108 protein-coding genes and 2 tRNA genes (2 of these 110 running past the window's edge) are annotated in these 111,983 nt (G+C 70.7%); 42 read left to right on the top strand and 68 right to left on the bottom strand.

The annotated features are described in order from the left end of the window. Positions 1-766, top strand: the 3' portion of a protein-coding gene (locus OG707_RS26695) for a GlxA family transcriptional regulator (RefSeq protein WP_329122584.1). The gene continues 203 nt to the left of window position 1, outside the view; the window shows 766 of its 969 coding nt (coding positions 204-969); the start codon falls outside the window, past its left edge; it ends in the stop codon at positions 764-766. A 4-nt stretch (positions 767-770) separates the two neighbouring features. On the opposite strand, the gene def is transcribed toward OG707_RS26695, so the two are convergent. From def to OG707_RS26655, 8 genes are all read right to left on the bottom strand, one after another. Then, the gene (gene def, locus OG707_RS26690) at positions 771-1,412 is read right to left on the bottom strand and encodes a peptide deformylase (protein ID WP_329122582.1); all 642 of its coding nucleotides are present in this window, start codon (positions 1,410-1,412) and stop codon (positions 771-773) included. Between the two features lie 71 nt (positions 1,413-1,483). After that, positions 1,484-2,467 carry a tetratricopeptide repeat protein gene (locus OG707_RS26685; protein ID WP_329122581.1) on the bottom strand — a complete coding sequence of 328 codons (984 nt, stop codon included), beginning with the start codon at positions 2,465-2,467 and terminating at the stop codon, positions 1,484-1,486. 103 nt (positions 2,468-2,570) lie between these two features. Next, positions 2,571-3,815, bottom strand: coding sequence for an HD-GYP domain-containing protein (locus tag OG707_RS26680; RefSeq protein ID WP_329122579.1), 1,245 nt, complete (start codon positions 3,813-3,815; stop codon positions 2,571-2,573). Then, positions 3,812-5,218, bottom strand: a complete 1,407-nt coding sequence (locus OG707_RS26675; protein WP_329122577.1) for an HD-GYP domain-containing protein — start codon at positions 5,216-5,218, stop codon at positions 3,812-3,814. The genes OG707_RS26680 and OG707_RS26675 overlap by 4 nt, the downstream gene beginning before the upstream one ends. A 172-nt stretch (positions 5,219-5,390) precedes the next feature. Then, positions 5,391-5,711: a mycothiol system anti-sigma-R factor gene (gene rsrA / locus OG707_RS26670; protein WP_329122575.1), complete on the bottom strand. Its 321-nt coding sequence runs from the start codon at positions 5,709-5,711 to the stop codon at positions 5,391-5,393. Then, positions 5,708-6,364 (bottom strand): sigma-70 family RNA polymerase sigma factor, encoded by a 657-nt coding sequence (locus OG707_RS26665; RefSeq protein ID WP_206969350.1) that lies wholly within the window; start codon positions 6,362-6,364, stop codon positions 5,708-5,710. Before OG707_RS26665 ends, rsrA begins: the two co-directional genes overlap by 4 nt. 235 nt (positions 6,365-6,599) lie before the next feature. Then, positions 6,600-7,238 (bottom strand): alpha/beta hydrolase family protein, encoded by a 639-nt coding sequence (locus OG707_RS26660; protein ID WP_329122572.1) that lies wholly within the window; start codon positions 7,236-7,238, stop codon positions 6,600-6,602. Between the two features lie 354 nt (positions 7,239-7,592). Continuing rightward, a complete protein-coding gene (locus OG707_RS26655) occupies positions 7,593-8,408 on the bottom strand; it encodes an SOS response-associated peptidase (RefSeq protein ID WP_329122570.1) in 816 nt (271 codons plus the stop codon). 37 nt (positions 8,409-8,445) lie between these two features. Between OG707_RS26655 and OG707_RS26650 the strand changes: the two genes are divergently transcribed. The 4 genes from OG707_RS26650 (at position 8,446) to OG707_RS26635 (ending at position 11,920) form a co-directional block, all read left to right on the top strand. Further along, entirely contained in the window at positions 8,446-9,132 is a 687-nt protein-coding gene (locus OG707_RS26650) for a M50 family metallopeptidase (RefSeq protein WP_329122569.1), read from the top strand. A 33-nt stretch (positions 9,133-9,165) separates the two neighbouring features. After that, complete coding sequence (gene aroA / locus OG707_RS26645) at positions 9,166-10,482, top strand: 3-phosphoshikimate 1-carboxyvinyltransferase (RefSeq protein WP_329122567.1); 1,317 nt, start codon at positions 9,166-9,168, stop codon at positions 10,480-10,482. Between the two features lie 4 nt (positions 10,483-10,486). Continuing rightward, complete coding sequence (gene rsgA / locus OG707_RS26640; protein WP_329122564.1) at positions 10,487-11,497, top strand: ribosome small subunit-dependent GTPase A; 1,011 nt, start codon at positions 10,487-10,489, stop codon at positions 11,495-11,497. Positions 11,498-11,596: 99 nt separating this feature from the next. Continuing rightward, complete coding sequence (locus OG707_RS26635; RefSeq protein WP_329122562.1) at positions 11,597-11,920, top strand: DMT family transporter; 324 nt, start codon at positions 11,597-11,599, stop codon at positions 11,918-11,920. Here the strand turns inward: OG707_RS26635 and OG707_RS26630 are convergent. From OG707_RS26630 to OG707_RS26620, 3 genes are read right to left on the bottom strand one after another with little or no spacing between them, the layout of a single operon-like run. Beyond that, on the bottom strand, positions 11,886-14,075 hold the full coding sequence (locus OG707_RS26630) for an ABC transporter ATP-binding protein (RefSeq protein ID WP_329122560.1): 2,190 nt from the start codon (positions 14,073-14,075) through the stop codon (positions 11,886-11,888). The genes OG707_RS26635 and OG707_RS26630 overlap by 35 nt on opposite strands. Next, positions 14,072-15,004, bottom strand: a complete 933-nt coding sequence (locus OG707_RS26625) for an ABC transporter permease (protein WP_329122559.1) — start codon at positions 15,002-15,004, stop codon at positions 14,072-14,074. The genes OG707_RS26630 and OG707_RS26625 overlap by 4 nt, the downstream gene beginning before the upstream one ends. Before the next feature lie 15 nt (positions 15,005-15,019). Beyond that, positions 15,020-16,003, bottom strand: coding sequence for an ABC transporter permease (locus OG707_RS26620; RefSeq protein ID WP_329122558.1), 984 nt, complete (start codon positions 16,001-16,003; stop codon positions 15,020-15,022). 224 nt (positions 16,004-16,227) lie between these two features. On the opposite strand from OG707_RS26620, the gene OG707_RS26615 reads away from it, so the two are divergent. Then, positions 16,228-17,916: an ABC transporter family substrate-binding protein gene (locus OG707_RS26615; RefSeq protein WP_329122556.1), complete on the top strand. Its 1,689-nt coding sequence runs from the start codon at positions 16,228-16,230 to the stop codon at positions 17,914-17,916. Here OG707_RS26615 and OG707_RS26610 read toward each other — a convergent pair whose 3' ends face one another. Then, positions 17,917-18,513 (bottom strand): TetR/AcrR family transcriptional regulator, encoded by a 597-nt coding sequence (locus OG707_RS26610; RefSeq protein WP_329122554.1) that lies wholly within the window; start codon positions 18,511-18,513, stop codon positions 17,917-17,919. A gap of 120 nt (positions 18,514-18,633) precedes the next feature. On the opposite strand from OG707_RS26610, the gene hisN reads away from it, so the two are divergent. Together hisN and OG707_RS26600 are read left to right on the top strand one after the other, a co-directional pair. After that, positions 18,634-19,434 (top strand): histidinol-phosphatase, encoded by an 801-nt coding sequence (gene hisN / locus OG707_RS26605; RefSeq protein ID WP_329122552.1) that lies wholly within the window; start codon positions 18,634-18,636, stop codon positions 19,432-19,434. Positions 19,435-19,604: 170 nt separating this feature from the next. Then, a complete protein-coding gene (locus OG707_RS26600; RefSeq protein ID WP_329122551.1) occupies positions 19,605-20,009 on the top strand; it encodes a CBS domain-containing protein in 405 nt (134 codons plus the stop codon). A gap of 64 nt (positions 20,010-20,073) precedes the next feature. Here OG707_RS26600 and OG707_RS26595 read toward each other — a convergent pair whose 3' ends face one another. Continuing rightward, positions 20,074-21,546: a catalase gene (locus tag OG707_RS26595; protein WP_329122549.1), complete on the bottom strand. Its 1,473-nt coding sequence runs from the start codon at positions 21,544-21,546 to the stop codon at positions 20,074-20,076. Positions 21,547-21,673: 127 nt separating this feature from the next. Here OG707_RS26595 and OG707_RS26590 point away from each other — a divergent pair, with 127 nt between their 5' ends. From OG707_RS26590 to OG707_RS26575, 4 genes are all read left to right on the top strand, one after another. Next, positions 21,674-22,090: a Fur family transcriptional regulator gene (locus OG707_RS26590; RefSeq protein WP_329122548.1), complete on the top strand. Its 417-nt coding sequence runs from the start codon at positions 21,674-21,676 to the stop codon at positions 22,088-22,090. Between the two features lie 384 nt (positions 22,091-22,474). Next, the gene (locus OG707_RS26585; RefSeq protein ID WP_329122546.1) at positions 22,475-23,260 is read left to right on the top strand and encodes an ABC transporter ATP-binding protein; all 786 of its coding nucleotides are present in this window, start codon (positions 22,475-22,477) and stop codon (positions 23,258-23,260) included. Continuing rightward, entirely contained in the window at positions 23,257-24,132 is an 876-nt protein-coding gene (locus tag OG707_RS26580) for an ABC transporter permease (RefSeq protein WP_329122543.1), read from the top strand. Before OG707_RS26585 ends, OG707_RS26580 begins: the two co-directional genes overlap by 4 nt. A gap of 29 nt (positions 24,133-24,161) precedes the next feature. After that, the gene (locus OG707_RS26575) at positions 24,162-25,298 is read left to right on the top strand and encodes an ABC transporter substrate-binding protein (protein ID WP_329122541.1); all 1,137 of its coding nucleotides are present in this window, start codon (positions 24,162-24,164) and stop codon (positions 25,296-25,298) included. A gap of 63 nt (positions 25,299-25,361) precedes the next feature. Here OG707_RS26575 and OG707_RS26570 read toward each other — a convergent pair. The 4 genes from OG707_RS26570 to OG707_RS26555 form a co-directional block, all read right to left on the bottom strand. Then, positions 25,362-25,435: transfer RNA gene (locus OG707_RS26570), tRNA-Met, on the bottom strand. 79 nt (positions 25,436-25,514) lie between these two features. Next, on the bottom strand, positions 25,515-27,284 hold the full coding sequence (locus OG707_RS26565) for a tetratricopeptide repeat protein (protein WP_329122539.1): 1,770 nt from the start codon (positions 27,282-27,284) through the stop codon (positions 25,515-25,517). A gap of 218 nt (positions 27,285-27,502) precedes the next feature. Further along, a tRNA-Met gene (locus OG707_RS26560) sits at positions 27,503-27,576 on the bottom strand. Between the two features lie 42 nt (positions 27,577-27,618). Continuing rightward, positions 27,619-30,486 carry a UPF0182 family membrane protein gene (locus OG707_RS26555; protein ID WP_329127984.1) on the bottom strand — a complete coding sequence of 956 codons (2,868 nt, stop codon included), beginning with the start codon at positions 30,484-30,486 and terminating at the stop codon, positions 27,619-27,621. A gap of 136 nt (positions 30,487-30,622) precedes the next feature. On the opposite strand from OG707_RS26555, the gene OG707_RS26550 reads away from it, so the two are divergent. Beyond that, positions 30,623-31,183: a PPA1309 family protein gene (locus tag OG707_RS26550; protein ID WP_329122537.1), complete on the top strand. Its 561-nt coding sequence runs from the start codon at positions 30,623-30,625 to the stop codon at positions 31,181-31,183. 21 nt (positions 31,184-31,204) lie between these two features. Here OG707_RS26550 and OG707_RS26545 read toward each other — a convergent pair whose 3' ends face one another. From OG707_RS26545 to OG707_RS26530, 4 genes are all read right to left on the bottom strand, one after another. Continuing rightward, positions 31,205-32,305 carry a YlbL family protein gene (locus tag OG707_RS26545; RefSeq protein WP_329122535.1) on the bottom strand — a complete coding sequence of 367 codons (1,101 nt, stop codon included), beginning with the start codon at positions 32,303-32,305 and terminating at the stop codon, positions 31,205-31,207. 63 nt (positions 32,306-32,368) lie between these two features. Next, positions 32,369-32,527: a hypothetical protein gene (locus tag OG707_RS26540; protein WP_329122534.1), complete on the bottom strand. Its 159-nt coding sequence runs from the start codon at positions 32,525-32,527 to the stop codon at positions 32,369-32,371. A gap of 164 nt (positions 32,528-32,691) precedes the next feature. Beyond that, on the bottom strand, positions 32,692-33,150 hold the full coding sequence (locus OG707_RS26535; protein WP_329122532.1) for a molybdenum cofactor biosynthesis protein MoaE: 459 nt from the start codon (positions 33,148-33,150) through the stop codon (positions 32,692-32,694). A 97-nt stretch (positions 33,151-33,247) separates the two neighbouring features. After that, the gene (locus OG707_RS26530) at positions 33,248-34,357 is read right to left on the bottom strand and encodes an SDR family oxidoreductase (RefSeq protein ID WP_329122530.1); all 1,110 of its coding nucleotides are present in this window, start codon (positions 34,355-34,357) and stop codon (positions 33,248-33,250) included. A gap of 193 nt (positions 34,358-34,550) precedes the next feature. On the opposite strand from OG707_RS26530, the gene OG707_RS26525 reads away from it, so the two are divergent. After that, the gene (locus tag OG707_RS26525; protein ID WP_329122529.1) at positions 34,551-35,960 is read left to right on the top strand and encodes a zinc-dependent metalloprotease; all 1,410 of its coding nucleotides are present in this window, start codon (positions 34,551-34,553) and stop codon (positions 35,958-35,960) included. Further along, entirely contained in the window at positions 35,957-36,487 is a 531-nt protein-coding gene (locus OG707_RS26520) for an NUDIX hydrolase (protein WP_329122527.1), read from the top strand. The genes OG707_RS26525 and OG707_RS26520 overlap by 4 nt, the downstream gene beginning before the upstream one ends. Before the next feature lie 63 nt (positions 36,488-36,550). On the opposite strand, the gene OG707_RS26515 is transcribed toward OG707_RS26520, so the two are convergent. The 4 genes from OG707_RS26515 to OG707_RS26500 form a co-directional block, all read right to left on the bottom strand. Then, entirely contained in the window at positions 36,551-37,306 is a 756-nt protein-coding gene (locus tag OG707_RS26515; protein WP_329122524.1) for an AIM24 family protein, read from the bottom strand. A gap of 16 nt (positions 37,307-37,322) precedes the next feature. Continuing rightward, the gene (locus OG707_RS26510) at positions 37,323-38,006 is read right to left on the bottom strand and encodes an AIM24 family protein (protein WP_329122523.1); all 684 of its coding nucleotides are present in this window, start codon (positions 38,004-38,006) and stop codon (positions 37,323-37,325) included. A gap of 11 nt (positions 38,007-38,017) precedes the next feature. Then, complete coding sequence (locus OG707_RS26505) at positions 38,018-39,601, bottom strand: TerD family protein (RefSeq protein ID WP_329122521.1); 1,584 nt, start codon at positions 39,599-39,601, stop codon at positions 38,018-38,020. A 118-nt stretch (positions 39,602-39,719) separates the two neighbouring features. Beyond that, complete coding sequence (locus OG707_RS26500; protein ID WP_329122519.1) at positions 39,720-40,316, bottom strand: M48 metallopeptidase family protein; 597 nt, start codon at positions 40,314-40,316, stop codon at positions 39,720-39,722. Positions 40,317-40,515: 199 nt separating this feature from the next. Here OG707_RS26500 and OG707_RS26495 point away from each other — a divergent pair, with 199 nt between their 5' ends. Both OG707_RS26495 and OG707_RS26490 read left to right on the top strand, forming a co-directional pair. After that, a complete protein-coding gene (locus OG707_RS26495; RefSeq protein WP_329122517.1) occupies positions 40,516-41,652 on the top strand; it encodes a ThiF family adenylyltransferase in 1,137 nt (378 codons plus the stop codon). A 41-nt stretch (positions 41,653-41,693) separates the two neighbouring features. Next, positions 41,694-43,067, top strand: a complete 1,374-nt coding sequence (locus OG707_RS26490) for an ABC1 kinase family protein (RefSeq protein ID WP_329122515.1) — start codon at positions 41,694-41,696, stop codon at positions 43,065-43,067. 55 nt (positions 43,068-43,122) lie between these two features. Here OG707_RS26490 and OG707_RS26485 read toward each other — a convergent pair whose 3' ends face one another. From OG707_RS26485 to OG707_RS26470, 4 genes are all read right to left on the bottom strand, one after another. Next, positions 43,123-43,452, bottom strand: coding sequence for a hypothetical protein (locus OG707_RS26485; RefSeq protein ID WP_329122513.1), 330 nt, complete (start codon positions 43,450-43,452; stop codon positions 43,123-43,125). Then, positions 43,449-43,805, bottom strand: coding sequence for a WhiB family transcriptional regulator (locus tag OG707_RS26480; RefSeq protein ID WP_329127982.1), 357 nt, complete (start codon positions 43,803-43,805; stop codon positions 43,449-43,451). Before OG707_RS26480 ends, OG707_RS26485 begins: the two co-directional genes overlap by 4 nt. Before the next feature lie 176 nt (positions 43,806-43,981). Then, positions 43,982-44,299: a hypothetical protein gene (locus tag OG707_RS26475; protein WP_329122511.1), complete on the bottom strand. Its 318-nt coding sequence runs from the start codon at positions 44,297-44,299 to the stop codon at positions 43,982-43,984. 173 nt (positions 44,300-44,472) lie between these two features. Then, a complete protein-coding gene (locus OG707_RS26470; RefSeq protein ID WP_329122509.1) occupies positions 44,473-46,701 on the bottom strand; it encodes an ATP-dependent DNA helicase UvrD2 in 2,229 nt (742 codons plus the stop codon). Positions 46,702-46,874: 173 nt separating this feature from the next. Here OG707_RS26470 and OG707_RS26465 point away from each other — a divergent pair, with 173 nt between their 5' ends. Then, positions 46,875-47,129 carry a glutaredoxin domain-containing protein gene (locus tag OG707_RS26465; RefSeq protein ID WP_329122506.1) on the top strand — a complete coding sequence of 85 codons (255 nt, stop codon included), beginning with the start codon at positions 46,875-46,877 and terminating at the stop codon, positions 47,127-47,129. A 53-nt stretch (positions 47,130-47,182) separates the two neighbouring features. Here the strand turns inward: OG707_RS26465 and nudC are convergent, their stop codons facing one another. The 6 genes from nudC to OG707_RS26435 all read right to left on the bottom strand — a co-directional run bounded on the left by nudC (position 47,183) and on the right by OG707_RS26435 (position 57,742). Beyond that, entirely contained in the window at positions 47,183-48,133 is a 951-nt protein-coding gene (nudC, locus tag OG707_RS26460; RefSeq protein WP_329122504.1) for an NAD(+) diphosphatase, read from the bottom strand. Positions 48,134-48,172: 39 nt separating this feature from the next. Beyond that, complete coding sequence (locus OG707_RS26455; protein ID WP_329122502.1) at positions 48,173-49,567, bottom strand: dipeptidase; 1,395 nt, start codon at positions 49,565-49,567, stop codon at positions 48,173-48,175. 10 nt (positions 49,568-49,577) lie between these two features. Beyond that, positions 49,578-53,009 carry an ATP-dependent DNA helicase gene (locus OG707_RS26450; RefSeq protein ID WP_329122500.1) on the bottom strand — a complete coding sequence of 1,144 codons (3,432 nt, stop codon included), beginning with the start codon at positions 53,007-53,009 and terminating at the stop codon, positions 49,578-49,580. 70 nt (positions 53,010-53,079) lie between these two features. Then, positions 53,080-53,886 (bottom strand): hypothetical protein, encoded by an 807-nt coding sequence (locus OG707_RS26445; protein ID WP_329122498.1) that lies wholly within the window; start codon positions 53,884-53,886, stop codon positions 53,080-53,082. Positions 53,887-53,981: 95 nt separating this feature from the next. After that, a complete protein-coding gene (locus OG707_RS26440) occupies positions 53,982-57,224 on the bottom strand; it encodes an ATP-dependent helicase (RefSeq protein WP_329122496.1) in 3,243 nt (1,080 codons plus the stop codon). 158 nt (positions 57,225-57,382) lie between these two features. Beyond that, complete coding sequence (locus tag OG707_RS26435) at positions 57,383-57,742, bottom strand: MGMT family protein (protein ID WP_329122494.1); 360 nt, start codon at positions 57,740-57,742, stop codon at positions 57,383-57,385. 164 nt (positions 57,743-57,906) lie between these two features. On the opposite strand from OG707_RS26435, the gene OG707_RS26430 reads away from it, so the two are divergent. The 4 genes from OG707_RS26430 to OG707_RS26415 all read left to right on the top strand — a co-directional run bounded on the left by OG707_RS26430 (position 57,907) and on the right by OG707_RS26415 (position 64,381). Further along, the gene (locus OG707_RS26430) at positions 57,907-60,624 is read left to right on the top strand and encodes a lysylphosphatidylglycerol synthase transmembrane domain-containing protein (RefSeq protein WP_443071501.1); all 2,718 of its coding nucleotides are present in this window, start codon (positions 57,907-57,909) and stop codon (positions 60,622-60,624) included. An 80-nt stretch (positions 60,625-60,704) separates the two neighbouring features. Further along, entirely contained in the window at positions 60,705-61,712 is a 1,008-nt protein-coding gene (locus tag OG707_RS26425; protein ID WP_329122489.1) for a hypothetical protein, read from the top strand. Continuing rightward, complete coding sequence (locus OG707_RS26420; RefSeq protein WP_329122487.1) at positions 61,709-62,788, top strand: hypothetical protein; 1,080 nt, start codon at positions 61,709-61,711, stop codon at positions 62,786-62,788. The genes OG707_RS26425 and OG707_RS26420 overlap by 4 nt, the downstream gene beginning before the upstream one ends. Before the next feature lie 45 nt (positions 62,789-62,833). After that, positions 62,834-64,381 carry an alpha/beta hydrolase gene (locus OG707_RS26415; RefSeq protein WP_329122485.1) on the top strand — a complete coding sequence of 516 codons (1,548 nt, stop codon included), beginning with the start codon at positions 62,834-62,836 and terminating at the stop codon, positions 64,379-64,381. Here OG707_RS26415 and OG707_RS26410 read toward each other — a convergent pair. Together OG707_RS26410 and OG707_RS26405 are read right to left on the bottom strand one after the other, a co-directional pair. Further along, positions 64,378-64,968 (bottom strand): hypothetical protein, encoded by a 591-nt coding sequence (locus OG707_RS26410; RefSeq protein ID WP_329122483.1) that lies wholly within the window; start codon positions 64,966-64,968, stop codon positions 64,378-64,380. The genes OG707_RS26415 and OG707_RS26410 overlap by 4 nt on opposite strands. Positions 64,969-65,051: 83 nt before the next feature. Continuing rightward, positions 65,052-66,173, bottom strand: coding sequence for a PP2C family protein-serine/threonine phosphatase (locus OG707_RS26405; protein WP_329122480.1), 1,122 nt, complete (start codon positions 66,171-66,173; stop codon positions 65,052-65,054). A 103-nt stretch (positions 66,174-66,276) separates the two neighbouring features. On the opposite strand from OG707_RS26405, the gene OG707_RS26400 reads away from it, so the two are divergent. Both OG707_RS26400 and OG707_RS26395 read left to right on the top strand, forming a co-directional pair. After that, positions 66,277-67,038 carry a ParA family protein gene (locus tag OG707_RS26400; RefSeq protein ID WP_329122478.1) on the top strand — a complete coding sequence of 254 codons (762 nt, stop codon included), beginning with the start codon at positions 66,277-66,279 and terminating at the stop codon, positions 67,036-67,038. Continuing rightward, on the top strand, positions 67,038-67,829 hold the full coding sequence (locus OG707_RS26395; RefSeq protein ID WP_329122476.1) for a ParB/RepB/Spo0J family partition protein: 792 nt from the start codon (positions 67,038-67,040) through the stop codon (positions 67,827-67,829). Before OG707_RS26400 ends, OG707_RS26395 begins: the two co-directional genes overlap by 1 nt. A 61-nt stretch (positions 67,830-67,890) precedes the next feature. Here the strand turns inward: OG707_RS26395 and moeZ are convergent, their stop codons facing one another. From moeZ to OG707_RS26335, 12 genes are all read right to left on the bottom strand, one after another. Continuing rightward, complete coding sequence (gene moeZ / locus OG707_RS26390; protein ID WP_329122474.1) at positions 67,891-69,069, bottom strand: adenylyltransferase/sulfurtransferase MoeZ; 1,179 nt, start codon at positions 69,067-69,069, stop codon at positions 67,891-67,893. A gap of 67 nt (positions 69,070-69,136) precedes the next feature. After that, the gene (locus OG707_RS26385) at positions 69,137-69,853 is read right to left on the bottom strand and encodes a spherulation-specific family 4 protein (RefSeq protein ID WP_329122472.1); all 717 of its coding nucleotides are present in this window, start codon (positions 69,851-69,853) and stop codon (positions 69,137-69,139) included. Then, on the bottom strand, positions 69,841-70,803 hold the full coding sequence (locus OG707_RS26380) for an NAD-dependent epimerase/dehydratase family protein (protein WP_329122470.1): 963 nt from the start codon (positions 70,801-70,803) through the stop codon (positions 69,841-69,843). The genes OG707_RS26385 and OG707_RS26380 overlap by 13 nt, the downstream gene beginning before the upstream one ends. 139 nt (positions 70,804-70,942) lie before the next feature. Next, a complete protein-coding gene (locus OG707_RS26375; RefSeq protein WP_329122469.1) occupies positions 70,943-71,971 on the bottom strand; it encodes a hypothetical protein in 1,029 nt (342 codons plus the stop codon). Beyond that, positions 71,968-73,626 (bottom strand): DUF3492 domain-containing protein, encoded by a 1,659-nt coding sequence (locus OG707_RS26370; protein WP_329127980.1) that lies wholly within the window; start codon positions 73,624-73,626, stop codon positions 71,968-71,970. The genes OG707_RS26375 and OG707_RS26370 overlap by 4 nt, the downstream gene beginning before the upstream one ends. A gap of 192 nt (positions 73,627-73,818) precedes the next feature. Beyond that, a complete protein-coding gene (locus OG707_RS26365; RefSeq protein WP_329122467.1) occupies positions 73,819-75,522 on the bottom strand; it encodes an ABC transporter ATP-binding protein in 1,704 nt (567 codons plus the stop codon). Then, entirely contained in the window at positions 75,519-76,508 is a 990-nt protein-coding gene (locus OG707_RS26360; RefSeq protein WP_329122465.1) for an ABC transporter permease, read from the bottom strand. Before OG707_RS26360 ends, OG707_RS26365 begins: the two co-directional genes overlap by 4 nt. Further along, complete coding sequence (locus OG707_RS26355; protein ID WP_329122463.1) at positions 76,505-77,494, bottom strand: ABC transporter permease; 990 nt, start codon at positions 77,492-77,494, stop codon at positions 76,505-76,507. The genes OG707_RS26360 and OG707_RS26355 overlap by 4 nt, the downstream gene beginning before the upstream one ends. Positions 77,495-77,496: 2 nt before the next feature. Next, entirely contained in the window at positions 77,497-79,203 is a 1,707-nt protein-coding gene (locus OG707_RS26350; protein WP_329122461.1) for an ABC transporter substrate-binding protein, read from the bottom strand. A 163-nt stretch (positions 79,204-79,366) separates the two neighbouring features. Next, entirely contained in the window at positions 79,367-79,462 is a 96-nt protein-coding gene (locus tag OG707_RS26345; protein ID WP_329122459.1) for an Ms4533A family Cys-rich leader peptide, read from the bottom strand. A gap of 78 nt (positions 79,463-79,540) precedes the next feature. Further along, a complete protein-coding gene (locus OG707_RS26340) occupies positions 79,541-80,707 on the bottom strand; it encodes a DUF3152 domain-containing protein (RefSeq protein ID WP_329122457.1) in 1,167 nt (388 codons plus the stop codon). An 8-nt stretch (positions 80,708-80,715) separates the two neighbouring features. Continuing rightward, positions 80,716-81,672, bottom strand: coding sequence for an alpha/beta hydrolase (locus OG707_RS26335; RefSeq protein ID WP_329122455.1), 957 nt, complete (start codon positions 81,670-81,672; stop codon positions 80,716-80,718). A 122-nt stretch (positions 81,673-81,794) separates the two neighbouring features. Here OG707_RS26335 and OG707_RS26330 point away from each other — a divergent pair, with 122 nt between their 5' ends. The 4 genes from OG707_RS26330 (at position 81,795) to OG707_RS26315 (ending at position 83,535) form a co-directional block, all read left to right on the top strand. Then, positions 81,795-81,971: a hypothetical protein gene (locus tag OG707_RS26330; protein WP_329122453.1), complete on the top strand. Its 177-nt coding sequence runs from the start codon at positions 81,795-81,797 to the stop codon at positions 81,969-81,971. A gap of 147 nt (positions 81,972-82,118) precedes the next feature. After that, a complete protein-coding gene (locus tag OG707_RS26325; RefSeq protein ID WP_329122451.1) occupies positions 82,119-82,760 on the top strand; it encodes a TetR/AcrR family transcriptional regulator in 642 nt (213 codons plus the stop codon). Positions 82,761-82,893: 133 nt separating this feature from the next. Next, positions 82,894-83,121: a DUF3107 domain-containing protein gene (locus tag OG707_RS26320; protein WP_329122449.1), complete on the top strand. Its 228-nt coding sequence runs from the start codon at positions 82,894-82,896 to the stop codon at positions 83,119-83,121. A 141-nt stretch (positions 83,122-83,262) separates the two neighbouring features. Further along, complete coding sequence (locus tag OG707_RS26315; protein WP_329127979.1) at positions 83,263-83,535, top strand: hypothetical protein; 273 nt, start codon at positions 83,263-83,265, stop codon at positions 83,533-83,535. Here OG707_RS26315 and OG707_RS26310 read toward each other — a convergent pair. After that, positions 83,532-84,278 (bottom strand): ferritin-like fold-containing protein, encoded by a 747-nt coding sequence (locus OG707_RS26310; protein WP_329122447.1) that lies wholly within the window; start codon positions 84,276-84,278, stop codon positions 83,532-83,534. The two genes, OG707_RS26315 and OG707_RS26310, sit on opposite strands and share 4 nt — an antisense overlap. A gap of 423 nt (positions 84,279-84,701) precedes the next feature. Between OG707_RS26310 and OG707_RS26305 the strand changes: the two genes are divergently transcribed. Together OG707_RS26305 and OG707_RS26300 are read left to right on the top strand one after the other, a co-directional pair. After that, on the top strand, positions 84,702-86,414 hold the full coding sequence (locus OG707_RS26305) for a DEAD/DEAH box helicase (protein ID WP_329122445.1): 1,713 nt from the start codon (positions 84,702-84,704) through the stop codon (positions 86,412-86,414). A 76-nt stretch (positions 86,415-86,490) separates the two neighbouring features. After that, entirely contained in the window at positions 86,491-87,342 is an 852-nt protein-coding gene (locus OG707_RS26300) for an alpha/beta fold hydrolase (RefSeq protein WP_329122444.1), read from the top strand. Here the strand turns inward: OG707_RS26300 and OG707_RS26295 are convergent. Continuing rightward, positions 87,339-88,235 (bottom strand): NYN domain-containing protein, encoded by an 897-nt coding sequence (locus OG707_RS26295; RefSeq protein WP_329122442.1) that lies wholly within the window; start codon positions 88,233-88,235, stop codon positions 87,339-87,341. The genes OG707_RS26300 and OG707_RS26295 overlap by 4 nt on opposite strands. Before the next feature lie 261 nt (positions 88,236-88,496). Between OG707_RS26295 and OG707_RS26290 the strand changes: the two genes are divergently transcribed. Further along, entirely contained in the window at positions 88,497-88,649 is a 153-nt protein-coding gene (locus OG707_RS26290) for a hypothetical protein (RefSeq protein WP_329122440.1), read from the top strand. A gap of 83 nt (positions 88,650-88,732) precedes the next feature. Here OG707_RS26290 and OG707_RS26285 read toward each other — a convergent pair whose 3' ends face one another. Genes OG707_RS26285 through OG707_RS26275 form a run of 3 tightly spaced genes read right to left on the bottom strand, consistent with a single transcriptional unit; the run spans position 88,733 to position 90,944 of the window. Continuing rightward, positions 88,733-89,338: a MarC family protein gene (locus OG707_RS26285; protein ID WP_329127978.1), complete on the bottom strand. Its 606-nt coding sequence runs from the start codon at positions 89,336-89,338 to the stop codon at positions 88,733-88,735. A 54-nt stretch (positions 89,339-89,392) separates the two neighbouring features. Beyond that, a complete protein-coding gene (locus OG707_RS26280) occupies positions 89,393-90,250 on the bottom strand; it encodes a PHP domain-containing protein (protein ID WP_329122438.1) in 858 nt (285 codons plus the stop codon). 58 nt (positions 90,251-90,308) lie between these two features. Beyond that, positions 90,309-90,944: a DUF6758 family protein gene (locus OG707_RS26275; protein ID WP_329122436.1), complete on the bottom strand. Its 636-nt coding sequence runs from the start codon at positions 90,942-90,944 to the stop codon at positions 90,309-90,311. Positions 90,945-91,106: 162 nt separating this feature from the next. Between OG707_RS26275 and OG707_RS26270 the strand changes: the two genes are divergently transcribed. Then, positions 91,107-92,324: an MFS transporter gene (locus tag OG707_RS26270; RefSeq protein ID WP_329122433.1), complete on the top strand. Its 1,218-nt coding sequence runs from the start codon at positions 91,107-91,109 to the stop codon at positions 92,322-92,324. Positions 92,325-92,330: 6 nt separating this feature from the next. Here the strand turns inward: OG707_RS26270 and OG707_RS26265 are convergent, their stop codons facing one another. Then, on the bottom strand, positions 92,331-92,915 hold the full coding sequence (locus tag OG707_RS26265) for a suppressor of fused domain protein (protein WP_329122432.1): 585 nt from the start codon (positions 92,913-92,915) through the stop codon (positions 92,331-92,333). 411 nt (positions 92,916-93,326) lie between these two features. Between OG707_RS26265 and OG707_RS26260 the strand changes: the two genes are divergently transcribed. Both OG707_RS26260 and OG707_RS26255 read left to right on the top strand, forming a co-directional pair. Next, a complete protein-coding gene (locus OG707_RS26260; protein WP_329122430.1) occupies positions 93,327-94,442 on the top strand; it encodes a magnesium and cobalt transport protein CorA in 1,116 nt (371 codons plus the stop codon). Positions 94,443-94,476: 34 nt separating this feature from the next. Next, complete coding sequence (locus tag OG707_RS26255) at positions 94,477-94,983, top strand: hypothetical protein (protein ID WP_329122429.1); 507 nt, start codon at positions 94,477-94,479, stop codon at positions 94,981-94,983. Here OG707_RS26255 and OG707_RS26250 read toward each other — a convergent pair whose 3' ends face one another. Then, positions 94,984-95,745: a hypothetical protein gene (locus OG707_RS26250; RefSeq protein ID WP_329122424.1), complete on the bottom strand. Its 762-nt coding sequence runs from the start codon at positions 95,743-95,745 to the stop codon at positions 94,984-94,986. A 155-nt stretch (positions 95,746-95,900) separates the two neighbouring features. On the opposite strand from OG707_RS26250, the gene OG707_RS26245 reads away from it, so the two are divergent. Genes OG707_RS26245 through OG707_RS26235 form a run of 3 tightly spaced genes read left to right on the top strand, consistent with a single transcriptional unit; the run spans position 95,901 to position 98,885 of the window. After that, positions 95,901-97,187, top strand: a complete 1,287-nt coding sequence (locus tag OG707_RS26245; RefSeq protein WP_329122422.1) for a magnesium transporter MgtE N-terminal domain-containing protein — start codon at positions 95,901-95,903, stop codon at positions 97,185-97,187. Further along, on the top strand, positions 97,177-97,707 hold the full coding sequence (locus OG707_RS26240; RefSeq protein ID WP_329122420.1) for a DUF1003 domain-containing protein: 531 nt from the start codon (positions 97,177-97,179) through the stop codon (positions 97,705-97,707). The genes OG707_RS26245 and OG707_RS26240 overlap by 11 nt, the downstream gene beginning before the upstream one ends. Positions 97,708-97,751: 44 nt before the next feature. Next, positions 97,752-98,885 carry an Mrp/NBP35 family ATP-binding protein gene (locus tag OG707_RS26235; RefSeq protein ID WP_329122419.1) on the top strand — a complete coding sequence of 378 codons (1,134 nt, stop codon included), beginning with the start codon at positions 97,752-97,754 and terminating at the stop codon, positions 98,883-98,885. Between the two features lie 160 nt (positions 98,886-99,045). Here the strand turns inward: OG707_RS26235 and OG707_RS26230 are convergent, their stop codons facing one another. The 5 genes from OG707_RS26230 to sigE all read right to left on the bottom strand — a co-directional run bounded on the left by OG707_RS26230 (position 99,046) and on the right by sigE (position 103,578). Beyond that, positions 99,046-99,687 carry a hypothetical protein gene (locus tag OG707_RS26230; protein WP_329122417.1) on the bottom strand — a complete coding sequence of 214 codons (642 nt, stop codon included), beginning with the start codon at positions 99,685-99,687 and terminating at the stop codon, positions 99,046-99,048. 60 nt (positions 99,688-99,747) lie between these two features. Next, a complete protein-coding gene (locus OG707_RS26225; protein WP_329122415.1) occupies positions 99,748-100,209 on the bottom strand; it encodes a sec-independent translocase in 462 nt (153 codons plus the stop codon). A gap of 114 nt (positions 100,210-100,323) precedes the next feature. After that, positions 100,324-101,817, bottom strand: coding sequence for a S1C family serine protease (locus OG707_RS26220; protein WP_329122413.1), 1,494 nt, complete (start codon positions 101,815-101,817; stop codon positions 100,324-100,326). Between the two features lie 70 nt (positions 101,818-101,887). Continuing rightward, positions 101,888-102,805, bottom strand: a complete 918-nt coding sequence (locus OG707_RS26215; RefSeq protein WP_329122412.1) for an anti-sigma factor family protein — start codon at positions 102,803-102,805, stop codon at positions 101,888-101,890. Continuing rightward, on the bottom strand, positions 102,802-103,578 hold the full coding sequence (sigE, locus tag OG707_RS26210) for an RNA polymerase sigma factor SigE (protein WP_329122410.1): 777 nt from the start codon (positions 103,576-103,578) through the stop codon (positions 102,802-102,804). The genes OG707_RS26215 and sigE overlap by 4 nt, the downstream gene beginning before the upstream one ends. A gap of 127 nt (positions 103,579-103,705) precedes the next feature. Here sigE and OG707_RS26205 point away from each other — a divergent pair, with 127 nt between their 5' ends. After that, positions 103,706-104,371, top strand: a complete 666-nt coding sequence (locus tag OG707_RS26205) for an O-methyltransferase (protein WP_329127976.1) — start codon at positions 103,706-103,708, stop codon at positions 104,369-104,371. Positions 104,372-104,539: 168 nt separating this feature from the next. On the opposite strand, the gene OG707_RS26200 is transcribed toward OG707_RS26205, so the two are convergent. Next, a complete protein-coding gene (locus tag OG707_RS26200; protein ID WP_003966491.1) occupies positions 104,540-104,707 on the bottom strand; it encodes a DUF3117 domain-containing protein in 168 nt (55 codons plus the stop codon). 113 nt (positions 104,708-104,820) lie between these two features. Further along, a complete protein-coding gene (locus tag OG707_RS26195; RefSeq protein WP_329122408.1) occupies positions 104,821-104,964 on the bottom strand; it encodes a hypothetical protein in 144 nt (47 codons plus the stop codon). Positions 104,965-105,005: 41 nt separating this feature from the next. Between OG707_RS26195 and OG707_RS26190 the strand changes: the two genes are divergently transcribed. Then, a complete protein-coding gene (locus OG707_RS26190) occupies positions 105,006-105,809 on the top strand; it encodes an enoyl-CoA hydratase/isomerase family protein (protein WP_329122406.1) in 804 nt (267 codons plus the stop codon). Here OG707_RS26190 and OG707_RS26185 read toward each other — a convergent pair. Together OG707_RS26185 and OG707_RS26180 are read right to left on the bottom strand one after the other, a co-directional pair. Continuing rightward, complete coding sequence (locus OG707_RS26185) at positions 105,806-106,387, bottom strand: DNA-3-methyladenine glycosylase I (protein ID WP_329122404.1); 582 nt, start codon at positions 106,385-106,387, stop codon at positions 105,806-105,808. The two genes, OG707_RS26190 and OG707_RS26185, sit on opposite strands and share 4 nt — an antisense overlap. Further along, positions 106,384-106,755, bottom strand: a complete 372-nt coding sequence (locus OG707_RS26180) for a hypothetical protein (protein ID WP_443071394.1) — start codon at positions 106,753-106,755, stop codon at positions 106,384-106,386. The genes OG707_RS26185 and OG707_RS26180 overlap by 4 nt, the downstream gene beginning before the upstream one ends. Before the next feature lie 100 nt (positions 106,756-106,855). Between OG707_RS26180 and folP the strand changes: the two genes are divergently transcribed. Then, a complete protein-coding gene (gene folP / locus OG707_RS26175; RefSeq protein WP_329122402.1) occupies positions 106,856-107,716 on the top strand; it encodes a dihydropteroate synthase in 861 nt (286 codons plus the stop codon). A 116-nt stretch (positions 107,717-107,832) separates the two neighbouring features. Here folP and OG707_RS26170 read toward each other — a convergent pair whose 3' ends face one another. After that, positions 107,833-108,582: a TIGR00730 family Rossman fold protein gene (locus OG707_RS26170; protein WP_329122401.1), complete on the bottom strand. Its 750-nt coding sequence runs from the start codon at positions 108,580-108,582 to the stop codon at positions 107,833-107,835. A 65-nt stretch (positions 108,583-108,647) separates the two neighbouring features. Beyond that, positions 108,648-109,727 (bottom strand): succinyl-diaminopimelate desuccinylase, encoded by a 1,080-nt coding sequence (dapE, locus tag OG707_RS26165; RefSeq protein ID WP_329122400.1) that lies wholly within the window; start codon positions 109,725-109,727, stop codon positions 108,648-108,650. A gap of 39 nt (positions 109,728-109,766) precedes the next feature. Between dapE and OG707_RS26160 the strand changes: the two genes are divergently transcribed. Together OG707_RS26160 and OG707_RS26155 are read left to right on the top strand one after the other, a co-directional pair. Beyond that, positions 109,767-110,675 (top strand): hypothetical protein, encoded by a 909-nt coding sequence (locus OG707_RS26160; RefSeq protein WP_329122398.1) that lies wholly within the window; start codon positions 109,767-109,769, stop codon positions 110,673-110,675. A gap of 317 nt (positions 110,676-110,992) precedes the next feature. Continuing rightward, positions 110,993-111,457 carry an ATP-binding protein gene (locus OG707_RS26155; RefSeq protein ID WP_329122396.1) on the top strand — a complete coding sequence of 155 codons (465 nt, stop codon included), beginning with the start codon at positions 110,993-110,995 and terminating at the stop codon, positions 111,455-111,457. A gap of 91 nt (positions 111,458-111,548) precedes the next feature. Here the strand turns inward: OG707_RS26155 and dapC are convergent, their stop codons facing one another. Continuing rightward, on the bottom strand, positions 111,549-111,983 hold the 3' portion of the coding sequence (gene dapC, locus OG707_RS26150; RefSeq protein ID WP_329122394.1) for a succinyldiaminopimelate transaminase. Its footprint extends 663 nt past the window's final position; the window shows 435 of its 1,098 coding nt (coding positions 664-1,098); its start codon lies beyond the right edge, outside the window — the gene reads right to left on this strand; the stop codon is at positions 111,549-111,551.

Raw genomic sequence — 111,983 nt, 5'->3', positions numbered from 1 at the left:
GGCCGACCTGATCGTCGTCCCCGCGGGCGGGGACTTCTCCTCCCGCACCTTCCCGCCCGAGCTCCTGGCCGCGCTGCGCCACGCCGTGGACCGCGGGGCCCTCGTCCTGAGCGTCTGCTCCGGCGTGTTCGTGCTCGCCGCGGCGGGCCTCCTCGAAGGGCGCCGCTGCACCATGCACTGGCACCATGCCGAGGAATTCGCCCGCCAGTACCCGCGGGCGGCCGTCGAGCCCGATGTCCTGTACGTACAGGACGGCCAGATCATCACCTCCGCGGGCACCGCCGCAGGGATCGACGCCTGCCTCCATCTCGTACGGCAGGAGCACGGCCCCCAGATCGCCAACGCCATCGCCCGCCGGATGGTCGTCCCGCCGCACCGCGACGGCGGCCAGGCCCAGTTCATCGAGCGCCCGCTCGCCGCGATGGAGCGGTGCGACACGGTCGGCGAGGTGCTCGCCTGGATGTCGCGGCACCTGGAGGACGAGATGACCGTGGAGGAGCTCGCCGCCCGCGCGCACATGTCGCCGCGCACCTTCGCCCGCCGCTTCCAGCAGGAGACGGGCACCACGCCCTACCGCTGGCTCCTGCGCCAACGCGTGCTGTACGCCCAGGAGTTGCTGGAGGGCTCCGACGACACGGTGGACGCGATCGCGGGCCGCGCGGGCTTCGGCACGGCGGCCGGCCTGCGCCACCACTTCCTGCGCACGCTCGGCACGACGCCCAACGCCTACCGCCGCACGTTCCGCGTGACGGAGCCGGCCGCGTAACAGATCAGGCGTTCGGCACAGTCTCGTAGCGCGGCGTGCCCTCTTCCATCTGCCGGAGCGCGTCCTTGCGGTCGCGCTTCGACAGACGGTCGATGTAGAGGTAGCCGTACAGGTGGTCCGTCTCGTGCTGCAGGCAGCGCGCGAAGTACCCCGTCCCCCGCACCTTGATGGGGTTGCCCTCGGCGTCCTGGCCGTGGACGACCGCGTAGTCGGGGCGGGCCAGCTCGGCGTAGGCGGTCGGGACGGAGAGGCAGCCCTCGTTGCCGTCGTCGAGGACGCGGCGGTCGGCGGGGAGCTCCTCCAGGACCGGGTTGCAGACGACACCGGTGTGGCGCACGCCGTCGTCGTCCGGGCAGTCGTAGACGAAGACCTTGAGGTCGACGCCGATCTGGTTGGCGGCCAGGCCCACGCCCTCGGCGGCCTTCTGGCTGGCGAACATGTCGTCGATCAGCTGGGCCAGCTCGGGGCCGAACTCCGTGACGTCCTTGCACTCCTTGTGCAGGACCGGGTTCCCGACGACCGTGATGGGGCGGGCCGTGCCGCGTGCGCGGTAGGCCTCCTCGCGCGCCTCGCAGTCCTCGGTGTCCACGACGAAACCGTCATTGACCTGCTGCTCGGCCTGCTGGTCCGTCTCCTGCTGCGCCATGTCCGCCGTAAACCTTCCTCAAAACCCGAATTCGATCCCGTACAGCCTACGGGCAGCGGCGGCCGCAGCCGTCAGCAGACTTCTTCCAGATCACGCCACTCACGGCTGTCCGGCGAGTCCGCGACCCACCCGTCGAGCAGCCCGCGCACCAGTCCCGCGGGCGCCGCGATGCCGCATTCGCGCTCGGGGGACCAGAGCTCGCCCGCCGTACGGTGCCCGTACGGTCCGGGGTGTCCCGGCTCGCTGTGGTCGTGCGGGTCCAGGTGCTGCTCGCCGTCGCCCTCGTCGCTGGCCATCTTCGACTCCGAGCAGGCCCGGCAGAGCAGCCGTACGGACGACGACCAGTCCTCGGCGGCAAATCCCGCGTCCGCCGCGAGCCGCTCCAGGGCGTCCCGGTCGGCCTCGGTGGCGGCCTCCAGGAGGACCACCCAGGTGGGGACGGGGGAAGGGGCCCAGAGCTCGATCTCGTCGAAGACGGGGAAGGACGGGCCCGCGGCCGTAAGCCGCTCCCCGTGCGGTACGCCGTCGTGCAGGACGACCTCGCCCCAGCGCCGCCCCGAGGAGGGCAGCGGGATGGAGAGGATCTCGATGCGGGCGGGGTCGAGCCGCCGGCCCCAGACCACCTCGGCCTCGCCCTCGGGGGAGAGGCGTACGGCGGCGGAGCCCAGGTCCATGCCGACCGGCTCCCCGTTGGGCGCGGTGACGCCGGGCACCTTCAGCCCGTACGCCTGCCAGGCCCGCCGCGCGAGGGGCCAGTCCTGGAGGGCGGTGGCGGCGATGCCGACGTTCCACCAGTCGGGGGCCCCGGTCTCCCGGTCCAGGAGCGCGACGGCCCGCAGTCCCGCGGCCCGCGCCTGGTCCCAGTCGTGCCGGAACTTGTGCAGCAGGGCGAGGTTGAACCAGGACTCGGACAGCCACGGTTCCAGGTCCGCCGCCCGGGTCAGAAGCGCTCCCGCGTCTTCGTACCGACCGTCTCCGATCAGCGTGAACGCGCGGTCGGTGGCCTGCCGCCACGAGGCGGAGGGCCGATGCCGTACCTTCCCGAAGATCCTCACGATTCCCGCCTGCCGGTCGTTTCCAGGCTGAGGTCACAGCCCCCGGACACCCTCTCTTCGCATCCAACCATGCCCGGCCGGATGCCCGCTCATTACCCAGTGGTTACCCAGGCGGGACGGGGGTGACTCCGCCCCTGGACAGGACATGAGCCAGTGATTCCACGACCGCCGGGTGGTAGTCGTGCCCGGTCCCGAGCCGCAGCCGTTCCAGGGCCGAAAGGGGGCTGCCCACCCCTCCGCTTCCCCCCGCGAGGTCCTCGTACGCGTTGACCGCCCGCACGATCCGGGCGGCCAGTGGCTGGTCCCGGTAGGGGTCCGCCTGCCGCTCCACGACGACCGCGACCTCCGCGTCCACCCCGGTCTGGCGGACCACGGCCCCGCCGAGCAGGGCGATCCTGCGCTGTTCGGCGGCGGGGAGCGGCTCCGTGGCCCCGTCGGGCACGGGATCGACCAGGGACAGCTGCCCGATGTCGTGCATCAGGGCCGCGTACTCCAGGACGGTCAGCTCCGGCTCGGAGAGCCCAAGCTCGCGCCCCACGGCCCGGCTGAGGGCCGCGACGCGGCGGGCGTGCCCGGGAGGGGTGTAACCGGCGATCTCGGTGGCGCGGGCGAGGGAGGTGATGGTCTGGGCGTACGTCGTCCGTACGAGCGCGTAGCGGCGCAGGGAGAGCTGGGTGAGCAGCAGCGGTACGGAGACGACGGGCAGCGCCCACAGCCCGGCGACGGCCACCCCCAGCGCCATCACGACCCCGGTGGCGCAGACCGCGGAACCTATCCCGATGAGGGCGCGCAGCTCGTCGCGGAGGATCGGGCCGTACGGATAGCGGGTGCGGGCCCTGGCCATCGCGGCGGCGAGGACGGCGTCGCAGAGGGCGGTCAGCGCCAGCAGAAGCAGCAGCACCAGGGCGTACGCGGGCCCGTCGCCGACCCACTGCCCCAGCCGCCCGGAGTTGTACAGCGGCTGGAAACAGACCGCGGCGAAGCCGACGGTGAGCACGCGCCGGGCCATGTGGTCGAGCCGGGGCCCCCGCCCCAGCGCCACATGGGGCACGGCCCCGACAAGGGCCCCGGCCACCACGACGGCCACGACCTGCATGACACCGTGCCCGGTGGCCCGCCCGCCGTCCTGCCCGAGGAGCGCGTACGCGAGGGCGCCGGCGGCCCCGAGCGGGGCGGGCTCACGATCCATCTCCCCGCGCCGCACGAGCTCCCCGACGGCGACGAGCACGCCAAAGGCGAGGGCGGCCCCGGGCTCGACGACTCCGTGCCAGAGGGTCCGCCCGAGCGCAAGAACGGTGAGCAGCCCGGCGGCAACATAAACAACCCGCACGACAAGAGGCGCCGTCATCCGAGCCCACCCTGCTCGCCCCTACCCTGTGGGCAATCGTTCCGCAGGGCGGAACGGGTGGGCACAGCCGCGACGCTGGTCAGCGATTCACCACTGGCCACCCGCGCCCCCGGCACATGACCCCCCTCGTCAGCGGTGACAACGGGCCTCCACCCCTCCCGCCCCAGCGCCCGCGCAAACGCATCCACCATCACCGGATCGAACTGCACCCCCGCACACCGCCGAAGCTCCTCCACCGCAGCCTCCACAGGCCGAGCCCGCCGATAAGACCGGGTGGACGTCATCGCATCAAACGCGTCCGCAACCGCCACCACCCGCGCGAACTCCGGAATCTGCTCCCCCGCGAGCCCGTACGGATACCCGCTCCCGTCGAGCCGCTCATGGTGATGAAGGATCGCCGCCCGCGCCTCCCCCAGGAACCCGATCCCCCGCACCATCTCGTGCCCGTACTCGGGATGCAGCTCGATGACCCGCCGCTCCTCGGGCGTCAGCGGCCCGTCCTTCCGCAGCAGCCGAGTCGGCACCCCCAGCTTCCCCACGTCGTGCAGGATCCCGGCGAACCGCAGCACTTCGAGCCGCTCCCCGTCCATCCCGAGCTCGCGCGCGATCATCGCGGAGGCCTGCCCGACGCGCTCGCTGTGCCCGCGCGTGTACTGGTCCTTGATGTCAACTGCCTGCACCAGAGCGCGAATTGTGGCCTGATGGGCGGCCCGCTCCTGGTGGTACTGGGCGAAGACCCAGCTGGAGATGTACATGGGCAGCAGCACGAACAGCGCCGCCCCCGGCCCGTAGACGCTCCGCCACAGCACGGCCATCATCAGCCCCGCGAGCCCGTGCACGGCGTGCGGGGCGAGCGAGGGCAGCAGCAGCCCGCGCCAGGCGGTCCGCACCGGAAGCCTCCCCCGTAGCCCGAAAGGCACGGGAGGTGCCCCCTTGGCGGTGGCGCGGATCCCGCCGTCCAGCAGGGTCAGGGTCAGACAGAAGGCCAGGGCGGTGGCGAGTGCGGGCAGCAGGACGTACGGAAACTCAACAGCCCCCCGCACCCCCACGACACCCCACACATGCCCGGAAACCCATACGACCAGGGCGAGTTGAGCCGCCCGCCACACGCGCCGCACCGCGTACGGCCGGTCCTCGACCCTCCCGACGAGCGCCCCCGGCACAGCGACCAGCGCGGCCGCGGCAGGCGGCAGCAGCAGGGCCGCGGCCAGCAGTACGGGAAAGAAGGACCCGGCCCCGAGCGACCGGCGGCCGAGCAGCTCGCACCCCGCGTACAGCGCGGCGAGCAGGGCGACGGCGCGCCACGGCGTGCGGCCGTCCGCGTACGCCGGGAGGGCGCACGCGAGAGCCCCCAGCACGGCGCACACCACATACACGCGCGCCCCTGCAGGCAGTCCCCGCATCAGCCCTCACCCTCTCCTCACCCTTTCCTCGTACAGGTCGGTGAGAATAGGCGCGCGGCAGCCACTCGCGGGCCGATTCGGGCGACGGACAGCCCCTTCGGGTGACAGAAAACAGCAGAGAGGCCGCAACGCAAGCGTCACGGCCTCTCAAATCCCTTACCGAAACCGGCAGTTACTCCTTGGCAGCAGCCGACTTATCGGCGCTCGCCACGGTCACGTCCTGCTCGGGCACAGCCTGCCCGGACCGGATCAGATCGATCCGCCCCATGACCTTGGACCGCAGGTCCGCGGGTACGTCGTCGCTGCCGCAGCACCGCTTCACCAGCTTCTTCACGGCCTGCTCCAAGCCGTACTTCTCCAGGCACGGCGAGCACTCGTCAAAGTGCACTTCGAACTTGGTGCAGTCCGTGTCGGGCATCTCATGGTCAAGAAACTCATAGAGATGGTCCAGGACCTCGGAGCATTCCGTCTCGTGCGGCTCTCCGCAGCTCATGAGCCCGAGCCTTTCGCTTCGTCCGACTCTCCGGCGCCCGCCGGAACCAGCCCGCGGTCACGGGCGTAGTCCTCGAGCATGCCGCGCAGCTGCCGGCGGCCGCGGTGCAGTCGGGACATCACCGTTCCGATGGGTGTCCCCATGATGTCTGCGATCTCCTTGTACGCAAAGCCCTCTACGTCCGCGAGATATACGGCGATGCGGAATTCCTCCGGGATCGCCTGCAGCGCTTCCTTCACGTCCGAGTCCGGCAGGTGGTCGAGCGCCTGCGACTCGGCCGACCGGAGCCCGGTCGACATGTGGGACTCGGCGCGCGCGAGCTGCCAGTCCTCGATCTCCTCGGCACCACTGCGCAGCGGCTCGCGCTGCTTCTTGCGGTAGGAGTTGATGAAGGTATTGGTCAGGATGCGGTACATCCACGCCTTGAGGTTGGTCCCCTCCCGGAACTGGTGGAAGGACCCGTACGCCTTCGCGTACGTCTCCTGCACCAGGTCCTCGGCATCGGCGGGGTTACGCGTCATACGCAGCGCAGCCGAGTACATCTGGTCGAGGAACCCGAGAGCATCCCGCTCGAAGCGCGCGTTGCGCTCGGCGGTCGTCTCCTCCGCGTGGCCGTCTTCGGTCCCTGTGTCGGTACCAGTGACCGGACCCACCTCCTCCAACGACATGGCGGGCCCGAATGCGGACCCACTCGAATCGGAGGATAGACGAACATCCATCCCGTCCGCCGCCCGAACGGAAGCGGTCTTGGCCCCCGAAAGCACCGTCCACTCCAGGTCAGCGGCTTGCGGGCGGCGCGGGCAGATGGTCGAACCCATGCGACGGACTCCCTCTCCACGTTCGAGCTTGCTCAGACTCTGTATGTCCGCCACAACAGTGGTCCCGCGCTCAACATTCCCGGAGCATCCGCACCCACTCGGAGACTCCGTCGGTAATGACGTCCAGAGCCTGCTCCTGGGTCAGGGCCCCGCGCTTGGGCACGGCGAACCCATGATCACCACCCCCCACCTCCACCAGCCCGAACTCCCCGTCGGGGAACTCCCCGGGCTTCCCGAAGGGATCGTTCCCGCCCTGTACGACCAATGTGGGTACGCCCGCGCCGAGCAACTCCTCCGCCCGGGACTTCTCGGGCTTCCCGGGCGGATGCAGCGGAAAACTCAGAGCAAGCACCCCGCAGGCCCCCAACTCACCGGCGGTCCGACAGGCAACGCGGGCCCCCGCGCTCCTCCCCCCGGCGACGACGGGAAGCCCGGGCTTCTCGAGCAGCGGCCACACCCCACGCCACCCGACGTCCAGCGTCTTGGGAGCGGGAGCAACCTTCTTCCCCGCAACGCGCCAGGGCTGCTCCACCAGCGCAACGCTCACACCAAGCGCAGGCAGCACCCCGGCAAGGGCCTGCAGATCGCGGGCATCGATCCCACCCCCGGCCCCATGCCCCAGCCCCACAACAAGCCAGGCCTTCTTCGCGGGAAACCAGGTGACGCGAGCTTCCCCAACAACGGTCTCAACACTCTCGACGCGACTCACGGGCCCCATCCTGCCGCCCAGCCCCAGCCGCAAGCCGGAAGGCGGCACACAAACCCGCCGCCCAAACCCGCACGACGGCAAGCCCCGCACCCGCCAGCAGCACCTGCCCGACCGCCAGGCCCGTGCACAGCCCGCACCCGCCAACGGCGCTCAGCCCCCGCCAGTCCCGCACGGTAGCCGGCCCCACGCCCACCCCGCACGGCCGTCAGGCCCGTGCCACCAACCCGCACCCGCCAACGGCGCTCAGCACCCCACAGGAAGACCCGCACCCAACCCTCTTACCCGCACGGGTGGTGCGGGTGGGTAACACCGCGCGGCCGCCAGGCCGTGCGCACCCCACACAAACCCGCACCCTCAGAACAACGTCCCGACCTCCGGCCCCTCCAGCTCATTCACCAGCTCAGCCCCGTTGTTACGGACATTGCTCACAGCCGTCGCGACCGGATAGGCCCGCACCAGCCCACCCCCCGGCGGCACCAACAACCCCCGCAGCTCCTCCGCATCGGTCAACGAAGGATCGAGCCAAGCCCCCCACCGCTCCTGCGGCAGCATCAACGGCATCCGAGGATGAATCTCCGCCAACGACGCAGGCCCAGACCCCCCGTACCCCGCCAGCGGCGTCGTCTCCGCCTCGGTCGTCACGATCGTGCAGGTCGCCCACCACGCCAGCTCATGATCGTCAGGCAGCGTCCGGTCCCGCCAAAATTCATAAAGCCCCGCAAAAGCCATCACGGACCCATCAGCAGGCGTCACAAAATACGGCTGCTTCCGCGCCCGCTTCTTCTTCCCCTCAACTTCCAGCTCCCGCTCCTCGGCAGCGGTCACCCACTCGTAATAGCCGTCCGCGGGAACAATGCACCGCCGCGCCACAAAGGGCCGCCGGAACGACGGCTTCTCGTGCACCGTCTCCGCCCGCGCGTTGATCATCCGCGCCCCGCCCTCGGGCGTCTTCGCCCAGGACGGCACCAGCCCCCACTTCACCGTCCGCAACTGCCGAACCGGAGCAGGATCCTCGGCGTCCTTTACAGGACGCTCCAACACCACGTACACCGACTTCGTCGGCGCCACGTTCCAGTCAGGAGCCAGCGCCTCCGTCGGATCCCATTTTTCGATCTCAAAGATTCCTGCGAGATCCTCGGCCTTACGACTCGACGCATACCGTCCGCACATACGTCCCACCCTGCCACCCCCGAGGAGCCCCCCGCAGATGGATCGCATCTTCGGCACCCAGCCCGACCCCGACCAGTGGCTGGTCATAGGCACCGCCGCCATCGCCCTGGCCGCGGTGGTCCCCCACGGCCTCTGGCGGCTGTCGCGCAACGCCGTCACCATCGCCCACGAGGGCGGCCACGGCCTGGTCGCCCTGCTGACCGGCCGCCGCCTCGACGGCATCCGGCTGCACTCCGACACCAGCGGCCTCACCGTCAGCCGGGGCAAACCGCACGGCCTCGGCATGATCCTGACCGCGGCCGCCGGCTACACCGCCCCGCCCCTGCTCGGCCTCGGCGGCGCGGCCCTCCTCGCCGCGAACCACATCACGCTGCTCCTCTGGGCGGTCAGCGCCCTGCTCATCGCGATGCTGGTCATGATCCGGAACGCGTACGGCGCCCTCACCGTGATCGTCACGGGCGCGGCCTTCGTCCTGATCTCCTGGCTGACGACCCCCGACGTCCAATCAGCCTTCGCGTACACGGCGGTCTGGTTCCTCCTGATCGGCGGTGTACGCCCCGCCTTCGAGCTCCAGGCCAAGCGCCGCCGCCACAACAGCGGAGACTCCGACGCGGACCAGCTCGCCCGCCTCACCCACGTCCCCGCGACGCTCTGGCTCCTCCTCTTCCACGTCGTGTCGCTCTGCTGTCTCCTCGGCGGCGGCCGCTGGCTCCTCGGGTTGTGACCCAGCCGGTGACCCGCCAGTAAAGTGAGGGTCATGACCGAAAGCTCCGTGCACACCGCCCTCTGGCCCGCCCCCTATGCCATCGGGGCCGTCGACGCGACGGTCACCGTGCCCGGATCGAAGTCGGTCACCAACCGCGGCCTGGTCCTCGCCGCACTCGCCGCCGAGCCCGGCTGGCTCCGCCGCCCGCTGCGCTCCCGGGACACGCTCCTCATGGCGGAGGCCCTCCGCGCGATGGGCGTCGGCATCGAGGAAGGCGTCGGCCCCGACGGTTCCGGCGAGGCCTGGCGCGTCATCCCGGCGGGCCTGCGCGGCCCGGCCACGATCGACGTCGGCAACGCCGGTACGGTCATGCGCTTCCTGCCCCCCGTCGCCGCCCTGGCCGACGGCCCGGTCCGCTTCGACGGCGACCCCCGTTCGTACGAGCGCCCCCTGACCGGTGTCATCGACGCGCTCCGCACCCTCGGCGCCCGGATCGACGACGACGGCCGCGGCGCGCTCCCCCTCACGGTCCACGGCGGCGGCGCCCTGGACGGCGGACCGGTCGAGATCGACGCCTCGTCGTCCTCCCAGTTCGTCTCCGCGCTGCTCCTCTCCGCCCCCCGCTTCAACCAGGGGGTGGAGGTACGTCACACGGGCGCGACCCTGCCCTCCCTCCCGCACATCCGGATGACGGTCGACATGCTCCGCTCCATCGGCGCCCAGGTCGACGAGCCGGAGACGGGCGGCGAGCCGAACGTCTGGCGGGTCTCCCCCTCCGCCCTCCTCGGCCGCGATCTGACCGTCGAGCCCGACCTCTCCAACGCCCAGCCGTTCCTGGCCGCGGCCCTGGTCACCGGCGGCCGCGTCACGATCCCCGACTGGCCGTCCCGCACCACGCAGCCCGGCGACGCGCTCCGCGAGATCTTCACGGAGATGGGCGGCTCCTGCGAGCTCACCGCCCAGGGCCTGACCTTCACCGGCACGGGCACCATCCACGGCATCGACGTCGACCTGAGCGAGGTCGGCGAGCTGACCCCCGGCATCGCGGCCGTCGCCGCCCTCGCCGACTCCCCCTCGACGCTGCGCGGCGTCGCGCACCTGCGCCTGCACGAGACGGACCGCCTGGCCGCGCTCACCAAGGAGATCAACGAGCTCGGCGGCGACGTCACGGAGACCGCCGACGGCCTGCACATCAAGCCGCGCGCCCTGCACGGCGGCACGTTCCACACGTACGACGACCACCGGATGGCGACGGCGGGCTCGATCATCGGCCTCGCGGTCGAGGGCGTGCAGATCGAGAACGTGGGCACGACCGCGAAAACCCTCCCCGACTTCCCGAAGATGTGGACCGAAATGCTCGGGGCCTGACGCGATGCGCCGCTACGGCAAGAACCCCGACGAGGACGACATCCGCGTCCGCCCGAACCCCAAGGGCAACCGCCCCCGCACCAACATCCGCCCCAAGCACGAGGACGCCGCCGAGGGCATGGTCCTGACCGTGGACCGGGGCAGGCTCACCGTCCTCATCGACGACCGCCCGGTCATGGCGATGAAATCCCGTGAACTGGGCCGCAAGGCCGCCGTGGTGGGCGACCAGGTCATGGTGGTCGGCGACCTCTCCGGCGCCAAGGACACCCTGGCGCGCATCGTCCGCATCCAGCCCCGGACCTCGGTCCTGCGCCGTACGGCCGACGACGACGACCCGTACGAGCGCGTGGTCGTCGCCAACGCCGACCAGCTCGCCATCGTCACCGCGCTCGCCGACCCCGAACCGCGCCCGCGCATGATCGACCGCTGTCTGGTCGCGGCGTACGACGGCGGGCTCTCGCCCCTCCTCGTCCTGACCAAGTCGGACCTGGCCTCCGCCGAGACGCTCCTCGAGTCGTACGGCGCGCTCGACATCCCCTACGTCGTCACGAGCCGCGACGAGCTGGCGAAGGGCGAGGCCGCCGACCGCGTACGGGACTTCCTCAACGACAAGGTCACCGCCTTCGTCGGCCACTCGGGCGTCGGCAAGACGACCCTGGTCAACGCGCTCGTGCCGGAGGACCGCCGGCGTACGACAGGACACGTCAACGCCGTCACCGGACGCGGCCGCCACACCACCACCTCGGCCCTTGCGCTCCCCCTGCCGGACGCACGCGGCTGGGTGATCGACACCCCGGGCGTGCGCTCCTTCGGTCTGCACCATGTGGACCCGTCGCGCGTGATCCTGGCCTTCCCCGACCTCGTACCGGGAACGGAGGAGTGCCCGCGCGCCTGCAGCCACGACGAACCGGACTGCGCGCTGGACGCCTGGGTGGAGGAGGGCCATGCGGATCCGGCCCGGCTGTACTCGCTGCGCCGGCTGCTCGCCACACGGGAGCGACGCGAGGGCGACTGATCACCGCGTTTACCGGCCCACCGCCGTAGGTAAATGCATAATCGCACCAACTGATGACGAAGCAGTCACCGATGCGAGGTCGAAGGCGGAGGAACCAACATGCCGTGGCTGCTGGTCGTGGTCGCAGGACTCCTGGAGACGGGTTTCGCCGTCTGCCTCAAGCTCTCGCACGGGTTCTCCCGGCTCTGGCCCACGATCGCCTTCGCCTGTTTCGCGCTCGGCAGCTTCGGCCTGCTGACGCTCGCGCTGCGGAAGCTGGACGTCGGTCCCGCGTACGCCGTGTGGACGGGTATCGGCGCAGCGGGAACCGCGATCTACGGAATGATCTTCCTGGGCGACGTCGTCTCGACCCTCAAACTCGTCTCGATCTCCTTCGTGATCGTCGGGGTCATCGGGCTGCAGCTGTCGGGCTCGGCACACTGACGAAGTGACAGGCCGCCACATGGTCGGCCCCGCGCTCCACGGGCAGCGGCACTTCACTCGCACACCGCTCGCGCTCCTCCTCGCCGAGTTCCGCGAACACCGGGCAGCGTCCCCTGAACCGGCAGCCCTCGTACCGGCGGGTGGGGCTCGGCGGGTCGCCCGCCAGCAGGATCCTGGTGCGCTGCCGCTCGCGCTCCAGGTCCGGGTCGAGAAGCGGTACGGCTGACAACAGGGCCTGGGTGTACGGGTGTTGGGGCCGCTCGAAGACCGCGTCGACCGCTCCGGCCTCGACCGTACGCCCGAGATAGACGACGCTGACGCGGTCCGCGATGTGCCGTACGACGGACAGGTCGTGCGAGACGAAGAGATACGCGAGCCCGAGCTCGGCCTTGAGGCGCTGCAGCAGATTGAGCACACCGGCCTGTACGGAGACGTCGAGCGCGGAGACGGGTTCGTCGAGCACCAGCAGCTGCGGCTCGACGGAAAGGGCGCGCGCGATCCCGATGCGCTGACGCTGGCCCCCGGAGAACTCGTGCGGGAACCGGTCGGCGTGGGCGGCGTCCAGCCCGACCTGCTCCAGCAGCCCGGGAACGCGACGGGCGGCGGCCGTACGGTCGACGCCCTGCGCCCGCAGCGGCTCGGCGACGATGTCGCCGACCGTCATACGCGGATCCAGGCTCGCCATGGGGTCCTGGAAGACGATCTGGACCTGCCCGCGGAGCGCCTTGCGCCCGGCCTTGCCGAGCGAGTCGAGCGACTGCCCGAAGAGCTCGACGGTGCCGCCCTCGGGGCGGGCCAGGTTAAGGAGCTCGAAGAGGGTGGTGGACTTCCCGGACCCGGATTCGCCGACGAGGGCGAGGGTCTCCCCACGCCGAATGTCGAGGTCGACACCGTCGACGGCATGAACGGTCCCGACGCGCCGCTTGAAGGCAGCGCCCTTCAACACGGGAAAGGTCTTGACGAGCCCCCGCACGGTCAACACGGCGTCACCGGGCCCCTGTTGAGAAACCTCGGGAACAACGGGCACAGGAAACACATCAAGCACCCCCATCCCCCGCTCAACAACTTCCCCGACCCGCAAGCAGGCAGCCAAATGCTGCCCTGCCGTCCCGCACTCGCCCACGCTGCGACCAGGCGCCTCCTCGTCGACTCGCGCCCCCACGTTGTGGGCAGTCGCCTCGTCGCCCCCCGCCCCCACGTTGTGGGCAATCGTTCCGCAGGGCGGAACGGGTGGGCACAGCGTGGGGACCGCTCGCAGCTCCGGCTCCGCACCCCGGCACCGTTCCTCCACCAACGGACACCGGTCCGCAAACGGGCACCCGCCCCCGACCTCCCCCGCCCCGGGCGGACTCCCGGGAATCGGCACGAGCACCGAACTCGCCGAGTCCACCCGGGGTACAGCCCCAACAAGCCCCATCGTGTACGGCATCACAGGCCGCGCAAACAACTCCCGCACCCCCGCCGTCTCCACCACCCGCCCCGCATACATCACCGCGACCCGGTCCGCAGTCCCCGCAATAACCCCCAGGTCATGCGAGACAAGCACCAACGCAGCCCCCGTCTCCCGCTGAGCCGTCCGCAGGACATCAAGCACCTGCGCCTGAATCGTCACATCCAGCGCCGTGGTCGGCTCGTCAGCCAGAATCACATCGGGATCGTTCGCCATAGCCATCGCGATCATCGCCCGCTGCCGCATCCCCCCGGAGAACTCGTGCGGAAACGACTGCGCCCGCACCCCCGGCTCCGGAATCCCCACCAGATCCAGCAGCTCCACGGCCCGCGCCCGCGCCTTCTCCCGCGAGACGTCCTGATGTGCGCGCACCGCCTCCGCGATCTGGTCCCCGATCCGGTACACCGGAGTGAAGGCCGACAGCGGGTCCTGAAAAACCATCGCGATCCGGCTGCCCCGCACCTTCGACAGCGCCGCGTCCGACGCCCCGACCAGCTCCTCACCACCCAGCCGCACCGATCCCCGCACCGCCGCGTTCCCCGGCAGAAGCCCCAGCACGGCGAGCGCAGTGGCCGACTTCCCCGACCCCGACTCCCCCACCAGGCCGAGCACTTCGCCCCGCTCCAGCGAGAAGCTGACCCCGCGCACGGCGGGCCGGCCGTCGAAGTCGACCTCCAGGCCGCTGACTTCCAGTACGGCGGTCATGAGGTACGCCCCTTCCGACGCAACGTGCGCGAGGTCGGATCGATCGCATCGCGCAACCCGTCCCCCACAAGATTCACAGCGAGTACGAACACGATCAGCAGCCCCGCGGCGAAGAAGAACATCCACGGGTACGTGACGGCCGCCCCCGTGGTCGACGCGATCAGCGTCCCCAGCGACACGTCCGGCGCCTGCACGCCGAACCCGAAGTAGGAAAGCGCCGTCTCACTCATCACCGCCCCGCCCACCGCGATGGTCGCGTCGATGATCAGGAACGACGCGATGTTCGGCACCACATGGCGCCAGATGATCCGGAACGGACCGACCCCCATGTACCGCGCCGCGCGCACGAATTCGCGCTCCTTCAGCGACAGGGTCATCGACCGCACCACCCGCGCGGTGATCATCCACCCGAAGACGGCGAGCAGCGCCACAAAGGCGAACCAGCCCCCGCCTCGCAGTCGAGGCGAGATGATCGCGATGATCAGGAACGACGGAAAGACCAACAGCAAGTCCACAAAGAACATCAGCACCCGATCGGTCCACCCCCCGAAGTACCCGGCACACGCCCCCACCAGCGAGGCGAGCACGGTCGAGAAGAGCGCCACCAGCAACCCGATGACCAGCGACTTCTGCAGCCCGCGCACGGTCTGCGCGAAGACGTCCTGCCCGATCCGGTTGGTGCCCCACCAGTGGTCGGCGCTCGGCGGCTCCCGCAGCGCGCTGTAGTCGATGTGCGCGTAGTCCCAGGGGCTGACGAGCGGCCCGACGAAGGCGAGCACGAAGAGCAGCACCAGTACGACACCCCCGGCGAGGGCGCTCCGATTGCGTACGAACCGGCGCAGCACGACACCGGCGCGCCCCACGGGCCGTATCGGCTCGGCTCCTTGGCCGGCCGCGTCCGCGGCGGCGGTCTCTATGACGGCGGTCATGACGGGTCGTACTCCTCAGGCCTGGCGGATACGCGGGTCGAGCGCGGCGTGCAGTACGTCCGCGAGGAAGCCGGACAGCAGAACCACCACGGCGGCGAACACATTGACGGCGACGACCGAGTTGACGTCGTTCTTGCCGATCGAGGAGACGAACCACTCCCCCATGCCGTGCCACCCGAAGATCGTCTCGGTGAAGGTGGCGCCGGTGAACAGGGCGAGGAATCCGTAACTGAAGTACGTCGACATGGGGATGAGCGCCGTCCGCAGCCCGTGCCGGAGCAGGGCGGTGCGCCGGGTGAGCCCCTTGGCCTGGGCGGTGCGCAGATAGTCCGAGCCGAGCACGTCGAGCATGGTCGAGCGCTGGTAGCGGCTGTAACTGGCGATCGTGCCCAGCGCGATGGACACGGTCGGCAGCAGCAGATGCACCCCGCGGTCCTTGAAGACCGCCCAGAACCCCGAGTCGACTCCGGGGCTCTTCTCACCCGTGAACTGGATGAATTCCGTCCCGGTCGTCTGGTTGAACCAGATCGCACCGATCTTCAGCAGAACGGCCAGCAGGAACACGGGAGTTGAGAGCAGTACGAACGAGATGAGCGTCACCGCACGGTCGGAGAGCCGGTACTGGCGTACGGCGGTCCACGCCCCGGCCAGCACCCCGACGACGGTCCCCGCGACCGTACCGAGCAGCAGAAGCCGCAGGCTGACGCCGATCCGCCGCCCGAACTCGGCGCCCACGGACGTCCCGTCGATGGTCTGGCCGAGGTCGCCGCGCACGGCGTGCCCGGCCCAGGTCAGGAAGCGGGAGAGGAGCGGCTCGTGGTCGTTGACGCCGAGCGCGGTGAGGTGGTGGTCGACGGAGACCGGCGACAGCGGGGGCTGGCGGCCTTCGTAGTACGCGCGCGGGTCGAGCGCGAGCGACGACAGCAGATAGGAGAGGCAGACGGCGACGAGCAACAGGGCGGCGTAGTAGCCGAGTCGCTTGGCCAGGTAGGCGGCCACAGGTGGAGGTCCTCCGCGGGAAGGGTGACGGTGTCTCGCCGCGGCAGGAGCAAAAGGCGCAGGTCGTCGGCTTGTTGGTCCATTCTGACCATCAATTGTTGCGTCCACGCAAAGAATTCATAACAGCACTCCCATGAGACTCCCGCTGTGCCGCGGCGGCGACTTACGGTCTGCGGAGCCTGCGGTCTCGATCAGACCGCACCACGACCGGAGGAAGAAATCCGATGCGCAGAACCACCGTCCTCGCCATCGCCGCAGCTGCGTCGGCCACCCTGGTGGCCACCGGCTGCGGTTCCTCCGGGAGCGACGACAAGCCGGCCACGAAGCAGGCGGCCCCCTCGGTGGACGGGCAGGGCATCAACGTCCGCCCGCTGAGCGACCTCAAGCAGGGCGGTTCGCTGCGGTTCCGCATCGACCAGTGGATCACGCAGTACAACATCAACCAGGTCGACGGCCAGCAGGGCGACGCGCAGGACATCATCAAGGCCGTCCTGCCCGACCTGTTCGACGCCGACACCAAGGGCGCGATCCACACCAACCCCAGCTTCCTCGTCTCGGCGAAGGTCACCTCGACCAGCCCGCAGGTCGTGGAGTACACGCTGAACCCGAAGGCCAAGTGGTCCGACGGAAAGCCGCTGAGCTGGAAGGACTTCGAGGCGCAGTGGAAGGCGCTGAACGGCACCAACACCGCCTACGAAGCCTCCGACACCTCCGGCTACGACCACATATCCAAGGTCGAGCAGGGCGCGGACGCCCACGCGGTGAAGGTCACCTTCAACAAGCCCTACGCCGACTGGCAGCGCCTCTTCGACCCGCTGTACCCGGCCGCGTACATCGACACCCCGGAGAAGTTCAACAAGGGCTGGGCCGAGAAGGCCCCGGTCACCGGCGCGGCCTTCAAGGTCGGTACGTACGACAAGACCGCCCAGACCGTCACGATCGTCCCCGACCCCGCCTGGTGGGGCCCGAAGCCCAAGCTGGACTCGGTGGTCTACCGCGTCCTGGACTCCTCCGCGGGCACCGAGGCGTACCTCAACAAGGAGCTCGACGAGACGACCGCGCTGCTCCCCGAGGACTACAAGCGCCTGGCCAAGGCGGCGGACACGGACATCAGGCGCGGCGCCCGCTGGGACGAGGTGCACATCACGCTCAACGGCGGCCGCGGCCCGCTGAAGGACGTGAAGGTCCGCAACGCCCTGCAGGCGGCGATCAACCGCGCCGGGGTCAACGAGAGCTTCAGCAAGGACCTCACCTTCGAACTGAAGCCGCTGAACAACCACTTCTTCATGCCGAACCAGGAGGGGTACCAGGACAACTCCAGCGAGTTCGACAAGTACGACCCCGAGAAGGCGAAGAAGCTCCTCGAGGAGGCCGGCTGGAAGGACGCGGGCGAGGGCAAGCCGCGTACCAAGGACGGCAAGAAGCTCACGCTGGACTACACGCTGAGCGCGGGCGGCACCTCCGCCCAGAGCGACCAGGCGGAGCTGGTGCAGCAGATGCTCGGCGCGGTGGGCGTGAAGGTCAACATCAAGTCGGTCCCGGCCAACGACTTCTTCAACAAGTTCGTCAACACGGGCAACTTCGACCTCGTCAGCTTCCGCAACGTCGACGCGGTCTACCAGACGATGCTGACCTCGACCTTCCGGCAGCCGCAGGGCAAGAACCTCTTCCAGAACTTCGGCTCGATCGGCTCGCCGGAGATCGACGCGCTGCTGACGAAGGCCGGCGAGACCACCGACCACGCCGAGTCGATCAAGCTCTACAACCAGGCGGACGTCCTGATCTGGAAGCTCGGCCACTCCATCGAGCTCTACCAGCGCCCGCAGATCGACGCGGTCCGCAAGGGCCTCGCCAACTACGGCGCCTTCGGTCTGGCCGACACCGACTACACGAAGGTCGGCTGGGTCAAGTAGTCACGAAGCAGCCGTGGCGTCCCGCACCAGCCGCCCCACCCCCTGCCCGCCCGGCGCGACGACGTAGCTGAGCGCCAGGCGCAGGGTCACCTCGCAGCGGTACGCGATCGACCCGGCCTCCTCCTTGGGGCGGCCGGGTTCCAGCGCGGCGACCGCCCGGTCCCGTACGACGGCGAGCAGTTCGGCGGGGCCCGGCAGGCCCACGTCGGCCCGGCGCTGGGCGGGGACGGGGGATGCGCTCGTACGGGCGGCGGGGCGCGGGACGGGCAGCCGCTCGCCCCAGCAGCCGGTGAGCAGCGCCCGTACCAGCGGATGACCGCGGGCCGTCGCCACGGTCCACTCGGCGACGGCGGCCAGCCGGTCGGCGGGGGTGGCCGCCGTCTCGCCGAGCGCCCGGTCGACCCCGCGCAGATAGACGTCGGCCTCGCGCCGCACGAGGGCGCGGGCGAGGCCGTCCTTGCTGCCGAACTCGTTGTAGAGCGTCTGCCGGGAGACCCCGGCGGCTGATGCGACATCCACCATGCGCACGGCGGACCAGGGCAGGCCCGTGAGCGCGGAGAGGGCGGAGTCGAGTAAGGATTCGCGCGCTGTAGGCATCGTTGCCTCCCAGGCCTTGCGGCTCTGAACTCAGACTTGACGCGCCGCGGAGCGGTGTCAATAGCCTGCGCAGACGGGGCCCTGTGGCCCGATCAGGGCCTGATGGCTACTGTGGCGACCATGCCCGACTACCACGATGATCTGCGCCTCGCCCATGTCCTGGCGGACGCCGCCGACGCGGCGACGATGGACCGGTTCAAGGCGCTCGACCTCAAGGTCGAGACGAAGCCGGACATGACCCCGGTCAGCGAGGCCGACAAGGGCGCCGAGGAGCTGATCCGCGGCCAGCTCCAGCGGGCCAGGCCGCGAGACGCGATCCTCGGCGAGGAGTTCGGTCTGGCGGGCACGGGCCCCCGGCGCTGGATCGTCGACCCCATCGACGGCACCAAGAACTATGTGCGCGGAGTGCCGGTCTGGGCGACGCTGATCTCCCTCACGGTGGTGGGCGAGGGCGGATACGAACCGGTGGTCGGCGTGGTCTCGGCGCCCGCGCTGGGCCGCCGCTGGTGGGCGGCGAAGGGCGGCGGCGCGTACACGGGACGCAGTCTCTCCTCGGCGACGCGGCTGCATGTCTCCAACGTCGGCAAGATCGCGGACTCCTCCTTCGCGTACTCCTCGCTCACTGGCTGGGAGGCGCAGGGCCGGCTCGACGGCTTCCTGGACCTGACCCGCGACTGCTGGCGGACGCGCGGCTACGGGGACTTCTGGCCGTACATGATGGTCGCCGAGGGCTCGGTGGACATCTGCGCCGAGCCGGAGCTCTCGCTCTGGGACATGGCGGCGAACGCGATCATCGTCGAGGAGGCGGGCGGCCGCTTCACCAGCCTGGACGGGGTGCGCGGCGTGGAGGGCGGCAATGCGGCGGCCTCCAACGGCCTGCTCCACAACGACCTGCTGGGCTATCTCAACCAGCGCTACTAGCCGTATCCGGGGCGCGTGAGGGGCGTGAGCCGTCTTTTTACGCGCCCCTCAACTTGCTTCTACCACCCCCTTGTTGACCCCACGACGGGATGCGACTCTATGAGTCCCCCCACTTGTGAACTTGTGAATCGGTTCTCGTGTTCCGGTCCACCAAGGAGGTGGCTCCATTCATGCTCGTCCGCGACGCCATGAGCACAGTGGTCCTCACCATCGGTCCCGCCCACACCCTGCGTCAGTCCGCCCGGCTGATGTCGGCACGCCGCGTCGGCGCGGCCGTGGTCCTCGACCCCGACACCAGCGGCCTCGGCATCCTCACCGAACGCGACATCCTCAACGCGGTGGGAGCGGGCCTCGACCCCGACCGTGAACTCTCCGCGACCCACACCACGACCGACGTCGTCTTCGCCGCACCGTCCTGGACCCTGGAGGAGGCGGCCACGGCCATGGCGCACGGCGGCTTCCGGCATCTGATCGTGCTGGACGACGCGGGCCCGGTGGGCGTCGTGTCGGTGCGCGACATCATCCGCTGCTGGGCGCCGGTCAGGCTGCACCCGGCGGAGCAACTGGTCTCCTGACCGAGCCACAGGAAAAGGGCCGGGCACCCCGCGAACGGAGCCCGGCCCTCTCCTCACTCCTGCCTCAGGCGCGCAGGGCGGCGACCGCCGCCTCCAGCCGCTTGCCGAAGTCACCGTCGGCCTGACGGAAGTTGTCGATCGCACGCTCGGCGATGTCGTCGCGCGACACCTTGGCGATGAACCCGGAGAGGTTCTCGATCAGGCGGGTCTTCTCGTCCTCGGAGTAGAGCCGGTACAGATTCCCGGCCTGCACGAAGTCGTTGTCCTCGGCGTGGCTGGGCGCCTCGTGGTTGCCCGTCGCACCGGTGACCTGGGCGGGCTGCCACAGGGGCCGGTCCGTCTGGAAGGGACCGCCGAAGGAGTTCGGCTCGTAGTTCTTGGCGCCCTTGTGCCGGCCGTCGTACAGCGCGCCGTCACGGGAGTTGGTGCGCGCCTCGGTGGCGTGCGGGCGGTTCACGGGCAGGTGGTCGGCGTTGATGCCGACGCGGTACCGGTGGGCGTCGCCGTACGCGAACAGCCGCCCCTGGAGCATCTTGTCGGGCGAGGGACCGATGCCCGGCACGAAGTGGGCCGGCGAGAAGATGGACTGCTCGGTCTCGGCGAAGACGTTCTCGGGGTTGCGGTTGAGCTCGAGCTTGCCGATCTCGATGGGCGGGTAGTCCTCGTGCGGCCAGACCTTGGTCAGGTCGAACGGGTTGAAGCGGTACGTCGCCGCCTCGGCCGCCGGCATGATCTGCACCTGCACGGTCCAGGACGGGAATTCACCGCGCTCGATGGCCTCGCGCAGGTCCCGCTGGTGGCTGTCGGGGTCCTCACCGGCAAGCTGGTTGGCCTCGGCCTGGGTGAGGTTCTTGATGCCCTGGTCGGTCTTGAAGTGGTACTTGACCCAGAAGACCTCGCCGGCCTCGTTGTTCCACTGGAACGTGTGCGAGCCGTACCCGTTCATGTGGCGCAGGGTGGCCGGGATGCCGCGGTCACCGAAGAGCCAGGTCACCTGATGGGTGCTCTCGGGAGACAGCCCCCAGAAGTCCCATACGTTGTCGGCTTCCTGCGAGCCGGTGTACGGGTCGCGCTTCTGGGTGTGGATGAAGTCGGGGAACTTGATGGCGTCCTTGATGAAGAAGACGGGGGTGTTGTTCCCGACGAGGTCGTAGTTCCCCTCCTCGGTGTAGAACTTCAGCGCAAAACCACGAGGGTCGCGCACGGCGTCGGCGGACCCGAGGTTGCCGGCCACGGTGGAGAACCGCAGGAACGTCTCGGTCTGCTTCCCGACCTCGGACAGGAACTTCGCACGCGTCCACTGCGAGACATCGCGGGTCAGCGTGAAGGTGCCGTACGCACCGGCGCCGCGCGCATGCACGATGCGCTCCGGGATGCGCTCACGGTTGAAGTGCGCGAGCTTCTCCAGCAGCGCCTGGTCCTGGACGAGCACGGGGCCGCCGACGCCGGCGGTCTCGCTGTTCTGGTTGTCCGCGACCGGTGCGCCGGCCTCCGTGGTGAGCGGTCCCTGCGACGTCATGTGCGCCTCCTGCGTCATTCCTGCCAGTCCTGTCCATGGCGTTGAAGCCATCACCGACCCTACACTGGACTTTGTCCAAATCAATCAGAGGTCCAAAGTCACACCTGTTCGGGACTTCGGTCCCTTCCCTGTTAGGCTGACCCTTATGAGTGACCTGTTGGAACGCCTTCGCGGCCGAGGCTGGCGGATGACCGCGCAGCGCCGTGTCGTGGCCGAGGTCCTCGACGGCGACCACGTCCACCTGACGGCCGACGAGGTGCACGCCCGCGCCGTGTCACGGCTGCCCGAGATCTCGCGCGCGACCGTCTACAACACCCTGGGCGAGATGGTGTCGCTCGGCGAGATCCTCGAGGTCTCCACGGACCACCGAGCCAAGCGGTACGACCCGAACGCGCACCGCCCCCACCAGCACCTGGTCTGCGCCCAGTGCGGCGCGATCCGCGACGTCCACCCGACGGGCAACCCCCTGACGTCACTCCCGGACACGGAGCGCTTCGGCTTCACGATCTCCGGCGTAGAGGTCACCTACCGAGGCATCTGCCCGGCCTGCGCGACAGCCTGACGCAGACACCCGAGGGCCCCGGCACGCGAGAGCGCGCCGGGGCCCTCGCGCGTGCCACGCCAGCCCCTGCACACCTGTCCTCCTGTCCTCCTGTCCTCCTGTCCTCCTGTCCTCCTGTCCTCCTGTCCTCCTGTCCTCCTGTCCTCCTGCGGATATCAAGCCCACATCAGGCAAAATCAAGCCCCTCCGGCGATTGAGGAGCGGGGGTCCGGGGGCGGAGCCCCCGAAAAGGCGGGGCCAGGGGGTCCGGGGCTCCACCCCGGTTTCGAGAAGGGGCGGGATCGGGGAAGCCCCCCCAGCCCCACCCACCGCACCCCTTCCACAATCTGACGCCCCGTCATATTCTCGGCCGCGATAATTCCCGCCCTCCGCAAGGAGCACAAGGTGGCCGACCCGCACCCCACCCCCAAACTCCAAGCCCGCACCCTCACCCGCACCTTCGGCCGAGGCCACAAGTCCCTCCCCGCCCTGGGCCCCCTGGACCTGGACATCCCCCCGGGCGAGTTCACCTGCATCGTCGGCCCCTCGGGCTGCGGAAAGTCCACCCTCCTCCGCATAGCCGCCGGCCTCCTCCGCCCCTCCCAGGGCGAACTCCGCATCCGTACGACCTCCCCCCGCCCCGCCGCGATGATCTTCCAGGACTACGGCATCTACGACTGGAAGACCGTCCTCGCCAACGTCCGCTTCGGCCTGGACATCCAGCACACCCCCCGCGCCGAGGCCAACGCCAAGGCCCGCGACTGGCTCGCCCGCCTGGGCCTGGCCGACTTCGCCGACGCCTACCCCGCCACCCTCTCCGGCGGCATGCGCCAACGCGTCGCGATCGCCCGCGCCCTCGCCGTGGAGCCCGAACTCCTCCTCATGGACGAGCCGTTCGCAGCCCTGGACGCCCAGCTCCGCACGATCCTCCAGGACGAGCTCCTCGAACTCACCCAGACCACCCGCACCACCACCCTCTTCATCACCCATAGCCTCGAAGAGGCGATCGTCCTGGGCGACCGTGTCCTGGTCATGTCCGCCCGCCCGGGCCGCATCATCGCCGAACGGCGCCCCCCGTTCCCCCGCCCCCGCACAGGCGACATTCGGTCGACCCCCGAATTCACCGAGCTCAAGAGCGAGTTGTGGGACCTGCTCCGCACCGAGGTACGCACAGAGAAGGCCCCGGCATGACAACAACCCACCAGCCCGACCAAGCAGAAGACCAAGAAGCCGTACTGGTCCGCAAACCGGGCCCCCAGGAACTCCACCCGGCCCGCACCCACCGACGCCGCCGCACCCTGGAGCTGACCCTGGCGGTCGCGGTCCCCCTCGCCCTGGTCCTCCTCTGGCAACTGGCCGCGTCCCAGCAGTGGATCGACGACCGCGTCTACCCCGCCCCCTCCACGATCCTCTCCGACGGCTGGGACCGCGCAGCCCAGGGCGACCTGTGGCCCGACGTCTGGGCCACCCTCAAGCGCGTACTCGGCGGCTACGCCATCGGCACTGTCGCGGGCTACGCCCTCGGCCTCCTCATGGGCTCCCTCCCCCTCGTCCGAGCAGCCCTCGAACCGCTCCTCGACGCCCTCTACGTCGTCCCGAAGCTCGCCCTGCTCCCCGTCTTCCTCAATATGTTCGGCCTGGGCGAGGGCCCTCAGATCGCACTCGTCGCCGCCACGGTCTTCTTCTTCGTATGGATCTCAACGATGGCCGCCGTCCTCGCAGTTCCCGTCGGTCACCGCGACGCGGGACAGGTCTTCGGCGCATCCCCCTGGCAGATGTTCCGGCACGTCCTGCTCCCCGCCTCCCTCCCCGCGGTCCTCGTCGGAGCCCGTATCGCGGCAGGCGTCGCCGTCCTGGTGATCGTCGCCTCGGAACAGATCGCCGCGTCCAACGGCCTCGGCCACCTGATCTTCGACTCCCGGGCGCTCTTCCAGAACGACGTGATGTTCGTGGGCATCGTCTGCGTGGCCGTCCTCGGAGTCCTCTTCTCCGAAGTGGTGCGCATCGTCGGCCGGTTGCTCACCCCCTGGGCCCCGCGCGACCGAGGCCGCAGCCAATCCTGATCCGCCCCTGCACGCCGTACGGAGGAACCATGCGTACCCGCACCACCACCGTCACCCTGCTCCTGGCCACCACCCTGCTCGCCTCGGCCGCCTGCGCGAAGCACGACGACAACGCCCCCGCCTCGGCGGCCAAGCCCCGCACCATCACCGCGGTCACCGGCTGTACGGCACACGGCTGGACCGACCCCGCCGACCTCGCCCCCGACCGCGCCCCGGCCCGCTGCGACAAGAACACCCCGGCCCCCAAGCCCCTCGCCAAGAAACGCAAACTCACCATCGCGACCGGAACGCTCGCGGCCGAGTACGTCGCCCCGCTCGAACTGGCCGTCCAGAAGGGCGAGTTCACCAAGGAGAACCTGGACGTCGAGCTGAAGGTCCTCCCCACCCCCGACGCCCTCCCCCTCCTCGCCAAGGGCGACATCGACGCCCAGTGGGCGGCCCCCGAGGCAGCCGTCATGAACGGCATCAACGGCGGCTTCGACATCAAATGGGTCGCGGGCAACTTCTCCCCCGCCCCCGCCTCCAAGAGCGGTCTCTGGGTCCGTCTCAAGGACGGCGAGACCGCGGCCTCCGCCTCCCTCAAGGGCGACAGGATGGGCACGATGATCGGCAAGGGCTCGGTGATCTCGTATCCGATGGAGAAGGCCCTCAAGGACCACGGCAGCAGCCTGACCGACATCGGCTTCCAGCAGCTCGGCTCCGCGGACGTCCTCACCGCCCTGCAGAACGGCGGCGTCGACTCCGCCTGGCTGCTCGACCCGATCTGGCGCAAGGTCGACGGCGACGCCAAGTACGCGTTCCTGGGCGGGCAGCCGCTCGGCGAACCGCTCGGCGGCGTCCTGTTCGGACCGAGCCTGCTGAACAAGGACCCGGACGCGGGGGTCGCCTTCCTGCGGGCGTACATCCGTACCGTCAACACCTACTTCGCCGGCGACTACAAGTCCGACCCGGCCTTCACCGCCTCCCTCGCCACGCTCCTCAAGACCGACGAGGCGATCCTCAAGTCGACCCCGTCGCTCCGCATGGACTGGGAGATCCGCAAGGGAACGACGGACCGCCTGCAGAAGTCGTACCTCGACGCGGGTGTCATGAAGGGATCTGCGCTGCCCGAGGACAGGACGGTCGACCGCTCGCTGTACGCGGAGGCGGTGGGCCACAAGCAGTAGAACCCGGCCCGGACACGACGAAGGCCCGGACTCTTTCGAGTCCGGGCCTTCGGTGCTACTGAGTAGCGGGGACAGGATTTGAACCTGCGACCTCTGGGTTATGAGCCCAGCGAGCTACCGAGCTGCTCCACCCCGCGTCGGTGAACACAACCTTACGGTGCCCCGCCGACCAGCGCAAATCGCTTCTGCCCCGTTGCACTCAGCCCGCGCACAGCCCTACGCACTGAGCTCCTGCCGCAGCGCCTCAAGGAGCCGGGCCGCCCGCTCCGCGACCTCCGCGGGCCCCAGCTCCGCCGCCCGCGCGCACCACTTCTGCCCCTCGGCGAGCTCTCCGCGCCGGATCGCCAGAAGCCCTATGCGCAGCGCGGCCCGCCCGTGCCCCGCGTTCGCCGCCCGCGCCCACCACAGACCGGCCTCGCGCTCGCTGCCCTCGCGGGCAAGCAGCAGCCCGAGGTTGAAGGCGCCGTTGCGGCTGCCCGCCTCGGCGGCCTCGCGGTACCAGCGCGCGGCCCCCTCGACGTCGTTGCGGGACGCGGCGAGCATCCCCACGCGCACCTGGGCACGCCGGTGCCCCTGCTCGGCTGCGCGCTCGTACCACTCCTCGCACTCGCTCTTCTCCGTCACCGGTTCGCCGAGGATCGGCGGCCCCGGCGGCGGCATCCGCGAGTCGAGCAGCGCACCGAGACGGAAGGCCGCCTCCGCGCTGCCGCCGCCCGCCGCGCACCGCAGATGGCGCTCCGCGCTCTGCTCCTCGCCGTCCCTGAGCAGGGCGATGCCGACCTGCAGGGCCGCCTCGGTGTGCCCGGCGGCGGCCGCCCGCTCGTACCAGACGAAGGCCGTACGGTCGTCGTCGCGGCCCGCGTGCAGGATGCCGAGGTTGAACGCGGCGTCCACGCTGCCGGCCTCGGCCGCCTTGGAGAACCAGGGCTCGGCCCCGGCCGGGTCGCCGCCCTGCAGCAGCAGGACGGCCAGCGCGTTGGCGGCCTCCCTGTGACCCGCGTAGGCGGCGCGCCGGTACCACTGCTCGGCCTGGGCGTTGCGGTTCTGGGCGGCGCAGAGCAGCGCGAGGTTGTACGCACCGTTGACGTCGCCCGCGTCCATGGCGGCCCGGTACCAGCGCTCGGCGGTCTGCTGCTCACCGCGGGCGGCGTGCAGCGCGCCCAGCGCGTTGGCGGCGTTCCCGTCGCCGTCCTGGGCGGCGCGCAGCCACCACACGGCCGCGCTCTCCTCGTCGCCCGCATCACGCAGCAGGAAGCCGAGCGCGCAGGCAGCCCGCGCCTCGCCGTCCTTGGCGGAGGTCAGGTACCAGCGGCCCGCCTCCTTGAGCTCGCCGCGCTTCTCGAGGATCGCCCCGAGGTGCAGGGCGGCCCGCCGATGCCCGCGTGCGGCCGCCTGCCGGTACCACTGCTCGGCCTCGGCGGCGGGCTTGTCCTCCGTCGCCGCACGGTCCAGGGCGCGCGCGAGGCGGTAGCTGGCCTCGCGGTGCCCCTGCTCGGCGGCGGCGCGCAGCCAGCGCTCGGCGCCGACGTCGCTGCGGTGCTCCAGAAGATCAGCCAGGGCGTACGCACCGAGCGCGTGCCCGGACTCGGCGGACTGCCGCAGCCAGTACTCGGCGGCGGGCTCGTCACCGCGCTCGCGGTAGTGCCGGCCCAGCGCATGGGCCGCGGCCGCGGAGCCCGCGACGGCGGCGATCCGCCACCAGCCGGCCGCCTCGTCGGCGTAGCCGCGCTGGTGGAGCAGGACACCCAGATTGTTGGCCGCCGCCCGGTCGCCCTCGCCGGTGGCGGCACGCAGGAGAGGCTCGGCCCCGTCGAGATCGCCGCGGCGCAGCAGCAGGGCACCGAGCGCGCTCATCGACGCGGCGTCGCCGCTCTCCGCCGCAGACCGAAAGCGCGCCTCGCTCTCGGCGTCCGCTCCGATATCGGTGTGCGTCTGCACAAACCGCCCTGTCTCCAACAGAGTTGCCCTGTCCCCCATAAATACCATCGTCGCACCACCTGCAACCCGCGTACACCTGGTATACCGCAGCCAGTGAGGTCACTTCAGCGTTTTGTCGACATGCCCACAGAGAGATAACTCAAACACGTTCCGGGCCCAACTCCCCCCGCACGGCGGCTTCTTCGGACCGTCACATGACAGAGGCAAAAGACCATATGCATGACGAAGGCCCGGATCTCTTCCGAGATCCGGGCCCAGGCCTTCAGTAGCGGGGACAGGATTTGAACCTGCGACCTCTGGGTTATGAGCCCAGCGAGCTACCGAGCTGCTCCACCCCGCGTCGTTGTGTTTCAACCGTACCACGACGCGGGGTGGGTCCTTCTCAGCTCTTCTTGGCCTTCGCCTCGGCGTCCGCGGCGCGCTGCAGAGCGTCCTGCAGGGCGGTCTGCGCCTTGCCGTACGCCTCCCAGTCGCCCTTCTTCAGCGCCGCCTGACCGTCGTCGTACGCCTTCTGCGCATCGGCGATGGCCTGCTTGGCGGTGGCGTTGCCGCCCGTGGCGGGCGGCGGTGTGGTGCCCGTGTCCGGTGGGGTCGTGGTGCCCGTCCCGTCCACCCCGAAGACCTCGTTCAGCGCCTCACTCAGCGTGTTCGCGAACGCGGTGGTGTCGCCGTCCGGAGAATCGGCGTCCGCGTACGAGACGGCCACCTTCTTCAGCAGCGGATAGTGCGAGTTGTTGCCCTGGGCGTACACCGGCTCGACGTACAGGAATCCGCCGTCGAGCGGCACCGTCAGCAGGTTTCCGTACTCGATGTCCGAGTCGGCGCCCTTCATGTCGCGCACAAAGTTGGCAACCGCCGGCAGACCGTTGAGCTTGTTCTGCACCTGTTCGGGACCTGGCACCTCGGACGTGACTCTCAGTAGTCTGATCTTGCCGTAGTCAGGGCTGGCCGCGTCGGCGTCGACCGCCATGAATCCGCCCAGGTTCGGCCGGCCGCTCGGAGTGAAGGTGGTGGTCAGCGAGAACTGCTGGCCGTCGCCCTTCTGCCCGGGCATCTTCATCGACAGGTAGTACGGCGGTACGGCCCGGTTGTCCTTGGTGGTCGGGTCGTTGGGGACCTGCCAGGCGTCACTGCCGCTGTAGAACTGCTTCGGGTCGGTGACGTGGTAGCGCGTCAGCAGCTCCCGCTGGACCTTGAACATGTCCTGCGGGTACCGGAGATGGGACATCAGATCCGTGGGGATCTCGCTCTTGTCCTTGACCGTGCCGGGGAACGCCTTCATCCAGGTCTTGAGGACCGGGTCCTTCTCGTCCCACTGGTAGAGCTTGACGTCGCCGGTGTACGCGTCGACGGTCGCCTTCACCGAGTTGCGGATGTAGTTGACCTGGTTCTGCTGGGCGACCACCGCCCGCTGGTTGTCGGTCAGCGAGTCGGCCGTGGTGTCACCGAGCGTCGTACGCGACGCGTACGGGTAGCCGTTGGTCGTCGTGTAGGCGTCGACCACCCACTGGATCTGCCCGCCGACCACCGCCGGATAGGCGTCGCCGTCGATGGTGAGCCAGGGGGCCACCGCCTCGACGCGCTGCTTCGGGGTGCGGTTGTAGAGGATCTTCGATCCCTCGCCGATGGCCCCGGAGTAGAGGATCTGCGGTTCGCCGAGGGTCACGGCGTACGCGGCCCGGTTGAACGGGTTGGAGAGGCTGACCCCGCTCTTGCCGGCGTAGCTGGTGGTCTTCTCGCCGTTGTCCTCGTAGTCGAGCTCCTTCTGCGGACCGCCGACGATCGAGTACTGCGTGGTCTTCTCGCCGTAGTAGATCCGCTGCTGGTACTCACCGAGGTTGCCCGTGGTCGGCAGACCGGACTCCGTGAAGACCGGTGCGCCGTTGGAGTCGGTGGCCGTGCCCTTGGCCGTGATCGCGCCGTAGCCGTGGGTGTAGGTGAAGTGGTCGTTGATCCAGTTGTGCTTCTGGATGCCCGCGATGTTCAGCTCGCGCAGACCGATGACCGTGTCCTGGCCCTTGTAGCGGTCGACGTCCAGGGTCGCCGGGAAGCCGTAGTACTTACGCTTCTGCTCCAGCTGCTGGAACGTCGGCGAGACGACGTTCGGGTCGATCAGCCGGTAGCTGGCGGCCAGATCGGCGTCCGCACGCTGCTTGGCGGTGTCCTTGGTGCTGCTCTTGCCCGAGTAGTCGACGACGTCCGTGTCTGCGATCTGGTACGCCTCACGGGTGGCATCGATGTTCTTCTGGATGTACGGCGCTTCCTTGGCCTGCTCGTTCGGCTGGACCGTGAACTTCTGCACGATCGCCGGGTAGAGCCCGCCGATGAGGATCGCCGAGAGCACCATCAGGCCGAAGCCGATCATCGGAAGCTGCCAGGTGCGGCGCCAGAGCGTCGCGAAGAACAGCAGGGCGCAGATGACCGCGATGCAGAACAGGATCGTCTTCGCCGGGAGATAGGCGTTGGCGTCGACGTACCGCAGACCCGTCCAGTTGCCGGTGGCCTTGAAGTCACTGGACTTCACCGCGAGGCCGTACCGGTCGAGCCAGTACGCGACGGCCTTGAGCGTGACGAAGATGCCGAGCAGCACCGAGAGGTGGCCGGTGGCGGCCGCCGTGGCGCGCGCTCCGGGGCTCGTGACGCGCAGTCCGCCGTACAGGTAGTGCACGAGGGCGGCGGCGATCAGCGAGAGCACGGCGGCCGCGAAGCCGAAGCCGAGCAGGAAGCGGTACCAGGGCAGGTCGAAGGCGTAGAACGACACGTCCAGATGGAACTGGGGGTCCTTCTGGTCGAAGGACACACCGTTGACGTACATCAGCCAGGTGCGCCACTGGCCCGACGCGGAAGCGCCCGCGATCAGGCCGACCAGCGCGGTGATCCCGAGCAGCAGCCACTTCTTGAACGGCTGGATGCCCATCCGGTAGCGGTCGAGCGACTGCTGCTCCATGGACATCGCGCTGAGCGGCGGCCGCAGCCGGTGCGCCAGCCAGATGTTCACGCCGACCGCGGCCGCCATGAGCAGGCCGAAGACGAGGAAGAGGCCGATCTTGGTCCACAGGGTGGTGGTGAAGACCGACGAGTAGTGGACGGAGCGGTACCAGAGCCAGTCGGTCCAGAACCCCGCGAACATGACGAACGCCATGGCCAGTACGGCCAGGACGCCCAGTGTCATGAGCAGGGTCCGGGCGCGCCGGGAGGGCCGGCCCACTCTGATCCGTGGCCCGGTCGGGCCTCCGCCGCGGTCCGGCATCTGGAAAGCCAACGTGCGCACCTCGAAGTTCGCGGTCGTGTCGAGCGGGCCCCGCGATCGTAGAGCCCACTCATGCAACTTACTGAGGCTTTACTCAGTTCCCGTTCCCGGGGTGGAAGAGGGCAGGATATTGACCATGTCCAACACGACCCCCTCAGGTTCCCCGATGGCCGCGAGCCCGCTGACCGTCGCGGTGCTCGAAATCGACGAGTACGCGTCCGGGCTCGGCTGGGACCAGCCGGCCCGTCTCTTCGCCCTCGTCGACACCGCGAAACTCCGTTCCCAGGAGCCGGGCATCGCCGCCCAGCTCGGCCTCGACACCGAAGGCCCGGCCCCTGCCGGGCTGACTCCGGTGGAGCAGGACGAGATCCCCGCCTCCACCCCGCTCGACGAATTCCTCGGCACGATCGCCTGGCCCGACGCGGTGGCCGGGTGCGCGATGACGGTGGAGCGGCTGATGCTCCCGCCGTCCGCGGAGTCGTCCGTACCGGAAGGGATGAACGACAAGCAGCTGGCCGCATGGGTGGCCAAGCACCCTGAGCGCCAGGAAGTGCGCATGACCGTGGCCGTGCTGCGCAACGGCAAGCGCGAATCGGCGCTGCGGCTGCGCGAGAAGGACTCCCCGAACGACGTCCTCACGGGCGCCGACCTGGTGCCCGGGCTCGCCGAGGCGCTGGCCGCCACCTTCGAGGCGTAACTCCGTGGGGAGAACGGCCGGCTAGCTTGCCGAGCAGCTCGGCAGGCCGGCCGTCTCCCCCGCACGGATCTTGGCGAGCGACTTCGTCGCGTCGTCGATGTTCTTCACCTTCACCAGCTTGAGGCCGGAGGGGGTGTCGGAAGCGGCGTCCGCGCAGTTCTCGCTCGGCGTCAGGAAGTACTCGGCGCCCGCGTTGCGCGCGGCGATCAGCTTCATCTCGATACCGCCGATCGGGCCCACGACGCCCTTGTCGTCGATGGTGCCGGTGCCCGCGATGAACTTGCCGCCCGTCAGTTCACCCGGCGAGAGCTTGTCCACGATGCCGAGGGAGAACATCAGGCCCGCGCTCGGACCGCCGACGTCGGCGAGCGAGATGTCGATGGTGAACGGGAACGTGTGGTCGGTGCCGGCCGTGATGCCGACGACCGCGCGGGACTTCCCGGTGTCGGGGTCGGTGGCCTTCTTCGTGGTGATGGCGACCTTCTCCGTCTCCGTCGCCTCCTTGCCGGCCTTCTCCGCCGCTGCCGCCTTCTTCGCCGGGACGATGGTGAACACGACCTCCTGGCCGGGGTCGCGCTTGGTCACCAGCTTCGCGACGTCCTTGGGCTCCTTGACGACCGTGCCGTCGACGGACTTGATGACGTCACCGGCGTGCAGTTTGCCCTCGGCGGGGCTGTCCTTGACGACCGTGGAGACCACGACCCGGGTCTTCACTGGGATGTTCAGCTCCGTGAGCGCCGCGACCTTGGCGCTCTCCTGGGACTGGCTGAACTCCTCGGCGTTCTCCTGGGTGGACTGCTGCTCCGTCTTCCCGTCCGGGTAGAGGGTGTTGTGCGGCACCACGAGGTTGTCGTGTGCCAGCCAGCCGTAGACCGCCTCGACGAGGTTCATGTTGTAGTCCGCGCCGGTGACCCTGACCGTCGTCATGTTGAGGTGACCGGAGGTCGGATAGGTCTGGTGGCCGGAAATGTTCAGTACGGGCTGGCCGTTCACCTCGCCGAGGGTGTTGACCGTCGGTCCCGGGCTCATCTCCGCGTACGGAACTTTGATGAGCACTCCGGCGCAGAGCAGCGCGATGAGGACCAGGGTGGAGGCGAGCATCGTCGCGGTGCGGCGTGGCATGGAACGACAGTACGGGACGGGTCTGTCAGCGCACCGCTGGGGCCGGTCCGTACGGGTCCCTGCTCAGGCGCTGTGTTCCTTCTCCATCGCCTCGCGGAACCGGGCGTATCCGGCCAGTTCGGAGACGTCTCCGGTCGTGCGGTGCCGGCCGGCCCAGCTGCCCCATATCGCGGCGCCGACGGCGGCCAGCAGCGGAATCAGCAACCAGGCGAGTGCCGCCATTCCGACCTCCGTGCCCCGTGCGTGCAGAACGTGCTGATCAGCAGATTAACCATCCACTGGTTCAACGCTCGTTGCTGGGGTCCGGTTACGCAAATCCGCGCTCGTGGGTCAACAGGCCCCGACCCGCCCTCCCGTCACCCGACCACCGCCCCTCAACGACGGCGCTACGCGCCGACCCACTCGTCTGTACCGTCCGAGAACTTCTGGTGCTTCCAGATCGGGACTTCGTGCTTGAGGTCGTCGATCAGCTTGCGGCAGGCCTCGAACGCCTCGCCGCGGTGCGGGCAGGAGACGGCGACGACGACGGCGAGATCGCCCACCGCGAGATCGCCCACCCGGTGGACCGCGGCCAGTGCCCGTACCGGATATTCCGCGGTGACCTTCTCGGCGACGCGTCGCATCTCCGCCTCGGCCGAGGGGTGGCAGGAGTACCCGAGGGCGTCGACGTCCGCGCCGCCGTCGTGGTTGCGCACGGTGCCGACGAAGAGCGCGGTGCCGCCCGCCGCGTCGTCGCCGACCGCCCGGAAGACCTCGTCCAGGCTCAGCGGGGTGTCGCGGATCTCCAGCAGCCGGATGGGGTCCTGCGCGGCCTGCTCGCCCGGGTGGTCGTGGGTGTTCGCCATGGCGCCCATCGTGCCGTACGGCACTGACATCGCGGAATGGCGTTTTCGACCGGCCCGTACGTGTCGCGGTTGGAGCCTCCTACCAGTTGCCCGGCAACTAGATGCGCCGGCGCGCCTTCCTGGCGCGCCGCACCACGGCCGCCGCACCCAGCAGCGCGACCGTCGCACCCGCCGCACCCGCGGCCGTCGCGTCCTTGCGGCCCAGCCGGCGGCCGGCCACCGTGTGGCGGCCCGCGACCTCGGCGAGGAGCTCCGCGAGGACCTCCTCGTTGGTCCACTGCGGACGCCAGCCCGCGTCGTGGAGGCGGCCGACGCTGACCACCCAGGGGTGCATCGTGTACGCAAGATCACCTGCGGGAGAGGGCGTGAGGCCGATCCGGTGCAGCCGGGCGGCGGCTCCGAGCGCCACCGCCGACGGCAGCTCCATGCGGCGGATGCCGCTGAGCTCCTCGACCTCCTCCTGCTCCAGCCAGCCGTCGCAGCCGACCGCGAACTCGCCGTCGACCTTCTCCAGGACGGCGTACTCCAGGGCGCTCACCAGGTCCTCGACGTGGCAGAACTGCCAGGTGGGGCGGGAGCCCGCGACGACCAGGAGGCGCGGCGACTCGAAGTAGCGGGTCAGCGCGGTGTCCGTGCCTCCCACCAGGACGGCGGGCCGGACGACCGTGACATGGAGGCCGGGGTGGGCGCGCGGGGCGCGGCGGCCGAGGCGTTCGATCTCCAGGAGGTCGCCGACACCCGTGGCCTCGGCGGTCGCGCGCAGCTCGGCGTCCTCGGAGAGCGGGATGTCGTTGTCCTCGAGGGCTCCGTAGACCATCGCGGAGGTGCACAGCACGACCCGGTGGACCCCGGCCGCCGCGGCGGCCGTCAGGACGGTCTGGGTTCCACGGACGTTGTAGGCCGTACGGGCGGCGGGGTCCGTCTCCAGGTCGAGATCGAGCGCGAGATGGACCACCACGTCTGCGCCGCGCAGCTTCTCGGCGATCGCCGGGTCGCGTACGTCCAGGATCTGCCACTGCGCCTCGGAGACCTCGCCCCGGCGCTCGTCGATGGCGATGACCTGCTTGATCTCCTCGGAGGCTGCGAGGCGCTCCGTGAGCAGCGCACCGACTCCCGAGGCGGCGCCGGTCACCGCGACGACGGGCCCCTTGGGGGTGGGGGTTGAGAGGTTTCGCGCTGCGCGAACCTGCGGATCTGGGGAACTCACCGGGCGTCTCCAGCGGTTGTCTTCAGTACGTACGCGAAACGACACGTACGGACCAGGTGGCGTCCATCCTGCCGCAGGCCGTGAGTCGGCGGAGCACCGAGCCCGAAAGCGGGGCACGCCCTTACGCTGGTTGTGTAGTCGGGCAAGCCGCTGTCGACCGTCCGGTCGGCGGCCCTACGAGCCGAGGAAACCCGTGAGTGACACCCCATTCGGATTCGGCCTTCCGCCGGAGGAGCCGGAGGACGGCGACGACGGCAAGAGCAAGGGCGGCCAGGGCGGTGGCCAGGGCCCGGCGAATCCCTTCGGGTTCGGTCCCGGTGCCGGAGGCGACAATCCCTTCGCCGCGATGTTCGGGTCGATGAACCCGAACGACCTGGGCGCGGCCTTCCAGCAGCTCGGCCAGATGCTCAGTTACGAGGGCGGTCCCGTGAACTGGGACATGGCCAAGGACATCGCACGTCAGACGGTCGCCCAGGGCACCGCCGACGGCACCAAGGACGCGAGTGTCGGCCCGGCCGAGACGGCTGCGGTGCAGGAGGCCCTGCGCCTGGCGGACCTGTGGCTGGACGGCGCGACCTCGCTGCCCTCGGGTGCGAGCACGGCCGTGGCCTGGAGCCGCGCCGAGTGGGTCGAGGCGACCCTCCCGGTGTGGAAGGAGCTCGTGGACCCGGTCGCCGAGCGTGTCGGCGCGGCCATGGGCGGTGTGCTGCCCGAGGAGATGCAGGCCATGGCGGGCCCGCTGCTCGGCATGATGCGCTCCATGGGCGGCGCCATGTTCGGCCAGCAGATCGGCCAGGCCGTGGGCGTGCTCGCGGGCGAGGTCGTCGGCTCGACCGACATCGGTCTGCCGCTCGGTCCGGCCGGCAAGGCCGCGCTGCTGCCCCTGAACGTGGAGGCCCTCGGCAAGGACCTGGGCATCGACAAGAACGAGGTGCGGCTGTATCTGGCGCTGCGCGAGGCCGCCCACCAGCGGCTCTTCGCCCATGTGCCGTGGCTGCGCTCGCATCTGTTCGGCGCGGTCGAGGGGTACGCCCGCGGGATCAAGGTCGACACCAGCAAGCTGGAGGACGTGGTCGGGCAGTTCGACCCGCAGTCCCCCGAGCAGCTGCAGGAGGCGCTCCAGCAGGGCATGTTCCAGCCGGAGGACACGCCGGAGCAGAAGGCCGCGCTGGCCCGTCTGGAGACGGCGCTCGCACTGGTCGAGGGCTGGGTCGACGCGGTGGTGCACGAGGCCGCGAAGTCCCGGTTGACGTCGGCTGACGCGCTGCGCGAGACGCTGCGCAGGCGCCGGGCGTCCGGCGGTCCCGCCGAGCAGACCTTCGCCACGCTGATCGGCCTGGAGCTGCGTCCGCGCCGGCTGCGGGACGCGTCGCGGCTGTGGGCCTCGCTCACCGACGCGCGGGGTGTCGACGGGCGCGACGCGCTCTGGGAGCACCCGGACATGCTGCCGACGGCGACCGACCTGGACGACCCGGACGGTTTTGTCCACCACGAGCAGCTCGACTTCTCGGAGCTGGACAAGATGCTGGGCGAGGCGGCCGACCAGAACCGCCCCAAGGACGACAACGGCGAGGGTGACCCCGAGGGCGGCACTGCCAAGTGACCCTGCACGACGACGCGGCCCTCGTACTGAAGGCGTACGAGGGCACGGAGGAACAGGCTGAGCTGCGCCAGGTCTACCTGGACCATCTCTCCGCGCATCCGGACGGCATGTGGAAGGCCTGCGAGGCCGGGCACATCACGGCGAGCGCGCTGGTGGTGGACGTGGAGCGCGGCCGCGTACTGCTCACGCTCCACAAGAAGCTGCAGATGTGGCTCCAGATGGGCGGGCACTGCGAGCCGGGCGACGCTTCGCTGGCCGCCGCGGCGCTGCGCGAGGCGACGGAGGAGTCCGGGATCGAGGGGCTGGCGCTGCTTCCCGGCGGTCCGGTGAACCTGGACCGGCATCCGATTCCGGCGCCCTGCAACTGGCATCTCGATGTGCAGTACGCGGCGGTGGCCCCGCCGGGTGCGGTGGAGGCGATCAGCGAGGAGTCGCTGGACCTGCGCTGGTTCACCTTCGACGAGGTGGCGGGCGTGGCCGATGCGTCGGTCGTACGGCTCGTGGAGCGCACGCGCGCGGCGCTGTAGCCCGGAAACAGGTGTGTGTAAGGGGCGTCCGCCATTGGCGGACGCCCCTTACACATTGGCCTGCTAGCTCCAGGCGTTGCCCTGGTTCTGGCCACGCGCGCCCTGCTGCCCGATGCCGTACTGGGCGGCCAGGCCCTGTCCGATCTGCGCTCCCTGCGGGGGCATCACCTCGGACGGCTGGACCAGCGCGAAGCCCTGGCCGAGGAAGCTGAGCTCCCAGCCCTCGCCGGTGTTGCCGCGCCTGCGGGTGACGGACGAGGAGTAGGTCTGCGCCTGCATCTGCACCCGCAGCGACGCCGACCAGGCGACGACGGCGTCCGCGTCGGCGTTGACGTACTTGTCGGGCGTGACCTGCATCATCAGCGGCTGGCCCGAGGTCATCAGCGCGACCTTGCCCTGGCCGGTGATGTTGAGCTGGTACTTGCCGGATCCTGAGATCCCGTACTGGCTGTCCACCGCGACGACGGTGTAGCTCAGCGAGGAGTCCATCGCCAGGACGTAGGAGCTGTCCACGACCAGGCCCTCGTGGTCGACGTCCACGACATGGACGTGCTGCGCGAGGTTGGCGAAGTAGACGGTGCCCTGTCCCGAGCAGCGCATCAGGTCCAGGCCCTCACCGGTGGCGGCGCGGGCGCGGCCCTGCTGCTGGGACCGGTACTCGCCGTCGAATTCGATCAGCCCCTGGTAGGCGACCATCGATCCTTTGCGGGCGAGTACGTCGTCGTGCCCGGCCAGCGCGACCCGCAGGAGCTGCGGGTTCTGGGCGGTGTACCGGTCCTGGGTCTGCTGTTCCGTGTAGCTGAAAAGCGGGCTCTGCATGGTGTGTTCGCTCCCCTCAGCCCCGGGCCCGCAGGCGGTCCGTGCTGTCCTCGCTCGGCTGTACGACGACGATTCCCTCGCCGGAGAAGCCCATCTGGTACGCCTCTCCGCTGCCCCGCCCGATCAGCGAGGACGCCTTGAAGCTGCGCTTGCCCTTCACCTTGAGGTTCGGGGACCAGGCGACGAGTGCGTCCGGGTCGACGTACGTCTCGTCGTCGCCTCGGCCGCAGTCGACGACGACCGGTGTGCCGCGCGAGGTGATGGCGACCCAGCCGGTGCCCGACACCTTGACGTTCCACAGGCCCTGGCCTGCGAACTTGGCGAGGCCCTTGACCCGCTCGACGCCCCACTGGAGGGATGCGTCGAGGGCCAGGAGGTTGGTGCCGTTGACCGAGAGGGCGTCGTTGTTGAGGTTGATGACGACGATGTCCGCGCCGTAGTCGGCGAGGTAGAGCAGTCCGTCGCCGGAGCACTTCATGAGCGGTGCGCCTTCGCCGGTGATCCAGTCGCGGGCGATCTGGCGGACGGCGGGCGGGTTCGGCTCGTACTGCACGAAGCCCTCGTACGCGACCATCGAACCGGTGCGGGCGAGGAGGTCGTTGCCGGTCTGCATGGCGACCTTGAGCATCGTGCTGCCGTGGTTCTCCATGCGGGCGGCGATCGGGGTCGGGGCGAAGCCCGCGAGCTGCTGCTGTGTCATGACGGGCTCCCTCAGACCTCGTAGGGCTGGACGACGATGAAGTTGCCGGGTGCGCCCCGGAACTGGAGGTTCACGGTCTCGCCGCTGTGTCCGGGATAGGAGTTGCGGCGCAGCCTGACCTGGCTGGAGACGATCACCTGGGACGCCGCCGACCAGGCCACGACGGCGTTGCAGTCGGCGAAGGTGGTCGGGGTGACGGGGAGGACGACCGGGGTGCCGTGGGTCTTGACGACCACGGTTCCCGTGCCCTGGAAGAGCATCGTGAACAGGGCGCCGCCCGGGATGCCGTGGCCCTCGATCCTGCGGACCTCGTGCTGCAGGGTCTCGTCGAAGGCGAGGACGTTCTCGGCGGAGACGCAGATGCCGTCGCCCTGGAGCTCGATGGTGTGCAGATGGGCGCTGTTCTCGGCGAAGAAGATCTGCCCCTGGCCCGTGCAGCGCATCAGCTGCATCTCCTGGCCGGTGGCGTTGCCGACGATGCGTCCCGCGAAACCGGCACCCTTGTAGCCGAAGTCGACCTTGCCCTGGTACATCACCATGCTGCCCTGGCGGGCGAGGACGGGGGTCGCGTCGGCGCTGAGGTCGGCGCGCATCAGGTAGTGGTTCTGCGCGGTCCAGCGCTGGCCGGTGGGCGCCTCGCGATACTTCTGCAGGGCGACCTGGAGACCTCCGCCGGGCTGGCCCTGTCCCTGGGGTGCGGGTTGTCCGTACGGTGCGGGCTGGCCGTAGGGCGCGGGTGCCTGGCCCGGGACCTGGCCGAACTGCGGCTGCTGCGGAGGCTGCTGCCCGTACGGGGCCGGAGCCGGAGCAGGCGGCGGGACCGGGCTGCCCTGCGCCGGCATCGGCGGCATCGGCGCGGCGATGGTCGGCGCGGCGTGCACGGGCGGCGGGCTGTACGGAGCGGGCGCCGGAGGCTGGGGGGCCTGCGGCGGGGCGCCGAACGACGGGGCCGGCTGCGGGGCCTGGGGCTGCTGCTGCGGCGGGGCGGCGGGCGCGCCGAACGCGGGGGGCGGGCCTGCGGGTGCTCCGAAGGCCGGTGCGGCCTGGGGCTGCGCGGCCGGTTCCTCCTCGGCGACCTCGCCGCCGAAGTTCTTCAGCAGCGCGTCGAGACCGCCGTCGAAGCCCTGGCCGACCGCGGCGAAGCGCCACACGTCCTTGAGGTAGAAATCGCCCAGCATGACCGCGCGCTCGGTGGTGAACTCCGCGCCCGTGAACGCGTACCGTACGACCTCCTCACCGCCCGCGACGATCCGGATGTAACCGGGTCCGACCTGCGACATCTGTCCCGCACCGTCGAGAGTCGCGGTGAAGGAGAGCTTGTGGATGTTCGCCGGAATCCGGTCGAGGGTGACGCGGAACGACTCGGTGTCGCCGGACTGCGCACCGAGGAGCTGAACCGACTCCTCCGGCGATTTCGGCTGGTTGAAGAAGATGAAATACCGGTCGTCGGAGAGCTGCTCATGGGCGTCGAGGCCGAAACAGCTGATGTCGAAGGTCAGTCCGGGACCGGCGATCTGCACGCCTACGTACAGATCCGTCCCCGCTGTGAGGTCACTGATCTTGGCCTTGTGGCCGCGCTGGAATTCCCTGGCCATGCGTAACGACCGTCCCCCATCCGGATGGTGATTGCGTCGCGCCAGGCTAACGGCAAAACCTGAGATCCGGACAAGTGGGGGCGGACCCGGTACAGGCCCGGTACACAATCACGCAGCGTTACTCGCCGCGCGCTGCCGGGAGGTGCGGCAGCCGGTCGGCCGCGACGACCCCTTCGAGGTAGCCCCGGGCACGCTCGGTGCGCGGATAGGCCTCGAGCAGGCGCCAGAAGCGCGGGCCGTGGCCGGGCACCAGGAGGTGGGCCAGCTCGTGGACGAGGACGTAGTCGACGACGTACTCCGGCATGCCCTGCAGCCGGTGCGAGAGTCTGATCGATCCCTCGGCGGGGGTGCAGGAGCCCCAGCGGGTGTTCTGATTGGTCACCCATCGCACCGAATCGGGCCGGGCGCGGCCTTCGAAATACTGGGCGGACAACCGCTCGGCGCGCTCGGTCAGTTCTTCGTCGCCGAGAATGCGCTTGCTCTCCTGGGCGGCGAGTTTGTCCAGCATCACGCCCACCCAGCGCTGCTCCTCCGCCTCCGACATCCGGGCCGGGATGAGCACGATGGTGCGGTCGCCCTCCCGGTACGCCGACACCGTTCTGCTGCGCCGGGCTGATCGGCGGACCTCGACCGCGCTCGTCGCCGAGCCGCGGGGCGGCTGGCTTTTCGCGCTGCGCGGTGGACTTCCGGCGGTGTGCAGTGGGTCGACGGGCACGCCCCGACGTTACCCGCTGTCAGTGGGGGAAGTCCCGCCTCCGGGGCGGTTGGAACGTGATCCATTCCGTGCGTGCACCATTTGAACGACTAATACCCCACGCCTGTGGATAACTTTCCGCACCCCTCGCCCGCCTCCTGCATTCTGATCAAACGGGTCCGACGGGGGATTCGAAGGAGACGGAACGGGGGCGGTCCGCGTGCATCCGATGGTGAAGCCGGCGCTGCGGCGCGCATGGCGGGAGCGGGACCGGGTGCAGTTCGGAGTGACACCCGCGCACGCGGTGGTTCTCGGTCCTGTGGACCCGGCGACGGGCTGCCTTCTCGCCCTGCTGGACGGCACCCGCGGTCTGGAGCTGCTGCGCGAGGAGGGCCGGAAGCTGGACCTGCCGGACGGCCATGTCGACGCGCTGGTGGCCGAGTTGGAGAAGGCCGGGGTGCTGGACGATCCGGCCGGGCACGGCTCGGCGGTCGACGCGCTGCGGAAAAGGGACGGGGCCCTCGACCGGCTGCGCCCCGATCTGGCGTCCCTCTCCACCGTCCACCCGGAACCCGGCGGCGCACTGGAGCGGCTGGCGGCGCGCCGGTCGATGCGGGTGCAGGTGCGGGGCGCGGGCAGGGTCGGCGCGGCGGTCGCCGCGGTGCTCTCCGCCTCCGGGGTCGGGCGCGTGGACGTACTGGACGGGGGGTGTACGGAGCCGTGGGACGTGGCCCCCGGCGGACTGCCGGAAGAAGCCGTCGGCGAGCGGCGGGATGTCGCAGCCCGGCGACTGGTGCGGCGTGTCGCGACCGGCGCGCCGCCGCGCGCGGGAGGCGAGGCCGGGCTGTCCCTGGTGATCGTCGCCCCGCGGGACGGCTTCGATGCCTATGTGCCGGATCCGGGTGCGGCAGCGGAGTGGATCGCGACGGGGACACCCCATCTGTACGCGGGGGTGGTCGAGGGGACCGGTGTGGTGGGGCCGCTGGTGCTGCCGGGCGGGTCGGCGTGTGCGGGGTGTCTGGCGCTGCGGCGGGCGGACCGTGATCCGGGGTGGCCGCGGATGGTGGCGCAGTGGCGGTCGGGCCGGCGCTCCACGGCGGTGGCGTGCGATCTGGGTCTGGCGACGGCGGTGGCGGGACTGGCCGCGGCGCATGCGTTGTCGTACCTCGACGGAGGGCTGCCCACGGCGACGGGGACGCGGTGGGAGGCGTCGCTCCCGCTCCTCGACTGGCGTGCGGCACGGATTCCGCCGCATGCGGAATGCGGGTGCGGCGCAGCTGGGAACAGCGCTGGTGGGAAGACTGGAGGGGAGCGGGCCTCGGGGGTTGGGGCACAGCACGCCACAATGGCCGGGTAACCGCCGTACGCACCACGGCAGTCTGGGAACTGGAGGGGCGCATGTCTGATCTTCCCCGGAAGGCGGTCACTCGTACTGCCAAGCTGGCCGCCCTTCCCTTGGGTTTCGCCGGTCGTGCCACCTGGGGCCTGGGCAAGCGGATCGGAGGGAAGTCCGCGGAGATCGTGGCGCGTGAGCTTCAGCAGCGCACCGCGGAGCAGCTGTTCAAGGTTCTGGGTGAGCTGAAGGGCGGTGCGATGAAGTTCGGCCAGGCTCTCTCCGTCTTCGAGTCCGCACTTCCCGAGGAGGTCGCGGGACCCTACCGGGCGGCGCTGACCAAGCTGCAGGAGGCGGCTCCGCCGATGCCGACCCGCACGGTCCACTCCGTACTGGAGGAGCGGCTCGGCGAGGAGTGGCGGGAGTTGTTCCTGGAGTTCGAGGACAAGCCGTCGGCGGCGGCGTCGATCGGCCAGGTGCACCGGGCGGTGTGGCACGACGGGCGCGAGGTCGCGGTGAAGGTGCAGTACCCGGGGGCGGGTGCGGCGCTGCTCTCGGACCTCAATCAACTGGCCCGGTTCGCCCGGCTGCTGGGCCCGCTCATCCCGGGCATGGACATCAAGCCGCTCATCTCCGAACTGCGCGACCGGGTGTCGGAGGAGCTGGACTACGCGCTGGAGGCGCAGTCCCAGCGGGACCATGCGGCGGAGTTCGCGGGGGATCCCGACGTGATGGTGCCGGATGTGGTGCACCAGGTCGACCAGGTGCTGGTGACGGAGTGGATCGACGGGATACCGCTGGCCGAGATCATCACGGACGGTACGGAGGAACAGCGCGACAGGGCCGGGCAGTTGCTCGCCGGGTTCCTCTTCTCGGGGCCCGCGCGCACGGGACTGCTGCACGCCGATCCGCACCCGGGGAACTTCCGTCTGCTGCCACCGCCGGAGAGCGAGGGTGACGGTGCGGAGGAGGGTGGCTGGCGGCTCGGGGTGCTGGACTTCGGGACGGTGGACCGGCTGCCGGGAGGGTGGCCGGCCACGATCGGGGAATCGTTGCGGATGACGCTCGAGGGCAACGCCGAGGCGGTGTACGAACTGCTCCGTGAGGAGGGGTTCGTCAAGGAGTCCATAGACCTCGACCCGGACGCAGTTCTGGACTATCTGCTGCCGATCATCGAGCCGGCGCAGGCGGAGGAGTTCACCTTCAGCCGTGGCTGGATACGCGCGCAGGCCGCCAGGATCGCCGATCCCCGCTCCCCCGCGCACCAGTTGGGCAAGCAGCTGAATCTCCCGCCGAGTTATCTGCTGATCCACCGGGTGACGCTGAGCACCATCGGGGTGCTCTGCCAGCTGGGTGCGACGGTGCGGCTGCGCGACGAGTTGGAGACCTGGCTGCCGGGGTTCCTGCTGGAGGAAGAGGAAGAGGCGGCGGAGGCGTGAACGCGCCGTGGGGCCGGCCCTTTCGGACCGGCCCCACGGGAGGTGTGTCTCTCTCTTACTGCATGACGGCCATGGCCAGCGCGCGGCGGGCGCGCTGGGAGACGCGCTCGGCGCGCCGCTGCATGCGCCGGGCGGCGACCAGGCGCAGGGCCTGGCGTTCCGCCTCGGCTTCACGCATGCGTTCGTGCATATGCGCACGAGCCATGGCTTCTGGGATGAGTTGCATTTCGCGGGTCCTGTTCTGACGCGACGCGGTGGCGCCGATGGTGGTGACGACGGGGGTTGCGGAGCCGGACGGCTCGTTGGTGGAGGTGCTCATCGGGTCCTGCTTCTGGGGTTCGTGCGTGCTGGGTCGGTCGATGGTTCCGGGGCCGGTGAGGTTCATGCCGCGACCGGGTTCTTGCGCGGACGGCCACGCGGACGCTTGCGGGCGACGACAACACCCTGGACGAAGAGCTCGCCACCCCAGACACCCCAGGGCTCACGACGCTCCTTGGCACCGGCGAGGCAGGCCTCGACCAGCGGGCAGGTGCCGCAGAGCGACTTGGCGTACTCGACGTCGGCCGGGGTCTCGGCGAAGAAGACCTCGGGGTCGTACGAGCGGCAGGGGACGGGGACGCCGAGGTTCTCGATGGCGTCGTCGAGAGCGGTGAGCGAGGTGAGCGGAGTCAAGGTGGGGTCCTTCTGGGCGTCAGGGGGCGGGAGTGTCTGCGAGGGCGGGACGGACGGGGCGTGCACTGCCGTGTGCGCTGTGGTCTGCGCTTCGGTCTGCAGGGTGGTCTGCACGGTGGTTTCGTTCCTCGTCTGGTTGTTCCGGTCTGTTTGACCGGAGGTTGCTGGTGGCCCAGAACAAACAAAAGGGCCGCGGATCCCGGGTGGGGTTCCGCGGCCCTGAAGGCGCCTGCCTGACTGCATCAGGCTGGATCACTCCAGGGTTCGAGCCCGCGGAAGGCCCACATCTTGTGGTGCTGCGTCATCTGCTGCTGCGTCGTGCTTCCGAATCCGGCACCGGTTGCCGCAAACGCATAGGCCTTGGCCTGTGCCTTCGCTACTGCTGCTTCCGGTGCCTGGGTCGGTCGCTCATTACGCTCCCGGACGGGGAGGCTCGCGAGGGCGACAGGGCTGACGGCAGAGATGCCGGACAGACCGGTGCCACGGAGCGAAGAGCCGAGCGGGCAGGTGGCGACGACCGAGGAATCGGTCATTTTGATGAAGTCGATGATGATTGCCACTGGTCTCGCCTCCTCTCGGCGTCTCGAGGACCTCGGCCCGGAGGCCTGGTCCCATACGTATGGGTGATAAGTACAGCACGGAGTCAGGGCTTCAGAGAAGACGCTGTTCCCGTGATGAAGAACCTATGGGGGTTCCTGGGGCGTGCGCAAACTATTTTCTCGACGAGTTTTCCTCAGTCGTCCTCGGAGCTTTCTCCAAGCTCCTGACCTGCGCAGATCGCCAGGACGTCCGATCCGAACCGGTCCAGCTTCCGGACACCGACTCCGGGGATGGTCGCCAGCTCGTTGTCGGTCGACGGAACGTTCTCTGCGATCGCCATCAGCGTTTTGTCCGTGAACACGCAGTATCCGGGCTGTCCCAGCGCCTTCGCCTGGACCGCCCGCCAGTCGCGCAGCCGCTCGTAGAGACCCTCGTCCATGTCCGACGGGCAGTCCTCGCAGCGCATCAGTTTCATCTCGCCGCCGTCGGTCAGCGCCTTGCCGCAGACCCGGCAGCGGACAGGGCCGCGGTTCTTGCGGCGCGGGGCCGCGCTCGTGGGCGTGTCCTGCCCGAAGGCCGTGGAGCCGCCCCGTTCGATGCCTCCGGCGCCGCCCGCGCTGCGGGCGCCCGATGCCACGGTGCCCGGGCGCAATCCGGTCAGGAAGCGGCTGGGACGGCGCGACGCACGGCCGCCGGGGGCGCGGGCCAGCGACCAGGAGAGCGTGAGGTGCAGTCGGGCGCGGGTGACGCCGACGTAGAGCAGTCGGCGCTCCTCCTCGATCTGCTCGTCGGTCTTGGCGTACGTGATCGGCATCATGCCCTCGGTCAGGCCGACCAGGAACACCGCGTCCCACTCCAGGCCCTTGGCCGCGTGCAGGGAGGCGAGGGTGACGCCCTGGACCGTCGGGGCGTGCTGGGCGGCGGCGCGCTCGTCGAGCTCGGCGACGAGGTGGGAGAGCGTCGAGCCGGGCTTTGCCTTGCCGAAGTCTTCCGCGAGGCGGACCAGGGCGGCCAGGGACTCCCAGCGGTCGCGGACCGCGCCGGAGCCGGCCGGGGCCTTGGCCGTCCAGCCCTTGGTGCCGAGCACGGCCCGCACCTGTGACGCCAGGTCGTCGGCGTCGTCGAGGAGGGAGTCGTTGCCGCCGGCGCGGGCCGCGCCGCGCAGGGCGACGATCGCCTCGCGCACCTCGGGGCGCTCGAAGAAGCGCTCGGCCCCGCGCAGCTGGTAGGGCACCCCGGCGTCGGCCAGGGCCGTCTCGTACACCTGCGACTGGGCGTTGATGCGGTAGAGGACGGCGATCTCGGATGCGGGGGTGCCCGAGGCGATCAGGTCGCGGATGCGGCGGGCGGTGGACTCGGCCTCGGCGGGCTCGTCCCCGTACTCGACGTACGACGGGGCCGGGCCCGCCTCGCGCTGGGAGACCAGTTCCAGCCGGTGGTCGGCGGCCTTGCCGCGGGCCTGGGCGAGCAGTCCGTTGGCGAGGTGGACGACCTGGGGGGTGGAGCGGTAGTCGCGGATCAGCTTCACGACCGTCGCGCCCGCGTAGCGCGTGCGGAAGTTCAGGAGGTGGTCGGGGGTGGCGCCGGTGAACGAGTAGATCGTCTGGCTGGCGTCCCCGACCACGCAGAGGTTCTCGCGGTCGCCGAGCCACAGTTCGAGGAGCCGCTGCTGGAGCGGGCTGACGTCCTGGTACTCGTCGACCACGAAGTGCTGGTACTGGCTGCGGATCGTCGCGGCGATGTCGTGGCGGTCCTGCAGGATGCCGACCGTCAGGAGCAGGACGTCCTCGAAGTCGATGACTCCGCGGTCGCGCTTCAGTTGTTCGTACGTCCCGTAGATCTGGCTGATTTCCGCCGCTGCCCTGGGGGCGTCACGGGACGACTTGGCGACCGCCGCCGGGTAGTCGGCGGGGACGGTCTGGGTGACCTTCGCCCACTCGATCTCACTGGTGACATCGCGCAGTTCATTGCGGTCCAGGCGGATCCTGCAGCGTGCCGCCGCCTCGTTGACCAGCTGGACCTTGCGCTCAAGGAGCCGCGGCATCTCGCCGCCGACCGCCTTGGGCCAGAAGTACTGGAGCTGGCGCAGGGCCGCGGAGTGGAAGGTCCGCGCCTGGACGCCGCCCGCGCCGAGCTGGCGCAGCCGGCCGCGCATCTCGCCCGCCGCGCGGTTGGTGAAGGTGACGGCCAGCACCGTGCCGGGCTGCAGGATCCCCGCACGCACCCCGTAGGCGATGCGGTGGGTGATGGCGCGGGTTTTGCCCGTCCCCGCTCCCGCCAGGACGCACACAGGCCCGTGCAGGGCCAGGGCGACCTCGCGCTGCTCGGGGTCGAGCCCGTCGAGCACCGCGTCCGCCGAGTCCGGGACCTCGGGGACCTGGGGAGTCTGCGGGAAGAGCGGGGAGTGCGTTGCTGATGTCACCCCGCCATGCTGCCAGGTCGCCGGGGGCAGACGTGAAGCGTTGTCCACAGGGGGCCTGGTTAGTCGTACCAATGCCGTACCCGTGCGGGAATGGCGGCCTGGTCACGTACGTTCTACGCGGTGCGAACACGCGTCGGACGTGGGAGCAGAAGCAGCAGAGGAGCGCGAGACACATGCCGGGCACTGTGACGATGTACAGCACCACGTGGTGCGGCTACTGCCGTCGGCTGAAGGGCCAGATGGACCGCGAGGGCATCGCGTACAACGAGATCAACATCGAGCACGACGCAGACTCGGCCGCGTTCGTCGAGAAGGCGAACGGCGGGAACCAGACGGTTCCGACCCTGCTGATCGTCGGCGACTCCGGCGCGGAGTCCGTGATGACCAACCCGTCGCTGGCCCAGGTCAAGCAGGCGCTGAGCGCGTAAGCGGTTCCGCGCAGCGGGGCGGGCTCCGTACGGCGAGCCCGCCCGGCCGCGGCTCAGGCCAGAGGCTTGGGCAGCGGCTTTCCGTACCAGAGCTCCACCAGGCGGGCCGCGATCGAGATGCCCGAGGGCGGCAGGATCTCGCCGGTCTCGATGGCCGTCCGCAGGTCCTCGCGCGAGAACCAGCGCGCCTCGCTGATCTCCTCGCCGTCCACATTGATCTCGAAGGTCGTCGCCCGCGCCATGAAGCCGAGCATCAGCGACGAGGGGAACGGCCACGGCTGGCTGGCCACGTAGCTCACCTCGCCGATCGCCACGCCCGCCTCCTCGAAGACCTCGCGCGCCACCGACGCCTCGATCGACTCGCCCGGCTCGACGAAGCCCGCGAGCGTCGAGAAGCGCCCTTCCGGCCAGTGCACCTGGCGGCCCAGGAGTGCCCGGTCCTCGTCGTCCGTCACCAGCATGATCACGGCCGGGTCCGTACGCGGGTAGTGCTCGGCCCCGCACGCCTGGCAGCGGCGGATGTGACCGGCCGCGGCAATGACCGTGCGCTCGCCGCAGCGCGAGCAGAAGCGGTGCAGTCGCTGCCAGTTCTCCAGGGCCACCGCGTGGACGAGCAGGCCGGCGTCGCGCGGTGAGAGGAGGAGTCCCGCCTCGCGCAGGCCCGCCGGGCGCGCGGGCTGGTCCATGCGGCCGGGCAGCGCGTCCTTCTGCAGGGCGAAGTAGTGGATCCCCTCGGTGTCCGTGCCGAGGAAGTAGCGGTGCTCCTCGGTGAGCGGCGCCTCGAAGGACGGCGTCATGACGAGCTCGGTCACGCCCTCGGCGTTCTCGTCGATCAGGGCCTGCCCGCCGGAGACCACGAAGACCCGGGTGGAGGGGTGGCTCCAGGCCGCCATGAGCCAGGCCTCGTCGAGGCGGTGGTGCGCGGCGCGGTCGATACCGCTCGGTGCGGTCAGACCGATGGGCCGGTTCGGGTCTTCGGTGGTGATGTGGCTGCTGGTGCTCACTGGTGCTTCCAACTCCCCCTCATGGACGGACTGTTCGGTTCAGTGGAGCGCGGTGGCGAGGTCGCTCCAGAGGTGGGCGGTGGTCTCTACGCCCTTGAGGAGCAGGTCGATCTCGACCTTCTCGTTGGGTGCGTGCCAGCCGTCCGACGGTACGGAGATACCCAGGAAGAGCACGGGTGCACCGAGTACGTCCTGAAGATCGGCGGCGGGGCCGGAGCCGCCCTCGCGCGTGAAGCGGATCTTGGTGTCGAAGGCCTTGCCCATGGCCCGTACGACCGACTGGAGCGCCGGGTGGTCGAGCGGGGTCAGGCAGGGGCGGGTGCCCGCGCTGAAGGTGATCGTGTGGTCGATGCCGGCCGGGACCTGCGTCGCCGTCCAGTCCGTGACCAACTGCTCGATACGGGCCGGGTCCTGGCCCGCGACCAGCCGGAACGAGAGCTTCACCATCGCGGAGGACGGGACGATCGTCTTGCCGCCGGGGCCCTGGTAGCCGCCGCCGATGCCGTTGACCTCGGCGGTCGGGCGGGCCCAGATGCGCTCCAGGGTCGTGAGGCCCTTCTCGCCGTGCGGGGCGCGGGACTTGGCCGTACGCAGCCACTCGGCCTCGTCGAAGGGGAGCTCCGAGAAGAGCTCGCGCTCGCTGTCCGTGAGCTCCGCGATCCCGTCGTAGAAGCCGGGGATCGTGATGCGCTCGTCGGCGTCGTGGAGCGCTGCGACCAGGCGGGCCGCGGTGGTGGCGGGGTTGGGGACCGCGCCGCCGAAGGAGCCCGAGTGGATGTCCTGGTCGGGGCCCCGGAAGGTGATCTCGCACTCGGCGAGGCCGCGCATGCCCGTGCAGACGGTGGGCGTCGTCTCGGACCACATGCCGGTGTCGGAGACGATCACGGCGTCGGCGGCGAGGCGGTCGGCGTGCGCCTCGACCAGCTCGCGGAAGTGCGGGGAGCCGGACTCCTCCTCGCCCTCGATGAGGAGCTTGAGGTTCACGGCAGGGGTCGTGCGGCCGGTGGCGGCGAGGTGGGCGCGGACGCCGAGTGTGTGGAAGAACACCTGGCCCTTGTCGTCCGCGGCGCCCCTTCCGTACATCCGGCCGTCCTCGATCACCGGCTCGAAGGGGTCGGTGTGCCAGCCGTCCTCGACGGCGGCGGGCTGCACGTCGTGGTGTCCGTAGACCAGGACGGTGGGGGCGGCGGGGTCCTCGGAGGGCCACTCCGCGTAGACCGCGGGGGCGCCGGGCGTATCGAGGATTTCCGTGGTGGGGAAGCCGGTTTCCTTGAGCTTGGCGGCCAGCCAGTCGGCGCTGCGCCGTACGTCCGCGTCGTGGTCCGGCTGGGCGGAGACGGACGGGATGCGCAGCCAGTCGGCCAGGTCGTCGAGGAAGGCCGTGCGGTGCGCTTCGATGTACGTACGGACGGCACTGTCCGGGGTGTCGCTCATGCCATCGAGCCTAACCGGCCGGTGGGGGTGGCTCGTCCGGTGGTTCGTCCGGCGGCTCTCCCATGAGGATCCGCTCCAGCTCCTCGCGGCCCGGGAGGTGCGCGGGCCGGACGACCTCGCCGCTGCGTACGTAGAGGAACACGGCGTCCACCGAGGTGAGCGGGATCCTGTGGCGCTCCGCCCAGGCGAGGCGGTAGACCGCGAGCTGGAGGGGGTCCGCGGTGGGGGCGTGGTGGGTCTTCCAGTCGACGATCTCGTACGTGGCCGGGCCCGTGCGGTAGACCGCGTCGATGCGGCCCCGGACCACGCGGCCCGCGAGGGTGAGCTGGACGGGGGCCTCGATGCGGTACGGGGTGCGGTGGGCGTACGGGGTGCGCTCGAAGGCGTCCTTGAGGGTGGCCAGGTCGCGCTCGTCCTGGATCTCGGGCTCGTCGTCGTAACCGCCGGGGAGCTCGTCGGGGCCGAGCATCGGGAGGGGGAGCTCCTCGAAGCGGGCCTCGACCCAGGCGTGGAAACGGGTGCCCCGGCGGGCGCCGGGGGCGGGGGGCCTGGGCATGGGGCGGGCCAGCTCCTGGGCGAAGCCGTCGGGGTCGGCGGCGATGCGGAGGAGCTGGGAGGCGGAGAGGGCGGGCGGGACGGGGACGTCGACGGTGGTGCGGCGGGAGCGGCGGAGCTCTTCCGTGAGCGCGTCGAGGTCCCTGTCCCAGGAGGTGAGCGTCCTTGTCTCCTCGGGCGTGAGCGGGTCGGTGGGGGCGGGGTCGGTGGGGTGGGGGCGTGCGGCGGGGTCGGGCGCGGCCAGGGAGTGCTGCTCCGCAGCATCGGGGGCTCCGCCCCCGGACCTCCGCTCCTCAATCGCCGGAGGGGCTTGATTTTGCTCCGTCGCCCAGTCGTCCCAGTCCGAAAGGTCACCCTCCTCCGGATACGCCTCGACCGCGTGGACAGGTTCGGGCTCCTCCGGCCTCTCCAGGAACGCCAGCACCCGCTCCGCCGCCGCCCTCCTTCGCGCCGTCGCCGCCTCGTCCAGGGGCAGGGGCCACGCGTGGTCCTTCGCCGCCTCCTGCAGGGACGGGTTCTCCTCGTCCTCCTCCGGGGCCTCCGCCCATGCCTCGATCTCGCCGAAGCCCGAGCGGCAGTGCTCGTACAGCTCCAGCAGGAAGTCCGAGGGGCCGCGCGGCTTCTTCTGCGTCGGGCCCCACCAGTGCGCCGAGCCCAGCAGCAGCGAGCGCGGGCGGGTGAACGTGACGTAGCCCAGGCGCAGTTCCTCCGTGTGCTGGTGCGCCTTCATCGCCGCCTTGAACCCCGCGATCCCCTTCGCGTCCCACGCCCCGACGTCCGGCAGCGTCGCCGCGTCCCCGCGCAGGGCGTGCGGCAACACCTTCGGCTGGGCCGTCCAGGACTCGCGGCCCTGCTCGCTCGGGAACTGCTTCGCCACCAGGCCGGGGACCACCACCACGTCCCACTCAAGCCCCTTGGACTTGTGCGCGGTGAGGACCTTCACCGTGTTCTCGCCGCCGGGCAGCGCGTTGTCCAGGCCCTTCTCGTACTGCGCCGCCGTCCGCAGGAAGCCCAGGAACGCCAGCAGCGACGCCTCCCCGTCCAGCGACGCGAAGCCCGCCGCGATGTCCAGGAAGTTCGACAGGGTCTCGCGGCGGCGCGCCGCCAGCGCGTGCGGCGACGCCGACAGCTCGACCTCCAGGCCCGTCGTGGCCAGCACCCGGTGCAGTACGTCCATCAGCGGGTCCGCCAACGACCGCCGCAGATCGCGCAGTTCGGCCGCCAGTCGGGCGAAGCGCACCCTCGCCTCGACGGAGAACGGGAGGCCGTCGTCCTCGCCGCCCGAGTCGAGGAAGGTGTCCAGCGCGTCCGCCAGGGAGATCACCTCGGACGGGTCCACCCCCTCCACCGCGTCCGCGAGCCGCTGGTCCGGGTCGTCGTCGGCGCCCGTCTCGTACCGTACGAGCAGCCGCGCCCGACGCCCGAGGAGTGCCAGGTCGCGCGGCCCGATCCGCCAGCGCGGACCCGTCAGCAGCCGCACCAGCGAGGCGTTCGCGCCGGGGTCCTGCAGCACCTCGCAGTACGCGACCAGGTCCGCGATCTCCGGGAGGTGGAGCAGGCCCGACAGACCGACCACCTCCACCGGGACGTCCCGCGCGACCAACGCCCCCTGGATCTCCGCGAAGTCGCCCGCCGTACGGCACAGGACCGCGATCTCGCCCGGTTCCCTGCCCGTACGCACCAGATGCGCGATGGAGTCCGCGACCCAGTCGATCTCCTCCTCGTGCGTACGCAGCAGGGCGCAGCGCACCGTTCCGTCGCGCTCCGCGCCGGGCGCGGCCCGCAGCGCCTCCACCCCCGCGTGCATCGCCCGCAGCGGCTCCGCGAGGCCGTTGGCGAGGGCGAGGAGGCGGCCGCCGCTGCGGCGGTTCTCGCTGAGCGAGTAGCGCCTCGCGGGGGTTCCGTCGGCGTACGGGAAGTGGTCGGGGAAGTCGTCGAGGTTGGCCACGGAGGCACCGCGCCAGCCGTAGATCGCCTGGCAGGGGTCGCCCACCGCCGTCACCGCGTGCCCGCTGCCGCCCCCGAACAGGCCGGAGAGCAGCAGTCGTTGGGCCACGGACGTGTCCTGGTACTCGTCGAGGAGCACCACCCGGAACTCGTCCCGCAGGACCGTCCCCACCTGGGGCATCGTCCGCGCCAGCTCCGCCGAGAGCGCGATCTGGTCGCCGAAGTCGAGGAGGTCGCGGGCCCCTTTCGCCTTGCGGTAGCGCTCCACCAGGTCGAGGAGTTCCCGCCGGGCCTCGGCCGCCTCGGGCACCTTGCGGAGGTCGGCGTTGGAGAGCTTGGCGCCCTCCAGGATCTCCAGCAGTTCGGTGTCGTACGCCCGCAGCCGCGCCGGCTCCGCGAGATGTTCCGACAACTCGCCGTCCAGTGCGAGCAGATCGCTCACGAGCGAGGAGAAGGACCTGGTCAGCGCGGGATACGGGCCCGGCGCCTCCTTCAGTACGCGCGCCGCCAGCTGGTAGCGCGTGGCGTCCGCGAGCAGCCGGGAGGTCGGCTCGAGCCCTATCCGCAGCCCGTGATCGGTCAGCAGCTGGCCCGCGAAGGCGTGGTACGTGGAGATGCGGGGCTCGCCCGGAGGGTTGTCCGGGTCGATCACGTCCGGATCGGTCACCCCCGCCCGCACCAGCGCCTTCCGTACGCGCTCGGCCAGCTCCCCCGCGGCCTTGTTGGTGAAGGTCAGACCGAGGACCTGCTCGGGCGCCACCTGCCCGGTCCCCACGAGCCACACCACCCGCGCGGCCATCACCGTGGTCTTCCCCGACCCGGCCCCGGCCACCACGACCTGCGGGGCGGGCGGTGCGGTGATGCAGGCCGTCTGCTCCGGGGTGAACGGGATGCCGAGGAGCTCTTTGAGCTGCTCGGGGTCGGTGATACGTGCGGTCACCCCAGTGAGGCTAGCGGTGGCCACTGACAGCCGCGCCGCGACTGCCCGCGGCCACCGCCCCTCAGGGGGGTCAGCCGGCCAGCTTGTCCAGGTCGACGACCTGGCTCGCCGGCGGCAGCGTGGCCGTCACCGGCTTCCCGAAGTCGGTCAGCGTGTAGGAGTTCGGCTCCTTGCCGCCCTTGGTCTCGACCTTGAGGAAGTACGGCTGGCCCTCGGCGGCGACGTAGTAGGTGCGCGTCTCGGCGCCCGACTTCTTGACGAGGGTGACGGCCTTCTTGCCGTCGACCTCGGCGTCGGCACCCTTGGTCACGCCGGCGGTCTCGTTCACCTTCAGGTGGCTGAGCAGCGAGGCCAGCGAGCAGAAGTCGTCCTCGTCGCCGCTGCTGTCGGCGCCCGTCTTCATCCACTTGCCCTTGAGCATCTTGAGCATGGCGCCGCCGTCCTCGCCGCCGCCCATCTCCGTCCAGAACGCGTCGCTGCCCTTCATGTACGTCGCCTTGCCAATGCCGACGATCTCCGCGGGCGCGCCCTTGGGCGAGTACATCGTGCCCGTGCACTGCCCGCCGCCACCGTTGGTGACGGAGATCGCCATCTTCGTCGTGTCGCCGTCCGTGACTTCGGTGCCGTTGGCGAGCGCCGTTCCCGCGCCCTTCGTCGCCGAGTACGCCTTCTTCGCGATCTCCTCGGCGCTCAGTCCGGCCAGGGCGTCCGCCGCCTTGTCCGGAGTGGAGGCCGCCGTGCGCTTCGAGGAAGAGGAGCCCTTGCCGTCCGAGCTCTTCGCCTTGCCGCCGTCGTCACTGCCTCCGCAGCCCGCGAGAGCGACGGTCGCCGCTACGCACGCCACCGCTGTGATCAGGAATTTCCGCTGGGCTGCCATGAGTTGCTCTCCTCGTAAAGAAACGCTTTACCGAGTCTTTACGACCAACGAACCCTCACAGGGGATGCACAGCGTCCGGAGTGATACGGAACACATCACTCCACGATCTGGCGCCCCTCGGGCTGCGCACTGCACGCCCCCTTGAAGGTGCAGTGCCCGCAGTGCGTCCCCGTCGTCGGCGTGAACCGCTCGTCGAGCACCTTCCCGGCCGCCGTCGCGAGCAGGTCCCCGACCCACTCCCCCACCAGCGGCTCCTGTCCCTGCACCTTCGGCAGCTCGTCGCCGCCGTCCTTCTTGGCCGCCGCCTGCCGCAGCTGTACGAGCTCGGCCCCGCCCGCGGCGGGACGCTGTCCGCCGAAGATCTCGTCGACGGCTCCTTCCCGTACCGCCAGCTGGTAGACCGCGAGCTGCGGATGGTGCGCGACCTCGTCCCGCGTCACCGTGCCCTTGCCGGTCTTGAAGTCGACGACGTACGCACGCCCCTCCGCGTCCGTCTCCACGCGGTCCATGGAGCCGCGGATACGGACCTCGTACGCGCCCGCCTCCAGCGTCACGTCGAAGCCGTGCTCGGTGGCCACGGGGCTGCGGGCCGCCCGGTCCATCACGTGCCAGCGCAGGAACCGCTCCAGGGCGATGCGCGCGTTCTCCTTCTCCTGCACGGACTTCCAGGGCGCGTCGAAGGCGAGCCCGTCCCACACCGAGTCGAGGCGCTCCATCAGTACGGCGAGGTCGGCCGGGGTCTGCCCCGAGGCCACCTCGTCGGCCAGCACGTGCACCACGTTCCCGAACCCCTGGGCGGCCGTCGCCGGTTCGTCCGCCTTGACCTCGCGGCCCAGGAACCACTGCAGGGAACAGGTGTTGGCGAGCTGGTCGAGCGCGCTGCCGGACAGCGCGACAGGCGCGTCGCGGTCGCGCAGCGGGACGGCGGAGCGCGTCGGGTCGTACAGGCCCCACCAGCGGTAGGGGTGCGCGGAGGGGACCATCGGCTGGCCCTCCTCGTCGGCGAGCGCGGCCAGGCGCGCCAGCCGGTGGGCGGCGGCCTCGCGCAGCGCGGGGGACGCGTGCGGGTCCACCGTCGTGGCGCGCAGTTCGGCGACGAGCGCGGGAACGGCGAGCGGGCGGCGCGGGCGGCCGGTCACGTCCTTCGGCTCCACCCCCAACTCGGCCAGGAACCGGGAGGGTTGATCACCGTCGTCGGCCGGTGCCTTGACCGCGGTGACGACGAGGCGCTCGCGGGCGCGGGTGGCGGCGACGTAGAAGAGGCGCCGCTCCTCGGCGAGCAGCGCGCCCGGGGTGAGCGGCTCAGCGAGGCCGTCGCGCCCGATCCGGTCGGCCTCCAGGAGCGAGCCGCGCCGCCGCAGGTCGGGCCAGAGCCCCTCCTGCACGCCCGCGACGACGACCAGGCTCCACTCCAGGCCCTTGGAGCGGTGCGCGGTCATCAGCCGTACGGCATCGGGTCGAAGCGCCCGCCGGGTGAGGGTGTCGGCGGCGATGTCCTGGGCGTCCAGCTCCTCCAGGAAGTTGAGCGCGCCGCGCCCGCCGGTGCGCTCCTCGGCGCGTGCGGCGGTGTCGAACAGCGCGCACACCGCGTCGAGGTCGCGGTCCGCGTTCCGTCCGCCCGCCCCGCCGCGCAGCGCGGAGCGCTCCAGGCGCTGCGGCCAGGACGTGCCGTTCCACAGTTCCCACAGCGCCTGTTCGGCGGTCCCGCCGTCGGCCAGGACCTGCCGGGCGGAGGCGAGCAGCTTCCCCAGGCGCTGGGCGCCGCGTGCGTACGACGGCTCGTGCACGACGAGTCGCTCGGGCTCGGCGATCGCGCGCGCGAGCAGCTCGTCGGAGGGCGGCGGTACGCGATTGCCGCCGGCCCGCTCCTCGTCCCGCAGCGCCCTCCCGAGCTTGCGCAGATCGGCCGCGTCCATCCCGCCCAGCGGCGAGGACAGCAGCTCTATGGCCGTCTCGGTCGCGAGCCCGCAGTCAGGGTCCTGCACGGCCTCGGCCACCGCCCGCAGCGCAAGCAACAGGGGCGCGACCGCCGGTTCGTGGCGCAGCGCCACGTCGTCGCCGTCGATGTCCAGAGGTACGCCAGCCGAGGTCAGCGCCCTGCGCACGGCCGGAATGGAGCGCCCGCCCGCCCTCACCAGGACCGCCATCTCGCCCCACGGAACGCCCTCTTCCAGGTGGGCCCGGCGCAGGATGTCCGCGATGTTGTCGAGCTCGGTGCCCGCCGTCGGGTAGGTGTACGCCTCCACGCGGCCCCCCGCCCGTACGGCACCCAGATCGCGGTGGGCCCGTACCTTCTCGGCCGGCAGCCGGGTCAGGGGCATCCGCTGGGTCAGCAGCCGGGTCGCCGCGAGCAGCAGCCCGCCCGAGCGCCGCGAGGTCCGCAGGACGGCGACCGGGGCGGGGGCCCCGTCGGCGCGGTGGAACTCGTCCGGGAACTGAAGGATGCCGCCGACGTCCGCGCCCCGGAAGGCGTAGATCGACTGGTCGGGGTCGCCGAAGGCGATCAGCGTCCGGCCGCCGCCGGCCAGCGCCTGAACGAGCCGGACCTGGGCCGGGTCGGTGTCCTGGTACTCGTCGACGAAGACCGTGTCGTACGCCCGCCCGAGGTCCGCGTCCTCGACGAGCGGGATCGCCCGGTGCACCAGCTCCGCGTAGTCGAGGACGCCCTGCATCTCCAGGACGTCCAGATACTCGGCCAGGAACGCGGCGGCCGCACCCCAGTCGGGCCGGCCGATGCGCTGCGCGAAGTCGGAGAGGGTCTCGGGGCGCAGCCCCAGCTCGCGGCTGCGGGCGAGCACGGCCCGCACCTCGTCGGCGAAACCGCGCGTCGTCAGACAGGCCCTGAGCTCGTCGGGCCAGCGGATGTGGCCGAACTCCAGCTGCCCGGCGAGCAGTTCGCGCACGGCGACGTCCTGCTCGGGTCCGGAGAGGAGCCGCAGCGGCTCGGCGTACAGGTCGGCGTCCTGGTGCGCCCGTACGACGGCGTAGCAGTACGAGTGGAAGGTCGTGGCCTGCGGACCGCGCGCGCCGCCGAGCCGGACCGCCATCCGGTCGCGCAGTTCGGCGGCGGCCTTGCGGCTGAAGGTGAGAACGAGGATCCGCTCGGGATCGCCCCCTTCGGCGACCCGGCGTGCCACGGCCTCCACCAGAGTGGTGGTTTTCCCGGTGCCGGGACCGGCCAGAACCAGCAGGGGCCCCGCACCCCGTCCGGCATGGTCAACCACGGCACGCTGCTCTGCGTCCAGAAGAGGAGGATCCACCGGGCCCGGCGGGGTACGCACCAGTCGGTACGCGCCCTGGGTCCGTTGCCGTACCCGGTGGGTGGAGGAGGAGCTCAAGTGGATCGCCGGTCCTGGGGAGTGTGCTGGTGGTGACGGGGCTGCGCGTGGTGTTTGCGGTCGACGCTACGCCAGGTGGCATCGGGGGCGCAGAGGTTCGGTCCCGTACTCCGTACGGTCCTCAGAGCGCCCGCCGCGGGCGCCCATGGCGGAAGCTGTCAGACATGAGCCCCGTCGCCGCCGTCCCAGCGCGCCCGCCGCATGTCGAGGCGCGGGAGATGGCCTTCGGCGGAGCGGGAGGCCTCCTTGAGCGGGGTGGACTCGTCCCGGTAGTGGCCGAGGGCGCGGAGCTCGTGGCCGGGCAGCAGACAGCCGTCGGCGCGCACCACGCGCCACCACGGGGCGCCGCCGCCGTAGAGCGCCATGACCCGGCCGACCTGGCGCGGGCCGCCCTCGCCCAGCCATTCGGCGATGTCTCCGTACGTCATGACGCGCCCGGACGGAATCATGTCCGCCACTTCGAGCACCTTCTCGGCGTACTCGGGCAACTCGTCCAGCTCGTCGCTCATCCGTCCCATCCTGCACCACCCCACCGACAACGTCCGGAACACCCGTCCGGTCCGAACACGGAGCGTGATTCCTCCCGCAAAGGGGCCCTGATGCCCCCTTGTGACGGTCCGCCGTGCCACCATCTTCCCGGCAGTGACCGAGGTGGAGAGCGTTGATCCGGGACCAGAAGGACATGGCGGAGGAGCAGGGCGTGCAGCCAACGAACGCGGCGGCGAGCACTCCCGATGCCGAAGCGCGCCCGGAAACACCGGAGCCCCCGGAGAACACGGAGCCCCCGGAGAACGCAGACTGCGGTGACGACGCGCCCGGCCACATCGACCGCGTCTCCGGCGACGAGCCGCTGCTCGCCGCCCGCGTGCACCGCCCCTCCGACCTCCTGCGCCTGCTCACCGGTGTCCTGGCCATCGCGGTGCTCCTCGCGATCGCCGCGTTCGCCCACGGCACCACCTCGGGCCTGGAATCGGACATCAGCAAGGGCACCGGCGGCACCCCCGACCTGCTCATCAAGCTCGCGGGCCTGACGTCCTCCATCGCGATACTGATCCTCCCGGTCGCCTTCGCGATCGAGCGCCTGGTCAAACGCGACGGGCTGCGCATCGCGGACGGTGTCCTCGCCGCCGTCCTCGCGCACGGTGTCTCGCTCGCCACCGACCTCTGGGTCTCGCGCGCCGCCCCCCAGTCGATCACCGACGCGCTCACGCAGCCGGTCACCGGCGGGGGCCTCACCGATCCCGTGCACGGCTATCTCGCCCCGGTCATCGCCTATATGACGGCCGTCGGCATGGCGAGACGCCCGCGCTGGCGGGTCGCGCTCTGGGTGGTCCTCCTCGCGAACTCCCTGGCCGTGCTGCTCGGCGGCCAGACCACCCCCTTCTCGATCGCCCTCACGATCCTGATCGGCTGGACCGTCGCGTACGGCACCCTGTACGCCGTCGGCTCCCCCAACGTCCGCCCCACCGGCCGCCAGCTCCTGGCCGGTCTGCGCCACGTCGGCTTCAAGCCGGTCACCGCGATGCGCGCCGAGGACGTCCCCGACTCCTCCGAGCAGGGTGACCGCGGCCGCCGCTATCTCGTCACGCTGGAGGACGGCCCGCCCCTCGACGTCACCGTCGTCGACCGCGAGCAGCAGGCCCAGGGCTTCTTCTACCGGGTCTGGCGCCGACTCACCCTGCGCTCCATCTCCACGGGCCGCTCGATCCAGTCGCTGCGGCAGGCCCTGGAGCAGGAGGCGCTCCTCGCGTACGCGGCCATCGCGGCCGGTGCCAACGCCCCCAAGCTGATCGCGACCTCCGAGCTCGGCCCGGACGCCGTGATGCTCGTCTACGAGCACGTGGGCGGGCGCTCCCTGGACTCCCTCGCCGACGACGAGATCACCGACGAGCTGCTGCGCAGCGCCTGGCACCAGGCGAAATCGCTCCAGTCGCGGCGGATCGCCCACCGCCGGCTGGTCGGCGACGCGATCTTGGTGGATCGTTCCGGCGCAGTGATCATCACCGATCTGCGGGGCGGCGAGATCGCCGCCGGTGACGTCGTCCTCCGTATGGACATCGCCCAGTTGCTCACCACGCTCGGCCTGCGCGCCGGCGCCGAACGCGCGGTCGCCGCGGCCCTGGCGGTGCTCGGCCCCGACGCGGTCGCCGACAGCCTCCCGCTGCTGCAGCCCATCGCGCTGAGCCGCTCCACCCGCGCGACCCTGCGCCAGCTCGCCCGCGAACGCTCCCAGCGCGAGCGCGAGGCAGTGATAGAGGCCTCGGACGCGGCCCGCCAGGCGAAGGCGCGCAGCAACACCAACGAGGTGGCTCCGGCCGACTCGCGCAAGGACGTACGCGCGGAGAAGAAGGCCGAGAAGTCGGCCATCGACGACGCGCTGGAGAACGCCCGCGAGGAGGACCTGCTCACCCAGATCCGCCACCAGGTGCTGCTGATCCGCCCGCAGGCCCCGGTCGAGCCGGTCCGTCTGGAGCGCATCAAACCGCGCACCCTGGTCAGCCTGATCGCGGGCTCGATCGCCGCGTACTTCCTCTTCACGCAGATGGCGAACATCCCCTTCGCCGATCTGCTGCACCAGACGCAGTGGGGCTGGGTCATCGCCGCGGTCTTCTTCTCCGCGTTCAGCTATGTCGCGGCGGCGATGAGCCTGCTCGGCTTCGTCCCCGAGAACGTGTCGTTCCTCCGTACGGTCCTGGCGCAGATCGCCGGCTCCTTCGTGAAGCTCGTCGCCCCGGCGGCGGTCGGCGGCGTCGCGCTCAACACCCGCTTCCTGCAGCGCTCGGGCATCCGCCCCGGCCTGGCGGTGGCGAGCGTCGGCGCGTCCCAGCTCTTCGGTCTGGCCAGCCACATCACGCTGCTGATGGTCTTCGGCTACATCACCGGCACGGAGTCCACGGCGGACCTCTCGCCGTCCCGCACGGTGATCGCCGGACTGCTGACGGCGGCGGTCCTCGCGCTGGTAGTGACGGCGGTCCCGTTCCTGCGCAAGTTCGTCGTCACCCGGGTCCGTTCGCTGTTCGCGGGCGTCATCCCGCGCATGCTGGACGTACTGCAGCGGCCGCGGAAGCTGCTCACCGGCATCGGCGGGATGCTGCTGCTGACCGCGACCTTCGTGATGTGCCTGGACTCCTCGATCCGTGCGTTCGGCGAGGGCAACACCCTGAGCTACGCATCGATCGCGGTGGTCTTCCTGACGGCCAACGCCGTCGGTTCGGCCATCCCGACGCCGGGCGGGGTCGGCGCGGTGGAGACCGCGCTGACGACGGCACTGGTGATCGCGGGGCTGCCGGCCGGGGTGGCGGGCGCTGCGGTGCTGCTCTACCGGCTGCTGACGTTCTGGCTGCCGGTGCTGCCGGGGTGGCTGTGCTTCAACTACCTCACGCGACGGGGCGAGTTGTAGGGGACGTACGCCCCACCCGTATCCCCGCACACGCCACCCAGTAGGCTCTCCCGGCCGAACGATCAGGGGGAGATCACCGGGTGATACCGAAAACAAGGCGTACCAAGCTGCTCGCAGGCGCCGTCGCCGTGCTCGTCGCGGCCACCGCGACCATCTGGGCCACGGGCACAGGTCCGTTCGACACCGCCGAGCCCAGCCACTGCTGGGGCACCTGGCACGAGGACGAGGACGGCGACGTACTCCGCTTCGGGGAAGGCCAGGAAGGGACCCCGTCCGCCGGCCGCCCGCAGGGCAGTTGTACGGCCATCGTCGACACCAGCGGCGGCCCGGTCACCGTCACGGTCGCCTACGGACCCGCCCCCGAGGCCCCGCCCGCGCGCGCCGCCTGGCTCTTCGACCACCTGGGACCCGGCACGGTTCCGCTCCCCGACGGGCTGACCGGCGCCGCGGGCGCCGACAGCGGTCTGCTCGTACTCCCCGAGAAGTGCGACACCTCCGACGGCCGTGCGACCGCCGTCACCCTCAGGACCGATAGCACCTCCACCGTCGATCTCGGCGGCATCCGCCAGGTCGCGCAGATCCTCGCCGTCGCCGCCAACCACGGCATGGAGAAGGCCGGTTGCGCTCCGGCGAAGCCCCTGCGCACGACCTCGCCCGTGCTCTTCCTGCCCGAGGACATCGAGGACTACGCCGCGAAGAGCGTGTGCCGCATCCCCGGCCTCGACTTCCCCGACTCCAGGGCCACCGACCTCGAGTACCAGGTGGGGCCGGTCACCCGCGATCTCCAGTCCTGCGCGGTACGGGACTCCGAGTCCCGCAGCGAGACGCTCGACCTCCTCATGGTGGCCCAGCCCCGTCTGGCCGCCCTCGCCGGTGACGTGGCGGGCACCACGAAGCGTCCGGGCTGGCGCGGCTCCGGCACCTACACCGACGAGTACGCGGCGGTACGCGCCGACTGCGCCGGACGCCCCACCACGTTCCTCACCCTGAACCCGGACGCCACGCTCGACAGGTTCGCCGCCTTCGCCAACGCCGCTGCCCGGCGCCTGGGTTGTGCCGCCGTCGCCCCGGCAGGAGACACCGCATGAATTCCCTCCGCCAACGCCTCGACCACCTCCTGCGCGGCCGCCTCCGTACCGCCGTCGCCGCGGCCCTCGCAGGCCTGCTGATCGGCGCCACCGTCACCGCCTGGCAGACCGACGCCTTCGCCTCCGACGACTCCTTCTGCTGGGGCGCCCTCGACCAGAGCGACGTCACCGCCCTCTTCCATACGCCCAAGAACGTGAAGTCCGCCGAACTGCCCGTCGTGAACAGCGACTTGTCGACCGGCAACCTCAACGGATCCTGCCGCCTCTCCCGGCGCACCTGGCAGGTGACCGCCACCGCCCACCAGCTCTCCAGCCAGTACGGCGGCGCGAGCGGCCTGTGGGCGGACGAATTCCTGAGCGCCCGCCTCACCCCGCTCGGCGGCGGCCTCAGCGGCATGGCCTCCGACACCCGCGCCTGGCTGGCCCTCCCGGAGGACTGCACCGGCGACATCGACGCGTACGAGGGGCCCGACGTCGTCGACCTCGCGATGGGTTCGGCGAATCCGGGCCACAAGGTCGACCCCGAGGACCGGGCCGCCATGGCCCGCGCCGTGGTCAAACTCGTCAACCGCGTGATCGCGGACCAGGGTTGCCGCGGCACCGTCGCCGACCCGTCCGGCCACCTCCCCGCCGTGCCCGCGTACCTGGACGAAAAGCCCGGCGACCTCTGCGGCATCAAGGGCCTTGCCCTCACCTCGAACCAGCGCAAGGACACCGACCTGGGCCGCGCCCTGGTCGCCGGCGGCACGGGCCCGGTCCGCACCTGCGAGTTCACTTCGCCCTCCGGCCGCCCCCGTCTGCGCCTGATGACGGTCACCGACCCCCACCTCGCCGGCATCTACTACAACACCCTCCTGTACGGCGGCACCCGCATCGAAAACACCATGGGCTCCGGCATCGTCCGCCCCGACCTCGCCGCCTTCCGCGCCGACTGCCAGACCGGCCGCACCCTCTTTCTCGTCCAGACCGAGGACTCCCGCCAGGCCGCCACCGTCAAGGCACTGCTCCCCCGCTACGCAGCCGCCGAGGCCACCCGCATCGGCTGCGGCCCCCCGCGGATCACCGTCCCCCGCTGAACCACCTGTCCTACGATGACCGCACATCACGAGGGGGACCACCGCATGCCCAAGCTCATACGCGCCACCGCACTCTCCGTCACCGCAGCCCTTGCCCTGCTCACCGGCTGCGACAGCGGCGGTACGGACTCCCCGGCGCCCGAGGCGAAGACCTCCACCACCCCTGCGGCCCCGGCACCGGCGCCCAAGAACGGCGACTCCGTCCTCCCCGCCTCCCTGACCTCCCAGACGCTCAACTGGGGCTCCTGCAAGGACAGTCCGAGCGGCTGGAGGTGCGCCACCGTCAAGGTCCCCCTCGACTACGCGCACCCCACCGGCGACACCATCTCCCTCGCCCTCGTACGCAAGAAGGCGAAGGACAGCTCCCACCGCCTGGGCTCGCTCCTCTTCAACTTCGGCGGCCCCGGCGGCTCGGGCGTCGACATCCTGCCCCAGGCCGCCTCCGAGTACGGAAGCCTCAACGACCGCTACGACCTGGTCAGTTGGGACCCCCGCGGCGTCTCCCGCAGCGCCGGTGTCGTCTGCCGCACCGACGCCCAGCAGGCCACCGCCGAGCGCTCCGTCGACCTGACCCCCGACACCCCGGCCGAGGCGTCCGCGTACTTCGGCGACGCCGCCGCCTTCGGCCAGGGCTGCAAGGCGCGCTCCGCCAAGGTCCTCCCGTACGTCACCACCAGCAACACCGCCCGCGACATGGACCTGATGCGCGCGGTCCTCGGCGACGCGAAACTCAACTACTTCGGCATCTCCTACGGCACCGAACTGGGCGGCACCTACGCCCACTTGTTCCCCTCCCACGTGGGCCGCACCGTCCTGGACGCCGTCGTCGACCCCACCGCCGACGCGGTCGGCCACGCCCGCAACCAGACCCTCGGCTTCCAGCGCGCCCTCGACGACTACCTCAAGTCGACCGGCCAGGACCCCAAGGCGGGCACCGCGAAGATCGCCGCGCTGCTCGACCGCCTCGACAAGAACCCGCTGCCGACCTCCGACGGCCGCAAGCTCAACCAGTCCCTCGCCCTCACCGGCATCGTGATGCCGCTGTACTCCAAGTCCAGCTGGACCTACCTCACGCAGGGCCTCAAGGAGGCCGAGGAGCTGGGCACCGGCAACCTCCTCCTCGCCATGGCCGACTCGTACAACGACCGTGACGAGAAGGGCCGTTACTCCACCCAGTCCAGCTCCCAGCGGGCCATCGACTGCGCCGACACCAAGTCGCATCCGACCGAGGCACAGGCGAAGGCCCTGCTCCCGTCGTTCCGCAAACTCTCCCCGGTCTTCGGGGAGTTCCTCGCCTGGGACACCGCCGGCTGGTGCTACAAGTGGCCCGTGACCGGCGAGCGCGACCACCCGGTGGCCGATGCTCAGGGCGCGGGCCCGATCCTGGTCGTCGGCACGACGGGCGACCCGGCGACTCCGTACGAGGGCGCGCGGAAGATGGCCGACGCGCTGGGCGCGGGGGTCGGCGTCCTGCTCACCAACAAGGGCGAGGGCCACGGCGCGTACCACGGCGGCAGCGGCTGCGTGGCGAAGAAGGTCGACGGCTATCTGCTCGACGGCAAGGTCCCGGCCAACGGCTCGACCTGTTCCTAGTCCACCTCGGCGACCGGCAGCCGGCGTCGTACGAACACGACGACGCCGGCCAGCGCCCCCGTCCCCAGCACCACCCACAGCAGCGCGAGGAGTCCGCTCCCCCGCTGCGGCGCCGCCGTCAGCGTGTCGGTGTCGCCCGCGCAGCCCAGCGCGGGCCCGGAATGCCGGCCCCTGACGCAGACGGTGGTCGCGGTCTGCTGCCGGGCCCCCGGTTTCGCGTCGTCGCCCGTGCGCCGGTCCGCGCCGGGCCTGCCGGGTGTCACCACGGACTCGATCTCGCGCGTACTGCCCGCGGGAATCGCCATGGTCCAGGTGACCGCGGCGTCCGTGGCGGTGCCGCGCGGCGAGGACGAGACGTGCTGGGCGCCCCCGGCCAGCGACTGGGTGACGACGGCGGCCCTGAGGTCCTTGCCGCCCTCGTTGCGGACCGTGATCCGGTAGTGCGTGAGCCGGCCCTCGGTGGTCGTGTCGGCGGAGTCCGTGACGGTGACCTCCACCTTCTTCCCGTCGGCCTGCGCCACCTCCGTCGCGGCACCGCCGAGCAGCAGGATTCCGGCCGCGAGAGCGGCTGTGGTCGTACGCGGCATGTTCCGTACCTCCGTGGAGCGGTCCAGTCTGTCTCCCTCCTGTTATGGAGCGAGCGGCCGTCACCGCGGGGTATTGGGGGCCGCTAGCGGGCCGCGACCACCAGGATGGCCGCATCGTCCTGGAGGCGGCCGCCGACGTACGCGCCGAGGTCCCGCTCGATCTCCTTGGCGAGCGCGCGCGGCTCCAGATCGGTCCAGCCCTCCAGCCGCTGGGCGAGGGGATAGAACTCGCCGCGCGCGTCGCGGGCCTCCGTCACCCCGTCCGTGAACATCAGCATCCATACGTCGTACGGGAGTTGGAGCTCCACGACCGGGCGCTCCGGGTCCTCGACGAGCGAGCCGAAGCCGAGCGGGAGGCCCGCCTCGCCCAGGCCGACCTCCAGGGCGCCTGCCGGGCCGACGACGAACGGCTCCAGGTGGCCGCAGTTCACCAGACGCATCAGCCGCTCGGAGGGGTCGAACTCGACGAGCAGCGCGGTGACGTGGCGCTCCTCCTGACCGGTGTCCTCCGCGTACTCGTTGTAGCGGTCGAGGGTGTTCTCCATGCGCCGGGTGAGCTGCGCGAGATCGGGTTCCTCGTAGCCCGCGACCCGGAAGGCGCTGAGGACGGTCGCGCCCGCGTTGATGGCGTCGAGCCCTTTGCCGCGTACGTCGGCCACCAGGACGCGGGTCCCGAAGGGCGATTCGATGACTTCGTAGAGGTCTCCGCCGACGCGGGCGTACTCCTCGGCGGCGAGATAGACGCCGTACACCTCGAAGTCCTTGGTGCGGAGCGGGAGTTTGCGCAGGAGGGCCAGCTGGACCGCCTCCGCCGTGGAGCGGGCCTGCTGGAGCAGCTGATGGCGCTGCTCGCCCAGCCGGGCGATGAGGAGGGCGAGCAGGCCCAGCGCGCAGGTGGAGATGAGGGCGACGGCCTCCTCGCTGACGTTGTTCCCGTCGGGCACCACCACCGCGTACGCGACGGCGACCGACGCGCTCGCGATGACCGCCAGGACGGCGGTGCGGGCGACGCCGAGGACGAGGGAGCCGAGGAGCGGGACGAGGAAGACGACCAGGACGATGCGCAGGGGCTTGGGGGTCGCGTACTCGGCGATGTTGCACACCGCGAGAATCAGGATCAGCGCGGCGAAGTACCAGCGCTGCTGCTTGCGCGACATGTCCCGCTCGACGAGGAAGCGGGGGAGGCGGCGGCCCGGCGTCGGCATGGTCGAGTCCCTTTTCGGCGCGTACGTGACCCTTTGGTGGGCCCCGCTGCCACAGTAGCCGTACACCCTGAATGCCCGATAAGAACCGCCCAAGGGAGTGGCCATGGCGCATGTGCACGTGATCCTCAACCAGAAGGGCGGGGTCGGTAAATCCACGCTCGCCGTCAATCTCGCGGCGGTCACGGCCGATGTGCTGGGGGCGGGCGAGAAGGGCGGGCAGCCGCCGGTGGTCGCCGTCTCGATCGACCCGCAGGGGTCGGCGGTGTGGTGGTCGGAGCGGGTGGGCGAGGGGCTGCCGTTCGACTTCGTACAGGCCCACGACGATCTGGCCGGTCTGGCCGCGCTGGCGCGGATCCCGTCCGTGCAGCACGTCTTCGTGGACACCCCGGGCTGGCTCGACCTGGCGGACGGGCCCGGCGACGACCCCCTCGGCAAGGGACCCGCCGCCGACGCGCTGCGGGCCGTGCTGGACTCCGCGCACGACGTCATCGTCCCCATCGAGCCGGAGCCGCTGGGCTTCCAGCCGACCCAGCGGACGATCGAGCGGGTCGTGAAGCCGCGCGGGCTGCCGTTCCGCGTCGTCATCAACAACTGGGACCCGCGCGACGGGAAGGCCGACCTGGAGCAGACCCGGGCCTTCGTCGAGGCGCAGGGGTGGCCGCTCGCACGGGCCGTCGTACGCCACTACAAGCTGCACACCCGGGCCTCCGCGGACGGCCTCGTCGTCACGCAGTACGGAGCGAACCGCGTCGCCCTGCAGGCGCGCGAGGACTTCTTCCGGCTCGCGCTGGAGGTGGGCCTCGCGGTCATCCCGGCCCCGGCGAAGGCCCGGCGCTCGCGCGCGAAGAAGCCGGTGAGCGCCTGATGGGGCGGCGCATCGACCTGTCGTCGCTGCTCGGGGCCGCCGAGACGGCGGACGCGGGGAAACCTCCCGTCGCCCGGGACACGTACCAGCTGACCGTCCCGCTCACCGACCTCACCGAGAACCCCGACAACCCGCGCCACGAACTGCGCGACCTGGACGGGCTCGCGGAGACGCTGCGCGAGCGCGGTGTGCTGCAGGCGCTGGGCGTCGTCTCGCGCGGGACGTTTCTCGCCGCCCATCCGCAGCACGCCGAGGCGGTCGGGGACGCGCCGTACGTCGTGCTGCACGGCCACCGGCGGCTGGCCGCGGCACGGATCGCGGGGCTGCGGGAGGTGCCCGTTCTCGTACGGGAGGACGCGTCGCGCAGCGGCGAGGACGCGCTGATCGAGAACGTGCAGCGCGACGACCTGACCGAACTGGAGCAGGCCCAGGCGATCCAGGGGCTGATCGGGACGTACGGCTACTCGCAGCGGGACGTCGCCGGGCGCATCGGGAAGTCGCAGGGGTTCGTCTCGCAGCGGTTGTCGCTGATGCGGCTGCGCCCCGAGCTCCAGGAGGCGCTCGCCGAGGGCCTGTTGTCGGTGGAGGACGCCCGGCGGATCGCGCGGCTGCCGGTGGAGGAGCAGGCGCTGCCGGAGACGGCGGCCGCTTCCGTACCGAAAGCGCGGCGTGATTACGGCGTAATCAAGCTGAGCGCGCGGTCGACTCCGGAGGAGGTCGTGGACGGGCTGCGGCGGCATCTGTCGCCGGCGGCGCTGGAGCGGCTGGTGGAGCTGCTCGGCAAGCGCTAGGTACGACGGAGGGGCCGGTCCGCACATCGTGTGCGGGCCGGCCCCTCTGACGTGACGAGGTCTAGTAGATCGGCTTCTCGGGCTCGATCTGGTTGACCCAGCCGATCACGCCGCCGCCCACGTGCACCGCGTCCGAGAAGCCCGCGGACTTCAGGACCGCGAGGACCTCCGCGCTGCGGACGCCCGTCTTGCAGTGCAGGACGATGCGCTTGTCCTGCGGGAGCGACTCGAGCGCCGTGCCCATCAGGAACTCGTTCTTCGGGATCAGCTTCGCGCCGGGGATCGAGACGATCTCGTACTCGTTCTGCTCACGGACGTCGATGATCTCGATCTTCTCGTCCGCGTCGATCCACTCCTTGAGCTGCTTGGGAGTGATCGTGGAGCCGAGCGCCGCCTCCTGGGCCTCCTCGGACACGACGCCGCAGAAGGCCTCGTAGTCGATGAGCTCGGTGACGGTCGGGTTCTCGCCGCAGACCGCGCAGTCGGGGTCCTTGCGGACCTTGACCTGGCGGTACTGCATCTCCAGGGCGTCGTAGATCATCAGGCGGCCGACGAGCGGGTCGCCGATGCCGGTGAGGACCTTGATCGCCTCGGTGACCTGGATGGAGCCGATCGACGCGCAGAGCACGCCGAGGACGCCGCCCTCGGCGCAGGAGGGGACCATGCCGGGGGGCGGGGGCTCCGGGTAGAGGCAGCGGTAGCAGGGGCCGTGCTCGGACCAGAAGACGGACGCCTGGCCGTCGAAGCGGTAGATCGAGCCCCAGACGTACGGCTTGTTGAGCAGCACGCACGCGTCGTTGACCAGGTAGCGCGTGGCGAAGTTGTCCGTGCCGTCCACGATCAGGTCGTACTGGGAGAAGATCTCCATGACGTTCTCTGCTTCGAGGCGCTCCTCGTGCAGGACGACATTGACGTACGGGTTGATGCCGAGGACCGAGTCCTTCGCGGACTGGGCCTTCGAGCGGCCGATGTCGGCCTGGCTGTGGATGATCTGGCGCTGCAGGTTCGACTCGTCGACCTCGTCGAACTCCACGATGCCGAGCGTGCCCACGCCGGCGGCGGCCAGATACATGAGGGCGGGCGAACCGAGGCCGCCCGCACCGACGGCGAGGACCTTGGCGTTCTTCAGCCGCTTCTGCCCGTCCATCCCGACATCCGGGATGATCAGGTGGCGGGAGTACCTGCGGACCTCGTCGACGGTGAGCTCTGCAGCAGGCTCAACCAGGGGTGGCAGCGACACGGGGACTCCGTTGGTCGATATGTATCTACGTACGGTTGTTCTCTCCGTAACACTGCCACGCCCCTTCTCATTCCGAGACACCCGGTCCGATCCGCGAGACGATTTCGTCCCAGTAACCGGGCAGTGTCTCGAATGGGCTGGATTCGGCGGATGTTTCGGTCCGGTCCGTGAAGAAGATCGTCCCCGCGCCCTGCCAGCGCGCGATGCGGACGGCCTCCTCCAGGTGGGTGCGCGGCAGACCGTGCACGAAGTGGCAGAAGCGGGATGCGTCGTACTCCGCCGTCCACTCCGCCACCTGCGACCAGCGGTAGTCCGTCCACGGTCCGGTGAAGGTGACCAGTTGGTCGGCGGCCTCCGCGTAGCCGGGGTGGGGGTGGGTGCCGTGGCCCAGGACCGTGTGGCCCTGGAGGGCGGCGGTCAGGCGGCGGGTCTCGGGGAGGTCGGCGCGCTCGGTGGGGGCGCGGTCGAGGTAGAAGCCGTCGACGCGGTACCACTCGCGGAAACGCTCGGCGTCGGTCATCAGCTCGCCGTACGCGCGGGCCCCGTACGTCATGTCGAGGTGGCCGATGACCTTGATGCCCGCGTTGCGCAGCTTGCCCGCCGCGTCCAGGCAGTGCGGGTCGGGGCGGGTGCCGGGGCCGTGCGAGACGTTGAGCACCGCCCAGTGCAACGGCGTTCCGGGGCGCGTGAGTTCGGCCCATTCGACGGGGGCGACGAGGGGATGCGCGTAACCCGGCACACCGAAACCGAGGCGGGTGATGGGGTGCGTGGTCAGATGCGGCATGCCGCCTCCATCCAGATGTCGGCCAGGGACTCTTCGAGGTTGATACGGGGGCGCCAGCCGAGGCGGTCGCGGGCGGTGCGGACGTCCGCCTGCTGCCAGCTTCCGCAGCCGTCGGGGTACGGGGCCGGGGAGCCGATGTGCTCCATCGGGTTCTGTTCCGTACGGGGGGAGATCAGGCCCGAGTGACGGGCGGGCTGGGCGTCCAGCTCGTGCAGCGCGCCCCCGTAGCCGGCGACGCGGGCCAGGACGGCGGCGGCGTCGCGGAGCTTGACGGCGCGGCCCGTACCGATGTTGACGACGCCCTGAGCTGCGGAGAGCGAGGCTGCGTGGACGGCGCGCGCCACGTCGCGTACGTCGACGAAGTCGCGCTGCACACCGAGGCCGGAGAGCTTCAGCTCGCCGTCGCCCGACTGCATCGCGCGGCGCATGGCCTCGGCGAGACGGCCCAGCGGGGAGCCGGCCGGGGTGCCGGGGCCGACGGGTGAGAAGACGCGCAGGACGATCGCGTCCAGGCCCGAGCCGAGGACGAGTTCGGAGGCGGCGAGCTTGGAGACGCCGTACGGGCCGCCGGGGCGGGGGACGGCGTCCTCCGCGGTCGACGATCCCGGCTGGGAGGGCCCGTACTCGGCCGCGCAGCCGAGCTGTACGAGGCGGGCGGAGGACGTGGACCGGCGCATGGCCTCGCAGACCGTGGCGACGGCGACGGTGTTGTGGCGGGTGAGATCGCGGGCGCCGCCGCGGGTCGCACCGGCGCAGTTGATGACGACGCCGGGGTGGACGGCGTCCAGGAAGCGGGTGAGCGCGCCCGGGGACCCGTTGGCGAGGTCGAAACGGACGTCGGCGTCGTCGCCGCGGCCCAGTGCCGTGAGGTGCACGGCGGGGTCGGCGAGCAGCCGGTCGGCGACGAAACGGCCGAGGTAACCATTGGCTCCGAGCAGCAGGACCCTCATCGCGCGGCCACCTTTCGGGACCGACGGGCCGGGGCGGCGGCTGGGGGTGCGGGGCTCATGTGGCGTTCTCCTTCAGGATGTTGCTCGGTCGTACGGGAAGAGGGCCGTCCGCGGCGTCGGCTCCGCGGAGGGCGTGGCATCAGGTGTGCGTGTGCGCCGAGGCGCGGGTGAGTGCGGTCGCCGCGTGCGCGAGGAGCGCGAGGGCGGCGGCCGTGACGGCGACGACGGGGAGGGCGGCGGCCCCGGTCCCGATGAACTCGCAGCCGGGGAGCCTGCTGGTCAACACGGCTGCGGCGGCCAGGACTTGGGCCGCGCAGACGGCTGCGAGGGCGGCGGCGGGACCGTCGGGGAAACCGTGGACGGTCAGCAGCCTGGCCAGGTGAAGGGCGGCGCCGAGGGCCAGGTTGACGGGGGTGAGGCTCTGGGTGAGGAGCAGCAGCCCGGTGAGTACGGCGAGGTGGAGTGCGGTGGTGAGGAGGAGCAACGGGCGGGCGTGGGCGGCGAATTCGTCCGTACCGCGGCTGGTGGCGAGCTTGCGGCGGGCCCGGGTGGAGAAGAGGCGGGCGCACCAGGCGCCGGGGGCGACCGCGAGGGCGAGGGCCAGGAGCGGCCCGGAGGTCATCGGCCAGGGGCCGTCGGGGCCTCCGGAGATGAGCTGGTCGAGGAGCGTGGGCCCGTAGACGGTGTACGCGAGGAGCCACAGGACGTAGAGGCGGGTGGCGGGGACGATGCGGCCGGAGGCGCGGAGGGGGCCGCGGCGGAGGGTGAACCCCATGGCGAGGGAGACGGCGACGACCCCGGCGGCGATGACGCCGAGCCGCGCCTGCCCGTCGGTGAAGTGAACTCCGGCTGCGGCGGCGGCTGTTGCGGCGCCGGGGAGGAGCCCGTAGAGGGGCGCGTGCGGCTCCGGCTGCGGGGTGACGGGGTCGGGGGCTGCGGCGTCGCCGGTGTGGGGGACGCGGGCGTAGAGCTCCTCGGCGAGCGAGAAGACGTCCCGGTGCCGGAAGCGGGCGGCGGTCCGGTCGGTGACGCCATGGGCCTCCAGCCCGGCGGCGATCTCCAACGGGTCGACGGCACGCTCACAGAGCTCACGGTGCCGGTGCATGAGGGCTTTGACGGGGTCGGCGGGCCCGCGGGTCTGCTTGCGGGCGGGGGTGGGGGTGCTCATACGTCGGCCCCCTCTGCCGCAGCCGGGGTGTTGTGCCCACCCGTTCCGCCCTGCGGAACGACTGCCCACAACGGCGGCGCGTGCGTGCCTGCTGGGAGCGGGGCCGAGACGAACAACTCCGCCGGGTTCGCGAAGAGTTGTGCCCCGGCTCCATCCCGCCGCACAGGACACCGCGAGATCACGTCGAGGTAAATGCCGTTAAATGCCACGAGGTTCTGTTCGACCGTGAACAGCTCGAGCGCCCGCGCCCGCGCCGCCGCCCCCAGCCGCCCTCTCCGCTCCGGATCCCGCAGCAGCGACACGCACGCGTCGGCCAGCGCACGCGGATTGCGCGGCGGCACCACCAAGCCCGTGCCGCCGATGACTTCGACCACCGCCCCGACGTCCGTCGAGACCGTCGCCCGGCCGCAGAACATCGCTTCCACCAGGCTGATCGGGAAGCCCTCCACCACGCTCGACAGAACAACCACCGCGCCGGAGGCGTACGCGGCGGCCAGGTCCGGTGTCTCCGGGCCGCCGATCTCCTCGAACGTGACGGGGTTGGAGCCCACCGCGTGCTGGTCCGCGGCCTCGTCGGGGAAGAGTTGTGCCGCGAGGGCGCGACAGTGGGAGAGGTATGCCGCGCCCTCGGGTCCTTGGGCGGGGGCTCCGACGATGCGCAGCCGGGCCTCCGGTTCTTCTTTCCGTACCTCCGCGAACGCGTGCAGCAGCGCGATGAGGTCCTTGGACGGGTCGATGCGCCCGACCCAGACCAGCGTGTCGGGCTCCCCCGGCTCCTCCGCGTCGCCCACGGCCGCGAAGCGCCCGGCCTCCATGCCGGGGTAGACCGTGCGCAGCTTCGCGCGGTCGGCGCCGCACTTCTCCTGCCAGCGGCGGGCGTGGGTGTTGCCGGGGGTGACGACGGCGGCCTGTTCGTACACCTCGGCGGCCAGACGGCGGTGGAAGGAGGTGATCAACGCCCGGACGGGGGCGGGGACTTGGCCCGCCGCGAGGTCGAGGTACTGGGCGCGGAGCTGCACGCCGTACTCGGTGACCAGGAGCGGTACGCCGAAGAAGCGTTTGGCCAGCAGGCCGGGGAGCGCGGCGGACCCACCCGACGTGGCGTGGCAGAGATCGACCGCGCCGAGCCCGTTCTCGTCGTACCAGTCGCTCAGCGAGAGGGGGCGCAGGGCGCGCTCCAGCAGGCCGGCGAAGCCGAGGAGGTCGGGGATCCTGGCGGCCTGGACGGTGCGGCTCGCGCCGGGGGCGCGGCAGGCGGACTCCAGGATGCGTATGGCGGCCTCGGAGCGGAGCGCGGCGCACAACCCGCCGAATTCGAGGGCGAGTTCGGCCAGTCCGTACAGCCCCTGCGCGAAGTCCTCGCCGTCGCCGCAGATCGCCGCGGCGAGGTCCGTGAAGTGGGCGGCGAAGCGGCGGCGTTCGCGGCGGCCGTACGTGAGTCCGTCGTCGTCCGGCGCCCAGAGCGGCGCGGTCCGCACCAACTGCACCTGGGGCGGCAGCGCGATCCAGCCGCGCTCCTCCTGTTCGGCGCTGCGGCTCAGTGCGTAGACGTCGAACTCGTGCTGCCCGAGCCCGCGCACCAGCCGGTCGCACCAGAGCCTGGACTCACCCGTCGCATACGGATAACCGCCTTCCGTAAGCAGTCCGATCCGCAACCGAAACACCCCCGATCTCCCTTGACCGCGGCCGCCGTTGGTGGCGGTGACTCGCAGCGGGACGACCGTAAGCGGACAGTGAGGTGGCGCGACGGACGGTTGTCCATCACGCCACCAGAAGGGGTGAACCGTCGTAACTTTCCCGCCCCGTTGACGTTCTGTCGCGCTAGGGTGCGGTTTCGTTACGCTGCGTCAGGCTGCGGCCAGCTCCCTTCGCGCCGCGCGGCGCACGGCCGCGAGCACGGGATCGAGGGCGGGGACGGCGGCCAGGAGCTGGCGGGTGTAGGGGTCCTGAGGATTCCCGTACACCTCGTCGACGGGTCCCTGCTCCACGATCCGGCCCTGGCGCATGACGGCGACCCGGTCGCTCACCTGTCGTACGACGGCGAGGTCGTGCGCGATGAAGACGAGCCCGAGCCCGAGCTCCTGCTGCAACTCCGCGAGCAGGGCGGTGACTTGGGCCTGGGTGGTGACGTCGAGCGCGGAGACGGCCTCGTCGCAGACGATCAGCGCGGGGTCGGCGGCGAGGGCGCGCGCGATGCCGACGCGCTGGCGCTGACCGCCGCTGAACTCGTGCGGATAGCGGTCGTACGCCTCGGGGTCGAGCCCCACGCGCTTGAGCAGGTCGCGCACGCGGGCGCGGATCGCGGCGTCGTCGAGCTCGCCGCGCGCGCGGAGCGGGTCGGCGACGGATTCACCGATGGAACGGCGGGGGTTGAGGGAGGAGACCGGGTCCTGGAAGACCATCTGGACGCGGTCGGTCCGGGTGAGGGTGCCGGCGGTGGGCTCCTGGAGTCCGACGAGGATGCGGCCGAGGGTGGTCTTGCCGCTGCCGCTCTCGCCGACGATGCCAAGGGTTTCGCCAGGGTGGAGGGTGATGTCGACTCCGTCGACGGCGGCGAAGGCGTGCTTGCCGCGGCCGAACACCTGCCGCAAACCGGTGGCCCGCAGGAGATCCCCGGACACCTCAAGCCCGTCCGGCGATTGAGGACGAGCGGCCGAAGGTCGCTCACGGGGGCCTGGGGGCGTGCCCCCTCGCGCGGCGGAGCCGCTGATGTCACTGCCGGGAAGGGGCGGGATCGGGGAAGCCTTCGCCTGAACCCGCACCCTGTCCACCCGCGGAACCGCCGCAAGCAGCGCCTGCGTATAGGCATCCTGGGGCGAGCCCAGCACCTCACGCACCGACCCCCGCTCCACCGCCCGACCCGCCCGCATCACCAGCACATCATCGACCGACTCCGCCGCCACCCCCACGTCATGCGTGACCAGCAGCAGCCCCATCCCCGTCTCCGTCCGCAACTCGTGCAGCAGATCCAGGATCTGGGCCTGCACCGTCACGTCCAGCGCCGTCGTCGGCTCGTCCGCGATCAGCAGCCGCGGCTCGCACGCCAGCGCCATCGCGATCAGCGCCCGCTGCCGCATCCCGCCGCTGAACTCGTGCGGGCGCGACCGCGAGCGACGTACCGCGTCAGGAATCCCGACCCGGTCGAGCACCTCCACCGCCCGCGCCCGCGCGGCCCGCCGCGACGCCTTCGCGTGGACGCGGTAGACCTCGGCGATCTGGTCGCCGATCGCGTAGTACGGGTCGAGCGAGGACAGCGGGTCCTGGAAGACCATGGCCGCGGCCCCGCCCCGCAGCGCCCTCAACTCCCCCTCGGACGCGGCCTGTACGTCGACCCCGGCCACCCGCACCGACCCGCTGACGACGGCCCCGCTCCCCCGGTGCAACCCGAGCAGCGCGTACGCCGAAGCGCTCTTGCCCGAGCCGGACTCGCCGACCACGGCCAGCGCGCCACCCGCCTCCAGCGTGAAGGAGAGCCCGTCCACGGCCTGCACATCACCGAAGCCGATCCTGAGGTCCTCGACCTCGACCAGCGGAAGCGGAGTCTCACTCATGACAGGACCACCCGTCGGTCGGCCAGCGCGTGAGCCACGTCCGCGACGGCATTGGCAAGCACCACAAAGAATCCGGTGACGAGCACCAGCCCCACCACGACCGGCAGGTCGACGTTCCTGACGGCCTCGACCATCTGGCGCCCGATCCCCGGAATCCCGAACAGCGACTCGGTCAGGACCGCCCCGCCGAACATCGTCCCGACGTCCAGCGCGGCCAGCGCGATCAACGGGGCGAGCGCCCCGCGCAGCGCGTGCCGCCAGACCAGGGCGCGCTCACTGACCCCGTACGCCCTGAAGGTCCGTACGTGGTCCTCGGCCAGCGTCTCCAGCATCGCGGCACGCGTCATCCGCGCGTACGGAGCCGCCGAGATCGCCGCCAGCGAGACCCACGGCAGCAGCAGGTTCCAGCCCCACTCGGCGGGGTCCTCGGTGAAGGGGACGTACTGGGGGAACGGCAGCCACTGCAGCGTCGAGCAGAACACGATGATCAGCAGCAGCCCGATCACGAAGACCGGTGTGGACATGCCTGCCAGGGTGAGCCCGGTCAGCAGCCGCTCGGTGAGCCGGCCGCGCCGCCACACCGACAGCAGTCCGGTGCCGACCCCGAGCAGCATCCACAGTACGAATCCGCCCACCACCAGCGAGGCGGTGGCCGGGAGCTTGGCGAGGATCAACTGCGTGACCTGCTGGTCTCCTTGGTAGGAGATGCCCAGGCACGGGGCGTCGCAGTGGATGACCGACGTGCCGCCCGAGTAGTCGCGGCCGACGAAGATGCCCTGGACGAAGTGCGCGTACTGCACGTACAGCGGGTCGCCGAGGTGCAGTTGCTCGCGCACCTGGGCCACCTGGGCGGCCGAGCAGCGTGGTCCGCAGGCGATCTGGGCGACGTCGCCGGGGGCCACGTAGAAGACCGCGTAGACGATGACGCTCAGCGCGAAGAGCACGAAGAGCGCTCCGGCGACCCTGCGCAGCAGGAACCGGCTCATGCCCCGGCCTCCTTCTTCTTGCCGGTGCCGATCCGCAGCCGGGAGGCGATCCGCGGGTCGAGCGCGGTGCGTACGCCCTCGCCCAGCACGGTCAGCGCCAGCACGGTGATGAACAGCAGCACGGCGGGGATGAGCAGATAGGTGGGCGCCGCCTGATACCAGGTGTCGGCGTCGCTGAGCATCTGTCCCCACGAGGGGGTCGGCGGTTTGATGCCCACCCCGAGGAAGGACAGGGCCGCCTCGACGACGATGTTGGTGGGGAAGAGCAGCACGGCGTACGTGATGACGGGTGCGGCCAGCGCGGGCAGCAGTTCCCTGCGGGCGATCTGCCATCCGCTCCAGCCGCTCAGCCGGGCCGCCGCCACATAGTCGCGGGACTTCAGCGAGAGCGTCTGCGCGCGCACGATCTTCGAGGTGCCGGACCAGCCGACCAGCCCGATGACCAGCGCGATCAGCACGGGACGCGGGAAACTCCCGGGCACCACGGTCAGCGCGGCCAGCGCCGTGACCATGATCGGCAGGGCCACCATCACATCGGTGATCCGGCTGAGTGCCTGGTCGACGAAACGGTTGCCGAGACCGGCGGTGAGCCCGATCCCGACCCCGACGATCACCTGGATCAGGGTCGCGCCGAGCGCGACGCCGAGCGAGACCCTGGCCCCGTACACGACGCGTGCGAACACATCGCGCCCGGTGAGCGGTTCGACCCCGAGCCAGTGCTCGGCGCTGATCCCGCCGAAGGAGCCGAGCGGCACGCCGCCGGTCGCCGAGTCGACGAGTTTCGGGTGGTACGAGGTCGGGTCCTGGCCCTCCAGCGCCGTGAGCAGCGGCGCGGCGAGCGCGGCGAGGACCAGCAGCGCGACGACGACCGCCGCGACGAGGGCGGCGCGCTGCGTGCGCAGCCGCCGCCAGAACGGAGACGCCCCGGAGGCGGGGGCGGCCGTGACGACCGCCCCCGCCTCCTGGACCGACAAGGCTTCGGACATGGTTACTTGACCGCGACCTGCGAGACGTCCAGCACACCGGTCCAGTCGCTGATCACGACGTTCTTGACGGCCGAGCCGTAGAGCCGCTTGTAGACCGGGTGGAAGAGCGGCACGGTCAGCGCCTGCTCGCCGAGCTTCTTGTCGAGCGCGCCCCAGCGCGTGGCGGCGGCGTTCAGGTCGGTCAGCTTGTTGATCGCGTCGACCTCCTTGTTGACGGAGGCGTCGTCGAGCTGCGAGGCGTTGAAGTTGTAGCCGTTCTTGACGATCTGGCGGCCGTCGAAGATCGGGGCGAGGAAGGGACCGCCGGAGGGCCAGTCGGCACCCCAGCCGCCGAGGAACATGCCCGGCTCGCTCTTCACGCTGTAGATGGTGTCGCTGTAGGCGTTGGACTCCAGGCCCTGCAGCTTGACGGTGATGCCGGCCTTCTTGAGGGCCTCCTGGATCGCGGTGGCGATCTCGGGGCTGGTCTCGAAGTTCTTCTCGTTGTTGTGCGCGAGGGTGATGGTCAGGCCCTTGGCGTAACCGGCCTCCTTCAGCAGCTCCTTGGCCTTGGCCGCGTTGCCCGATTCACCGGCGGGGAAGGCGTCGTAGGCGCTGTAGCCGAAGGATGCCTGGCCGGGCAGGAAGGTGGTGGCGGGCTCGGCGAGCGAGGAGCCGCCGGCCGCGTTGACGACCGAGCTGCGGTCGACTGCGTACGAGATCGCCTGGCGCACCTTCGGGTTGTCGAAGGGCTTCACCTTGGTGTTGAAGGCGATGTAGTTGGTGTAGCCGAAGTGGCCCGTGCCCACGCGGGCGGCGAGCTTCTTGTCCCCGGAGACCTTCGCCAGCTCGGCCGGGCCGAGGTTGGTGTCGGTGGTCACGGCGGCCGAGTCGGTGCCCGCCGAGGCGGAGAGCCGCTGGTTGATGACGGCCGAGTCCAGGCCCGAACGCACGTCGATGGTGTCGGGGTAGGCCTTGCGCTCGTCGTCGTTCGACCAGTACTTGTTGCGCTCCAGCGTGATGCGCTCGCCGTTGTTCTCGTTCTTGACGACCTTGTACGGGCCCGAGGAGACCGGGTGGTTCGCGTACTTGACGCCGGTGTCCTTGGCCTGGGGCACCGGGGTCGTCTGCGTCTGGGTGGCGAGGTAGGGGAACTCGCCCTCGGGCTTGTTCAGGTGGAAGACGATGGTCTTCGCGTCCGGGGTCTCGATCGAGGCGAGGCCCTTTTTGTCCTTGTACGGGCCCTCGTAGTCGGCTCCGCCGATCAGCCAGTCCCTCAAGTACGGTGCACCGCCGGAGAGTTCACCGGCGAAGGAGCGCTCGATGCCGTACTTGATGTCGGCGCTCGTGATCGCGGTGCCGTCCTCGTACTTCAGCCCGTCCTTCAGCGTGTACGTCCACACCGTGGCGTCCTTGTTGGGCCGGCCGGTGTCGGTGGCCAGGTCCGGCACCACCTTGGAGCCGGCCGCGCCGTCCTCGCGGTTGCGGGTGGTCAGCGTACGGAAGACCAGCGAGGGGATGTTGCCGCCGCCGGAGGTGTAGAGCCTCGCGGGGTCGAAGTTGTCCGTGGGGTTCGCATTCAGGACGGTCAGCGCGCCGCCCTTGTGCGGGGTGGCGTCGGCCGAGGAGCTCGTGGAGGAGCCGTCCTTGGGGCCGCAGGCGGCGGCGCCCAGGGCGAGGATCACCGCACCCGCGGCTATGGACACGCTGCGTGGGGACAGATGGCGCATGGGAATTCAGACCTCTCGATGTACCGCGGAGACAAGGAGGAAGAGTCCACACAGGGCAGCGGTACCGGGGTCCGGAAAGCAGAATTACCGCGCCTGCGGGCAGAGTTGTGCCCGGGGGCGCGGCAGAGAAACGCAAAAGAGCCGACGCACGCCAGGGCGGGCGTCAGCGACAGAGAATGTCGGCGACGCTGTGCCCGGTCACGCCGATGAGCGCCAGCTCTATGGCGGCGCTCACGGAGGACTCGAGGCAGTGCGACATGAGGAGAAATATGGGGGACGGCACCCCGGATGTCAAAAAGACATAAACCACATCCGGGCGCCCGCCCGACAGCTCACCTCAACTGGCCGGATATACCCAGGGGTTGGGCCTGCACTTGATTCCGTTGATGTCCAGCGACTTGGTCTGCTGCTGCATCACGGGCGCCAGCGCACCCGGAGTGGTGCAGGTCACATGCGAGTGCCCGAGCCGGTGACCGACTTCATGATTGATGAGCATTTGCCGGTACATGAACATTTTGTCGGCGCCGTACGTCTCGGAACCCTGCGCCCAGCGATACGCATTGATCATGACGCGCTCGGTGGACGCGGAATCGCACGACACATTCTCCTCGGACGTGTCGAGGCCGGATTTCAGACACCATTTCGCAGTGGTTCCCGGACTGGCCAGAGTGATCACGAAATCAGGCGTGCCCGTGGATATCCGCTCAAATGTCTTGGCCCCGTTGTGCGCCCAACTCCGGTTGTCGTTCAGGGTCTTCTGGACGGCATCGGCGAATAGCGCGCCGTCGAGCCCGAGCCCCTTCTCGACATCGATCCGGTAGCGGTACTTTCGCCCGCTCCCCGGCGCCTTCGCCGACCCCGGCACCGTCGCGAACTCCCCGGACGCCGTCAGCTTCGCGTCCAGCGGGTACTGCTTGGCCATCTTCTGGTCGTACGTGAGGACGGGAGCGACCAGCGTCGACGGCGTCGAACGGTGCTCCCCGCGCGAGGCCGCGGAACTGTCGCCCCGGCCCGTCCCCGAGGACTGGGCGTCGGTGTGCGACGAGCCGCCGCCCGAGGCGACCTGCCCGGCGACGACCACGGCGAGCACGGTGGTCACCGCGGCGGCGGCGATCCCGGTGAAGGCCCGCCCCTTGCCGCTCTTGGCGGTCTCCGGCTCCGCGGGCGGAACGATCGGTTCGAACTCGCGCTCCGGCGCGGTCCACGCGGCCCCGGCGGTCTCCTCGAAGGCCTGCACGAACTCCTGCCGCGGCCCCGGCACACGAGGCGGCCGCGACTGCTGCCCGCCCGGACCGCCCTGCCAGTCGCCGTACCGCTGCGGCATCGGCGCGGCGCCCCACTCACGGTGCTCGGGATGCCCCCCGCGCACCTGACCGTGGGTCTCCTCGGCGGTCCTCCTGCGACGGCCGGTCCCCGGTTCGGCCTGCACCGCCGGTCTGTCGCCGACGGGTATGGGCCCGGTGTCGGCGGTGCCGGTGGTGCCTCGGCGGCTATGACGTCCCACGCCCGGGATCAGCTCCTACTGCAGTCGTTCAGCAATTCCCGGAAGGCCGTCGCGACCGTCTCGGGGTACTCCATCATCGCCACGTGCCCGGCGTCGGGCAGTGACAGCAGGCGCGACCCCCGGAACGTCTTCGCGGCCCTGCTCGCCATACGGTACGAGACGAGCTGGTCCCTGCCGCCGTACACGAGCAGCGTCGGCGCCAGCACCCGCTCCGCCTGCCGCCACAGTCCGTGCTGGCCGCCCAGCGTGTACGCATCCACGATCCCCCGCGCGGAACGCGTCATCGCGTCCCAGAAATACGGGAGTTGAAGCCTGCGCTCCATCTCGTCGACCGCGTTGCGCAGTCCCTCGTCGGAGACCCGCGCCGGGTCCCCGTAACAGAGTGCCATCACTCCGCGGGTGCGCTGCTCCGCCGTCCAGTCCTTCGTCATCTTCGCGAACATCCCGGCGACGCCGGGCACCGCGACCAGCGCGGTCGGCCACGCGGTGCGCTGGGCGCGCAGCTCGGGCAGGGCCGGCGAGATCAGGGTCAGGGTCCGTACGAGATCGGGCCGCACGGCGGCGACCCGCGTCGAGACCGCCCCGCCGAGCGAGTTCCCCACCAGGTGCACGGGGCCGCGCCCGCTCGCGTCGAGGTGGCGGATGACGGCGCGCGCGTGCCCGGTGACCGAGTAGTCGCCGGTGTCCGGCGGCGGGGAGTCCCCGAATCCGGGCAGGTCCAGCGCCTCGCCGTCGACGAGATCGTCGACCAGCGGCATCAGCGCCGACCAGTTCTGCGAGGACCCGCCGAGCCCGTGCACGAACAGTGCGGGCTCCAGGCCGGTCCGCGTCCCGGCCCTGGAGCGGACGTTCAGCGTCAGTCCGGGGAGCGACACGGTCCGCAGCGTCTCCCCCTCGGCGATGCGGACGGCGCTCACCTTGGGTGCCACGGACGTGGCGATTCCCGGCAGCTCGGTCGAAGACATAAGGCGATGTTACGAGACGATCACGCAGTGGTTCGTGTGTTCGCAGTCACAGGCTGCCTGGCGGCGCGGGACCGGCGCTCCTAGGCTCGATGGGGAGAGTGCTCCCGAGGGAAGGCGAGTCCATGCCCACCGAGCCCTACGAAGAGGCGGACCCTGCGGACACCGCCGAACAGCAGGCCGATCTCACTCCGCAGGACGACGACCCCCTGACCTCCATCGATCCGGCCGTCGTCAACGAGGCGGACGCGACCGAACAGACGCGCGTGGTCCCGCTCGACGAGGACGATTACCGCAGCTGACGTGTGGCTGAACAGCGGTGGGACCTTCACAGGCTGTCCGGTCCGTGAAATTCTGCGTCCGCACCGCGCACAGCACGGTTACTCAAAAGTACGATGGCGGCGCGACGTCAGAGCTTTGCTTGGTACAGCTATTCATTGGGAGGCGGCGTGACAGCCATCGAGCAGACAGAGGCAGCGCGCCCGCGGGGCACGCGCCTGCCGCGCCGAGCCCGACGCAACCAGCTCCTCGGGGCCGCCCAGGAGGTTTTTGTCGCGCAGGGGTACCACGCGGCCGCGATGGACGACATCGCCGAACGGGCCGGCGTCAGCAAGCCCGTGCTCTACCAGCACTTCCCGGGGAAGCTGGACCTCTATCTGGCCCTGCTCGACCAGCACTGCGAGTCGCTCCTCCAGGCGGTCCGCACGGCGCTGGCCTCGACCACGGACAACAAGCTGCGCGTGGCCGCGACGATGGACGCGTACTTCGCGTACGTACAGGACGAGGGCGGCGCCTTCCGCCTCGTCTTCGAGTCCGACCTGACGAACGAGCCCGCCGTGCGCGAGCGCGTGGACCGGGTGTCGCTGCAGTGCGCCGAGGCGATCTCGGACGTCATCGCGGGCGACACGGGCCTCTCCAAGGAGGAGTCGATGCTCCTCGCGGTGGGTCTCGGCGGCGTCTCGCAGGTGGTCGCCCGCTACTGGCTCTCCAGCGAGTCCACCATCCCGCGCGACAACGCCGTACAGCTGCTCACCTCGCTGGCCTGGCGCGGCATCGCGGGATTCCCGCTGCACGGGGCCGAGGGGCACTGACCTTCCTCCCGGAAGGGCTTGTTCGCTGCGGGCGTGTTCGACCAGCGCCGTGGCCGTCCCCTCACCGGGCTAATGTGGTGATCCGTACAGCGCGGCTGGCCGCGCACCGCAGGACCGTCGGAGGGACAAAGCCGTGGAGGTCAAGATCGGCGTGCAGCACGCGCCCCGGGAGATCGTTCTGGAGAGCGGGCAGTCGGCCGAGGAGGTCGAGCGCGCGGTAGCGGAGGCGCTGGCCGGCAAGGCACAGCTGCTCAGCCTCTCGGACGACAAGGGCCGCAAGGTCCTGATTCCGGCCGACCGGATCGCGTACGTGGAGCTCGGCGAGCCCGCCCAGCGACGGGTCGGATTCGGCGCCCTGTAACGCCACTCAGCACAACGGAACGGCCCGGCGGTGATCACCGCCGGGCCGTTGTCGTGCGTACGGGGAGGGTTGCATTCCGCGAGCGGCGGGTAGTACCGCCTCGACCGATTTGCCAGGCTTCGCGGGAGGGACCACATGAGCATGTTCTGGGAAGCCCTCGGCTCCGTTCTCCTGGGATTCGCCCTGTCCTGGGCCGCCGCGCACCGACTGTCGGACCGGCTCCCCTCACGGCGTACGGTCCTGGTGACCGGCCCGGTCGGCGCCCTGTTCGGCGCCTTCCTGACCCACTCGACGATCGGCCCCAGCAGCGCCGCGGGAGTGGTGGCGACCCTGCTCGGAGCGGTGGTCGTGGCCGTGGTCCTGCTGTCCCTGCTGCTACGCCCGACGGGCCGCCTCCGCCGATCAGCTGCCTAGGCAGCCAGCCCCAGCGCAGCCATGCGCTTGGTGTGGGCTTCCGTGATGCGCGAGAACATCCGGCCCACCTCAGCCAGATCGAAGCCGTCCGCCACCCCGCCGACCAGCATCGTCGACAGTGCGTCGCGGTCCGCGACCACGCGCTGGGCCTGGCTCAGGGCCTCGCCCATCAGGCGTCGGGCCCAGAGCGCGAGCCGGCCGCCGACGCGGGGGTCGGCCTCGATCGCGGCGCGGACCTTCTCCACCGCGAAGTTGCCGTGGCCCGTGTCGTCGAGGACCGCGAGCACCAGCTGGCGGGTGTCGGTGTCCAGGCGGGCCGCGACCTCGCGGTAGAAGTCACTGGCGATCGAGTCGCCGACGTACGCCTTGACCAGGCCCTCCAGCCAGTCCGACGGAGCGGTCTGGCGGTGGAAGTCGTCCAGGGCCTGGGCGAAGGGGTCCATCGAGGCGGTCGGGTCGGCGTCGATCGCGGTGAGCCGGTCGGCCAGTCGCTCGAAGTGGTGGAACTCGGCCGAGGCCATCTTCGCCAGCGCCGCCTTGTCACCGAGCGTCGGCGCGAGCTTGGCGTCCTCGGCGAGCCGCTCGAAGGCCGCCAGCTCCCCGTACGCGAGCGCACCGAGCAGGTCCACGACGGCGGCGCGGTACTTGGGATCGGCTCCAGCCGTCTCCCAGTCCTGGGCTGCGATGCCGGTCGGGGCAGGGGCTTCGTCGGTGGCGGTTTTGGCGTTGTCAGGCGTCTCCATGGAGCGCACAATAGCCCGGTTGCGGCATTGCGTAAGGGGTCGGTCGGCCACTGTGACCACGGCCTCTACTTCAATTCACCCAACACACATGCGCGATTCCGGGGTACAGTGGTAATGCGCCTGTCGAATGTTCTGAACGTTTGGCAGGTCATCCGAATGAGGATGCCCGGTCGGTGGCCCGATCGGCTCCACCCGACCGCCCTCACTTTTTCCGATGTGAGGGGCCCCCTCAGCGGCACGAGCGCTTGAGCGAAGGCAGTGGTCCCGCGCTGATCGGCACGGTACGACCCCCATCGTTCGCCTTGGGCCGCGTCTCACAGAAGAGGCAGCACCCTGACTACGTTCCGAGACCTCGGGATTCTCCCCGAGACCGCCGAAGCCCTTGAGGCCGTCGGCATTGTGTCCCCCTTTCCCATCCAGGAGATGACGCTCCCCGTCGCGCTCTCCGGATCCGACGTCATCGGCCAGGCCAAGACCGGCACCGGCAAGACGCTCGGTTTCGGTCTGCCGCTGCTCGAGCGCGTCACCGTCCCCGCCGACGTCGAGGCCGGCCGTGCCGCGCCGGAGAAGCTGACCGACGCCCCGCAGGCGCTCGTCGTCGTCCCCACCCGTGAGCTGTGCCAGCAGGTCACCAACGACCTGCAGACCGCCGGCAAGGTCCGTAACGTCCGCGTTCTCGCGATCTACGGCGGCCGGGCGTACGAGCCGCAGGTCGAGGCCCTGAAGAAGGGCGTCGACATCATCGTCGGCACCCCGGGCCGACTGCTCGACCTGGCGGGCCAGAAGAAGCTCAACCTCGGTCACATCCGCGCGCTCGTCCTCGACGAGGCCGACGAGATGCTGGACCTGGGCTTCCTGCCCGACGTCGAGCGCATCATGAACATGCTGCCGCCGCGCCGCCAGACGATGCTCTTCTCGGCAACCATGCCGGGTGCGGTCATCGGCCTCGCGCGCCGCTACATGTCGCAGCCGACGCACATCCGGGCGACCTCGCCCGACGGCGAGGGCCAGACCGTCGCCAACATCACGCAGCACATCTTCCGCGCCCACTCGATGGACAAGCCGGAACTGGTCTCGCGCATCCTGCAGGCCGACGGCCGCGGGCTCGCGATGATCTTCTGCCGTACGAAGCGGACCGCCGCGGACATCGCCGAGCAGCTGGCCACCCGTGGCTTCTCCTCGGGCGCCGTCCACGGCGACCTCGGCCAGGGTGCGCGCGAGCAGGCCCTGCGCGCCTTCCGCAACGGCAAGATCGACGTGCTGGTCTGCACCGACGTCGCCGCGCGCGGTATCGACGTCGACGACGTGACGCACGTCATCAACTACCAGTCCCCCGAGGACGAGAAGACGTACCTGCACCGCATCGGCCGCACCGGCCGCGCGGGCAAGTCGGGTACGGCGATCACGCTCGTCGACTGGGACGACATCCCGCGCTGGAAGCTGATCAACAAGGCGCTGGACCTGCCGTTCGACGAGCCGGAGGAGACGTACTCCACCTCCGAGCACCTCTACGAACTGCTGGGCATTCCGGCCGGTACGAAGGGTGTTCTGCCGCGGGCGGAGCGCACGCGTGCGGGTCTGGGTGCTGAGGAGCTCGAGGACCTGGGCGAGACGGGTGGCCGTGGACGCAAGTCCGCGCCCGCCGCGGCCGCTCCGGTACGTGAGCGGGAGGAGCGCGCGCCGCGTACGCCGCGGCAGCGTCGGCGCACGCGCAATGGCGCCCCGCTGGGCAGCGAGACGGCCGAGACCGCTGTCGCCGCGCCTGCGCCCGCACCCGTCGCCGAAGAGGCCGCTGCGGAGGAGCCGCGCACGCCGCGGCGCCGTCGCCGTACGCGCGTCGCTGTCGCGGACGCGGTCGCCGAGGCGGCTGTCGTGACGCCGGCGCCGGTCGTCGAGGCCGAGCCGGAGGTCAAGCCGAAGCGTCGTACGCGGGTCGCGAAGCCCGAGGTCGCCGACGAGCCGGACTTCCAGATGGCCCCCCTGGTCGAGCCCGAGCCGAAGCCGAAGCGCAAGCGCGCGGCGGCCAAGCCGAAGGTGACGGCGGAGGCGACCCCCGAGGCGGCCGAGGCCGACGCGGAGGCCAAGCCGCGTAGGCGCCGGACGCGAGCCCCGAAGGCCACGCAGCCCGAGAGCTGACCTGCACGAAGCGGCCCGGATCCCCGAGGGGACCCGGGCCGCTTCGCGTTTCCCCCACCCCGGTTAGCCTCGTCGTATGAGTCGGCCGCCCACCTTCGCCCCGCCCGCCCGCACCCGTGCCTACCCCCTCCTGACCTCGCGGGGACCGTTCGCCGTCCTGGACACCAGCCCCGCCCGGCACACCCGTGGCACCGCCCTCCTCCTCCCCGGGTACACCGGCAGCAAGGAGGACTTCATCGCGATGCTGGAGCCTCTGGCCGGTGCCGGGTTCCGTACCGTTGCCGTCGACGGTCGCGGGCAGTACGAGTCCGAGGGGACCGACGCCCAAGAGGCTTACGCGCAGGCCGAGTTGGCCAGGGACGTCATCGCCCAGGCCTGCGCCCTCGATACCCCCGTGCACCTCGTCGGTCACTCCCTCGGCGGCCAGATCGCCCGGGCCGCCGTGCTCCTCGACCCCTCCCCCTTCGCCTCGCTCACCCTCATGTCCTCCGGTCCGGCCCAGGTCACCGCCGAACAGCAGCAGAAGATCAAGCTGCTCAGCGACGCGCTCGCGGTGATGGGCATGGAGCAGGTCTGGGAGGCGATGCGTGCCATGGACCCGCCCGCCGAGAGGGAGTCCGACGACACCGACATGCGGCGGCGCTGGATGCTCCACCGTCCGGCCCAACTCATCGCCACCGGCCGCCAGTTGGCCACCGAACCGGACCGCACCGACGAGCTCGCCGCCGTGCCCCTCCCGCTCCACGTCGTCTCGGGCGAGCGCGACGACACCTGGCCCGTGCCGCTCCTCGACGCGATGGCGGAGCGCCTCGGTGCCCGGCGCACCGTGATCCGGGGCGCCGAGCACTCCCCCAACACCGACCGGCCCGCCGAGACCTCGGCCGCGCTCGCCGCCTTCTGGGAGGGCATCCAGTACGAGGGCGTCTAGTACTGCGACTGCAGGTGGTTCCAGAAGCCGTCGCGCAGCGCCCGCCGCAGGTCCCCGTGCCCGCGGAGCGACCGCTGGAGCAGCCGCTCCGCATCGACCAGGAGCTCCTGGTCCACCGGGCCCGGCAGATACGGGCGGTTGGGCAGCAGCTCGGCCAGCGCCTCGCGCCCCCGCTCCGAGAGCCACGTCGCGGCGATCTGGGCGCCGACGAAGCGGATGTCCTCGCGGGTGGGCAGCGGCGTGGACTCCTGCTCGTACGTGGTGACCGGCCGCCGCGTCACGTACGGCTTGCAGAAGTCCAGGTCGAAGGTGCGCTGGCTGTCGACCTCCCAGAGCAGCGGTTCGGCCTGGTTGCGCATGCCCTCCGCGGCCTCGATCCCCCAGAGGTGGACCCGCGCCCCGTACCCCTGCGCCGCCTCGACGGCGGAGACGAGGTCCTCGTCGCCGCCGACCAGGGCCGCGTCGGAGATGGCGCGGTGGCGGGCGAGGGACTCCAGATCGGTGCGGATCAGGGAGTCGACGCCCTTCTGCTGGTTGTTGGCGTTGAGGTTGCCCAGGCGCACCTTCACGTCGGGGAGCTCGGCGATGGACTGCTGCTCGGGGGTGTGGATGCGACGCCGGGCGCCGTCGTACCAGTACACCCGCAGCAGCCTGCTGTCCGCGAAGATGATCCGCGCCTTGTCGATGAAGGCCTCGATCAGGCCCTCCGCGTCGAGGTCGAAGGATCTGCGGTCCTCGGTCCCGGTGACCAGCAGGCCGCCCGCGGCATACACATATCCGGCGTCCACGAAGATCGCGTGCGTGGACGGGGTCTTGGCGACCTCGGCGAGCATGCGCGTGAGGAGGTCGTTGGTGCGCTGCAGGTGAGCGCCGATGTCTGCGTCGTCATTCATACGCCGCCCATTGTCCTAGGCGTCACGCAGCGGGCACAACCTGTCGCACTACCGGCCAGTAATTAGGCTCGCGAAAATTTTCCTTAGCGTAGGGAATGTTTGAGGAAGGCAAGCCGTTGGACCCATATGGAACGTGAGGCACCCTAGCCACGCAATCCACTCTTAACGGACGGGCAACCGCCCAGACGCACCACGGGAGCAGAGTAAATACCCGTACGACACACAGTTCTCCAGCAGGAGGATCGGACGAAGGGAGAAGCCATGCGCTTCGAAATCATGCGCCTCAACGACGTCGATGGCACCGCCATGGACAGCACCGTTGTGGACGCCGCCTCCGTCAACCGGATCGTGCAGCAGGCCGCGGCAATCGGCCAGCGCATCTACATCCGCCCGGCCGACAGCCCGGCTTCGTAACGCCTTAAGTACGTCGCTGATGACGAAGCGCCCCCGTGCACATGCACGGGGGCGCCTTGCGTTTCAGGACAGGTCAGGGCAGGTCAGCTGTTCTGGATGACCTGGGTGACGCCGTTGATGATCTGCTGCACGGCGATCGCGGAGAGCATCATGCCCGCGAGCCGCGTCACCAGCACGACCCCGCCGTCCTTGATCACACGGATGATCAGCAGCGAGTAGCGCATCGTCAGCCAGAGCACGATGTGCATGGCGAGGATCGCCACCCAGACCGAGACCTGCTGCGCCGCGGTGTCCGCGTGCTGCACGGCCAGGATGACCGAGACGATCGCACCCGGACCCGCGAGCAGCGGCATGCCGAGCGGTACGAGCGCGACGTTGACGTCCTTGGTCTGCGTCGGCTCGTCCGTCTTGCCGGTGAGCAGGTCGAGCGCGATCAGGAGCAGCAGCAGACCGCCCGCGATCATCAGCGCGGGGACGGAGACATGCAGATAGTCCAGGATCTGCTGGCCGAGCAGGCCGAAGACGGCGATCACGCCGAAGGCGACCATCACCGCCTGCAGCGCCATCTTGCGCTGGACCTTGGCGGGACGGCCCGCGGTGAGGGCGAGGAAGATCGGGGTGATCCCAGGGGGGTCCATGATCACAAAAAGCGTGACAAAGAGGGATCCGAAAACGGCAGCGTCGAACACAGTGAGGCCTTGCACGTGAGGAGTGAGAAGTGGGGGTTACGAGGAGAAGCGCGGTCAGCGTCCGCCGGCGCCCGGCACCGGGAACGCGCCCGTCGCACGCCGGGTGATCTCGCCGTACACCTCGGGGTCGGTGGTGTACTCCCCGAGCTCCACGGACTTGCGGCTGCCGTGGTAGTCGCTGGACCCGGTGGTCAGCAGCCCGAGGTCACCCGCGAGGGAGCGCAGCCGGGTGCGGGTCGGTGCGTCGTGGTCCATGTGGTCGACCTCGATGCCGTCGAGGCCGTGCGCCGCGAGATCGCCGATCGTGGACTCCGGTACGACCTTGCCGCGCTTGACGGCCTGCGGGTGCGCGAAGACCGCGACGCCACCCGCCTGCTTGACCAGGCGGATCGCTTTGAAGGGGTCCAGCTCGTGCTTCGCCGCGTACGCACGTCCGCCGTCGGCCAGCCACTCGGTGGTGAAGGCGTCGGACACGGTGTCCACAACTCCCAGCTCCACCAGGGCAGTTGCGATGTGCGGGCGGCCGAGCGAGGCGTCGCCCGCGATGCGCGCGACCTGCTCCCAGGTGATGGGCACGCCCAGCTCCTGGAGCTTGCGGACCATCGACTGCGCGCGCGGCACCCGGTCGTCGCGGACCAGTTCGCGCTCGCGGAGGAACTCCGGCTCGTCGGGGTCGAAGAGGTACGCGAGGAGGTGCATGCCGATGCCGTCGACACGGCAGGAGATCTCGGCGCCGGTGACGAGCGTCAGTCCCGCGGGGAGGGCGGCGATCGATTCGGCGTGGCCGCGGGTGGTGTCGTGGTCGGTGAGCGCCACGACGTCGAGTCCGGCGGCGGCCGCGTTACGGACGAGCTCGGCCGGGGTGTCCGTACCGTCCGAGGCCCGGGAGTGGGTGTGCAGGTCGATGCGCACGACGCGTGACTCCGGGGGCAAAGGGGGCGAGAGGGACGGTCAAGGGTAACCCGGGTGGCTACGCGAGCAGCCGCGGCGAGAGCGCCCCGACCGGCACCAGGTCCACCTCTCCGCCCGCGTCGCGCAGATCGGTGAGCACCAGCTCCTCGTACATCAGCAGCCCCGACTGCTCCGGCCAGACGATCGCCCAGAGCCAGAGCCCGCGCGCCTCGCCCGCGAAGACCGCGCGGTCGGCGGGGGCGTTGACGTGCCAGAGCGGGGTGGGGCGGCCGGCGGCGAGGACCTTGGTGTGCGGGGGTTCGTCGACCTTCATGTGCGGGCCGGGGTCCGGGCCCTCGACCCCCGCGTACCGCGCGCCGAGTCCGACGCCCAGCTCCTCGGCGACCAGGATCAGTTCGCCGATGCCGCCGAGCGGTCCGGGTCCCGAGCAGGCGACGGCGGTCGCGCGGCCGCCGCTGCGGTCGTCGCCCGCGCACGCCACTCCGGTGAACATCCATCCGACGGGCAGGGGCCAGGGCATCCACACCGGGACCTGCGCCCGGTGCACCACCACGCCGAGGGCCTCGACGCTGGGCGGGATCACGGGCTGCAGCGGATGCACGACACCGTGCACGTCGCACTGCCAGGAGTCGGCAAAGAGACCGGGCGCCCTGACCCGGCCACCACACTTCGGGCAACTGGGTTCGCCCCTCATAGAGCTCAACGGTCCTCCCCGCCCGTCGCCGCGTCAAGGACGATCACCCGTCCGGGCTTCGAAGCCTCTGACCGGCCCAAACTAGATGTAGCTTGCATCTATTAGTTCCGCTCACTTATTGTGTGTATAACACAACCACTCAGGGAGAGAATCGAGGCAGTCATGAGCGAAGCCGAACCAGGAAGCCTCCTGCGGCAGCCGAAGGCCGTCTGGGCCACCGCGGGCGCATCCGTCGTCGCCTTCATGGGCATCGGCCTGGTGGACCCGATCCTGCCGTCCATCGCCAAGGGCCTGGACGCGACCCCCAGCCAGGTCTCGCTCCTGTTCACCTCGTACTTCCTGATCACCGCGGTCGCGATGCTGGTCACCGGCTACGTCTCCAGCCGTATCGGCGGCAAGAAGACCCTGCTCGTCGGGCTCGCGCTGGTCGTCGTCTTCGCCGCGCTCTCCGGCACCTCGGGCTCGGTCGGCGAACTCGTCGGCTTCCGGGCCGGCTGGGGGCTCGGCAACGCGCTCTTCGTCTCGACCGCGCTCGCCGTCATCGTCGGCGCCGCGGCCGGCGGCAGCGCGGCGGCCATCCTGCTGTACGAGTCCGCGCTCGGCCTCGGCATGGCCTGCGGCCCGCTGCTCGGCGCGGCCCTCGGCAACGCCAGCTGGCGCTACCCCTTCTTCGGGACCGCGGCCCTGATGGCCATCGGTTTCCTCTGCATCTCGGCGTTCCTCAAGGAACAGCCCAGGCCCGCGAAGAAGACCGGGCTCTTCGACCCGATCCGCGCCCTCGGCCACGGCGGGCTCGCCTCGGTCGCCGCCTCCGCGTTCTTCTACAACTACGCGTTCTTCACCGTGCTGGCCTTCACCCCGTTCGTGCTGAACATGACGCCCTACAAGTCCGGCGCGGTGTTCTTCTGCTGGGGCCTGCTGCTCGCCGTCTTCTCGGTCCTCGTCGCACCCCGCCTGCAGAAGCGCTTCGGCACGCTGAAGGTGCTCGGCGGCTCACTGGTGCTGCTCGCCGCGGACCTGGTGGTGCTCGGCTACGGCAGCCACACGACCGCCATCGTCGCCACGATCGTCTCGGGCGCCTTCATCGGCCTCAACAACACCGTCTACACGGAGCTGGCGCTGGGCGTCTCGGACGCGCCCCGTCCGGTGGCGAGCGCGGGCTACAACTTCGTCCGCTGGTTCGCGGCCGCCGCGGCCCCGTTCCTGGCGCCGCACATCGAGGAGTGGACCGACATCCACATCCCGTTCGTGGTGGCTGCCGCCGCCGCGGTGGTCGGGGCCGGTGTGGTGTGGGCGCGGCGCTCGGCCCTCGTACACGAGGAAGAGGAGTTCGCCGAGACGCACGCCGCCGAGGACGGGGTCTCCGTTTTCGCCAACTAGCTTGATTCAGTCGAGAGTTACGGACCTGCGCAGCGGATCGCGCAGGTCCGTTCCGTGTGCCAGCCAGCGCTCCTGGAGCTCCTGGCCGCCGTGCACCCGCTTCCACGCCGCCTCGTTGGGCGTCATCGGCAGGAGCGGCAGGAAGTGGACGGGGTCCATCGGGTCGTCGAGGTCGAGGTCCTCGACCAGACCGCCCGGCTCCGCCACGAGTACGGAACTGAACGGAGCCCCCGGCCAGAGCGGGTCGCCGACTTCGAGCGAGGCACCCGGGGCCACGATCACGCCCTCGACCTGCGGGGACGCGGCCAGTACGGCGAGCGGCCTGAGCACCTTGTCGGTGTCTGCGAGACCGGCCCGCACCGAGAGGACCAGTTCGGCGCGCGGGCCCTTCACCGGGTCGGCGAGCGCGGCGGTCGGATCCGCCATCGGCTGGGCGGACATACCGAGGGTGGCGTAGCGCACCACATCGCCGTCGACGAACCGGAGGACCTCGATGCGGTCGGTGCCGAGGAAGGTCACCGCGGCACGGGCGTCCGGTTCGCCCAGCGCCGAGCGCAGCCGGGCTTCGACCAGAGCAAGAACTTCGTCCATGGTCGCGAGCATAAAGCGCGTATGGAACGGGCAAAGAGCGGGGTTGGCCCTGTAGTCGGCTGATACTCTTGGCCGCTGGTCAGGGCAGCATCGTTCGTCCCCTACGGGGGACCGGCCGGAGGAGGTGGGACTGCGATGGATCGAGATCCGAGTCGACCGGGCAGTACATGCCGCTCTTCCGCACTTCATCTGCTTTCTCTCTGACCCGAGATCAGGGCCCCGGCCCTCCCGGTTTTGAGACTGGGCACTTCGCACGCCGGAAGAGCACTTCATCTTGCTTTGTCTGTGTCTGTAGCGAACGCCGCCATCCGCGATGATGCGGTACCGCCCGCTTTGCGGACGTCACGCAGAAACGTCCCCATTCCGGGCAGTGCCACCGTCGCCGACGGCCCCTCCGTGAAGGAGCCTGCCATGTCGATGATCCGTGACCTGCGCGCAGCGGTCCGTCCGTCCGTGCGCAAGAGCAACGCCCCGTACAGCAACTACGACTCCACCCGCGACCCCTCCGCCAGCAGCGCGGTCGTCGACTGTGCTGTTTACCGAGAGGGAGTGCGCGTCGACGGCGACGCCTGCCTCACACCGCGTGCGGCGCAGCACCGGGTGCGGGACGTCGGAGGCTTCACCTGGATCGGGCTGCACGAGCCGACCGAGGCCGAATTCTCCGGTATCGCCGCCGAGTTCGGGCTCCACCCGCTGGCCGTCGAGGACGCGGTCCACGCACACCAGCGGCCCAAGCTGGAGCGGTACGACGACACGCTCTTCACCGTCTTCAAGACCATCCACTACGTCGAGCACGCCGAGCTCACCGCGACCAGCGAGGTCGTCGAGACCGGCGAGGTGATGTGCTTCACCGGCCGGGACTTCGTCATCACGGTCCGGCACGGCGGCCAGGGCTCGCTGCGGGCGCTGCGCCACCGCATGCAGTCGGAGCCCGAGCTGCTCGCGAAGGGCCCCTCGGCGGTGCTGCACGCGATCGCCGACCAGGTCGTGGACGGCTATCTGGCGGTGGCGTCGGCCGTGCAGGACGACATCGACGAGGTCGAGATCGATGTCTTCTCCGAGCCGGCGAAGGGCACTTCGCGCGGTACGGACGCGGGCCGTATCTACCAGCTCAAGCGCGAGGTCCTCGAATTCAAGCGGGCCGTCTCACCGCTGCTGCGGCCGCTGCAGCTGCTCAGCGAGCGGCCGATGCGGCTGATCGACCCCGACATCCAGAAGTACTTCCGTGACGTGGCGGACCACCTGGCGCGGGTGCAGGAGCAGGTGATCGGCTTCGACGAGCTGCTCAACTCGATCCTGCAGGCCAACCTGGCGCAGGCGACGGTCGCGCAGAACGAGGACATGCGGAAGATCACGGCGTGGGCGGCGATCATCGCCGTCCCCACGATGATCACCGGCGTGTACGGGATGAACTTCGAGCACATGCCGGAGCTGCACTCGCAGTACGGGTACCCGGTGGCGATGGCGGGGATCGTCGGCATCTGTCTGGCGATCCACCGCACGCTGAAGCGGAACGGCTGGCTCTGAAGAGGCCCGAAGCAGCGGCCCGTACCCTGACCCCATGACCGAGTCGCTGCTCACGCGGGCCCTCGCCGAAGAGGCCACCAAGAAGTCCGGGCTGATCTGGGTGCAGGGCACCGGGGCGGCCCGCGCGCTCTGGCACGTATGGCTCGACGGGGCCGCCCTCCTCCTCGGGGACGGTCCCGGCGAACAGCCCCTGGAGGGGCTCGTGGACGGCGGGAGCGCCGAGGTCACCGTGCGCAGCAAGGACAAGGGCGGGCGGCTCGTCGTCTGGACCGCCGCCGTCACCGAGGTCACGCCGGGCAGCGAGGCCTGGGACACCGCCGTCGCCGAGCTCAAGGGCAAGCGGCTCAACGCCCCCGACGGCGAGCGGATGGTGGAGCGCTGGGCGCGCGAGTGCCGGATCGTACGGCTGGAGCCGACCGCCGTACGGACCGAGATGCCCGAGGGGTCCCTGGCCACCGCGCCGGCCGCCACCTCCGCGACCACACGGCAGCCCGTCCCCGCCGCGCTTCCCTCGCTGCTCTTCAAGCGCCGTAAGCGCTGATCACGTCTTCGGGAGCTGGCGGCCGTAGTCGACCGTGTCGTCCTTGCCGGGCTCGGTCAGCGTGAAGTCCTTGTCCCAGTCGGCGAGTTGAAGGACCCCCGCGCCACCGGCCCGCTCGAACCGCAGCGGGTACGGGGTCCCCTTCAGCGAGACGTCCAGCGTGCCGCCCTCGCCCGAGTCGCCGCCGGTGATCCGCACGGTCCGGATCCCGCCGACCGTCGTCCGGTCGCCCTTGTTGAGCGTGCCGTGCAGTCCCAGCAGCCCGTCCAGGAGCGCGCTCATCTCGGTGAAGCCGCGGAACTGCTGGTACGCGGGGTCGCCCTGCGGCACCTTCACGTACTTCGAGTCGAGCTTGTCCGCGGCCGTCGCCCCGCTCTTGCCGTCCGCCTGGTCCCAGAAGCCCGCGTCGGCCTTCACATAGAGCGCGTCGCCGACCCGCAGCAGGGCGAAGGTGCTGTTCTTCGAGGTGACGGAGCCGGTGCCGCCGTCCGCCTTGAGCTTCATGTTCAGCTTGTACGAGCCGCCCTTGCTGACCAGCGTCCCCGACAGCCGTACCGCCTGCGCGCCGTCCACGGCCGTACGCGCCTTCGTCTCGATCTCCTGCGCGGAGAGCTTGCCGACGCCATTGGTCCCGGCGTCCGGGTCCTCGCTGCCGCAGGCGGTGAGCGATGCGGCCAGACCGGCGCACACCGCCCCGGCGAGCGCGGCTCGACGGGCTCGGGAGACGTGGGGGAATGCAGCCACTGGCGCACTGCCTCTCATGCGGGTGTCCTCAACAGCAGACCGCAGCGTACCCGTGCGGCCTACGTTCATCGCCAGAGAGCCGTACGGACGCCCCTCAAAGGCGCCGTCGCCCGCCACGGGCTAGCCTGAACCCTGAATCGCACGGCGGACCTGGGCAGAAGGAGACGCGCTCCATGGCAGCAGGCGCCCCGAGGGTCTTCGTCTCCCACCTCTCCGGCGTCGCGGTCTTCGACCCCAACGGCGATCAGGTCGGGCGTGTCCGCGACCTCGTGGCGATGCTCCGCGTCGGCAACCGCCCGCCCCGGATGCTGGGCCTGGTCGTGGAAGTGGTCACCCGGCGGCGGATCTTCCTGCCCCTGACCCGGGTGACGGGCGTCGAGACCGGCCAGCTCATCACCACCGGCGTGGTGAACATGCGCCGCTTCGAGCAGCGCCCCACCGAACGCCTCGTCCTCGGCGAACTCCTCGACCGGCGGGTGCGGCTGGTCGAAGGGGACGAGGAGGTCACCGTCCTCGACGTATCGATTCAGCAGCTGCCCGCCCGCCGCGACTGGGAGATCGACAAGGTCTTCGTACGCAAGGGAAAGGGCGGAGCACTCCGCCGCAAGGGCGAGACGCTGACCGTCGAGTGGTCGGCCGTCACCGGCTTCTCCCTGGAGGAGGACAGCCAGGGCGCGGAGTCGCTGGTCGCCACGTACGAGCAGCTGCGCCCCGCCGACCTCGCCAACGTCCTGCACCACCTCTCCCCCAAGCGGCGCGCCGAGGTGGCCGCGGTCCTCGACGACGACCGGCTCGCCGACGTCCTGGAGGAGCTCCCCGAGGACGACCAGGTGGAGATCATCGGCAAGCTCAAGGAGGAGCGGGCAGCCGACGTCCTGGAGGCGATGGACCCGGACGACGCGGCCGACCTGCTGAGCGAGCTGCCCGAGGAGGACAAGGAGCGGCTGCTGACGCTGATGCAGCCCGACGACGCCGCCGACGTGCGCCGGCTGCTCTCCTACGAGGAGCGGACCGCGGGCGGTCTGATGACGACCGAGCCGATCGTGCTGCGCCCCGACGCGACGGTCGCCGACGCGCTCGCCCGGGTGCGCCAGCAGGACCTGTCGCCGTCGCTGGCGGCGCAGGTGTACGTCTGCCGGCCGCCGTACGAGACGCCCACCGGCAAGTACCTGGGCACCGTGCACTTCCAGCGGCTGCTGCGCGACCCGCCGTTCACCCTGGTCGGCTCCATCGCGGACACCGATCTGCCGTCGCTGCCGCCGGACACCCCGCTGCCCGCGCTGACCAGCTATCTCGCGGCGTACAACATGGTCTCGGCGCCGGTCGTGGACGCGAACGGGTCGCTGCTCGGGGTCGTCACCGTCGACGACGTACTCGACCATCTGCTGCCCGACGACTGGCGCGAGCGGGACTTCCACGGCGGCGACACCCATGGCGAGGAGGCTCACGATGGGCGCTGAGCCGACCCCCAGGGGCCGTCTGGACCAGCCGCGCGCACCACGGCGGCGGTTCCTGCCCGAGTACGACCCGGAGTCCTTCGGGCGGCTCTCGGAGCAGGTCGCGCGCTTCCTGGGGACGGGGCGCTTCATCGTCTGGATGACGGTGGTGATCGTGGTGTGGGTGGTGTGGAACACCCTGGCGCCGGACGCCTGGCGGTTCGACCCGTTCCCCTTCATCTTCCTGACGCTGGTGCTGTCGCTGCAGGCGTCGTACGCGGCCCCGCTGATCCTCCTCGCGCAGAACCGCCAGGACGACCGCGACCGCGTCAACCTGGAGCAGGACCGCAAGCAGAACGAGCGCTCGATCGCCGACACCGAGTATCTGACCCGGGAGATCGCCTCGCTGCGCATGGGTCTGGGCGAGGTCGCCACCCGCGACTGGATCCGTTCCGAACTCCAGGACCTGGTCAGGGAGCTGGACAAGCAGCGCAGCGTATTCCCGTACGAGCCCTCGGGGCCACGTGACGAAGGCGACCGCTGACCGCCCTTTCCTGAGGTGGGTGTGCGCGCCGTAACATCGGGGTCATGGCTACGGAAGACGCGGTGCTTGAGGCACTGGCGACAGTGAACGACCCCGAGATCCACCGACCGATCACCGAGCTCGGCATGGTGAAATCGATCGACATCGGCGCGGACGGTGCGGTCGCTGTCACGGTGTACCTGACCGTCTCCGGCTGCCCGATGCGCGAGACGATCACCAGCAATGTGAAGGACGCGGTGGCCCGCGTCGAGGGCGTCACCTCGGTCTCCGTCGAACTCGACGTGATGAGCGACGAGCAGCGCAAGGACCTCGCGACCTCGCTGCGCGGCGGAACCGCCGAGCGCGAGGTGCCCTTCGCCAAGCCCGGCTCGCTGACCCGGGTGTACGCGGTCGCCTCCGGCAAGGGCGGTGTCGGCAAGTCCTCGGTGACCGTGAACCTGGCGGCCGCGCTGGCCGCCGACGGGCTGAAGGTCGGCGTCGTGGACGCGGACATCTACGGTCACAGCGTGCCGCGCATGCTGGGCGTGGACGGCAAGCCCACCCAGGTCGAGAACATGATCATGCCGCCGTCCGCGAACGGCGTGAAGGTCATCTCGATCGGGATGTTCACCCCGGGCAACTCGCCGGTGGTGTGGCGCGGACCGATGCTGCACCGCGCGCTGCAGCAGTTCCTGGCGGACGTGTACTGGGGCGACCTGGACGTCCTGCTGCTCGACCTGCCGCCGGGCACGGGCGACATCGCGATCTCGGTCGCGCAGCTCGTCCCGAACGCCGAGATCCTCGTGGTGACGACGCCTCAGCAGGCGGCGGCCGAGGTGGCCGAGCGCGCCGGCTCGATCGCCGTACAGACGCACCAGAAGATCGTGGGCGTCGTCGAGAACATGTCGGGCATGCCGTGCCCGCACTGCGACGAGATGGTCGACGTCTTCGGCACGGGCGGCGGCCAGAAGGTCGCCGACGGTCTGACGAAGACGACGGGCGCCACGGTCCCGGTGCTCGGCTCGATCCCGATCGACCTGCGGCTGCGCGAGGGCGGCGACGAGGGCAAGCCGGTCGTCCTGACGGACCCGGACTCCCCGGCGGGCGCGGCGCTGCGCGCGATCGCGGGCAAGCTGAGCAGCCGTCAGCGGGGCCTGGCGGGAATGTCGCTGGGCGTCACGCCGCGCAACAAGTTCTAGCTGCACGGTTGTGGGCAGGCGTTCCGCACGGCGAGTGGGGTCTCCCCTGCTCGAGCGGAGCCGAGAGCTTGGGGAAGGGTGGGCACAACCGACCACCGGCCCGCACCTTGCCCTAGTACCTCAGGGCACACGGTGCGGGCCGTTCAACGCTCCGGCCGCGCTACGCGTAAACGCTGATGTCCTTCACCACGGAGAACCCGAGCCCGTACGCCGACATGCCGCGACCGTACGCACCGAGCGGGACCCCGCCCTCCGTCGAGCCGGCGAGGACCCAGCCGAACTCCGACTCCCGGTAGGCGAACCGGGTCGCGACGCCGTCCACCGGCAGCGACAGCGAGGACCACTCGGGCCCGCCGAGGTCGTCGGCCAGCTCGAACGCGGTCTCCGTCTGCTGGTCCAGCCAGTCGTCGCGCAGGGTGTGGTCCATCTGCGCCGGCCAGGTGTAGGCGAGCAGCCCCGAACCGGCCAGCCAGGCCGCCGAGGAGACCGAGGTGGCCTCCAGCACGCCCGTGCCGTCGCCGCTGCGCCGCAGCGGGCTGGACGCCACCGTCACCACGACGGCGAAGCGCTCGCGCTCCGGGCCGCTGTCGGCGGTCCGTACGGACGAGGGCTCGTCCCCGTGCCCCGTGGAACCGTGCTGCACCGTGCCGTCGGCAGCCGTGCCGACCTGCATCAGCCAGCGCGGCCCGGTGAAGGCCTCGTCCAGTCCGTACCAGGGAAAAGGCGCGCGCAGGTAATCGTCAACCGTGCGCGGGCCTGCCTGACTCGTCGTCTCCACTGCCTGGCCGCCTCCTCGATCCATCGGGTCCGGCGCGGCCCGCCCCCCTCGGGCGTCCTGACTGCCGGACCAGATGGAGAATACTCAGGTGGCGTCGTCGTCGAAGCGGGGGCGCTCCTCCACGGCCGGCTTGTCGCTCTTCTTCAGCAGGTCAGGGGTGGCGCTGCCGTTGGCAGAAGTGGTCGGCGTGGAGGCCACGGAGCTGGTGGCGCTCTCCTTGCCGGTCACCGTGTCCGCGATGTCGGTGATTTCCTTCTTGAGGTCGAAGCTGCTGCGGATCTCCTTGAGTCCCAGAGCGTCGTCGTCACCGTCGAGCAGGTGCTTGCGCACCAGGTTCTTCGGGTTGAGGTCCTCGAACTCGAAGTCCTTGAACTCGGGGCCGAGCTCCGCGCGGATGTCTTCCTTCGCGCTGTCGGAGAACTCACGGATCTTGCGGATCGTCCGCGTGACGTCCTGGATGACCTTCGGCAGTTTCTCCGGACCGAAGACGAGCACGGCAAGGACAACGAGCGTCACTATTTCAAGTGGGCCTACGTCAGTGAACACGTTGCTTGCTCCTCGTGGCTCCGCGGCCCGAAGGTCGGGGCCGGTCCGGGTTCCGTTCACGGTACCCGGCCAAGCTGTCAGGGCGGTACCTCTGTATGGCCAAGAAGATGACGTTCACGTGCCGCTCGCCGAGCCGAGGGTCAGCACGACGGCCGTCTCGCGCCCCGAACGGTTCACGGTGAGCTTCAGCCGGTCGCCGGGGCGGTGCGCACGGATCTTCACGATGAGCTCCTCACCGCTGTGCACGCGCGCGCCGTCGACCGCGGTGATGATGTCGCCCGCCAGGATCCCGGCCTTGGCACCAGGACCGCCTGCGGCCACCGCCGGGCCGCCGTCCTTCGCCTTGTCGCCGACGCGTGCGCCGTCGCCGGTGAACTGCATGTCGAGCGTCACACCGATCACGGGGTGCGTCGCCCTGCCCGTGTTGATGAGCTCCTCGGCCACGCGCTTGCCCTGGTTGACGGGGATCGCGAAACCGAGGCCGATGGAGCCGCTCTGGGCGCCGGTCGTCCCCGAGCCGTTGTCGGCGGCCCGGATCGCACTGTTGATGCCGATGACGCGGGCCCGCGAATCGAGCAGCGGGCCGCCCGAGTTGCCCGGGTTGATGGGGGCGTCGGTCTGCAGGGCGTCGACATAGCTGATGTCGCTGCCGTCGCCCTTCTCGCCGCCCGCCGTGATGGGGCGCCCCTTGGCGCTGATGATGCCGGAGGTCACGGTGTTGGAGAGGTCGAAGGGGGCGCCGATGGCCACCACGGGGTCGCCGACCTGGACGTTGTCGGAGTTGCCGAGGGGCAGCGGCTTGAGGCCGGAGACGCCGGTGACCTGGACGACGGCGAGGTCGTAACCGCTGTCCTTGCCCACGACCTTGGCCTGGGCGACCTCGCCGCCGCTGAAGGTGACGGAGATCTCTCCGGACCCGGCGGCGGGCGCCACCACATGGTTGTTGGTGAGGATGTGACCCTCGCGGTCGAGGACGAATCCGGTGCCGGTGCCCTGTTCGGTGGCCCCCTTCACATGCAGGGTGACCACACCGGGCAGCGCGCTGGCGGCGATCCCCGCCACGCTGTCGGGTGCCCGGCCCGGGGCCTCCTTGGCCGCCTGCGGGAGCTTCACGTCCGGGGCGATCCCGTCGTTACGCTCGATGTACGCGCCGACGCCGCCGCCCACCACACCGGTGACCAGCGCCAGCAGCACGGCGAACACGATCCCGCCCCTGCGTCTGCGCGGCGCGGGCGGCGGGGGCAGGGGCCGGGCGGCCCAGGGGTCGTAGTTCAGCCACTGCGAGGGAGGCGGCTGCGGAGGTACGAACTCGGGCGCGGGCCCCGGGATCGGTGTGCCCGCCGCGGGGGTGGGCACCGGCCGCTGCACGGGCGGCGCGGGGGCCCAGGGGCCGGGGCCGCCGTAAGGCGGTGTGCTGTACGGGTCGGGTGCGTGCAGCGGCTGCGGACGGCCGGAGGGGCTGTCCTCGGGTGCGGGGCGCTCCGGCACCGGGGCCGGTGCCGGCTGCGGTGGCACATCGGCCACGGGGCCTGCCGGATCGAGCACGTGCCGGTGCTCGGGCCGGCTCCACCACTTCGCCTTCGGCCCCGTGGGCTTCCCGTCGTCCATGCTCGTCCCGCACCCGCCCCAGATCCTGCGTGCCCCGTGGAGGCACCCCTGCTGGGATTCAACCAGGTTGTCAGTGCCGGGTCAGCTGCGGAGCCCCGGCAAGCTGGGTGGCTGCCGGAGTGACGCCGGGACTCGGTGTCACGGGGGGTGTTGATGCGGTCGCCGGTATCAGGGGCGGCAGCGAGGAACCGGTGAGCAGCGCCGCCGAGAGCGGATGCGAGAGGGGGGCCCGCAGCGGGCCCGTCGACACGACGGGCGCGGAGAGCGCCACGACCGAGGACGTACTCGTCGCGGTGACCGGCGGACGGCTCTCCTCCTCGCTCGTCGGCACGGAGGCGGCTCCACCGCCCTGGCGCCGGAGGATTTCCGTACCCACCACGGCCTGACCGCCCGACTGCTGCGGGGCTGCGGTGCCGCCGCCCTGCGCACCGGCCGAAGTGGCGCCTGTGGGCGCTCCGTTCGGCATGGCGCCGCCGAGCGCGATCGCGGCCAGCGAGACCGCACTGGCGGCGGCGAAGGCGAACCTGCGCCGCGAGGAGAACGAGGAGCGGTCGGTGTCCTGGCGGCCGACGGGGTGGATCGGGAAGCCCGCTGCGGCTGCCGGGTGGGGTCTGGCGGGGACGTAACCAAAGGACTCACGGGGGTCCGGGGGGAACCCCCGGGAAGAAGAAGTCAGTCCGTAGACACCGTCGGCGAATCTTCCCCCGCCGAAGGGGCCTGATCCGCCGCGCCCCGTGTCGTCACCTCCGGGTCCGCCGGGCAGCCCCTGCAGGCGCGCGAGCAGTCCCTCGGAGGGCGGTGGCGGTGCGGTCTCGGCGAACACGCTCTTGAGGCGGCGCTGTGCGTCGGCCTCGGCCTTGCATTTGGGACAGCTCGCGAGATGGGACAGGACCCGCTCGCGCACGTCGTGGTTCAGCTCACCGTCGACGAGGGCGGCGAGGCGGTCGCCGAGGTGCTGCTCGGCAGGGGTCGGACCGGATCCACTCACGCGGCCCCGTCCTCTCCACCCACCCCGGAAGAGCCGGAGGTCACCCCGGCCAGCGCACGCTGCTCGGCCCGGCGGGCCTCCGGCGAACGGTGCTGCAGTGCCTTGCGCAGATGTGAGCGGCCGCGGTGGATCCGGCTGCGGACGGTGCCGAGCTTCACTCCGAGGGTGGCCGCGATCTCCTCGTAGCTCAGCCCCTCGATGTCGCAGAGGACGACGGCGGCACGGAACTCCGGGGCCAGCGTGTCCAGCGCGTGCTGCACGTCCGCGTCGAAGTGGGTGTCGTTGAACACCTGCTGCGGGGACGGCTCGCGGCTGGGCAGCCGCTCGGCCGCATCGTCGCCGAGCGCGTCGAAGCGGATGCGCTGCTTGCGGCGGACCATGTCCAGGAAGAGGTTCGTGGTGATGCGGTGGAGCCAGCCCTCGAACGTGCCGGGCGTGTACGTCGACAGCGAGCGGAAGACGCGGACGAAGACTTCCTGGGTGAGGTCCTCGGCGTCGTGCTGGTTGCCGGTCAGACGGTAGGCGAGGCGGTACACCCGGCCGCTGTGCGTGCTGACGATCTCCTCCCACGTGGGCGGAGTCCATGCCTGCGCATCGGCGTCCGAGGTGAACGTCGCGGTCTGGGCCGTAGCAGAGCTGTCGGCAGCAATGTTGGTCACGGATTTCGGCTCACCCGCCGACCTGAGAAAGCGCCGCAGCACTCCTCCCCGATCCACAGGCGCAGCCGCACCTCCCCTGTCGGCTCTGGTGGTGTCCAGTGGAGCCCCTACCATAGCCACCTCGCCCGTTAGCTCCGGATAAGACTGATTGCCGGATTCCTCGTTCATGACCATCCCCCCTGCCCCCTCATAACGCCCGGTCCCATCTGCGGGTTCCCGGGTGCAGCGGATACAGTCAACTCTGCGTCAACTACGGGGACAGGAGAGGGCCATTACCGCCAACCGGCAGACGAGCTGGGCGTTCGCCGACGCCTTTGTCGCCGAGGACGAAGCCCTGCGCTGGGCCCGGGACCGGGCCCGCGACTCAGGGCTGCCCTCGGTGTCACCGGGAACCGGCGCCGCGCTGCGACTGCTGGCCGCGACGGCGGGGGCGAAGTCCGTCGCCGAGATCGGCACGGGGACGGGCGTCTCGGGGATCTATCTGCTGCAGGGGATGCGGCGCGACGGTGTTCTGACCACGGTGGATCCGGAGCCGGAGCGGCAGGGCTTCGCCCGCCAGGCGTTCCGGGCGGCCGGCTTCGCGGGCAACCGGGCCCGGTTCATCCCGGGGCGGGCGCTGGACGTACTGCCGCGGCTCGCCGACGGCGGGTACGACCTGGTTTTCGTGGACGGCGACCGGCTCGAGTCGCTGGATGTGCTCGCTGAATCGTTGCGCCTGCTGCGACCGGGCGGTCTGGTCTGCTTCGAGGGTGTCTTCGCGGACGGCCGCACGGTCGACTCCGCGCATCAGCCGGCGGAGGTACTGCATCTGCGCGAGCTGCTGCGCGCGGTCCGCGAGAGCCAGGAGCTGTTGCCTTCGCTGCTGCCGGTCGGCGACGGGTTGCTCTGCGCGGTCCGACGGGGCTGAGCGGTGCGGCCCCGTCCCCGGGGCTCCGCCCCGGACCCCGCTCCTCAATCGCCGGAGGGGCTTGAGTTTGCCCGATGTGGGCTTGCACGTGCGGGTGGGCATGAGAAACAAACAGCGCTGCCCCCGGCCAGCTCGGCCGGGGGCAGCGAAAAGTTTGGCTTCGGAACGTCAGCCGACGACCTTCTTCAGCGCGTCGCCGAGCGCGTCGGCCTCGTCCGGAGTCAGCTCGACGACAAGCCGACCGCCGCCTTCGAGCGGAACGCGCATGACGATGCCCCGCCCCTCCTTGGTCACCTCGAGCGGGCCGTCGCCCGTCCGCGGCTTCATGGCCGCCATGCTGTTTCCCCTTCCTGAAACCAGCTCATCGCAGCCGACAACCCAGGTGTCACCGGCATCGAACACATTGCTTCCAAGCCATTATCCCGCATCGCAGGACCCGATGACCAACATCAGTCCGCATCGCTTGCGCAACGCGCTCCCTCAAAACCACTCAATTCGGCGATCCTGCTGCGATACTTCGCCGCCTTGACCGCATGTAAGGGCCGTAATTGTTTGACGCAGGTCACATGCGCAGCGTCGATGATCTCCGCCATGCTGAGCAGTGACGACGACTCAGTAACTTTGGAGGGGCCCCATGGCGGACACCGTGCTGTACGAGGTGGCGGACGGACTCGCGACGATCACGATCAACCGGCCCGAGGCCATGAACGCGATGAACATCGTGACGAAGGTCGCCCTTCGCGACGCGGTGCAGGCCGCGGCCTCGGACGATGCCGTACGGGCCGTACTGCTGACCTCCGCCGGTGACCGCGCCTTCTGCGTAGGCCAGGACCTCAAGGAGCACATCGGGCTCCTCGCCGCCGACCGCGAGGCCGGGACCGGGCGGACCATGAACACCGTGCGCGAGCACTACAACCCGATCGTGCGCGCCCTGACCCAGATGCCCAAGCCCGTCGTCGCCGGCGTCAACGGCGTCGCCGCGGGCGCCGGTCTCGGTTTCGCGCTCGCCGCCGACTACCGGGTGGTCGCCGACACCGCGAAGTTCACGACCTCCTTCGCGGGTGTCGCACTCACCGCGGACTCGGGCGTTTCGTGGACGCTGCCGCGCCTGATCGGCCAGAGCCGCGCCGCCGACCTGCTGCTCTTCCCGCGCTCGATCACCGCGCAGGAGGCGTACGAGCTGGGCATCGTGAACAAGCTCGTACCGTCGGCCGACCTCGCCTCCGAGGCGGCCGCCGTGGCGCGCGCCCTCGCCGCGGGCCCGACGGTCGCGTACGCCGCGATCAAGAGGTCCCTGGCGTACGGCGCCGGGCACACGCTCAGCCAGACCCTCGACAGGGAGGACGAGCTGCAGACCATCGCCGGAGCCTCCGAGGACCACGCGATCGCCGTCCAGGCCTTCGTGAACAAGGAGAAGCCGAAGTACCTGGGGCGTTAGCGGGAAGCGCGGACGAAGCAGTCCGCCAGGTGGTCGTCGACCAGGCCGCACGCCTGCATCAGGGCGTAGGCCGTGGTCGGCCCCACGAAGCGCAGGCCGCGCTTCTTCAGCTCCTTGGCGAGGGCCGTGGACTCGGCCGTGATCGCCGGTACGTCGGACAGGGCGCGGGGGGCAGGGCGGGCGCTCTGGTCGGGTGCGTACGACCAGATCAGCTCGTCCAGTTCGCCGCTCCCCCAGCCGCCGAGCACCTTCGCGTTGGCGAGGGTCGCCGCGATCTTGGCGCGGTTGCGGATGATCCCGGGGTCGGCGAGCAGGCGCTCGGCGTCCGCCTCGGTGAAGCGGGCGACCGCCGCGATCTCGAAGCCCGCGAAGGCTTTGCGGAAGCCCTCGCGGCGGCGCAGGATCGTGATCCAGGACAGACCCGACTGGAAGGCCTCCAGACAGAGCCGCTCGAAGAGCGCGTCGTCGCCGTGGACCGGCCGGCCCCACTCGGTGTCGTGGTACGCGACGTAGTCCTCTGCGGACAGCCCCCAGGGGCAGCGCAGCCGCCCGTCGGAGCCCGCGACCGCGTCGCTCACTGCTGCGGCTCCTGTGGGGACATCCGGCCCGTGCGCGCCCCCGCGAGGGCCGCCTCCAGCTCGGCGATACGGGCGTCGCGCTCGGCGAGCTCCGCTCCGAGCCTGCTCAGTACGTCGTCCACGTCGGCCATGCGGTAGCCGCGCACCTCCATCGGGAGCCGCAGCTCCTCGATGTCGGCGCGGCCGACCGGGCGGTGCTCGGGCAGCGGGTCGGTGAGCCGCTCGGGCGCCACGTCGGGCAGCACCGTTCCGTCGCCGCCCACATGGCCGTCGCCTCCGCCGTCACTTCCGCCGTCGCCGCCGCCGACCACCGCGAGCGTCACCGCGGCGACCACCACCACCATCGCGATCAGCAAGAACCAGAACACGCGTATCTCCCCGGGATCCGAAACCGTCCGGTGCCGATCGTGCCATGCGGAGCTGAGAGTTAAGGTCGCAGGCGACCGGATGCGAGGGAAGGTACGGCGAATGTTGCGGTTGGGACGGCGCGAATTCAGCGCACAGGAGCCGGTGATCATGGCGATCGTCAACCGGACTCCGGACTCCTTCTACGACCAGGGAGCCACCTTCCGCGACGAGCCCGCGCTCGCCCGCGTGGAGCAGGCGGTGTCGGAGGGGGCTGCGATCATCGACATCGGCGGGGTCAAGGCCGGTCCCGGCGAGGAGGTCTCGGCACAGGAGGAGGCGCGGCGCACGGTCGGCTTCGTCGCGGAGGTACGGCGGCGCCACCCGGACGTGGTGATCAGCGTCGACACCTGGCGGCACGACGTGGGGGCCGCGGTCTGCGAGGCGGGCGCCGATGTGCTCAACGACGCCTGGGGCGGCGTCGATCCGAAGCTGGCCGAGGTGGCTGCGCGGTTCGGGGCGGGTCTGGTGTGCACGCACGCGGGCGGCGCCGAGCCGCGGACGCGGCCGCACCGGGTGACGTACGACGACGTGATGGCGGACATCCTGCGCGTCACCGTGGGGCTGGCCGAGCGGGCCGTGGAGCTCGGGGTGCGGCGGGACGGGATCATGATCGACCCCGGTCATGACTTCGGGAAGAACACGCGGCATTCACTGGAGGCGACGCGGCGGCTCGGGGAGATGACGGAGACGGGGTGGCCGGTGCTGGTGTCCCTGTCGAACAAGGACTTCGTCGGGGAGACGCTCGACAAGCCGGTGAAGGAGCGGGTCATCGGGACGCTCGCCACGACTGCGGTTTCGGCTTGGCTGGGGGCGCAGGTGTATCGGGTGCACGAGGTCGCCGAGACGCGGCAGGTGCTGGACATGGTGGCGTCGATCGCTGGACTTCGCCCCCCGGCCGTTGCCCGGCGCGGGCTCGCGTAGGCGCAGCGGGGCCGCCTGCCCGGGGCGGGTTCGGCGGTCCGCGTCCCGGCTGTGCCCACCCGTTCCGCCCTGCGGAACGACTGCCCACAGCCGGGGGGCGTAGCGTCCGGCGCGTCCTACTTGGACGTTTCCTTCGTGACCAGGGCTACCGCCTCGTCCACGTCGTCCGTCACGTGGAACAGCAGCAGGTCCTTCTCCGACGCCTTGCCCTGGGCGATCACCGTGTCCCGGAGCCAGTCCACGAGCCCGCTCCAGTACTCCGTGCCGAACAGCACGATCGGGAAGCGGGTGACCTTCCTCGTCTGGACCAGCGTCAGGGCCTCGAAGAGTTCGTCCAGGGTGCCGAGGCCGCCCGGCAGGACCACGAAGCCCTGTGCGTACTTCACGAACATCGTCTTGCGGACGAAGAAGTAGCGGAAGTTCACGCCGATGTCGACGTGCGGGTTCAGCCCCTGCTCGAAGGGGAGCTCGATGCCGAGGCCCACCGAGACGCCCTTGGCCTCCCTGGCCCCCTTGTTCGCCGCCTCCATCGCGCCGGGGCCGCCGCCCGTGATCACCGCGAAGCCCGCGTCGACCAGGGCGCGGCCGATGCGTACGCCCGCCTCGTACTCCGGTGAGTCCGCGGGCGTGCGCGCCGAGCCGAAGACGCTGATGGCGCTGGGCAGTTCGGCCAGTGCGCCGAAGCCCTCCACGAACTCCGACTGGATGCGCATGACCCTCCAGGGGTCGGTGTGCACCCACTCGGAGTCGCCCTCGGAGTCGAGCAGCCGCTGATCGGTCGTGCCCGGCTGGACCTGCTCCCGGCGGCGTACCACCGGGCCGAGCCGCTGCTCGTCCAGGGCCTTCGCTCCCTCGGGGTTGTCCATGTCGTGCTCCCTCCGCTGTGCGTGTCAGGTCAGCGTAGGCGGAGGGGCGTTACGAACAGCGAAACTTATGCCGTCAGCCAGGCGTGGAGTCGCGTCTCGCACTCGGCGATCAGCGACGCCTTGACCCGCTCGTCGCGCTTGTGGGCGAGCAGCGGGTTGCCCGGGCCGTAGTTCACGGCCGGGATGCCGAGCGAGCCGAAGCGCGCCACGTCCGTCCAGCCGAACTTGGGGCGCGGGGTGCCGCCGACCGCTTCGATGAACGCCTTGGCGGCCGGCTGGGTGAGGCCCGGCATGGCGGCGCCCGAGTGGTCGTCGACGATGAACTCGTCGATGTCGCAGTCGGCGAAGACCTCGCGGACGTGCGCGAGCGCGTCCTCGGCGGTACGGTCCGGTGCGTAACGGAAGTTGACGGTGACCGTGCAGGAGTCGGGGATGACGTTCTTCGCCTCGCCGCCCTCGATGCCGACCGCGTTGAGGCCCTCGCGGTACTCCAGGCCCTCGATCACCGGCCACCTCGCCTCGTACGACGCGAGCTTCGCCAGGATCGGTGCCGCGGTGTGGATCGCGTTGGAGCCCATCCAGCCGCGCGCCGAGTGCGCGCGCTCGCCCTTGGTCTTCAGCAGGACCCGCAGGGTGCCCTGGCAGCCGCCCTCGACCTCCAGGTCGGAGGATTCGAGTACGACCGCGAAGTCGCCCTTGATCCAGTCGGGGTGTGCCTCGACGACCTTGCCCAGGCCGTTGAGGTCGGCGGCGACCTCTTCGTTGTCGTAGAAGACGAAGGTGAGGTCGCGGTTGGGCTCGGGGACCGTCGCCGCGATACGCAGCTGGACCGCCAGGCCCGACTTCATGTCGCAGGAGCCGCAGCCCCAGAGCATGCCGTCCTCGTCCAGGTGCGAGGGGACGTTGTCCGCGATCGGCACGGTGTCGAGGTGGCCCGCGAGGATGACACGCTCGGCGCGGCCCAGGTTCGTACGGGCCACGACGTTGTTGCCGTACCGGTCGACGGTCAGGTGCGGGAGGGTGCGCAGCGCCTGCTCGACCGCGTCGGCCAGGGGCTTCTCGGTGCCGCTCACCGAGGGGAAGTCGACGAGCCAGGCGGTCAGCGCCGGGGCGTCCAGGGTGAGGTCGAGCGGGGTTTCGGTCATGGCTTCGACGATATCTCGGGCTCCAGTACGGTGGTCCGCGTGTCCAAGACCGCCTCCCTCCCCCGTCGCGGCCGCCTCCTGCGTATCGGAGCCGCCGTCGCCGTGCTGCTCGGTGTCGCCGGTTATCTGGTCGCGCAGTACGAGACCGGAGGCGGCGGCGCCCCCCGCTGCACGGTGACCTCGGCCGACGGGGACAGCTACCGGATGAGTCCGGAGCAGGCGGTCAACGCCGCGACGATCTCCGCGGTCGGCACCACCCGCGGGATGCCCGAGCGGGCCGTGACCATCGCGCTCGCCACCGCGCTCCAGGAGTCGGGGCTGCGCAATCTGAACCACGGCGACCGGGACTCGCTCGGCCTCTTCCAGCAGCGGCCCTCGCAGGGCTGGGGGACGGCGAAGCAGATCACCGATCCGGTGTACGCGGCCGGGAAGTTCTACGACCACCTCGCCAAGGTCCCCGGCTACTCGCGCCTCCCCCTGACCGTCGCCGCCCAGCGCGTCCAGCGCAGCGGTTTCCCGCAGGCGTATGCCAAGCACGAGCCCGATGCCGCACTGCTCTCCGCCGCCCTCACAGGACGGACCCAGGCGGCCGTGACCTGCTCGGCGGCGAAGGGCGCGACGCCCGGGGACGCGGCGAAGGTACGGACCGAGCTGGCCCGGGACTTCGGGCCCGGCGTGCTGCCCACGAACCGGGACGCGGGCAGCGGTCCGGTGCTCGTCCTCCCGGTGGCCTCGACGGTCGTGGCGGCGTCGACGGAGTCCACGGGCGGTCCGCAGCGGACGCAGCGCGGCTGGGAGCTCGCGCACTGGGCCGTGGCTCACTCGTCCGAGCTGCGGATCGAACGGGTCTCCTACGCCGGGCGGGAGTGGACCGCGGGTCAGTCGGGGAATGACTGGCACACGACGGACACGAAGTCGGACGGCGTACGCCTCACCCTGTCGAAATAGCACTCGGTCAGAGATCCGGTGCGTCACTCGGCGGTGGCACTCCCGCCCTGCCCGCAAGGCCCCGCGGAGGGCTCTCGGAACACCGCGCCCGTAATCGCCAATTCCCTTGCGGGCAAAGGGATCTGACGGTCCGACAGCACCCCTCGTTGTGGATCATTTGCCCGTTTTTATCCGCGGTCGATAATGCGACGCATTGCAAACTCTTTACGTTGCCGGACCGCAACCTCCCCCGCCCTTCCGGCTGTTGTCATGGCGTCCGGTCGACAGGACGCCACGAACCGCAGTGTCCTCAGTTCCCTCCCGTACCAAGGAGCATCATGTCCCTCCCCCTGACCCGTCGGATCGCCCGTGCCGCACTGCTCCTCGCGGCGAGCGCAGCCCCCGTGGTCGCGGCGGCCGGCTCCGCAAGCGCCGTGGACCTTCCGCAGGCCCCGAACCTGGGCGGTCTGACCGCCCTGGACGGCGGCGGCCTCGGTGACACCGTCGACGGTGCCGCCCAGAAGGCCACCGGGCTGGCGGGCGACGCCGGCAGCAAGGCCGTGAAGAAGGCCGTCCCGACCGCGGGCAAGACCCTCGGCAAGGCGGGCAAGACCGCGACCCCCGCCGCCCAGAAGGCCGCCGGTGACGCCGCGGGCAGCGCCGCCGACATCCTCGGCGAGACCACCAAGTCGGCGACGGACGGCGGCCTTCCGGTCGGCGGCCTGCCCACCGGTGGCGGCCTCCCGGTCAGCGGTCTGCCCTCCACGGGCTCGCTGCCGGTCTCGGGCCTGCCGCTCGGCTGAACAGCCCCCTGAGTACGGGAGAGGGCCCCGGGAGCACGAACTCCCGGGGCCCTTTCCCGTGTACGTGTACGGGTACGAGAGCGGGCGGGCGCTAGCCCAGCCGCTTCACCGCGGCCTCCACGCGCTCGTCGGTGGCCGTCAGCGCCACCCGTACGAACTCCGCGCCCGCCTCGCCGTAGAAGTCCCCCGGCGCGACCAGGATGCCCAGCTCCGCGAGGTGCGCCACGGTGTCCCAGCAGCCCTCGCCGCGCGTCGCCCAGAGGTAGAGGCTCGCCTCGCTGTGCTCGATGCGGAAGCCGTGCGCCTCAAGTGCCGTACGCAGCACGGTCCGCCGGGCCGCGTACCGCGCCCGCTGCTCCTGCACATGCGCGTCGTCGTTCAGCGCGGCCGCGGCGGCGGCCTGTACGGGGGCGGCGGTCATCATGCCGCCGTGCTTGCGGATCTGCAGCAGCTCGCCGACGATCTCCGCGTCACCGGCCAGGAACGCCAGCCGGTAGCCCGCGAAGTTGGAGCGCTTGGAGAGCGA

The organism is Streptomyces sp. NBC_01465, assembly GCF_036227325.1.
Lineage (GTDB): Bacteria > Actinomycetota > Actinomycetes > Streptomycetales > Streptomycetaceae > Streptomyces.
Note: the sequence above shows the minus strand (reverse complement) of the source record. Positions and strands in the feature narration are given on the sequence as shown.

Excerpts from the sequence above, each read along its gene's own strand:
- OG707_RS26430 (WP_443071501.1), top strand. The coding sequence starts at position 57,907 with ATGGCGGAGGAGCAGGGCGTGCAGCCAACGAACGCGGCGGCGAGCACT.
- OG707_RS26310 (WP_329122447.1), bottom strand. The coding sequence starts at position 84,278 with ATGGAGACGCCTGACAACGCCAAAACCGCCACCGACGAAGCCCCTGCC.
- OG707_RS26630 (WP_329122560.1), bottom strand. The coding sequence starts at position 14,075 with ATGACCGCCGTACTGGAAGTCAGCGGCCTGGAGGTCGACTTCGACGGC.
- OG707_RS26545 (WP_329122535.1), bottom strand. The coding sequence starts at position 32,305 with ATGCCACGCCGCACCGCGACGATGCTCGCCTCCACCCTGGTCCTCATC.
- OG707_RS26365 (WP_329122467.1), bottom strand. The coding sequence starts at position 75,522 with ATGAGTGAGACTCCGCTTCCGCTGGTCGAGGTCGAGGACCTCAGGATC.
- sigE (WP_329122410.1), bottom strand. The coding sequence starts at position 103,578 with ATGGTAGGGGCTCCACTGGACACCACCAGAGCCGACAGGGGAGGTGCG.
- OG707_RS26415 (WP_329122485.1), top strand. The coding sequence starts at position 62,834 with ATGCCCAAGCTCATACGCGCCACCGCACTCTCCGTCACCGCAGCCCTT.
- OG707_RS26555 (WP_329127984.1), bottom strand. The coding sequence starts at position 30,486 with ATGCCGGACCGCGGCGGAGGCCCGACCGGGCCACGGATCAGAGTGGGC.
- OG707_RS26345 (WP_329122459.1), bottom strand. The coding sequence starts at position 79,462 with ATGTCGCACTGCCTCGAGTCCTCCGTGAGCGCCGCCATAGAGCTGGCG.
- OG707_RS26445 (WP_329122498.1), bottom strand. The coding sequence starts at position 53,886 with ATGGCAGCCCAGCGGAAATTCCTGATCACAGCGGTGGCGTGCGTAGCG.
- OG707_RS26385 (WP_329122472.1), bottom strand. The coding sequence starts at position 69,853 with ATGCCGCATCTGACCACGCACCCCATCACCCGCCTCGGTTTCGGTGTG.
- OG707_RS26380 (WP_329122470.1), bottom strand. The coding sequence starts at position 70,803 with ATGAGGGTCCTGCTGCTCGGAGCCAATGGTTACCTCGGCCGTTTCGTC.
- OG707_RS26230 (WP_329122417.1), bottom strand. The coding sequence starts at position 99,687 with ATGGATCGAGGAGGCGGCCAGGCAGTGGAGACGACGAGTCAGGCAGGC.
- OG707_RS26195 (WP_329122408.1), bottom strand. The coding sequence starts at position 104,964 with ATGGCGGAGATCATCGACGCTGCGCATGTGACCTGCGTCAAACAATTA.
- OG707_RS26245 (WP_329122422.1), top strand. The coding sequence starts at position 95,901 with ATGGCAGCAGGCGCCCCGAGGGTCTTCGTCTCCCACCTCTCCGGCGTC.
- OG707_RS26465 (WP_329122506.1), top strand. The coding sequence starts at position 46,875 with ATGCCGGGCACTGTGACGATGTACAGCACCACGTGGTGCGGCTACTGC.
- OG707_RS26405 (WP_329122480.1), bottom strand. The coding sequence starts at position 66,173 with ATGCCGACGCCGGGCCGCCGCCTCCCCCGCTTCCTCGTCGAGCGGGAC.
- OG707_RS26155 (WP_329122396.1), top strand. The coding sequence starts at position 110,993 with ATGTCCCTCCCCCTGACCCGTCGGATCGCCCGTGCCGCACTGCTCCTC.
- OG707_RS26360 (WP_329122465.1), bottom strand. The coding sequence starts at position 76,508 with ATGAGCCGGTTCCTGCTGCGCAGGGTCGCCGGAGCGCTCTTCGTGCTC.
- OG707_RS26190 (WP_329122406.1), top strand. The coding sequence starts at position 105,006 with ATGGCGGACACCGTGCTGTACGAGGTGGCGGACGGACTCGCGACGATC.
- OG707_RS26395 (WP_329122476.1), top strand. The coding sequence starts at position 67,038 with ATGGGGCGGCGCATCGACCTGTCGTCGCTGCTCGGGGCCGCCGAGACG.
- OG707_RS26295 (WP_329122442.1), bottom strand. The coding sequence starts at position 88,235 with ATGAATGACGACGCAGACATCGGCGCTCACCTGCAGCGCACCAACGAC.
- OG707_RS26590 (WP_329122548.1), top strand. The coding sequence starts at position 21,674 with ATGAGTGACCTGTTGGAACGCCTTCGCGGCCGAGGCTGGCGGATGACC.
- def (WP_329122582.1), bottom strand. The coding sequence starts at position 1,412 with ATGGCGCAGCAGGAGACGGACCAGCAGGCCGAGCAGCAGGTCAATGAC.
- OG707_RS26355 (WP_329122463.1), bottom strand. The coding sequence starts at position 77,494 with ATGTCCGAAGCCTTGTCGGTCCAGGAGGCGGGGGCGGTCGTCACGGCC.
- OG707_RS26410 (WP_329122483.1), bottom strand. The coding sequence starts at position 64,968 with ATGCCGCGTACGACCACAGCCGCTCTCGCGGCCGGAATCCTGCTGCTC.
- OG707_RS26510 (WP_329122523.1), bottom strand. The coding sequence starts at position 38,006 with ATGACACAGCAGCAGCTCGCGGGCTTCGCCCCGACCCCGATCGCCGCC.
- OG707_RS26650 (WP_329122569.1), top strand. The coding sequence starts at position 8,446 with ATGGATCGCATCTTCGGCACCCAGCCCGACCCCGACCAGTGGCTGGTC.
- OG707_RS26505 (WP_329122521.1), bottom strand. The coding sequence starts at position 39,601 with ATGGCCAGGGAATTCCAGCGCGGCCACAAGGCCAAGATCAGTGACCTC.
- OG707_RS26315 (WP_329127979.1), top strand. The coding sequence starts at position 83,263 with ATGTTCTGGGAAGCCCTCGGCTCCGTTCTCCTGGGATTCGCCCTGTCC.
- OG707_RS26635 (WP_329122562.1), top strand. The coding sequence starts at position 11,597 with ATGCCGTGGCTGCTGGTCGTGGTCGCAGGACTCCTGGAGACGGGTTTC.
- OG707_RS26550 (WP_329122537.1), top strand. The coding sequence starts at position 30,623 with ATGTCCAACACGACCCCCTCAGGTTCCCCGATGGCCGCGAGCCCGCTG.
- OG707_RS26235 (WP_329122419.1), top strand. The coding sequence starts at position 97,752 with ATGGCTACGGAAGACGCGGTGCTTGAGGCACTGGCGACAGTGAACGAC.
- OG707_RS26575 (WP_329122541.1), top strand. The coding sequence starts at position 24,162 with ATGCGTACCCGCACCACCACCGTCACCCTGCTCCTGGCCACCACCCTG.
- OG707_RS26375 (WP_329122469.1), bottom strand. The coding sequence starts at position 71,971 with ATGAGCACCCCCACCCCCGCCCGCAAGCAGACCCGCGGGCCCGCCGAC.
- aroA (WP_329122567.1), top strand. The coding sequence starts at position 9,166 with ATGACCGAAAGCTCCGTGCACACCGCCCTCTGGCCCGCCCCCTATGCC.
- OG707_RS26170 (WP_329122401.1), bottom strand. The coding sequence starts at position 108,582 with ATGGACAACCCCGAGGGAGCGAAGGCCCTGGACGAGCAGCGGCTCGGC.
- rsgA (WP_329122564.1), top strand. The coding sequence starts at position 10,487 with ATGCGCCGCTACGGCAAGAACCCCGACGAGGACGACATCCGCGTCCGC.
- OG707_RS26420 (WP_329122487.1), top strand. The coding sequence starts at position 61,709 with ATGAATTCCCTCCGCCAACGCCTCGACCACCTCCTGCGCGGCCGCCTC.
- hisN (WP_329122552.1), top strand. The coding sequence starts at position 18,634 with ATGCCCGACTACCACGATGATCTGCGCCTCGCCCATGTCCTGGCGGAC.
- rsrA (WP_329122575.1), bottom strand. The coding sequence starts at position 5,711 with ATGAGCTGCGGAGAGCCGCACGAGACGGAATGCTCCGAGGTCCTGGAC.
- OG707_RS26580 (WP_329122543.1), top strand. The coding sequence starts at position 23,257 with ATGACAACAACCCACCAGCCCGACCAAGCAGAAGACCAAGAAGCCGTA.
- OG707_RS26240 (WP_329122420.1), top strand. The coding sequence starts at position 97,177 with ATGGGCGCTGAGCCGACCCCCAGGGGCCGTCTGGACCAGCCGCGCGCA.
- OG707_RS26335 (WP_329122455.1), bottom strand. The coding sequence starts at position 81,672 with ATGTCTTCGACCGAGCTGCCGGGAATCGCCACGTCCGTGGCACCCAAG.
- OG707_RS26675 (WP_329122577.1), bottom strand. The coding sequence starts at position 5,218 with ATGCGGGGACTGCCTGCAGGGGCGCGCGTGTATGTGGTGTGCGCCGTG.
- OG707_RS26265 (WP_329122432.1), bottom strand. The coding sequence starts at position 92,915 with ATGGACGAAGTTCTTGCTCTGGTCGAAGCCCGGCTGCGCTCGGCGCTG.
- OG707_RS26625 (WP_329122559.1), bottom strand. The coding sequence starts at position 15,004 with ATGACCGCCGTCATAGAGACCGCCGCCGCGGACGCGGCCGGCCAAGGA.
- OG707_RS26220 (WP_329122413.1), bottom strand. The coding sequence starts at position 101,817 with ATGGACGACGGGAAGCCCACGGGGCCGAAGGCGAAGTGGTGGAGCCGG.
- OG707_RS26400 (WP_329122478.1), top strand. The coding sequence starts at position 66,277 with ATGGCGCATGTGCACGTGATCCTCAACCAGAAGGGCGGGGTCGGTAAA.
- OG707_RS26655 (WP_329122570.1), bottom strand. The coding sequence starts at position 8,408 with ATGTGCGGACGGTATGCGTCGAGTCGTAAGGCCGAGGATCTCGCAGGA.
- folP (WP_329122402.1), top strand. The coding sequence starts at position 106,856 with ATGTTGCGGTTGGGACGGCGCGAATTCAGCGCACAGGAGCCGGTGATC.
- OG707_RS26275 (WP_329122436.1), bottom strand. The coding sequence starts at position 90,944 with ATGAGGGGCGAACCCAGTTGCCCGAAGTGTGGTGGCCGGGTCAGGGCG.
- OG707_RS26260 (WP_329122430.1), top strand. The coding sequence starts at position 93,327 with ATGTCGATGATCCGTGACCTGCGCGCAGCGGTCCGTCCGTCCGTGCGC.
- OG707_RS26350 (WP_329122461.1), bottom strand. The coding sequence starts at position 79,203 with ATGCGCCATCTGTCCCCACGCAGCGTGTCCATAGCCGCGGGTGCGGTG.
- OG707_RS26200 (WP_003966491.1), bottom strand. The coding sequence starts at position 104,707 with ATGGCGGCCATGAAGCCGCGGACGGGCGACGGCCCGCTCGAGGTGACC.
- OG707_RS26250 (WP_329122424.1), bottom strand. The coding sequence starts at position 95,745 with ATGAGAGGCAGTGCGCCAGTGGCTGCATTCCCCCACGTCTCCCGAGCC.
- OG707_RS26485 (WP_329122513.1), bottom strand. The coding sequence starts at position 43,452 with ATGAACCTCACCGGCCCCGGAACCATCGACCGACCCAGCACGCACGAA.
- OG707_RS26270 (WP_329122433.1), top strand. The coding sequence starts at position 91,107 with ATGAGCGAAGCCGAACCAGGAAGCCTCCTGCGGCAGCCGAAGGCCGTC.
- OG707_RS26490 (WP_329122515.1), top strand. The coding sequence starts at position 41,694 with ATGTCTGATCTTCCCCGGAAGGCGGTCACTCGTACTGCCAAGCTGGCC.
- OG707_RS26300 (WP_329122444.1), top strand. The coding sequence starts at position 86,491 with ATGAGTCGGCCGCCCACCTTCGCCCCGCCCGCCCGCACCCGTGCCTAC.
- OG707_RS26535 (WP_329122532.1), bottom strand. The coding sequence starts at position 33,150 with ATGGCGAACACCCACGACCACCCGGGCGAGCAGGCCGCGCAGGACCCC.
- OG707_RS26595 (WP_329122549.1), bottom strand. The coding sequence starts at position 21,546 with ATGACGCAGGAGGCGCACATGACGTCGCAGGGACCGCTCACCACGGAG.
- OG707_RS26255 (WP_329122429.1), top strand. The coding sequence starts at position 94,477 with ATGACCGAGTCGCTGCTCACGCGGGCCCTCGCCGAAGAGGCCACCAAG.
- OG707_RS26600 (WP_329122551.1), top strand. The coding sequence starts at position 19,605 with ATGCTCGTCCGCGACGCCATGAGCACAGTGGTCCTCACCATCGGTCCC.
- OG707_RS26540 (WP_329122534.1), bottom strand. The coding sequence starts at position 32,527 with ATGGCGGCACTCGCCTGGTTGCTGATTCCGCTGCTGGCCGCCGTCGGC.
- OG707_RS26305 (WP_329122445.1), top strand. The coding sequence starts at position 84,702 with ATGACGCTCCCCGTCGCGCTCTCCGGATCCGACGTCATCGGCCAGGCC.
- dapE (WP_329122400.1), bottom strand. The coding sequence starts at position 109,727 with ATGACCGAAACCCCGCTCGACCTCACCCTGGACGCCCCGGCGCTGACC.
- OG707_RS26615 (WP_329122556.1), top strand. The coding sequence starts at position 16,228 with ATGCGCAGAACCACCGTCCTCGCCATCGCCGCAGCTGCGTCGGCCACC.
- OG707_RS26680 (WP_329122579.1), bottom strand. The coding sequence starts at position 3,815 with ATGACGGCGCCTCTTGTCGTGCGGGTTGTTTATGTTGCCGCCGGGCTG.
- OG707_RS26330 (WP_329122453.1), top strand. The coding sequence starts at position 81,795 with ATGCCCACCGAGCCCTACGAAGAGGCGGACCCTGCGGACACCGCCGAA.
- OG707_RS26565 (WP_329122539.1), bottom strand. The coding sequence starts at position 27,284 with ATGGTATTTATGGGGGACAGGGCAACTCTGTTGGAGACAGGGCGGTTT.
- OG707_RS26610 (WP_329122554.1), bottom strand. The coding sequence starts at position 18,513 with ATGCCTACAGCGCGCGAATCCTTACTCGACTCCGCCCTCTCCGCGCTC.
- OG707_RS26290 (WP_329122440.1), top strand. The coding sequence starts at position 88,497 with ATGCGCTTCGAAATCATGCGCCTCAACGACGTCGATGGCACCGCCATG.
- OG707_RS26515 (WP_329122524.1), bottom strand. The coding sequence starts at position 37,306 with ATGCAGAGCCCGCTTTTCAGCTACACGGAACAGCAGACCCAGGACCGG.
- OG707_RS26435 (WP_329122494.1), bottom strand. The coding sequence starts at position 57,742 with ATGGGACGGATGAGCGACGAGCTGGACGAGTTGCCCGAGTACGCCGAG.
- OG707_RS26455 (WP_329122502.1), bottom strand. The coding sequence starts at position 49,567 with ATGAGCGACACCCCGGACAGTGCCGTCCGTACGTACATCGAAGCGCAC.